This window comes from Zobellella denitrificans (assembly GCF_002407485.1).
Taxonomy (GTDB): domain Bacteria; phylum Pseudomonadota; class Gammaproteobacteria; order Enterobacterales; family Aeromonadaceae; genus Oceanimonas; species Oceanimonas denitrificans.
This window is the reverse complement of the sequence record NZ_CP012621.1, coordinates 2,213,808-2,328,027: the sequence shown is the minus strand read 5'-3', so window position 1 is coordinate 2,328,027 and position 114,220 is coordinate 2,213,808. Positions and strand designations below refer to the sequence as shown.

At 65.9% G+C, this 114,220-nt stretch carries 99 protein-coding genes (2 of these 99 only partly in view); 59 read left to right on the top strand and 40 right to left on the bottom strand.

The window, feature by feature from the left end:
* The 10 genes from AN401_RS10955 to codA form a co-directional block, all read left to right on the top strand.
* Positions 1-241: the 3' end of a sarcosine oxidase subunit beta family protein gene (locus AN401_RS10955; protein WP_096779370.1), read on the top strand. Its footprint begins 1,013 nt before the window's first position; only the last 241 of its 1,254 coding nucleotides appear in the window; its start codon lies off the left edge, out of view; it ends in the stop codon at positions 239-241.
* 11 nt (positions 242-252) lie between these two features.
* On the top strand, positions 253-531 hold the full coding sequence (locus AN401_RS10950; protein WP_094040523.1) for a sarcosine oxidase subunit delta: 279 nt from the start codon (positions 253-255) through the stop codon (positions 529-531).
* Positions 528-3,557, top strand: a complete 3,030-nt coding sequence (locus tag AN401_RS10945; RefSeq protein WP_096779369.1) for a sarcosine oxidase subunit alpha family protein — start codon at positions 528-530, stop codon at positions 3,555-3,557. The genes AN401_RS10950 and AN401_RS10945 overlap by 4 nt, the downstream gene beginning before the upstream one ends.
* Positions 3,550-4,179, top strand: coding sequence for a sarcosine oxidase subunit gamma (locus AN401_RS10940; RefSeq protein ID WP_096779368.1), 630 nt, complete (start codon positions 3,550-3,552; stop codon positions 4,177-4,179). The genes AN401_RS10945 and AN401_RS10940 overlap by 8 nt, the downstream gene beginning before the upstream one ends.
* 258 nt (positions 4,180-4,437) lie before the next feature.
* Positions 4,438-5,304 carry a formyltetrahydrofolate deformylase gene (gene purU / locus AN401_RS10935; RefSeq protein WP_096779367.1) on the top strand — a complete coding sequence of 289 codons (867 nt, stop codon included), beginning with the start codon at positions 4,438-4,440 and terminating at the stop codon, positions 5,302-5,304.
* 57 nt (positions 5,305-5,361) lie between these two features.
* Complete coding sequence (locus tag AN401_RS10930) at positions 5,362-5,706, top strand: cupin domain-containing protein (RefSeq protein WP_094041384.1); 345 nt, start codon at positions 5,362-5,364, stop codon at positions 5,704-5,706.
* 200 nt (positions 5,707-5,906) lie between these two features.
* The gene (locus tag AN401_RS10925; RefSeq protein ID WP_096779366.1) at positions 5,907-6,308 is read left to right on the top strand and encodes a quinol oxidase; all 402 of its coding nucleotides are present in this window, start codon (positions 5,907-5,909) and stop codon (positions 6,306-6,308) included.
* Between the two features lie 3 nt (positions 6,309-6,311).
* Entirely contained in the window at positions 6,312-6,926 is a 615-nt protein-coding gene (locus AN401_RS10920; RefSeq protein WP_096779365.1) for a LolA family protein, read from the top strand.
* 7 nt (positions 6,927-6,933) lie between these two features.
* Positions 6,934-7,413: an SRPBCC family protein gene (locus AN401_RS10915; protein ID WP_096779364.1), complete on the top strand. Its 480-nt coding sequence runs from the start codon at positions 6,934-6,936 to the stop codon at positions 7,411-7,413.
* Between the two features lie 81 nt (positions 7,414-7,494).
* Positions 7,495-8,736, top strand: coding sequence for a cytosine deaminase (gene codA, locus AN401_RS10910; RefSeq protein WP_096779363.1), 1,242 nt, complete (start codon positions 7,495-7,497; stop codon positions 8,734-8,736).
* A gap of 12 nt (positions 8,737-8,748) precedes the next feature.
* Here the strand turns inward: codA and AN401_RS10905 are convergent, their stop codons facing one another.
* The gene (locus AN401_RS10905) at positions 8,749-9,798 is read right to left on the bottom strand and encodes an NADP(H)-dependent aldo-keto reductase (protein WP_096779362.1); all 1,050 of its coding nucleotides are present in this window, start codon (positions 9,796-9,798) and stop codon (positions 8,749-8,751) included.
* Positions 9,799-9,938: 140 nt separating this feature from the next.
* Positions 9,939-11,849 carry a PhoX family protein gene (locus AN401_RS10900; protein WP_094040845.1) on the bottom strand — a complete coding sequence of 637 codons (1,911 nt, stop codon included), beginning with the start codon at positions 11,847-11,849 and terminating at the stop codon, positions 9,939-9,941.
* Between the two features lie 96 nt (positions 11,850-11,945).
* Here AN401_RS10900 and AN401_RS10895 point away from each other — a divergent pair, with 96 nt between their 5' ends.
* On the top strand, positions 11,946-12,299 hold the full coding sequence (locus AN401_RS10895) for a hypothetical protein (RefSeq protein ID WP_096779361.1): 354 nt from the start codon (positions 11,946-11,948) through the stop codon (positions 12,297-12,299).
* Between the two features lie 154 nt (positions 12,300-12,453).
* On the opposite strand, the gene AN401_RS10890 is transcribed toward AN401_RS10895, so the two are convergent.
* Both AN401_RS10890 and AN401_RS10885 read right to left on the bottom strand, forming a co-directional pair.
* Positions 12,454-12,882, bottom strand: a complete 429-nt coding sequence (locus AN401_RS10890; RefSeq protein ID WP_096779360.1) for a hypothetical protein — start codon at positions 12,880-12,882, stop codon at positions 12,454-12,456.
* A 200-nt stretch (positions 12,883-13,082) separates the two neighbouring features.
* Positions 13,083-14,189, bottom strand: coding sequence for a GNAT family N-acetyltransferase/peptidase C39 family protein (locus AN401_RS10885; RefSeq protein WP_096779359.1), 1,107 nt, complete (start codon positions 14,187-14,189; stop codon positions 13,083-13,085).
* A gap of 139 nt (positions 14,190-14,328) precedes the next feature.
* Between AN401_RS10885 and AN401_RS10880 the strand changes: the two genes are divergently transcribed.
* Positions 14,329-15,795: a RimK family protein gene (locus tag AN401_RS10880; RefSeq protein WP_094040849.1), complete on the top strand. Its 1,467-nt coding sequence runs from the start codon at positions 14,329-14,331 to the stop codon at positions 15,793-15,795.
* Here AN401_RS10880 and AN401_RS10875 read toward each other — a convergent pair.
* From AN401_RS10875 to msrA, 3 genes are read right to left on the bottom strand one after another with little or no spacing between them, the layout of a single operon-like run.
* Positions 15,792-17,879, bottom strand: coding sequence for a sensor domain-containing protein (locus AN401_RS10875; RefSeq protein WP_094040850.1), 2,088 nt, complete (start codon positions 17,877-17,879; stop codon positions 15,792-15,794). The two genes, AN401_RS10880 and AN401_RS10875, sit on opposite strands and share 4 nt — an antisense overlap.
* Positions 17,880-17,888: 9 nt before the next feature.
* Positions 17,889-18,359, bottom strand: coding sequence for a peptide-methionine (R)-S-oxide reductase MsrB (gene msrB, locus AN401_RS10870; protein ID WP_094040851.1), 471 nt, complete (start codon positions 18,357-18,359; stop codon positions 17,889-17,891).
* A gap of 2 nt (positions 18,360-18,361) precedes the next feature.
* Positions 18,362-18,976: a peptide-methionine (S)-S-oxide reductase MsrA gene (gene msrA, locus AN401_RS10865; RefSeq protein ID WP_096779358.1), complete on the bottom strand. Its 615-nt coding sequence runs from the start codon at positions 18,974-18,976 to the stop codon at positions 18,362-18,364.
* A gap of 189 nt (positions 18,977-19,165) precedes the next feature.
* Here msrA and AN401_RS10860 point away from each other — a divergent pair, with 189 nt between their 5' ends.
* Positions 19,166-19,945 (top strand): TSUP family transporter, encoded by a 780-nt coding sequence (locus AN401_RS10860; protein ID WP_094040853.1) that lies wholly within the window; start codon positions 19,166-19,168, stop codon positions 19,943-19,945.
* A 124-nt stretch (positions 19,946-20,069) separates the two neighbouring features.
* On the opposite strand, the gene AN401_RS10855 is transcribed toward AN401_RS10860, so the two are convergent.
* A complete protein-coding gene (locus AN401_RS10855) occupies positions 20,070-20,921 on the bottom strand; it encodes a LysR family transcriptional regulator (protein WP_096779357.1) in 852 nt (283 codons plus the stop codon).
* 128 nt (positions 20,922-21,049) lie between these two features.
* Here AN401_RS10855 and btuC point away from each other — a divergent pair, with 128 nt between their 5' ends.
* Both btuC and AN401_RS10845 read left to right on the top strand, forming a co-directional pair.
* Positions 21,050-22,087 (top strand): vitamin B12 ABC transporter permease BtuC, encoded by a 1,038-nt coding sequence (gene btuC, locus AN401_RS10850; protein WP_408645698.1) that lies wholly within the window; start codon positions 21,050-21,052, stop codon positions 22,085-22,087.
* Positions 22,074-22,838, top strand: coding sequence for a vitamin B12 ABC transporter ATP-binding protein BtuD (locus AN401_RS10845; RefSeq protein ID WP_096779355.1), 765 nt, complete (start codon positions 22,074-22,076; stop codon positions 22,836-22,838). The genes btuC and AN401_RS10845 overlap by 14 nt, the downstream gene beginning before the upstream one ends.
* A gap of 554 nt (positions 22,839-23,392) precedes the next feature.
* Here the strand turns inward: AN401_RS10845 and AN401_RS10840 are convergent.
* Together AN401_RS10840 and AN401_RS10835 are read right to left on the bottom strand one after the other, a co-directional pair.
* A complete protein-coding gene (locus AN401_RS10840) occupies positions 23,393-24,433 on the bottom strand; it encodes a 3-deoxy-7-phosphoheptulonate synthase (RefSeq protein WP_096779354.1) in 1,041 nt (346 codons plus the stop codon).
* Positions 24,434-24,536: 103 nt separating this feature from the next.
* Positions 24,537-24,947 carry a VOC family protein gene (locus tag AN401_RS10835; protein ID WP_096779353.1) on the bottom strand — a complete coding sequence of 137 codons (411 nt, stop codon included), beginning with the start codon at positions 24,945-24,947 and terminating at the stop codon, positions 24,537-24,539.
* A 75-nt stretch (positions 24,948-25,022) separates the two neighbouring features.
* Here AN401_RS10835 and AN401_RS10830 point away from each other — a divergent pair, with 75 nt between their 5' ends.
* Positions 25,023-25,325: a putative quinol monooxygenase gene (locus tag AN401_RS10830; protein WP_096779352.1), complete on the top strand. Its 303-nt coding sequence runs from the start codon at positions 25,023-25,025 to the stop codon at positions 25,323-25,325.
* 3 nt (positions 25,326-25,328) lie between these two features.
* Here AN401_RS10830 and AN401_RS10825 read toward each other — a convergent pair whose 3' ends face one another.
* Entirely contained in the window at positions 25,329-26,324 is a 996-nt protein-coding gene (locus AN401_RS10825) for an LLM class flavin-dependent oxidoreductase (RefSeq protein ID WP_096779351.1), read from the bottom strand.
* Positions 26,325-26,436: 112 nt separating this feature from the next.
* Here AN401_RS10825 and AN401_RS10820 point away from each other — a divergent pair, with 112 nt between their 5' ends.
* Positions 26,437-26,922: a prolyl-tRNA synthetase associated domain-containing protein gene (locus AN401_RS10820; protein WP_096779350.1), complete on the top strand. Its 486-nt coding sequence runs from the start codon at positions 26,437-26,439 to the stop codon at positions 26,920-26,922.
* 378 nt (positions 26,923-27,300) lie between these two features.
* Here AN401_RS10820 and ansA read toward each other — a convergent pair whose 3' ends face one another.
* Both ansA and sppA read right to left on the bottom strand, forming a co-directional pair.
* Positions 27,301-28,317: an asparaginase gene (gene ansA, locus AN401_RS10810; RefSeq protein WP_096779349.1), complete on the bottom strand. Its 1,017-nt coding sequence runs from the start codon at positions 28,315-28,317 to the stop codon at positions 27,301-27,303.
* Entirely contained in the window at positions 28,317-30,155 is a 1,839-nt protein-coding gene (gene sppA, locus AN401_RS10805; protein WP_096779348.1) for a signal peptide peptidase SppA, read from the bottom strand. The genes ansA and sppA overlap by 1 nt, the downstream gene beginning before the upstream one ends.
* Before the next feature lie 165 nt (positions 30,156-30,320).
* On the opposite strand from sppA, the gene AN401_RS10800 reads away from it, so the two are divergent.
* Both AN401_RS10800 and AN401_RS10795 read left to right on the top strand, forming a co-directional pair.
* A complete protein-coding gene (locus tag AN401_RS10800) occupies positions 30,321-32,327 on the top strand; it encodes an NADPH-dependent 2,4-dienoyl-CoA reductase (protein ID WP_096779347.1) in 2,007 nt (668 codons plus the stop codon).
* Positions 32,328-32,444: 117 nt separating this feature from the next.
* Entirely contained in the window at positions 32,445-32,996 is a 552-nt protein-coding gene (locus AN401_RS10795) for an NAD(P)H nitroreductase (protein WP_094041061.1), read from the top strand.
* Between the two features lie 145 nt (positions 32,997-33,141).
* On the opposite strand, the gene mobA is transcribed toward AN401_RS10795, so the two are convergent.
* On the bottom strand, positions 33,142-33,732 hold the full coding sequence (gene mobA, locus AN401_RS10790; RefSeq protein WP_094041057.1) for a molybdenum cofactor guanylyltransferase MobA: 591 nt from the start codon (positions 33,730-33,732) through the stop codon (positions 33,142-33,144).
* A 231-nt stretch (positions 33,733-33,963) separates the two neighbouring features.
* On the opposite strand from mobA, the gene AN401_RS10785 reads away from it, so the two are divergent.
* From AN401_RS10785 to AN401_RS10775, 3 genes are all read left to right on the top strand, one after another.
* Positions 33,964-35,172: a CynX/NimT family MFS transporter gene (locus AN401_RS10785; protein ID WP_094041058.1), complete on the top strand. Its 1,209-nt coding sequence runs from the start codon at positions 33,964-33,966 to the stop codon at positions 35,170-35,172.
* A gap of 88 nt (positions 35,173-35,260) precedes the next feature.
* A complete protein-coding gene (locus AN401_RS10780; protein ID WP_096779346.1) occupies positions 35,261-36,106 on the top strand; it encodes a DNA ligase in 846 nt (281 codons plus the stop codon).
* Positions 36,107-36,172: 66 nt separating this feature from the next.
* Positions 36,173-37,006 carry an NRDE family protein gene (locus tag AN401_RS10775; RefSeq protein WP_096779345.1) on the top strand — a complete coding sequence of 278 codons (834 nt, stop codon included), beginning with the start codon at positions 36,173-36,175 and terminating at the stop codon, positions 37,004-37,006.
* On the opposite strand, the gene AN401_RS10770 is transcribed toward AN401_RS10775, so the two are convergent.
* The gene (locus AN401_RS10770; protein ID WP_096779344.1) at positions 36,974-38,296 is read right to left on the bottom strand and encodes a purine-cytosine permease family protein; all 1,323 of its coding nucleotides are present in this window, start codon (positions 38,294-38,296) and stop codon (positions 36,974-36,976) included. The two genes, AN401_RS10775 and AN401_RS10770, sit on opposite strands and share 33 nt — an antisense overlap.
* Positions 38,297-38,772: 476 nt before the next feature.
* On the opposite strand from AN401_RS10770, the gene capB reads away from it, so the two are divergent.
* From capB to AN401_RS10755, 3 genes are all read left to right on the top strand, one after another.
* Positions 38,773-40,512: a caprolactamase subunit beta gene (gene capB, locus AN401_RS10765; protein WP_096779343.1), complete on the top strand. Its 1,740-nt coding sequence runs from the start codon at positions 38,773-38,775 to the stop codon at positions 40,510-40,512.
* Between the two features lie 27 nt (positions 40,513-40,539).
* Positions 40,540-42,621, top strand: a complete 2,082-nt coding sequence (capA, locus tag AN401_RS10760; protein ID WP_096779342.1) for a caprolactamase subunit alpha — start codon at positions 40,540-40,542, stop codon at positions 42,619-42,621.
* Between the two features lie 108 nt (positions 42,622-42,729).
* A complete protein-coding gene (locus tag AN401_RS10755; protein ID WP_096779341.1) occupies positions 42,730-43,671 on the top strand; it encodes a helix-turn-helix domain-containing protein in 942 nt (313 codons plus the stop codon).
* Positions 43,672-43,765: 94 nt separating this feature from the next.
* Here AN401_RS10755 and AN401_RS10750 read toward each other — a convergent pair whose 3' ends face one another.
* The 4 genes from AN401_RS10750 to AN401_RS10735 all read right to left on the bottom strand — a co-directional run bounded on the left by AN401_RS10750 (position 43,766) and on the right by AN401_RS10735 (position 47,222).
* Positions 43,766-44,326, bottom strand: a complete 561-nt coding sequence (locus AN401_RS10750; RefSeq protein ID WP_096779340.1) for a YbhB/YbcL family Raf kinase inhibitor-like protein — start codon at positions 44,324-44,326, stop codon at positions 43,766-43,768.
* Between the two features lie 81 nt (positions 44,327-44,407).
* A complete protein-coding gene (locus AN401_RS10745; protein ID WP_096779339.1) occupies positions 44,408-45,223 on the bottom strand; it encodes a helix-turn-helix transcriptional regulator in 816 nt (271 codons plus the stop codon).
* Between the two features lies 1 nt (position 45,224).
* Positions 45,225-46,250 carry a DUF2157 domain-containing protein gene (locus tag AN401_RS10740; RefSeq protein WP_096779338.1) on the bottom strand — a complete coding sequence of 342 codons (1,026 nt, stop codon included), beginning with the start codon at positions 46,248-46,250 and terminating at the stop codon, positions 45,225-45,227.
* Positions 46,251-46,253: 3 nt separating this feature from the next.
* Positions 46,254-47,222 carry a LysR family transcriptional regulator gene (locus AN401_RS10735; RefSeq protein ID WP_096779337.1) on the bottom strand — a complete coding sequence of 323 codons (969 nt, stop codon included), beginning with the start codon at positions 47,220-47,222 and terminating at the stop codon, positions 46,254-46,256.
* Positions 47,223-47,426: 204 nt separating this feature from the next.
* Here AN401_RS10735 and AN401_RS10730 point away from each other — a divergent pair, with 204 nt between their 5' ends.
* Positions 47,427-48,359, top strand: coding sequence for a sodium-dependent bicarbonate transport family permease (locus AN401_RS10730; protein WP_096779336.1), 933 nt, complete (start codon positions 47,427-47,429; stop codon positions 48,357-48,359).
* A gap of 129 nt (positions 48,360-48,488) precedes the next feature.
* Here AN401_RS10730 and AN401_RS10725 read toward each other — a convergent pair whose 3' ends face one another.
* Positions 48,489-49,130, bottom strand: coding sequence for a glutathione S-transferase family protein (locus tag AN401_RS10725; protein ID WP_094040763.1), 642 nt, complete (start codon positions 49,128-49,130; stop codon positions 48,489-48,491).
* A gap of 115 nt (positions 49,131-49,245) precedes the next feature.
* On the opposite strand from AN401_RS10725, the gene AN401_RS10720 reads away from it, so the two are divergent.
* Positions 49,246-49,830, top strand: a complete 585-nt coding sequence (locus AN401_RS10720; protein WP_096779335.1) for a TetR/AcrR family transcriptional regulator — start codon at positions 49,246-49,248, stop codon at positions 49,828-49,830.
* 39 nt (positions 49,831-49,869) lie between these two features.
* Here the strand turns inward: AN401_RS10720 and AN401_RS10715 are convergent, their stop codons facing one another.
* From AN401_RS10715 to AN401_RS10705, 3 genes are read right to left on the bottom strand one after another with little or no spacing between them, the layout of a single operon-like run.
* Positions 49,870-52,131: a putative bifunctional diguanylate cyclase/phosphodiesterase gene (locus AN401_RS10715; protein ID WP_096779334.1), complete on the bottom strand. Its 2,262-nt coding sequence runs from the start codon at positions 52,129-52,131 to the stop codon at positions 49,870-49,872.
* 15 nt (positions 52,132-52,146) lie between these two features.
* Positions 52,147-53,661 (bottom strand): sensor histidine kinase, encoded by a 1,515-nt coding sequence (locus tag AN401_RS10710; RefSeq protein ID WP_096779333.1) that lies wholly within the window; start codon positions 53,659-53,661, stop codon positions 52,147-52,149.
* Between the two features lie 9 nt (positions 53,662-53,670).
* Positions 53,671-54,477 carry a substrate-binding periplasmic protein gene (locus AN401_RS10705; RefSeq protein WP_096779332.1) on the bottom strand — a complete coding sequence of 269 codons (807 nt, stop codon included), beginning with the start codon at positions 54,475-54,477 and terminating at the stop codon, positions 53,671-53,673.
* 225 nt (positions 54,478-54,702) lie between these two features.
* Between AN401_RS10705 and purE the strand changes: the two genes are divergently transcribed.
* The 5 genes from purE (at position 54,703) to AN401_RS10680 (ending at position 61,398) form a co-directional block, all read left to right on the top strand.
* On the top strand, positions 54,703-55,197 hold the full coding sequence (purE, locus tag AN401_RS10700; protein WP_094040768.1) for a 5-(carboxyamino)imidazole ribonucleotide mutase: 495 nt from the start codon (positions 54,703-54,705) through the stop codon (positions 55,195-55,197).
* Complete coding sequence (gene purK / locus AN401_RS10695; RefSeq protein WP_096779331.1) at positions 55,194-56,261, top strand: 5-(carboxyamino)imidazole ribonucleotide synthase; 1,068 nt, start codon at positions 55,194-55,196, stop codon at positions 56,259-56,261. The genes purE and purK overlap by 4 nt, the downstream gene beginning before the upstream one ends.
* A gap of 268 nt (positions 56,262-56,529) precedes the next feature.
* Entirely contained in the window at positions 56,530-57,111 is a 582-nt protein-coding gene (locus AN401_RS10690) for a DJ-1/PfpI family protein (protein WP_094040770.1), read from the top strand.
* A gap of 133 nt (positions 57,112-57,244) precedes the next feature.
* On the top strand, positions 57,245-58,342 hold the full coding sequence (locus AN401_RS10685; RefSeq protein ID WP_096779330.1) for an efflux RND transporter periplasmic adaptor subunit: 1,098 nt from the start codon (positions 57,245-57,247) through the stop codon (positions 58,340-58,342).
* Positions 58,339-61,398 carry an efflux RND transporter permease subunit gene (locus AN401_RS10680; RefSeq protein WP_096779329.1) on the top strand — a complete coding sequence of 1,020 codons (3,060 nt, stop codon included), beginning with the start codon at positions 58,339-58,341 and terminating at the stop codon, positions 61,396-61,398. The genes AN401_RS10685 and AN401_RS10680 overlap by 4 nt, the downstream gene beginning before the upstream one ends.
* 125 nt (positions 61,399-61,523) lie before the next feature.
* On the opposite strand, the gene AN401_RS10675 is transcribed toward AN401_RS10680, so the two are convergent.
* Complete coding sequence (locus tag AN401_RS10675) at positions 61,524-62,564, bottom strand: PLP-dependent cysteine synthase family protein (RefSeq protein WP_096779328.1); 1,041 nt, start codon at positions 62,562-62,564, stop codon at positions 61,524-61,526.
* Positions 62,565-62,687: 123 nt separating this feature from the next.
* Here AN401_RS10675 and AN401_RS10670 point away from each other — a divergent pair, with 123 nt between their 5' ends.
* The gene (locus AN401_RS10670) at positions 62,688-63,149 is read left to right on the top strand and encodes an Lrp/AsnC family transcriptional regulator (protein WP_096779327.1); all 462 of its coding nucleotides are present in this window, start codon (positions 62,688-62,690) and stop codon (positions 63,147-63,149) included.
* Between the two features lie 78 nt (positions 63,150-63,227).
* Here AN401_RS10670 and AN401_RS10665 read toward each other — a convergent pair whose 3' ends face one another.
* Positions 63,228-64,022, bottom strand: a complete 795-nt coding sequence (locus AN401_RS10665) for an AraC family transcriptional regulator (protein ID WP_096779326.1) — start codon at positions 64,020-64,022, stop codon at positions 63,228-63,230.
* 92 nt (positions 64,023-64,114) lie between these two features.
* Between AN401_RS10665 and AN401_RS10660 the strand changes: the two genes are divergently transcribed.
* The gene (locus AN401_RS10660) at positions 64,115-65,089 is read left to right on the top strand and encodes a bile acid:sodium symporter family protein (protein WP_198401902.1); all 975 of its coding nucleotides are present in this window, start codon (positions 64,115-64,117) and stop codon (positions 65,087-65,089) included.
* Here AN401_RS10660 and AN401_RS10655 read toward each other — a convergent pair.
* Positions 65,073-66,233, bottom strand: coding sequence for a Na/Pi symporter (locus tag AN401_RS10655; protein ID WP_198401901.1), 1,161 nt, complete (start codon positions 66,231-66,233; stop codon positions 65,073-65,075). The genes AN401_RS10660 and AN401_RS10655 overlap by 17 nt on opposite strands.
* A 163-nt stretch (positions 66,234-66,396) precedes the next feature.
* Between AN401_RS10655 and AN401_RS10650 the strand changes: the two genes are divergently transcribed.
* The 6 genes from AN401_RS10650 (at position 66,397) to cobO (ending at position 71,588) form a co-directional block, all read left to right on the top strand.
* Complete coding sequence (locus tag AN401_RS10650; protein WP_096779323.1) at positions 66,397-67,623, top strand: RNA polymerase sigma factor; 1,227 nt, start codon at positions 66,397-66,399, stop codon at positions 67,621-67,623.
* Positions 67,624-67,709: 86 nt separating this feature from the next.
* Positions 67,710-68,549, top strand: coding sequence for a YciI family protein (locus tag AN401_RS10645; protein ID WP_096779322.1), 840 nt, complete (start codon positions 67,710-67,712; stop codon positions 68,547-68,549).
* Entirely contained in the window at positions 68,546-68,923 is a 378-nt protein-coding gene (locus AN401_RS10640; protein WP_096779321.1) for a YciI family protein, read from the top strand. The genes AN401_RS10645 and AN401_RS10640 overlap by 4 nt, the downstream gene beginning before the upstream one ends.
* Positions 68,920-69,273 carry a DUF1428 domain-containing protein gene (locus tag AN401_RS10635; RefSeq protein ID WP_096779320.1) on the top strand — a complete coding sequence of 118 codons (354 nt, stop codon included), beginning with the start codon at positions 68,920-68,922 and terminating at the stop codon, positions 69,271-69,273. Before AN401_RS10640 ends, AN401_RS10635 begins: the two co-directional genes overlap by 4 nt.
* 145 nt (positions 69,274-69,418) lie before the next feature.
* Positions 69,419-70,966 carry a cobyric acid synthase gene (locus tag AN401_RS10630; protein ID WP_232513285.1) on the top strand — a complete coding sequence of 516 codons (1,548 nt, stop codon included), beginning with the start codon at positions 69,419-69,421 and terminating at the stop codon, positions 70,964-70,966.
* Positions 70,967-70,970: 4 nt separating this feature from the next.
* Entirely contained in the window at positions 70,971-71,588 is a 618-nt protein-coding gene (gene cobO, locus AN401_RS10625) for a cob(I)yrinic acid a,c-diamide adenosyltransferase (protein WP_094040882.1), read from the top strand.
* A 57-nt stretch (positions 71,589-71,645) separates the two neighbouring features.
* Here the strand turns inward: cobO and AN401_RS10620 are convergent, their stop codons facing one another.
* The 3 genes from AN401_RS10620 to AN401_RS10610 all read right to left on the bottom strand — a co-directional run bounded on the left by AN401_RS10620 (position 71,646) and on the right by AN401_RS10610 (position 73,827).
* A complete protein-coding gene (locus AN401_RS10620; RefSeq protein WP_096779319.1) occupies positions 71,646-72,137 on the bottom strand; it encodes a GNAT family N-acetyltransferase in 492 nt (163 codons plus the stop codon).
* Between the two features lie 54 nt (positions 72,138-72,191).
* A complete protein-coding gene (locus tag AN401_RS10615) occupies positions 72,192-72,656 on the bottom strand; it encodes an OsmC family protein (protein WP_096779318.1) in 465 nt (154 codons plus the stop codon).
* Positions 72,657-72,858: 202 nt separating this feature from the next.
* Positions 72,859-73,827, bottom strand: a complete 969-nt coding sequence (locus AN401_RS10610) for an Acg family FMN-binding oxidoreductase (protein ID WP_096779317.1) — start codon at positions 73,825-73,827, stop codon at positions 72,859-72,861.
* Between the two features lie 131 nt (positions 73,828-73,958).
* On the opposite strand from AN401_RS10610, the gene AN401_RS10605 reads away from it, so the two are divergent.
* Positions 73,959-74,519 (top strand): macro domain-containing protein, encoded by a 561-nt coding sequence (locus AN401_RS10605; protein WP_094040013.1) that lies wholly within the window; start codon positions 73,959-73,961, stop codon positions 74,517-74,519.
* Positions 74,520-74,693: 174 nt separating this feature from the next.
* Positions 74,694-76,421, top strand: a complete 1,728-nt coding sequence (locus tag AN401_RS10600; RefSeq protein WP_094040012.1) for a potassium/proton antiporter — start codon at positions 74,694-74,696, stop codon at positions 76,419-76,421.
* A 232-nt stretch (positions 76,422-76,653) separates the two neighbouring features.
* On the opposite strand, the gene AN401_RS10595 is transcribed toward AN401_RS10600, so the two are convergent.
* From AN401_RS10595 to AN401_RS10570, 6 genes are all read right to left on the bottom strand, one after another.
* Positions 76,654-77,004: a rhodanese-like domain-containing protein gene (locus AN401_RS10595; RefSeq protein ID WP_094040011.1), complete on the bottom strand. Its 351-nt coding sequence runs from the start codon at positions 77,002-77,004 to the stop codon at positions 76,654-76,656.
* A 348-nt stretch (positions 77,005-77,352) separates the two neighbouring features.
* A complete protein-coding gene (locus AN401_RS10590) occupies positions 77,353-77,802 on the bottom strand; it encodes a YtoQ family protein (RefSeq protein ID WP_094040010.1) in 450 nt (149 codons plus the stop codon).
* A gap of 83 nt (positions 77,803-77,885) precedes the next feature.
* Positions 77,886-78,962 carry a PQQ-dependent sugar dehydrogenase gene (locus AN401_RS10585; RefSeq protein WP_094040009.1) on the bottom strand — a complete coding sequence of 359 codons (1,077 nt, stop codon included), beginning with the start codon at positions 78,960-78,962 and terminating at the stop codon, positions 77,886-77,888.
* A gap of 60 nt (positions 78,963-79,022) precedes the next feature.
* Positions 79,023-79,907 carry a transglutaminase family protein gene (locus AN401_RS10580; protein WP_094040008.1) on the bottom strand — a complete coding sequence of 295 codons (885 nt, stop codon included), beginning with the start codon at positions 79,905-79,907 and terminating at the stop codon, positions 79,023-79,025.
* Between the two features lie 12 nt (positions 79,908-79,919).
* Positions 79,920-82,529: a circularly permuted type 2 ATP-grasp protein gene (locus AN401_RS10575; protein ID WP_094040007.1), complete on the bottom strand. Its 2,610-nt coding sequence runs from the start codon at positions 82,527-82,529 to the stop codon at positions 79,920-79,922.
* A gap of 69 nt (positions 82,530-82,598) precedes the next feature.
* Positions 82,599-85,931 carry a transglutaminase family protein gene (locus AN401_RS10570; RefSeq protein ID WP_096779316.1) on the bottom strand — a complete coding sequence of 1,111 codons (3,333 nt, stop codon included), beginning with the start codon at positions 85,929-85,931 and terminating at the stop codon, positions 82,599-82,601.
* A gap of 338 nt (positions 85,932-86,269) precedes the next feature.
* On the opposite strand from AN401_RS10570, the gene AN401_RS10565 reads away from it, so the two are divergent.
* The 3 genes from AN401_RS10565 to AN401_RS10555 all read left to right on the top strand — a co-directional run bounded on the left by AN401_RS10565 (position 86,270) and on the right by AN401_RS10555 (position 89,106).
* A complete protein-coding gene (locus tag AN401_RS10565; protein ID WP_096779315.1) occupies positions 86,270-87,724 on the top strand; it encodes a circularly permuted type 2 ATP-grasp protein in 1,455 nt (484 codons plus the stop codon).
* 2 nt (positions 87,725-87,726) lie between these two features.
* On the top strand, positions 87,727-88,707 hold the full coding sequence (locus AN401_RS10560) for an alpha-E domain-containing protein (protein WP_094040004.1): 981 nt from the start codon (positions 87,727-87,729) through the stop codon (positions 88,705-88,707).
* A gap of 120 nt (positions 88,708-88,827) precedes the next feature.
* Positions 88,828-89,106, top strand: coding sequence for a PTS transporter subunit EIIB (locus AN401_RS10555; protein ID WP_096779314.1), 279 nt, complete (start codon positions 88,828-88,830; stop codon positions 89,104-89,106).
* Between the two features lie 26 nt (positions 89,107-89,132).
* Here the strand turns inward: AN401_RS10555 and AN401_RS10550 are convergent, their stop codons facing one another.
* A complete protein-coding gene (locus AN401_RS10550; protein ID WP_096779313.1) occupies positions 89,133-90,059 on the bottom strand; it encodes a LysR family transcriptional regulator in 927 nt (308 codons plus the stop codon).
* 379 nt (positions 90,060-90,438) lie between these two features.
* Here AN401_RS10550 and AN401_RS10545 point away from each other — a divergent pair, with 379 nt between their 5' ends.
* The 7 genes from AN401_RS10545 (at position 90,439) to AN401_RS10515 (ending at position 100,326) form a co-directional block, all read left to right on the top strand.
* Positions 90,439-91,704, top strand: coding sequence for an ABC transporter substrate-binding protein (locus tag AN401_RS10545; protein ID WP_096779312.1), 1,266 nt, complete (start codon positions 90,439-90,441; stop codon positions 91,702-91,704).
* A gap of 72 nt (positions 91,705-91,776) precedes the next feature.
* Positions 91,777-92,772: a carbohydrate ABC transporter permease gene (locus AN401_RS10540; RefSeq protein ID WP_096779311.1), complete on the top strand. Its 996-nt coding sequence runs from the start codon at positions 91,777-91,779 to the stop codon at positions 92,770-92,772.
* The gene (locus tag AN401_RS10535) at positions 92,769-93,614 is read left to right on the top strand and encodes a carbohydrate ABC transporter permease (RefSeq protein WP_096779310.1); all 846 of its coding nucleotides are present in this window, start codon (positions 92,769-92,771) and stop codon (positions 93,612-93,614) included. Before AN401_RS10540 ends, AN401_RS10535 begins: the two co-directional genes overlap by 4 nt.
* Before the next feature lie 37 nt (positions 93,615-93,651).
* Positions 93,652-95,013, top strand: coding sequence for a family 4 glycosyl hydrolase (locus AN401_RS10530; RefSeq protein ID WP_096779309.1), 1,362 nt, complete (start codon positions 93,652-93,654; stop codon positions 95,011-95,013).
* A gap of 312 nt (positions 95,014-95,325) precedes the next feature.
* On the top strand, positions 95,326-96,438 hold the full coding sequence (locus tag AN401_RS10525; protein ID WP_096779308.1) for an ABC transporter ATP-binding protein: 1,113 nt from the start codon (positions 95,326-95,328) through the stop codon (positions 96,436-96,438).
* Between the two features lie 30 nt (positions 96,439-96,468).
* Positions 96,469-98,130, top strand: coding sequence for a glycoside hydrolase family 13 protein (locus AN401_RS10520; RefSeq protein ID WP_096779307.1), 1,662 nt, complete (start codon positions 96,469-96,471; stop codon positions 98,128-98,130).
* Positions 98,131-98,646: 516 nt separating this feature from the next.
* Positions 98,647-100,326, top strand: coding sequence for a glycoside hydrolase family 13 protein (locus tag AN401_RS10515; RefSeq protein ID WP_096779306.1), 1,680 nt, complete (start codon positions 98,647-98,649; stop codon positions 100,324-100,326).
* A gap of 210 nt (positions 100,327-100,536) precedes the next feature.
* On the opposite strand, the gene ppnP is transcribed toward AN401_RS10515, so the two are convergent.
* Complete coding sequence (ppnP, locus tag AN401_RS10510) at positions 100,537-100,851, bottom strand: pyrimidine/purine nucleoside phosphorylase (protein WP_094039994.1); 315 nt, start codon at positions 100,849-100,851, stop codon at positions 100,537-100,539.
* Between the two features lie 249 nt (positions 100,852-101,100).
* Between ppnP and glk the strand changes: the two genes are divergently transcribed.
* The gene (gene glk, locus AN401_RS10505) at positions 101,101-102,081 is read left to right on the top strand and encodes a glucokinase (protein ID WP_096779305.1); all 981 of its coding nucleotides are present in this window, start codon (positions 101,101-101,103) and stop codon (positions 102,079-102,081) included.
* A 134-nt stretch (positions 102,082-102,215) separates the two neighbouring features.
* Positions 102,216-102,545 carry a PTS glucose/sucrose transporter subunit IIB gene (locus AN401_RS10500; RefSeq protein ID WP_096779304.1) on the top strand — a complete coding sequence of 110 codons (330 nt, stop codon included), beginning with the start codon at positions 102,216-102,218 and terminating at the stop codon, positions 102,543-102,545.
* A gap of 34 nt (positions 102,546-102,579) precedes the next feature.
* On the opposite strand, the gene AN401_RS10495 is transcribed toward AN401_RS10500, so the two are convergent.
* Positions 102,580-103,593 (bottom strand): LacI family DNA-binding transcriptional regulator, encoded by a 1,014-nt coding sequence (locus AN401_RS10495; protein ID WP_198401716.1) that lies wholly within the window; start codon positions 103,591-103,593, stop codon positions 102,580-102,582.
* Positions 103,594-103,843: 250 nt separating this feature from the next.
* Here AN401_RS10495 and AN401_RS20290 point away from each other — a divergent pair, with 250 nt between their 5' ends.
* Complete coding sequence (locus AN401_RS20290) at positions 103,844-106,528, top strand: alpha-amylase family glycosyl hydrolase (RefSeq protein WP_096779302.1); 2,685 nt, start codon at positions 103,844-103,846, stop codon at positions 106,526-106,528.
* A 347-nt stretch (positions 106,529-106,875) separates the two neighbouring features.
* On the opposite strand, the gene AN401_RS10485 is transcribed toward AN401_RS20290, so the two are convergent.
* A complete protein-coding gene (locus AN401_RS10485) occupies positions 106,876-108,567 on the bottom strand; it encodes an alpha-glucosidase (protein WP_096779301.1) in 1,692 nt (563 codons plus the stop codon).
* 21 nt (positions 108,568-108,588) lie between these two features.
* Entirely contained in the window at positions 108,589-109,722 is a 1,134-nt protein-coding gene (locus tag AN401_RS10480; protein WP_096779300.1) for an ABC transporter ATP-binding protein, read from the bottom strand.
* Positions 109,723-110,193: 471 nt separating this feature from the next.
* Between AN401_RS10480 and malE the strand changes: the two genes are divergently transcribed.
* From malE to ovoA, 4 genes are all read left to right on the top strand, one after another.
* Entirely contained in the window at positions 110,194-111,360 is a 1,167-nt protein-coding gene (gene malE / locus AN401_RS10475; protein WP_198401715.1) for a maltose/maltodextrin ABC transporter substrate-binding protein MalE, read from the top strand.
* A 101-nt stretch (positions 111,361-111,461) separates the two neighbouring features.
* A complete protein-coding gene (gene malF / locus AN401_RS10470; protein ID WP_198401714.1) occupies positions 111,462-113,003 on the top strand; it encodes a maltose ABC transporter permease MalF in 1,542 nt (513 codons plus the stop codon).
* A gap of 1 nt (position 113,004) precedes the next feature.
* Positions 113,005-113,895: a maltose ABC transporter permease MalG gene (malG, locus tag AN401_RS10465; RefSeq protein WP_096779298.1), complete on the top strand. Its 891-nt coding sequence runs from the start codon at positions 113,005-113,007 to the stop codon at positions 113,893-113,895.
* A gap of 227 nt (positions 113,896-114,122) precedes the next feature.
* On the top strand, positions 114,123-114,220 hold the 5' portion of the coding sequence (ovoA, locus tag AN401_RS10460; protein ID WP_096779297.1) for a 5-histidylcysteine sulfoxide synthase. Its footprint extends 2,020 nt past the window's final position; the window shows 98 of its 2,118 coding nt (coding positions 1-98); its start codon is at positions 114,123-114,125; the stop codon falls past the right edge of the window.

The window sequence follows — 114,220 nt, the reverse complement described above, 5'->3', positions numbered from 1 at the left end:
CGGCATCGTCGACACCTGTCCCGACGCCTGCCCGATCATCTCCAATACGCCTATCAAGGGGCTGTATTTCAACTGCGGCTGGGGCACCGGCGGCTTCAAGGCCACCCCGGGCTCGGGCAATGTGTTCGCCCATACCATCGCCCATGACGAGCCGCACCCCCTGGCCAAACCCTTTAGTATCGACCGCTTTACCAGCGGCCACCTGATCGACGAGCACGGCGCTGCCGGCGTAGCCCACTGAGGAGAGAGCCGATGTTACATCTTTATTGTCCGCACTGCGGCGAATACCGCGAAGAAGAAGAGTTCCGCTACGCCGGCGAAGCGCACATCGCCCGTCCGGCGGATCCGGACGCCCTCAGCGACGAGGAGTGGGCCCAGTACCTGTTTATGCGCAAGAACCCGCGCGGCCTGCATCGGGAGATGTGGTACCACGCCGCCGGCTGCCGCAAGTTCTTCAACGCGGCCCGGCACACAGTGACGTATGAAATCGAAGAAACCTACAAGGTCGGCGAGCAAGGAGGCCAGTCATGAGCCAGCAACATCGCATTCAGGGCAAGGGGCGGGTGGACCGCAGCAAGCCGCTCAGCTTTATCTTCAACGGCAAGCGCTACCAGGGTTACGCGGGTGATACCATCGCCTCGGCGCTGCTGGCCAACGGGGTGGACGTGGTCGGCCGCTCCTTCAAGTACGCCCGGCCGCGCGGCATCATGGCCGCCGGGGCGGAAGAGCCGAACTGCATCCTGCAGGTGGGCGGTTCCGAGGCCACCATGATCCCCAACATCCGCGGCACCCAGGCCGAGCTATACGACGGCCTCACCGCCGCCAGCACCAACGGCTGGCCGAGCGTGGACAAGGATCTGATGGGCGTGATGGGCAAGCTCGGCGGCAGCATGATGCCTCCCGGTTTCTACTACAAGACCTTCATGTATCCCCAGTCCATGTGGCCCAAGTACGAGCACCTGATCCGCAAGGCCGCCGGCCTCGGCCGGGTGCCGCAGGAGCGGGATCCGGACAGCTACGACAAGCTCAATCACCATTGCGACGTGCTGGTGGTGGGCGGCGGTGCCGCCGGCCTGGCCGCGGCCCTGGCCGCCGGCCGCCGTGGCGCCCGGGTGATCCTGGTGGACGAGCAGAACGAGTTCGGCGGTCACCTGCTGCACAGCACCCAGCCCATCAACGGCCAGGCGCCGGGCCACTGGGTGGCGGCGGCGGTGAAGGAGCTGAGCCAGCTTCCCGACGTGACCCTGCTGCCGCGCAGCACCGCCACCGGTTACTACGATCAGAACTTCGTGTCCGTGGTGGAGCGGCGCACCGATCACCTGGGCGAGCGGCTGAGCGGCAAGACCCGCCAGCGCCTGCACCGCATCCGCGCCAAGCGGGTGGTGCTGGCCGCCGGCGCCCACGAGCGTCCCCTGGTGTTCGGCAACAACGACTTGCCCGGCTGCTTCGTGGCCGGTGCCATCTCCACCTACGTCAACCGCTACGGCGTGGCGCCGGGTCAACGGCTGGTGCTGATGACCTGCAACGACTACGGCTACCAGGCCGCGCTCGACTGGCTGGACGCCGGCCGCGAGCTGGTGGCGGTGGTGGACAGCCGCCACAAGCCCGACGGTGCCCGCTACCAGATGCTCAAGGCACGCGGCGTCAAGATCTACACCGGCCACGGCCTGATCGAGGCCACCGGCAAGAAGCGGGTGAACGGCGCCAAGGTGGCTCCGCTGTCCAGCGACGGCAGCAAGGTGACCGGCAAGGCCGAGGCCCTGACCTGCGACACCATCGCCAGCTCCGGCGGCTGGAGCCCGGTGGTGCACCTGACCGCCCACACCGGCGCCCGCCCGGTATGGAATGACGACATCATCGGCTTTGTGCCCGGCGACACCGTGCAGAAGCAACTGCTGGCCGGCGGGGTGCAGGGCACCTATGGCCTGTCCCGGGTGCTGGCCGAAGGGCTGGAGGCCGGCCGCGCCGCCGCCGAGGCCACCGGTTACGGCGAGATCGCCGCCCAGGTGGTGGATGCGGAGATCAACACCGTGGATCCGCGGGAAGATCTGCCCCAGGCGCTGTTCCTGGTGCCCCACGACAAGCCGGTGAGCCGCGCGCCCAAGCAGTTCGTGGATTACCAGAACGACGTGACCGCCGCCGGTATCGAGCTGGCCGTGCGCGAGGGCTTCGAGTCCATCGAGCACATCAAGCGCTATACCGCCATGGGCTTCGGCACCGATCAGGGTAAGCTCGGCAACATCAACGGCATGGCCATCGCCGCCAACGCCATGGGCAAGTCGATCCCCGAAACCGGCACCACCGTGTTCCGCCCCAACTACACCCCGGTGACCATGGGCGCCCTGGCCGGGCGCGACGCCGGCCCGCTGTTCGACCCGGCCCGCTTCAGCGCCATGCACGCCTGGCATGTGAAGCACGGCGCCGAGTTCGAGGACGTGGGCCAGTGGAAGCGCCCCTGGTACTTCCCCCAGCCGGGCGAGGATCTGCACCAGGCGGTGAACCGGGAATGCGTGGCCACCCGCACCAGCGTGGGCATCCTCGATGCCTCCACCCTGGGCAAGATCGATATCCAGGGCCCGGATGCCCGGGAGTTCCTGTCGCGCATCTACACCAACGCCTGGGCCAAGCTCAACCCCGGCAGCTGCCGCTACGGCCTGATGTGCAAGGAAGACGGCATGGTGTTCGACGACGGCGTCACCTCCTGCATCAACGACCAGCACTTCATCATGACCACCACCACCGGTGGGGCCGCCGGGGTGTTGCAGTGGCTGGAGCTGTGGCACCAGACCGAGTGGCCGGAACTGGAAGTGTACTTCACCTCCGTCACCGACCACTGGGCCACCATGACGGTGTCCGGCCCCAACAGCCGCAAGGTGTTGGAAAAGGTGGTGGAAGGCGTGGATCTGTCCGGCGAGGCCTTCCCCTTCATGACCTGGCAGAATGCCACCATCGCCGGGGTGAGCGGACGCATCTTCCGCATCTCCTTCACCGGCGAGCTGAGCTTCGAGGTGAACGTGCAGGCCAACTACGGGCTGCACGTGTGGGAGGCGCTGATGGAGGCGGGGGCCGAGTTCAACATCACCCCCTACGGCACCGAGACCATGCACGTGCTGCGGGCCGAGAAGGGCTTCATCATCGTCGGCCAGGATACGGACGGCTCCGTGACCCCCTTCGATCTGGGCATGGACTGGTGTGTGGGCAAGACCAAGCCCTTCCCCTTCATCGGCAAGCGCTCCTGGTCGCGCAGCGACACCGCGCGCACCGACCGCAAGCAGCTGGTGGGGCTGAAGTGCAAGGAGCCCAAGACCGTGATCCCGGAGGGGGCGCAAATCGTGCTGGATCCCAAGCACCCGGTGCCGGTGCCCATGGTCGGCCATGTGACCTCCAGCTACTACAGCGCCAACCTGGGCTACAGCATCGCCATGGGTGTGGTGAAAGGCGGTTTGAACCGCATGGGTGAAACCGTGTTCTTCCCCCTGGCCGACGGCCGGGTGCTGGAAGCCGAGATCACCAGTCCCGTTTTCTATGATCCCAAAGGAGAGCGCCAGCATGTCTAACGTTACCGCCAAACTGGCCCGGGCCGAGACCCGGGTGCGGGTGGAATCCCCGCTCTATCACGCCAACCTGCCGGCCCTGGCGGCCGAGCGGCAGCAGGGAGAGGTGGTGCTGCGCGAAAAGGCATTGCTGGGCCACCTGGTACTGCGCGGCAACGCCGACAACGAGCTGTTCGCCAAAACCGTGGAAAAGGTGCTGGGGGTGGCGTTGCCCACCCAGCCCTGCAGTTCGGTGGAAACCGACCGGGTGCTGGTGCAGTGGCTGGCGCCGGACGAGTGGCTGATCATCGTGGAAGGTGGCCGGGAAGGCCAGCTCGAGGCCCAGCTGCGCGAGCAGCTGTCCGGCCACTACGCCATCACCGACGTGAGCGGCGGCCAGACGGTGCTGGAGCTGTCCGGTCCCAAGGCGGAGCTGGTGGTGCGCAAGTCCTGTCCCTACGACGTGCACCCCTCCAACTTCCCCACCGGCAAGTGCGTGGGCACGGTGTTCGCCAAGAGCACGGTACTGCTGCGCCGCACCGGGGCGGAGAGCTTCGAGCTGGTGGTCCGGCGCAGCTTCGCCGATTACCTCTGGCTCTGGCTGCAGGACGCCAGCCGCGAATACGGCCTGGTGATCAGCCGCTAAGGCCACGGCCTGCTCGTACCTAGGGTCGAATTTATTCGACCAGTAAGGGCCCGTTGAAACGGGCCCTACGGATGCCGGCGGTCGGCCTGTAGGGTCGAATTTATTCGACCAATAAAGGCCCGTTGAAACGGGCCCTACGGATGCCGGCGGTCGGCCCGTAGGGTCGAATTTATTCGACCAATAAAGGCCCATTGAAATGGGCCCTACGGGTCGGCTTCAGTCGACCGACAGACGCCATGTTCCACAAGGAGGTTGCCAATGAACACCCCCGATACCCTGATCCTCACCGCCACCTGTGCCAGCCGGCTGGGCACCGTGGACGTGGTCACCCGCTACCTGTGCGAGCAGGGCTGCTATGTGGCGGACATGCAAACCTTCGACGACGCCCGCGCCGGCCAGTTTTTCATCCGCGCCGAATTCCGCCGGCCGGCGGACGGCCAGTTCGACGAGACGGCCTTTCGCGACGGCTTCGCCCCCCGGGCGGCCAGCTTCGACCTGCAGTGGCAACTGACCGAGCGCAAGCGCAAGCCCAACGTGGTGATACTGGTGTCGAAATTCGACCACTGCCTCAACGACCTGCTGTACCGCTACCGCACCGGCCAGCTGGCCATCGAGATCCCGGCCATCATCTCCAACCACCCGGATCTGCAGCGGCTGGCCGACTGGCACCACATTCCCTACTATTACCTGCCGGTGACCGCCGACACCAAGGCCGAGCAGGAAGCCAGGATGTGGGAGATCATCAATGAAAGCGAGGCGGAGCTGGTGGTGCTGGCGCGCTACATGCAAGTGTTGAGCCCCGAGCTGTGCGACAAGCTCGCCGGCTGGGCCATCAATATCCACCATTCGCTGCTGCCCGGCTTCAAGGGTGCCCAGCCCTACCACCAGGCCTACGCCAAGGGCGTCAAGCTGGTGGGGGCCACCGCCCACTACATCAACAACGAGCTGGACGAAGGCCCCATCATCACCCAGGGCATCCAGCCGGTGGATCACAGCCACTACCCGGAAGACCTGGTGGCCAAGGGGCGGGATGTGGAATGCGTCACCCTGGCCAAGGCCATCCAGTACCACATCGAAAAGCGGGTGTTCATGTACCAGGGCAAGACGGTGGTGCTGGGCAACTGACAACGCACAGGGCCGGCGGCGCCGGCCAATAACCTCAAACAGCGACAAGGAGACATCATGTCCGACAAGATCACGGTATTGCGCGATACCCAGCCCACCGTACTGCTGGATGCCACCAAATGGGAAAAGCTCTCCGGCGACCCCCATACCGTCAACCTCAACGCCTACACCTCGGAAGACGGCAGCAAGATCATGGGCACCTGGCTGTGCACCCCGGGCAAGTGGGCGGTGAACTACACCAAGTGGGAATACTGCGACTTCCGTGAAGGCTACTGCATCCTCACCCCGGAAGGCGGCGAGCCCATCCACCTCAAGGCCGGCGACATCTTCGTGGTCGAGCCCGGCTTCCGCGGCACCTGGGAAGTGGTGGAAACCGTGCGCAAGTACTTCGTGTTTGCCTGATAACCCTACTGCGGTGCCGGCGCGACACGCCGGCACCGACCCATCCAGAACGCCTGCCTTTGCCCACCTCGGTGCCACCCTTATGTGGGCGGGCTGCCCGCGCCCCACGCGTCCCGACGGCACTCTGAATACCTGCCTGCACGGCTCTTGTCACTTCCCCTTGCTATGCTGAACATAGGATCACATCCCCGGGAGGCGTGATGAATGGGCGATGGCAAGGCGTGCTGCTCCTGCTGGCGGCGCTGGCGCCGGGGGCGGGCCGGGCCGAGCCGGTGCAGGCCCGGCTCGATGCCGACGGGGTGCAGCGGGTGGAGGTGGTCGGCGGCAACTATTTCTTCCGCCCCGACCATATCGTCGTCAGGGTCGGGCTGCCGGTGGAGCTGGTGGTCCGCAAGGAGCCGGGGCTCACGCCCCACAGCCTGGTGATCTGGTCGCCGCGCATGGGGCTGGACGTGGACGAGATGCTGGGCCGCCGTGAAAAACCCATTCGGTTTACCCCCACGGCCACCGGCCAGACCCCCTTCTACTGCCGGGAAAAGCTGGCCTTCTTCCCCAGCCACCAGGAGCGGGGCATGGCCGGGATACTGGAGGTGGTGGAGTGACCCATGTTGAGCGGCATGCTGTTGCTGATGGCGTTGGCACTGGATAGCGCGGATCCCCTGGAACAGGCCCTGGCCCGCTTCGAGCAACTCCAGGGCTACCGGCTGGAGCTGCGCAGCGAGGGGCCCGGAGGCAACCAGCAGCTGCGCTATGCCTACCGCAAACCCGGCCTGGTGCGGCTGGACGTGATTTCGCCCCACGCCGGCGCCGTGCTGATCTACAGTCCCTACAGCGAGCGGGTGCGGCTCTGGCCCTTCGGCCTGAAGGGGCCTTCCCTGAGCCTGAGCCCCGACAACCTGCTGGTGAAAAGCCCCCGCGGCCACCGGCTGGACAAATCCGACGTGGGCGTGCTGCTGCACAGCGCCCGGCGGCTCGCCCAACTGGGGGAGCTACGGCTGCTGGGCGAAAGCCGTCTGGGCGAGCGCCTTGTGCTGCAGCTGCTGGCGCGGGGCCCGGCCGGGCCGGGGCAGGTGGCCCGCTACGAGATATGGCTGGACAAGGCCCTGCTGTTTCCGGTGCGGGTGATAAGCCATGACGCCCGGGGCAATTTGCTCGAAACCGTGTGGCTGGAGCGCATCGAGCTGGATCCGCCCTTTGCCGACGATGTCTTCTTCCCCTGAGGCCCGCATGGCGTGCTATCACTTCGTGACCCTGTGGCGGATAGCCGCGCCCCTGGAGGTGGTGTACCAGGCCATCAGCCAGTCCCAATGCTGGCCCCTGTGGTGGAAGGGGCTGGTGCGGGTACGGGAGCTGGCCCCCGGCGACGAGCGGGGCATCGGCCGGGTGTACCGTTACCACTGGCAGAGCCGGCTGGGCTACGGGCTGGCGTTCGATATGCGGGTGACTCGGCTTTATCCCCCGCGGGTGATCGTGGGCGAGGCCCGCGGCGATCTGGAGGGCTGGGGCTGCTGGCAACTGACGGAACAGGCGGGCATTACCCGGGTCCGCTACGAATGGCGGGTGCGTACCACCCGCCGCTGGATGAACCTGGCCGCGCCCCTGGCCCGGCCACTGTTCGCCTGGAGCCACCATGCGCTGATGCGGGACGGCGCCGCCGGCCTGGCCCGCTGGCTGGACGTCCCGCTGCTCGACGGTGGCCGGGATTAGTGCCGGCCTTGTTTCTCCCCGGCCGGACGGGCTAAGCTGCAAAAGGACCTTATTGAATACCTATCGGTGCGGGGGAACGGGATGAGGATCATCAATGCCAGGCTGAGACAACAGGAAGGGCTCTTTACCCTGGACGTGGCCGAGGAGCATTTCACCGCCATCCGCCCCCAGGCCGCCACCCTGGGGGCGGAGCCGGGGGCGCTGGATGCGGGGGGCAACCTGCTGTGCGCGCCCCTGGTCGAGCCCCATATCCACCTGGACGCGGCGCTCACCGCCGGCGAGCCGAGCTGGAACATGAGCGGCACCCTGTTCGAGGGCATAGAGCGCTGGGCCGAGCGCAAGCCGCTGCTGACACCGGCGGACGTGGAGCGACGGGTGTTGAGCACGGTGGAGCTGCTGGCGGCCAACGGGGTCCAGCATGTGCGTACCCATGTGGACGTGACCGATCCGGGGCTGGTGGCGCTGAAGAGCCTGGTCCGCCTCAGGGAGCGGCTGAAGCCGGTGCTCGATCTGCAGATAGTGGCCTTTCCCCAGGAGGGGATACTGTCCTACCCCAACGGCAAGGGGCTGATGGAGCAGGCGCTGGCGGAGGGGGCCGACGTGGTGGGCGGCATTCCCCATTTCGAGTTCACCCGGGAATACGGGGTGGAGTCCATGCACTGGGTGATGGCGCTGGCCAAACGGCATAACAAGCGGGTGGACGTGCACTGCGACGAAACCGACGATCCTGCCTCCCGCTTCCTGGAGGTGCTGGCCACCGCCGCCCTGGAGGCCGGCATGGGCGAGCGGGTCACCGCCAGCCACACCACCGCCATGCATTCCTACGACAACGCCTACTGCTCCAAGCTGTTCCGGTTGCTGAAGATGTCCGGCATCCACTTCGTGTCCTGTCCCACCGAGAGCATCCACCTGCAGGGGCGCTTCGACAGTTATCCCAAGCGCCGGGGCGTGACCCGGGTGAAGGAGCTGCTGGCGGCGGGCATCAAGGTGGCGCTGGCGGAAGACTCCATCCGGGATCCCTGGTATTCCCTCGGTAACGGCAAGCTGCTGCGGGTGCTGGACGCGGGCCTGCACATCTGCCAGATGATGGGCTACGAGGACATCTCCCGGGCACTGGATCTGATCACCGACAACGGCGCCCGGGTGCTGGGTCTCGATGATTACGGCATCGCGGTCGGCAAGCCGGCCAGCTTTGTGATCCTGGAGGGGGAGGATGATTTCGAGGTGATCCGCCGCCAGGGCGAGGTGCTCTATTCGGTGCGCCGGGGCCGGGTGCTGGTAGAGCGCCGACCGGCGGAGCTGGTCCGCCGGCCGGAGATCTGAGCGGCCGGGCCGTCAGGGCGCCGGATTGGACCACTGGCGGTGGATCTCGGCGATGCCGGCCAGCACCGCTTCGCTCAGTTCGACCTCCACCGAGGCGATGTTTTCCTTCAGCTGTGCCAGGGTGGTGGCGCCGATCAGGTTGCTGGTGACGAAGGGCCGGCTGTTGACGAAGGCCTGGGCCAGTTGCACCGGGGTCAGGCTGTGCTCCCGGGCCAGGGCCACGTAGGCGCTGGTGGCGGCGCGGGCCTGGGGGTTGCAGTAGCGCTGGAAGCGGCTGTACAGGGTGAGGCGGGCGTTTTCCGGCCGGGCGCCGTTCTCGTACTTGCCGCTCAGCATGCCGAAGGCCAGCGGCGAGTAGGCCAGCAGGCCCACCCGCTCGCGCAGGCTGAATTCCGACAGCCCCACCTCGTGGGTACGATTGAGCAGGTTGTAGGGGTTCTGGATGCCCTGGATGCGCGGCAAACCGAGTTTGTCCGCTGCGGCCAGGAATTTGTGCACGCCCCAGGCGGTTTCGTTCGACACGCCGATATGGCGGATCTTGCCCGCCTTCACCAGCTCGTCCAGCACCGCCAGGGTTTCCTCGATGGGGACGCTCTCTTCCTCCACCAGGGTCTCGAAGCCGAGCTGGCCGAACATGTTGGTGGTGCGATCCGGCCAGTGCAGTTGGTAGAAGTCGATGTAGTCGGTTTGCAGCCGGCGCAGGCTGTCGTCCAGGGCGGCGACGATATTGGCCCTGTCCAACTTGGGCTGACCGTCGCGGAAGTAGGAGGGGCGCTTGGGATCGTGGGCGCGCCCCACCACCTTGGTGGCCAGCACTATTTTGTCGCGGTTGCCGCGTGCGGCCAGCCAGTTGCCGATCATGGTTTCGGTGCGCCCCTGGGTTTCCTGGCGCGGCGGCACCGGGTACATCTCGGCGGTGTCGACAAGGTTGACGCCCTGATCCAGGGCCAGGTCGAGCTGGGCGTGGGCCTCGGCCTCGGTGTTCTGCTCGCCCCAGGTCATGGTGCCCAGGCCAATCAGGCTGACATCGAGGTCGGTGTTGCCCAGTTTTCTGTATTTCATGGGATTTCCTTAACGGTATTAATGAGTTGGAACAGAAACGCCATGGCCACAGGGTAACAGCAAAAGCGGGGGAAGATCACGGTTCCATAAAAAAGGGGCCGGAGTGAGTACTCCGGCCCCTTTGTTCAGACTGGCGTCGTTCAGGCGCCGATGATGCCGCCGTCTTCCCGGGTGATGACCATCACGCTGGAGCGGGGCGTGCTGTCGCCGCCCAGGGGGAAGTGGGAGCCGGCCAGCTCTTCGCCCGGATGCTGGATGCCCACGAACAGGGTCTTCTGATCCGGGGTAAAGGCCAGGCCGGTCACTTCACAGGCCACGGGGCCGGTGAGGAAGCGGCGGATCTCGCCGCTGTCCGGGTCGGCGCACAGCATCTGGTTGTTGCCCTGGCCGGCGAAGTCGCCTTGGTTGGAGTAGTTGCCGTCGGTCTGGATCCACAGCCGGCCGCCCTGGTCGAAACCGATGCCGTCCGGGCTGTTGAACATGTTGTCGGCGTTGACGTTGGCGGAGCCGGCGTAGAGACTGCCGTTATGCACCTCGGGGTTGCCGGCCAGCACGAACAGATCCCAGTCGAACTCGGCGGCGGTGTGGCGGCCACCCGCCGGACGCCAGCGCACGATCTGGCCGTAGTGGTTTTCGGCGCGGGGGTTGGGGCCGTCCACCGGCTGGTTGTCCTTGGTGCCGCGGTTCTTGTTGTTGGTCAGGGTGCAGAACACCACCGGCTCGGTGGGGTGGGCCGCCACCCACTCGGGCCTGTCCATGGTGGTGGCACCCACCTGGGTGGCGGCGAGGCGGGCGTGGATCAGCACCTCGGCCTGGCTGTTGAAGCCGTTTTCCGGGGTCAGGCCGTTCTTGCCGAAGGAGAGTTCAATCCATTCGCCCTTGCCTTTCAGTGCGCCGTTGGGGCCATTGTGGAACCGGGCCACGTACAGGGTACCGTCTTCCAGCAGGTTGCGGTTGGCGGCCTGATCCTCAGGGTTGTACTTGTGCTTGCTGACGAAGCGGTACAGGTGCTCGCCGCGCTCGTCGTCGCCGAGATACACCACCACATGGCCGTCCCGGTCGATCACCAGCTCGGCGTTCTCGTGCTTGAAGCGACCCAGGGCGGTGCGCTTGACGGGGGTGGACGAGGGATCCCTGGGGTCGATCTCGACCACCCAGCCGAAGCGGTTGGGCTCGTTGGGGTGCTTGGCCAAGTCGAAGCGCTCGTCGAACCGGTGCCACTGGTAGCCGGCATCTTCTGTGGCCACGCCGTAGCGGGCCAGGGCCGGGGAGAGTTCGGCTTCGCCGTCGGTGCCGAAGTAGCCGTTGAAGTTTTCCTCACAGGTGAGGTAGGTGCCCCAGGGGGTCATGCCGTTGGCGCAGTTGTTGAAGGTGCCGAGCGCCCGCTCGCCCTTGGGGTCGGCGCTGGTCTGCATCAGGGCGTGGCCCCTGGCCGGGCCGCTGATCGCCATGGGGGTGTTGGCGTCGATGCGGCGGTTATACTTGCCGTCCTTCTCGAAGCGCCAGCCGTCGGCCTGCTTCTTGATGGTGATGACGGACACGCCATGGGCAGCCTGGGCGCGCCGGACGTCGTCTTCGCTCATGTTCTTGCCCTGGTGCGGGAACATCAGCTCGTAGTTGGTGTATTCGTTGTTGATGGCCAGGATGGCGGTGCTGTCGTCCACCGTAAAGAAGCTCATGCCGTCGTTGTTGTCGCCGAACTGGCCGGCCTGATCGGCGGCGGTGTTGCCGCCCTTGTCCTTGAACTCGGCCACCTTGGAGAACAGGGGGTCACCCCAGGAGATCAGCCGCTCCACCTTGTAGCCTTCCGGTACCACTATGGTGTCTTCGGTGCTGGCGGGCACGGCCTTGAAGCCCAGCAACGGGCTCTTGCCGGTGGCGGCGGCGATGGCGCGGGAAATCGGCGAGGCACCGAAGAAGGCGGCGGCACCCAGGGCGGCGGCGCCACCGAGGAAACGGCGACGGCTCAGGCCCTGTTCGACCATGCGGGTGAATTCGGGAGTGTCATGGCGCGGGTGGTTCAGCTCATCCTTTCGTTCAAACTGGCTCATTTTTAATTTATCCTTTGCTCACATGGGGTTACGACCACGCCATGCTAGAAGGCAAAAATGGCAGTTTGATAACGATAAGATGACAGGAAGACGACAATGAAAGTGGAAAGCGCCGATACCCTGGCGAAAGTGATCATCATTGTGCAGGCGGTGCTGATCAGCCTGCTGCTCGTCGGCAGCGGCATGCTGATGCAGCAGGCGGTGGATAACGGCGAGCAGGAGGCCGCCCTGCAGGGGCCCTTGTTGTGGCTGTTTATCGCTTTTTTGGTGGGGGCCTGGCTATGGCTGTGCCGCCGGGCCTGGGCCGGTTATCTGTCGACGGAAGGCATGGGCAAGCAATGGCCCTTCTGGGTGCTGGTGGCGGTGCAACTGCCGTCCTTTCCCCTGGGCACCCTCATGGGGGCGGGCTTGATCTTTCTTAAGATAAAGTTCCACCCGCGCAGCCAGTAACAAAAAGGCCCTTTGTGGGGCGCGGGCGGCTCGCCCGCAAAGGCGTTGCACGGTCGGTTTCCCGCTGCGCGGGAATGCAGGCGGGCCGCCTGCGCTCCGGTGGTCGATTTCGGTCGAGCAAAAGAAAGCCCGGCTTGCGCCGGGCTTTCGCATGTCAGTCATCCCAACGGCGGTGTTTTTTCTTCCATTTCTTCTTGCCGTGGTAATGGTGGTGCACCACCTTGTGGTTATCGCCGGACTTGGCACCCAGCGCCGAGCCCGCGGCCCCGCCGATGCCGGCGCCGATCACCTGGCCACTGTCGCCGGCCACGTTCTTGCCGAGCGCCGCGCCGCCCAGGGCTCCCACGGCACCACCCAGGGCGGCTTCGTTCTTGTTGCCCCGGTTGGCGGTGGCGGCGCCACCGGCGGCACCACCCAGGGCGGCCCCCACCAGGGCGCCGGTGTCGCCGGCCATCTGTTTGCCGATAACGGCCCCGGCGGCACCGCCGGCACCACCACCGATAATGGTGTTGAGGGTTTCGCCGGCCATGGCGGGCGTCGCGCCGAGCAGCAGCAGGCTCAGGGTAAGGCTTTTCTTCAACATGCGGACTTCTCTGTCAGGCTGTTCAACTTGAACGAACTATACAGGGGCAACGCCACAAGGGAAGCAGGCGGGTTTGGGATGGTTTGAGTCCCTTTGTCGGATATTTTTATCAAGTTGTTGTTATTAAATGACTTTTTTGTTTTCTCGTGGCGCCGGACGACAATCCGCGACCGACAGCTCCTGTCCATACCGTGGGCGGCTCAGTTCTTGTATACCCACACCAGGGTGCGCAGGCCGTTCTGGCCGTAGCGAGCCAGGCGGTCGAAGCGGCTGCGCTCTATCGGCAGGTACTGCTTGTCCACCGGGCTTTCGCCGGCGTCGTCGTCGATGTCCGGGTCGTGGATATAGACGAACTCCTTGTCGATGGCGCACACCAGCACCCAGTGGGGGGCCTTGCGCCCGTCCAGGTGGTAGGTGCTGATCAGCACCAGAGGCAGCCGGCCCCGGGACAGCCCCTGCTCCAGTTGCTCCAGGCTGAAGTTGCCGTAGCGGGGGCTAATGCCGAGTCCGGCCATCTGGGCCAGGAACTGTTCGTGCACCCGTTCGAGGATCAGCTTCTTGTCGGGGGTGCGCACACTGCTGACGAACAGCGGCCCCTGCTGGTTCAGCATCAGCTCCACCTCGAAGCCGCGCCGCTTGGCGGCCAGGGCCAGGCCGTGGGGGCCGCAGCCGCCGTGGCCCTGGGTCATGAAGATGGTGGTGGCCTCGCGCCACAGCTGCAGCTCTTCGTCGATTTCCGGCCGGTAGTCCGGATCCAGGGCGCTCACCGCCATCATCAGCGAGGCCGGCCCGCAGGTGAACTCGGTGGTCTGGCGATAATAGGGCACGGCCTTGGCGCCGGTGAGGGGATGGTAGTGGTGGATGCGCTTCTGGTAGCGCAGGGCGGTCTGGTGATCCTCGTAATAGTCGTGGAAGACCCCGAACTGGCGGTAGCCGAGCCGCTGGTAGAGGTTCTGGGCGGCGGTGTTGTCGGCGCGCACCTCCAGCCGCATGAACACGGCCCCCTTGTCCCGGGCGCCGTCCTCGGCGGCGAGCATCAGCAGCCGGCCCAGCCCCAGGCCGCGGGCGTCGGGCGCGACCGCCACCGAATAGACCCGGGCCAGGCGGGTGTTGCGGCGAAACAGCACCAGTATATAGCCCAGCAGCCGGTCGCCGAGCTCGGCCACCAGCAGCATGTCCTGGGGATGCTCGATAAAGCGCTGGAAGCTGCGCCGGCTGATCCTGTCCTGCTCGAAACAGCGGGCCTCGAGGGCGAGCAGGGCGGTGAGTTCGGACTTGCGGGCGGGGCGGACGACGGGGTCGGACATAGGTCACCGGATGGGCCATGTGGGTCGTTTCAACATACGTCAAAAATATTCCGCCAGCGAGTAAATTTCCATGCCCGGCGGGCGGATTTGGCGGTAGAGTGAGGCAACCACAACGTCAGCAACCAACACGGATTTTCCCATGACCCAACTGATCCTGGTGGTCGATGAACTCAGCGCCTGGGAGCCCTATTTTCCTTCCGAAAACCTGGTCGATTTCGAGAGCTATCTCAAGCAGGCGCCGGCCAAAAACGCGCCCCGCACCCGAGTCATCAACCTGTGCAAGACCGGCAAGTACCTTTCCAACGGCTATTACTGCTCCTTGCTGGCGGAGGCCCGGGGGCAGAACGTGATCCCCTCGGTGTCCACCCTCAACAACCTGCGCAACAAGGGCTTGTTCGCCTTCGGCTTCGACGGCGTGTCCGAGGCGCTCGACCAGTGGCTGGCCAGCGGCGAACCTGTGAAACAGCTGAAAATCAAAAGCTATTTCGGCCACTGCCAGGTGCCGGGCTTGGGCAACCTGTGCCGTGAGCTGTTCGAGCGGCTGCCGTGCCCCATCATGGAACTCGGTTTTAAAAAGCGTACCCATTGGGAACTGACCGGCCTGGCTACCCTGGCACCCCGGGATCTGGTGGGGGAGGAGGAAGACCAGTTTGCCAACGCCCTCGAAGCCTATTCCCGCATCATCTGGCGCAAGCCCAAGTCGGTGAAGCGCTATCGCTACGATCTGGCGATGCTGGTCAACCCGGAGGAAGCGCTGCCGCCTTCGGATCCCAAGGCGCTCAAGCGCTTCGTCAAGGCGGGGGAGCGGGCCGGGGTGAACGTGGAGATGATCACCCGCAAGGACTACCAGCGGCTGGCGGAGTACGACGGCCTCTTTATCCGCGAGACCACCGCCATCGACCACCACACCTTTCGCTTCGCCCAGAAAGCGGAGCACGAGGGCCTGGTGGTGATCGACTCGCCCACCTCCATACTGCGCTGCGCCAACAAGATCTTCCTGGCGGAGAGTTTCGCCAAGCACGGGGTGCCCACGCCGAAGACGCTGATGGTCAATCCCAAACAGAAGGATGCCGCCGACTGGCTGGAGCGGGAGTTGGGCTACCCCCTGGTGCTTAAGATCCCCGACGGCGCCTTTTCCCGCGGGGTATACAAGGTGGCCGACCGGGCGGCGCTGGTGGACACCCTGGGCAAACTGCGCAACGCCTCGGCCCTGGTGCTGGCCCAGGAGTATTTTTTCACCGAGTTCGACTGGCGCATCGGGGTGCTCAACCACCAGCCGATCTTCGCCTGCAAATACTTTATGGTGAAGGGGCACTGGCAGATCTACCGCCACAACGGCAACGGCCGGGAAGCGGACTCCGGCGGCTTCGTCACCCTGCCCACCTTCGAGGCGCCCAAGGCGGTGATCAACGCCGCCCTCAAGGCGGTCAGGCCCATCGGCGACGGCCTTTACGGGGTGGACATCAAGGAAGGCAAGGGCCGGGTGGCGGTGATTGAGGTGAACGACAACCCCAATATCGATCACGGGGTGGAGGATCTCTTCCTCAAGGACCGGCTCTACGACATGGTGATCGAAGATTTCGTGCGCCGGCTGGAGGCGGACTAACCCGCGTCCGGCCGGCTCCGAAGATCGGACCACAGGGCCTGCTCATGCCAGCGCCGGATCCATGCGGGCACCTGCTCCGCCGGCATGGGCTCTGCGATGCCGTAGCCTTGGGCGAAATGGCAACCCAGCCGGAGCAGCAGGGCGCCGAGCTCGGGGCTTTCGACCCCCTCGGCCACCACCGGATGGTGGAAGGTGCGGGCCAGTTGCAGCATGCTGCTGACCAGCTCGAGATCCTCGGTGTTGCTGAGCATGTCGCTGACGAAGCTGTGGTCGATGTTGACCCTGTCCAGCGGCAGGGTGCGCAGGGAGGAAAGGGCGGAGAGGCCGGTGCCGAAGTTGTCCAGCGCGACCTGAACGCCCAGCCGGTGGCACTGCTCCAGCACCCGGGTCAGCTGCTCCCGCTGGCGGATGACGGCGATTTCCTGGAATTCCAGCTCCAGGTGACCCGCCGGTACCTGGGGATGGCGCCCCAGGCTGGCTTCCAGCTGGCCGACAAAATCCGGTTGCAGCAGGTGATCGGCGCTGATATTGAGGCTGACGCCCAGCGCCAGGCCCTGCTCCTGCCAGTCGGCGAGCTGGTGCAGCACCGAGTCGAGCACCCACTGCCCCAGGGCCCACTCCAGCCGGCTGCCGGCCAGTTGATGGAGAAAGGCGGCGGGCACCAGCAACCCCAGCTGCGGGTGCTGCCAGCGGATCAACGCCTCCAGGCCGATCACCCGGCCGTTGAGCAGATCTACCTTGGGCTGGTAGTAGAGGACGAATTCGCGGCGTTGCAGGGCCTGCTCCAGGGCCTTCAACTGGTGCTGGCGGCTCTGCTGCTCCGCCTGCTGGCCGGGATCGTAGAACCGGTAGCGGTTTCTGCCGCCCTGCTTGGCGTGATACATGGCCTGATCCGCGTGCTGCAGCAGCAGATCGGCGCTGCCGTCGTCGTGGGGATAGAAGGTCACGCCGATGCTGGCGGACACCTGCACCCGGGCGTCGTCCAGCTCGACCGGGGCGGCCACCGCCGCCAGCACCCGGGAGAGGATGGGAGCGATGTCCTCGCTGTGCTGCAGTTCGGCGAACAACAGCACAAACTCGTCGCCGCCCAGCCGCGCCAGGGTATCGTACTGGCGCAGTATGTGGGTGAGACGGCGGCTGATTTCGATGAGCAACTGGTCGCCGGCGGGGTGGCCGTGCCGGTCGTTGACCTGCTTGAAGCCGTCCAGATCCAGGTAGCACACCGCCAGCTGGCTGCCCAGGCGCCTGGCCCGGGCCATGGCCTGGAGCAGGCGGTCGGCCAGCAGCCGGCGGTTGGGTACGCCGGTGAGGGGGTCGTACTGGGCGATATGCTCGAGTTCGGCGGTGTCCGCCTTGAGCTGGCTGATGTCGCTGAACACCGCCACATAGTGGCTGATCCGCCCCTGCCGGTCGCGCAGGGCGGAAATGGCCAGCCACTGGGGATAGATCTCACCGTTCTTGCGCCGGTTCCAGATCTCGCCGCGCCAGTGATCCTCCGTCGCCAGGCGATGCCACATGGCCTCGAAAAAGTCGGCGTCGTGACGGCCCGAGGCGAGCAGGGCGGGAGTCTGGCCGAGCAGTTCCTCGGTGTTGTAACCGGTGATCAGGGTGACGGCGGGATTGACCCGTATGATGCGGTTGTCCGCATCGGTGATAAGGATGCCCTCGGTGCTGCATTCGAACACCCGGGCAGCCATTTGCAGCTGGGTTTCGGCCTGCTTCTGCTCGCTGATGTCGTGGCCGATGCAGATCAGCTCGCCGTTGGGCAGCATGATGTTGGCCCACAGGCAGGGCTGTACCTTGCCCTGGCGGGTGAGCGGGGCCCACTCCTGAAAGCCGGAGCCGGCGGGGGCGAGAAAGCCGTTCTTCACCGCCTGGCGGACGTCCTCGTCGGGGTAGAACAGGGCCAGGGGATCCGGGTGGCTTGCCAGCTCCTCGAAACGCCAGCCGAACAGCCGCTCGCATGCCGGGTTCCACAGCGTGCAACGGCCCTGCCGGTCGAAGCCGTTGACCAGCAGCGGACTGTCGGTGAGGACCTGTTTGAGTTGCTCGAACCTGCCTTCAGTACCACTGCTGTCCGCCATGGCGGTCTCCTATAAAAAGTCGCGTTCTCCCCGCCGCAGCGGATCCGGCTTGGGCGTGCCCTCGGCGCAGAAATCGAGGGAGGCCGAGTTCAGGCAATAGCGCAGGCCGGTGGGGGCGGGGCCGTCGGGGAACACATGGCCCAGGTGGCCATCGCAACGGGCGCAGCGGATCTCGACCCGGCGCATGCCGTGGCTGAGATCGACCAGCTCGCGGATATGATCCGGGTGGTAGGGCGCGTAGAAGCTGGGCCAGCCGGAGCCGGACTCGAACTTGCAAGCGGAAGAAAACAGCGGCAGGGCGCACAGCCGGCACACGTAACTGCCTTCTTCGTGATTGTCGAGCAGGCCGCCGCAAAACGGGGGTTCGGTGCCCTGGTTGAGCAGGATGCGGCGCTCTTCCGGGCTGAGCCCTTCGGCCAGTTGCTGCAACTGCTCGGGCCCGGGAGGACTGAGGTCGTAGGGGCTGGGAGTTTGCGCCATGGTTACAGATCCTTTTTCAGCCGGTGTTTGAAGTAATGCTGCACCTTGGCCACCTTGGGCTGGGCCACGGCGGCGATATAGGGCTGGTTGGGGTGCGCCGCCGCATAGTTCTGATGATAGCCCTCGGCCGGATAAAACGCATTCAAGGGTTCCAGGGTGGTGACGATGGGTGCCCTGAACACGCCGTGCTCTTCCAGCAGGGCGATATAGTCCGCCGCCAGCCGGCGCTCGTTGTCGTCCCGGTAGAACACCGCCGAGCGGTACTGGCGACCGAGATCGTTGCCCTGGCGATTGAGCTGGGTGGGGTCGTGGGCGATGCCGAAGAACACCTTGAGCAGGGTGGCAGGACCTATCTGGGCGCTGTCGTATTCGATGCAGATGGCCTCGGCGTGATCCGTGGTGCCGCTGCAGACGCTGTCGTAGTTGGCGGTGTCGGCGGTACCGCCGGCATAACCGGCCACCACGTTCAGCACGCCCTCCAGTTGGCGGTAGACCGCCTCGGTGCACCAGAAGCAGCCGCCGGCCAGCACCAGCTGGCGCACGCCGGTGTCGAGAACGGCGCGGTCGTCGGCATCGGGAAAATCATTGGGCAGCAGACTCAGTACGGAATCCGTCATTTTATTATCTCCTCGTGGGTACGGGCCTACGTTACCATAGCCGCCCGCCGGGCTGAATGGCCAGGCGCCACCTCTGTGCTTATGATATATCTATGAATAATAGGAATAGGTGTCAGTCCGGGGTTTCGCTGTCGCCGGCCCGGCCAGGCTGGTAGGCTGGGCACCTTCTTGTTGCGGTACGGGATAATAATGGAACTGGATTTACTGACACTGGGCCTGCTGGCCCTGGCCGCCCTGCTGGCCGGCTTTATCGACGCCATTGCCGGTGGTGGCGGCCTGATCACGGTACCGGCGCTGCTGGCCACCGGCATGCCGCCGACCATGGCCCTGGCCACCAACAAGCTGCAGAGCAGCTTCGGCTCCTTCTCCGCCACCCTTTACTACCTGCGGCGGGGCCTTATCGACTGGCGCAGCATGAAATGGGCGGTGGCCTGCACCTTTGTCGGCAGCACGCTGGGCACCCTGCTGGTGCAGCGCATCGACGCCAGCCTGTTGCAGAAGGTGCTGCCCTTCCTGCTGGCTGCCTTCGCCCTCTATTTCCTGTTTTCGCCCCGGGTGGGGGACGAGGATCGCCACCGGCGCCTGGGCATGATCCCCTTCGCCCTGCTGGTGGGCACCGGGGTGGGCTTTTACGACGGCTTCTTCGGCCCCGGCACCGGCTCCTTCTTTGCCTTGGGCTTTATCGCCCTGGCCGGTTTCAGCATGGCCAGGGCCACCGCCCATACCAAGCTGCTGAACTTCACCTCCAACATCGCCTCCCTGCTGTTCTTTATCCTGGGCGGCCAGGTGGCCTGGGTGGCCGGCCTGTCGATGGCTCTCGGCCAGTTCGTCGGCGCCCGGCTGGGCTCGAAGATGGTGGTGACCAGGGGCACCCGCATCATCCGCCCCATGCTGGTGACGGTGTCGCTGGTGATGTCGGTGCGGCTGTTGTGGCAGCAGCACCCGGAATGGTTCGCCTGGGTGGGGTAGCGGCGTCGATGACGGGGCGGTCCCGTAGGGTCGTCGTAGGGTCGACTTCAGTCGACCGAATCCCGGTGCCGTGGCTGGAATGGTCCGTTGAAACGGACCCTACGGGAGCGCCCGCCGCGCCGCTTTACCCCGCCAGCCCGGCGAAATGCCGCTCCAGCACCCTGATCAGGCTGGCCAGCCGCTCCCGCTTGCGCGAGCTGGGCCGGAACACCAGGCTGACCGGCCGGGTCAGGCGGCTGCCCGCAGGCGGGGCATGTTGCAGGGCCGGGGCTATGCCCATCAGCCGGGCCACCCCGAGCGGCACCACCGCCGGCGCCACTCCGGCCCGGCCCAGCTCGGCGGCGGCGAAGTAGGAGTCCATCTGCATCCAGGGCGTGAGCCCGACGCTGCGCAGCCGGTGCTCCAGGTAGCGGTTGGCCGGGTTGCCGAGATCGATGGTCACCACCGCCAGCGACTGGCCGAAGTCCGGCGGCTCGGGCGACACCAGCACCATGTCTTCTTCCAGCAGCGGCACCACCTCCAGCCCCCGGGCGTGGAGGATTTCCCCGGCACAGACGCCCAGCACGGCGTCGCCGGCGCGCACCCGCTCCAGGATCACCGGGGTGTGGTGGGTGGAAAACTGCAGGTAGGGATCGCGGCGCAGATGGCGGTTGAGCAGTGGCCCCAGGTAGCCGGCCAGTATGGTCTCGGAGCAGGCGATGGCAAGCCGGCTCTGATCGGTGAGGTGCTGGCTGTCGAACAGCTGTCCCCTCAGTTCGTCCAGGCTGGGGCCGATGCGCTCCAGCAGGGCCAGGGCATCGGGGGTGAGGCGCAGGTGGCGCCCGTCCGGCTCCACCAGCTTTTTGCCGAGGCGGGCCTCCAGGTTGCTGATCCGCTTGCTCACCGCCGACTGGGTGATATAGAGCCGGCCGGCCACCTTGCCCATGGTCTTTTCCTGGGCCAGCAGGGCGAGGGTTTCCAGTCCTTCGAGCAGCATGGTGTTACCTATTCCGGTTGGGAATATTCCAGTGTAACAGCCTTGGCCGGGCAGATCAGGGGGTCTCGAGAAAAGGAGTTGTCCGGCACCCTGTCCGCCGGTTTTGCCGTCCCGCCAAGGGTGGTACCATGGCCCTTTTCCGCCGACGAGAGCCCATGGTGCTGAGCGCGCTGCTTATCCGACAACAACAAAAATACCGTTACTGGCTGCTGGGGCTGGGCCTGGCCCTGGCGGCGGCGGTGCTGCTCAGCCTGCAGCTCGGCGCCGTGGGGGTGGGCATAGAGGCCCTGTGGCGGCCGGTGTCGGCGCTGGAGCAGCAGGTGTTCTGGCAGTTGCGCCTGCCGCGCACCCTGCTGGCGGTGCTGGTGGGAGCCAGCCTTGCCCTGTGCGGCGCCGTGCTGCAGGTGCTGCTGCACAATCCCCTGGCCGAGCCGGGGCTGATTGGCATCTCCAGCGGCGCCAGCCTGGCGGCGGTGCTCACCCTCTTCTTTTCTGCCCGGCTCGGCCTGGCGTTGCCCTACTGGAGCCTGTCGCTGGCGGCCTTCGCCGGCGCCCTGGTAGTGACCGGGCTCTTGCTGGCCCTGGCCCGACGCCGCCTGGGCCAGGGCGCCCTGTTGTTGTTCGGGGTGGCGGTGGCCATCTTCGCCAACGCCATCCTCACCTGGCTGCTGTACCTGGCCGACGACGCCTCCCTGCGCACCTTCCTGTTCTGGATGATGGGCAGCCTGGGCTATGGCCAGCAGCTGTCGTTCTGGTGGTGGCTGCCGGCGGTGCTGACCCTGGGCTGGCTGATGGGGCAGGGGCGGCGGCTCGATCTGCTGGCGCTGGGCGAAAACCAGGCCCGCTTGCTGGGGCTGGACGTACACCGGCTGCGGCCCCGGCTGGTGCTGGCGGTGTGCCTGCTCACCGCCTTCAGCGTGGCCATGGCCGGGGTGATCGGTTTTGTCGGCCTGGTGGTGCCCCACCTGCTGCGGCTGCTGGCCGGGGGCCGGCAGCACTTTTTGCTGCCCGCGTCCGTGCTGGCGGGGGCCGCGCTGCTGACCCTGGCCGACGTGGCGGCGCGCCAGGCCCTGGCGGTGGGAGAGCTGCCCATCGGCGCCGTCACCGCCACCCTGGGGGCGCCGGTGTTCATCTGGCTGCTGGTGCGCCGTCATGCTGGCGCTTGAGGACTTCGCCCTGGCCGGCCGGGTCGGCCCGGTCAGCGGTGAATTCCGGGCCGGCCGCCTCACCCTGTTGATCGGTCCCAACGGCAGCGGCAAATCCAGCCTGCTGGCGGGCGCCGCCGGGCTGGCCGAAGGCGAGGGCCGGGTGCGACTGGCGGGCCGGGATCTCGACGCGTTCGATCTGTTTGAGCTGTCCCGCCACAGGGCCATGCTCACCCAGCAGGTGCCACTGCCCCAGGGACTGCGCGGCTACGAGCTGCTGGCCCTGGCCGCCGAGCCGGTGGGCGGGGTGAGCGAGGCCCTGTGCCGGGCCATCGCCGCCCTGGCGCCGGAACTGGGGCTGGAACCCCTCTACGACAGGCCCCTGGCCGCCCTGTCGGGGGGGGAGCAGCAACGGTTGCTGATCGCGAAAACGGTGTTGCAGCTGGATCCCAAGGTGAACCCGGACGGCGCCCTGCTGCTGCTGGACGAGCCCCTGGCCGGGCTCGACTGGCGGCACCAGCTCGCCACCCTGGGCCTGCTGCGCCGCTGTGCCGACCGGGGGCTGGCGGTGGTGGCCTCCATCCACGATATCAACCTGGCCTGCCAGTTCGGGGACGACATCTGGTGCCTGCACCGGGGCCGGCTCGCCGCCCGGGGCGGGCCCGAAGTGGTGACGCCCGAGCTGATTGCCGAGGTGTTCGGCGTCCGGGTGCGGCTGCTGGAGCAGGACGGCGCCCGGCTGCTGCTGCCCGACACCGAAGCCGGATGCTAGAAGCCGGAAGCTGGACGACAAACCCTTGTGGATGTGGCATCGGGCTTGTTCTTAAACAGGGTGTTGCCTGGCTTTCCGTCCTGCGTTCCCACACAGAGCGGCAACAAAAAAGCTGCGATTTTGCAATAAATCGCAGCCATCATCACTTCCAGCTTCCAGCCTGACTCTTGGTCACAAGTCCGACTGTCTGATTTGACGCAGATTAAGAGGCAACAGGGCCACCTCCGCCGACACGCTGTGAATACATCCCTGTACGCTCGCACCTGCCATCCCTGGCAGGTGACGGTCGGCGGAGGCCATCCCTGTTGCCTCTTGCCAGCCCCGCTACCGCCTGAAGATGGTGCCAACAGGCGGCTGCGGGGCGACAGGGAGGGCAAAGGGCGCAGCTCCGCCGGCCCTCCGCGCCAGGGAGGGCGCGGCGGAGCCTCCAGGGACGGATTCACGGCGTGCCGGAGGAGCTGTGCGCTTTGGCCGATGTTTTGTCTGTTCGAAAGTCAATAGAAACTTGTGACCAAGAGCCAGGCTTCCAGCTTCCAGCTTCCAGCCTCCAGCTTTCAGCTTTCAGCCTGGTACAGCATCTCCAGCAGTTGTTCGCTGTCTGTCCAGCCCAGGCAGGCGTCGGTGATGCTCTGACCGAACACCTCGGCCTTGCCGTTCACCACCTCCTGGCGGCCCGGCTCGATAAAGCTCTCGGCCATGATGCCGGCAATATGGCGGCTGCCCCGGCGCAGCTGGCGGCAGATGTCTTGTGCCACCAGCAGCTGGCGCTGGTGTTGCTTCTGGCTGTTGCCGTGGCTGAGATCCACCACCAGCCGGGGGGAGAGCCCGACTGCGGCCAGCCCCTCGGCCGCCTGGCGGATGCTCTCTTCATCGTAGTTGGGCGCCTTGCCGCCGCGCAGGATCAGGTGGCCGTAGGGGTTGCCGTCGGTCTGGTAGATGGTCATGCGGCCATCCTTGTCCGGCGAGCAGAAGATATGGGGGTGGCTCGCCGCCCGCACCGCGTCCAGCGCGATCTGGATATTGCCGTCGGTGCCGTTCTTGAAGCCCACCGGGCAGGACAGGGCCGAGGCCATTTCCCGGTGCACCTGGGATTCGGTGGTGCGCGCGCCGATGGCGCCCCAGCTGATCAGGTCCGCGATATACTGGCCGGTCACCATATCCAGGAATTCGGTGGCGGTGGGCAGCCCCAGGGCATTGATGTCGCACAACAGCTTGCGCGCCAGGCCCAGGCCGGTGTTCACATCGAAGCTGCCGTCCAGGTGCGGATCGTTGATCAGCCCCTTCCAGCCGACGATGGTGCGCGGCTTCTCGAAGTAGGTGCGCATCACGATGCACAGTTTGTCGGCGTAGCGGGCGCGCAGCGGCGCCAGCCGCTCGGCGTAGGCCAGGGCGGCGGCCGGGTCGTGGATGGAGCAGGGGCCGATGATCACCAGCAGCTTGTCGCTCGCGCCGGTGAGGATGGCTTCGATCTCGGCCCGGGCGCCGAGCACGGTCTCGGCCATGGTGTCGGACAGGGGGTATTGTTCGCTCAGTTGGTGCGGGGTGATCAGGGCCGCCAGCCGGCGACTCCTCAGTTCATCGGTATGCAAGGACATAGGTTTCTCGGATGCAGTAAAAATCGGGGTGCGTACGCACTATGTCCTTACCATAACGGAAAGCCGTGGCAGGGAAAACCACGGCGAAGGGGGAAAGCGGGATTTATTCCGGCAGGCTGAAGCGCTGGCCGGAGATGGCCGGGTGGTAGATAGGCTGGATCACGTTGCCGGCGGGATCGGTGATATGGAAGCTGCGGGCGCCGTCGCCATGGTCGAAGGGCCGGTCCAGCAGGGTGACGCCCTTGCTCTTGAAGTACAGGTACCACTGGTCCAGCTCTTCCTTGCTGTCCACGATAAAGCCGAAGTGATCCATGCGCTGCACGCCGCTGGCGGGCAGATCGGAACGGCCCAGGGAGAGGTTGTCGTTGCCGCAGGTGAGGTACACCAGATCCTCGTGGGCCCGGTTCAGTATCTCCATGCCCATGATCTCGGTGTAAAACTGCACGCATTCTTCCAGGTTGGGCATGGTGAAGGCGATATGGCGCATGCCGTTGAAACGACCGGGTCTTTCCATGGCGGGGCTCCTTGTCTCTTTACGGAAAATATTGTGTACTGTTTGTTTAATTAAAATAAACAAATGGAGTTTACAATGTATTCAATTATTGTCAAAACCAAGCTCAAGCCCGGCACCACCCAGGCCTTTCTCGACGCCATGCTGCAAAACGCCGCCGCCTCGGTGCGCGACGAGCCCGGCTGCCACACCTTCGACGTGCTGCAGGACAAGGCGGATCCCGAGCTGTTCTGGCTGTACGAAATCTATGAGGACGAAGCGGCCCTGGCGGCCCACAAGGAAACCCCGCACTACCAGGCGAGCCGCGCCGTGGTCAACCCGCTTATCGCCGAGCAGTCGGTGATCCGCGCCGGGGTGCTGGCGGTCAATCCGGCGCGCTAATCCTCACCCCACCAGGCCCGCCAGCAGCGACAGGCTGTGGTGGCGGGCGCCCTGATCGTAGATATCGGACACCAGCATCAGCTCGTCGGCGCCGGTGCGGGCCAGCAGCATTTCCAGCTGCTGCGCCACCCGGGCCGGGCCGCCGATGACGGCGGCGCCGAGAAAACCCTCCACCCCGCGCTGCTCGTGGGGCAGCCAGCGCTGATCCATGTCGGTGACCGGCGGCTGCAGTTGTCGGCCCTCGCCGCGCAACAGCGACAGCACCTTCTGTTGCGCCGTGCTGGCCAGGAACTCGGCCTCCCGGTCGCTGTCGCCGACGATGGCCGGCACGCCCAGCATCAGGTAGGGCTCGGCCAGCACGTCCGAAGGCTGGAACCGGTCTTTATAGATGGCCACCGCCTCATGCAGCATGCGCGGCGCGAAGTGGGAGGCGAAGGCGTAGGGCAGGCCGAGCTGCGCCGCCAGCTGGGCGCTGAACAGGCTGGAGCCGAGCAGCCAGATGGGCACATTGGTGCCGGCGCCGGGGATGGCCATCAGCTTCTGGCCATGATGTGCCGGCCCCAGCAGTTGCCGCAACTGCTGTACCTGCTCGGGAAAGTCCTCGCCGTCTTCCGGCCGGCGGCGCAGGGCGCGCATGGTGTCGGGATCCGTGCCCGGGGCCCGACCCAGTCCCAAGTCGATACGCCCCGGGTAAAGGGTGGCCAGGGTACCGAACTGCTCGGCCACCACCAGGGGCGGGTGGTTGGGCAGCATGATGCCGCCGGAGCCGACCCGGATGCGGGCCGTGTGGCCGGCGATATGGCCCACCAGCACGGCGGTGGCGGAGCTGGCGATGCCGTCCAGGTTGTGGTGTTCCGCCAGCCAGAAGCGCTCGAAGCCGAGGCCCTCCACATGGCGGGCCAGGGCGACCGAGTTGGCGATGGCGTCGGCGGCGTCGAAACCGCTACGGATATGCACCAGGTCCAGGATGGACAGTTTGACCTTGGATAATAGGCTCATAAATGGTAATGGTATCGATTGAAACAATAGCCTGATAACAGCATATTTCGCCGGTATCCGCTATCCAAAGAAGGCATATCTTATGCCGATGGCTGAAAAACGGAGAGCAATCATGGACATCATGGCGCGGCTGGCCGACTGGCAGATCCGGCCGCCGCTTATCGAACACCCGTCGCTGCACCGTTGCGACGACGCCGACCGGCTGCTGGTGGACAGGCCCGGCACCCGGCTCAAGAACCTGTTCCTGCGGGATAACTACGGTCGCCGCCACGCCCTGCTGCTGACCCGGCCCGGCAAGCAGGTGGATCTCAAGGCCCTGTCCCGTCAGCAGGGCTGGTCGCGCATCGGCTTCGCCTCGGCCGAGCGGCTGGAGCGCTACCTGGGCGTGGCTCCCGGCCAGGTGTCGGTGCTGGCGCTGGTGAACGACGTGGAGCAACAGGTGGAACTGTGGCTGGACGAGGAGCTGAAGGACGGGGACGACTTTCACTGCCATCCCCTGCGCAACACCGCCACCCTGCTGCTGAGCCGCGCCGATCTGCTGCGCTTTGCCGAGCACACCGGCCACCCCATTCAATGGCTGGCGGTGCCGGAGAGTTAGAGTGCCATAGCGTTTAAAAACCGAGCTGTCAGGTGTGTGCTATCCCTGCCACTCTTATCGGCAGGAAAACACCGCCGTGTGCAGATGTGTGCCTTGCTGGTGGAGCGCAGGCGGCCCGCCTGCCTTCGCGCGTAGCGCGAACCTCGGCCAGCCCTGCCACCACAAGGGTTGGAAAGGCGCGAGGCAGAACAGGCATCACGGGTTGGACTGTGCCTTCGCTCACCTCGGTGTCACCCTCATGCGGGCGGGCCGCCCGCGCCCCAGAACCGCCGTCTTTGTTGATTGAGTTCCGTCTTGTCAGCCATTATCGTCCAGCCTCCAGCCTCCAGCCTCCAGCCTCCAGCCTCCAGCCTCCAGCCTCCAGCCTCCAGCCTCCGGCTATCCCGCCGGGCTTAGTTCGCCCCTCAGGCTCTGGCCCATCAGCTTGCGGATCTGTTCCGGCGGCAGCTGCTTGCTGAGCAGGTAGTGCAGTTTGGTCAGCGCCGCTTCCGTGGTCATGTCGAAGCCGGAGATCACCCCGGCCTCGGCCAGGGCGTGGCCGGTGGCGTAGCCTTCCATATTGACCGAGCCGCGCAGGCACTGGGTGAGGTTGACGATGACCACGCCCCGGGCCGAGGCCTCGGCCAGCAGCTTGAGCATGGCGTCGTTCTGGGGCGCGTTGCCCACCCCGTAGGACAACAGCAGCAACGCCTTGACCGGCTGGCGCAGCAGGTTGCCGATCACCTCGGCGGAAATGCCCGGATACAGGGTGACCACGCCGATGGGTTGGGGGGTGATGGGGCTGACCGTCAGCGGCTTGCCGGTGGGGGTGCCGAGTTCGCCCGCCTCCAGGCTGATATGGATGCCGGCGTTGAGCAGGGGCGGGAAGTTGGGGGAGTCGAAGGCGTTGAAGCCGTCGGCATGCACCTTGCTGGCCCTGTTGCCCCGGTACAGCCGGTTGTTGAAGAACAGCCCCACCTCGTGGATGGGGTACTCGGCGGCGATATAGAGGGCGTTGAGCAGGTTGTTGCGCCCGTCCGAGCGCAGTTCCACCAGGGGGATCTGGGAGCCGGTGACGATCACCGGCTTTGCCAGATCCTCCAGCATGAACGACAGCGCCGAGGCGGTGAAGGCCATGGTGTCGGTGCCGTGCAGCACCACGAAGCCGTCGTAGCTGTCGTAGTTGGCCTTGATGTCGTCGGCGATGCGCTGCCAGTCGGCGGGGGTCATGTCCGAGGAGTCGATTAAGGGATCGTATTCGTGGAGATGGTAGTCGGGCATTTCCGGGCGGTGCAGCTCCGGGGTGTTGGCCAGGGTGTCGGTCATAAAGCCCGCCAGGGGCACGTAGCCCTTGGCGGATTTCTGCATGCCGATGGTGCCGCCGGTGTAGGCGATATAGATCTTCTTCTTGTCCATCAGAACTCCTGACATTCCACGCACAATACGTACTGGCCCCTGATATCGTCGAAGCGGGCCAGGGTGGCCAGCTCCCGGCTCAACTGCTCACCGGCCGGACGCAGGGCGGCGGGCAGGGCGCTTTGCACCAGGCCGGTCAGCGTATTGCCCGAGTCCAGCAGCAACTGCTCCAGCAGCACCTCCTTGGCGGAAGGCTGCAACCGCACCGGTTTGACCCTGAATTCCGGCAGGCCGGCCAGCTCGGCGGCGGCGGCCAGGGCGTCGTCCAGGTAGCCCAGCTCGTCCACCAGGCCCAGTTCCCTGGCATCCGCCCCGGTCCAGACGTGGCCCTGGGCGGCGCGTTCCACCTGCTCCGGGCTCAGGCCGCGGCCATCGGCGACCAGGCTCACGAACTGGTCGTAGGTGTGCTCCACCCCGAGCTGGATCAGCTCCTTGGTGTGTTCGGGCAGGCCGGTGGTGATGCCGGCGCCGACGAAGTCGGTGGTGCCCACGCCGTCGGTGTTGAGGCCGAGTTTTTCGAAGGCTTCCTCGAAGGTGAGGAAGAGGCCGAACACGCCGATGGAGCCGGTGAGGGTGGTGGGGGCGGCGTAGATCCGGTCGGCGTCCGCCGCTATCCAGTAGCCGCCCGAAGCGGCGGTGCTGCCCATGGACACCACCAGCGGCTTGCCGCTGCCCTTGAACTGCAGCAGGGCGGTGCGGATCTGCTCGGCGGCGAAGGCGCTGCCGCCGGGGCTGTCGATGCGCAGCACCAGGGCCTGGATATCCGCATCCAGCCGGGCTTCCTCGATCAACTGGCTGACGTACTCGTCGTTGATGGTATTGCCGCCGGCCTCGCCGCTCATGATGGCGCCGCTGGCGGTGATGAGCCCCACCGCCGGGGCACTGGGGCGCCGGCGCTCGCTGCGGTTGAGGTAGGTGGGGATCTCCACGCCCATGTACTGGTTGGCCTGGCTGTCCCAGCCCACCTGCTCGGCCACGGTTTCCAGCATCTCGGTGCGGCTGGCCAGGCGATCCACCAGCCCCATCTCCAGGGCATAGCGGGCCGGATCGCCACCCACGGCGCGGAAGCGGCGCAGCAACTGGTCCTTGTTCGGGCTGATATGGTCGGCGGGGATGCCGCGCAGGGTGACGATGTTGTCCTGGTAGTGCTGCCACAGCTGGTTCAGCCAGCGCAGGGTGTCTTCCCGGCTTTCGTCGGACATGTCGTCACGCAGGTAGGGCTCCACGAAGGACTTGTAGGTGCCCACCCGGAATACGTGGGGGGTGATGTTGAAACGCTCGAAGGCCGACCTGTAGTGCAGCCGGTACACGCCCATGCCCTGGATGGTCACGGCTCCCGCCGGGTTGAGCAGGATCTCGTCGGCGTGGGCGGCCAGGTAGTACTGGCTCTGGGTGTAGTAGTCGCCGATGGCGAAGACCGGCTTGCCCGAGGTCTTGAAGCCCTCGATGGCCTCGCCCACTTCGTCCAGCCGGGTCAGGCTGGACTCGGTCATGTTCTGCAGCCGGAGCACCAGGGCCTGGATGCGGTCGTCGTTGCGGGCCCGATCCAGGGCTTCCTTGATCTGGCCCAGGGTCATGGGCGGCGGCGTGCTGTCGCCGGCCAGCCACTTCTGGGCCAGGCGGCGCGGGCTGACCGGATCGTCCTGCTCCAGGATGGGGCCGGTGATGGTGAGGCTGAGGGCGGCGCTGTCCGGCAGCCGGGGTGTTTCTTCCCTGGCGGTGAAGATCAGGATGAAGGAGACCAGAACGGCCAGAAAAATCAGGTTGATAATCAACATGCGAATGGCGTTCAGCACCCGGCCCAGGGTGCGGAAAAACCATTTGATGGCAGACCACATAGCGACGCCCTAATAAGAAAAATTGTCGAATCAACCTATTATGACGTGGGCGGCGGCACAATACCACGAATGCCATGATTACCGGATGTAAAACAAGTGTTTGAAAAAGGTGTTTTAATCCATTAGCCTGAGCGGGTCATCATCGCATTTGTCGGCGGAGGGATCATGAGCCGTTACCCCCATTTACTGGCCCCCCTGGATCTGGGCTTTACCACCTTGAAAAACCGGGTCCTGATGGGATCCATGCACACCGGCCTGGAAGAAGAAAAAGGCGGCTTCAAGAAGCTGGCCGCCTTTTACCGGGAACGGGCCCGGGGCGGGGTGGGACTGATCATCACCGGCGGCATCGCCCCCAACTTCCGCGGCCGGCTGATGCCCCACGCCGCCCAGCTCAGCTTTCCCTGGCAACTGGCCAGGCACCGGCTGGTGACCGAAGCGGTGCACCAAGAGGGCGGCAAGATAGCGCTGCAGATACTGCACGCGGGGCGCTATGCCTACCATCCCTTCCTGCAGGCGCCCTCGCCCGAGCAGGCGCCCATCAGTCCGTTCAAGCCGGCGGTGATGAGCGAGCGACAGATCCGCAACTGCATCGACGACTTCGCCAACACCGCCCGCCTGGCGCGGGAGGCCGGTTACGACGGGGTGGAGATCATGGGATCCGAAGGTTATCTCATCAACCAGTTTATCTGCGCCCGCACCAACCGGCGGGACGATGGCTGGGGCGGCGACGCCGGGCGCCGCAACCGCTTTGCGCTGGAAACGGTGCGTGCGGTGCGCGCCGCCGTGGGCGAGGACTTTATCATCATCTTCCGGCTGTCGATGCTGGATCTGGTGGAGCAGGGCTCGACCCTGGAAGAGGTGATCGCCCTGGGCCAGGCCCTGGAGCGGGCCGGGGTGACCATCATCAACACCGGCATCGGCTGGCACGAGGCGCGGGTGCCCACCATCGCCACCAGCGTGCCCCGGGCCGCCTTCAGCTGGGTCACCGAGCGGGTGCGCCGGGCGCTGTCGGTGCCGGTGGTGGCCACCAACCGCATCAACACCCCCGAGGTGGCGGAAACCATACTGGCCGGCGGCCAGGCGGATCTGGTGTGCCTGGCCCGGCCCTTCCTGGCGGACGCGGACTTCGTCGCCAAGGCGGCGGCGGGCACGCCCGAGCTTATCAACACCTGCATCGCCTGCAACCAGGCCTGCCTGGATCATATCTTCAAGGGCCGGCGCGCTTCCTGCCTGGTCAACCCCCGGGCCTGCCACGAGACCGAACTGAACTTCCTGCCCACGACGGCCCCCAAACGGCTGGCGGTGGTGGGCGCGGGGCCGGCGGGGCTGAGCTTCGCCTGCGAGGCGGCGGCGCGCGGCCATAGTGTGACCCTGTTCGACCGGGCAGCGGACATCGGCGGCCAGTTCAACTACGCCAAGCAGATCCCGGGCAAGGAGGAGTTTTTTGAAACCCTGCGCTACTTCCGGGAGCGGCTGGCGCGAAGCGAGGTGAACCTGCGCCTGGGCACAGAAGCCACGCCCGAGCGGCTTTCGGCGTTCGACGAGGTGGTGCTGGCCACCGGCATCCGCCCGCGCACTCCGGAGATAGAGGGTATCCATCATCCCAGGGTGCTGAGCTACCTGGACGTGCTGGCACGCCAGGTCCCGGTGGGGGAGAAGGTGGCCATCATCGGCGCCGGCGGCATCGGCTTCGACGTGGCCGAATACCTGGTGGCCACTCCGGCCCAGGGCGCCGAACACTGGCTGGCGGAGTGGGGCATCGACAAGGAGTACCGGGCGCCGGGCGCGCTGATGACGCCGGCGCCGGTCAAGCCCGGTCGCCGGGTCTGGTTGCTGCAGCGCAAGGCCGGCAACCCGGGCCAGGGCCTGGGCAAGACCACCGGCTGGATCCACAAGGCCAGCCTGCGCCACCACGGGGTTATGATGTGGGGGGGAATAAGCTACCAGCGCATCGATGACGACGGCCTGCATATCGAGAAGGACGGCGAGCCGCTGTGCCTGGCGGTGGACCACGTCATCGTCTGCGCCGGCCAGGAGCCGGAGCGCGGCCTGCAGGCGGCGCTGGAGGCCCGTGGTGGCAAGGTGCACCTGATCGGCGGCGCCGATGTGGCCGCCGAGCTGGACGCCAAGCGCGCCATCCGCCAGGGCGCCGAACTGGCGGCGAGGATTTGAAAGTAAGGGGGTGAGGGGTGAGGCGGAGATACTAGCCTCACCCCTCACGCTGCTCCGCATTTTGCTTTGCTTCCGGCCGGCTGCTAAGGTAGCGCCATTGCAAATCGGAGTGAAATGATGAACGCACTGGAACTGTTACTGAACCGCCATTCCTGCCCCCGCCTGGCCGAGCCGGCCCCGGCGGGCGAACAACTGGACACCATTTTCAAGGCCGGGCTGCGCGCCCCGGATCACGCCACCCTGACGCCCTGGGAGTTTATCGTCTTTACCGGTGAACAGCGCGACCGGCTGGGGGAGATCCTGGCGGCGGCGGCCGAGGCCAGGGGCGAGGCGCCGGAGGCGGTGGACAAGGCGCGCAAGGCTCCCCTGCGTGCGCCAATGGTGATCGCCGTGGCGGCCAAGGTCAAACCCCACGACAAGGTGCCGGCTTTGGAGCAACAGCTGTCTGCCGGCTGCGCCCTGATGGCGATGCAGATGGCGGCCCAGGCCCAGGGTTTCAACGGCATCTGGCGTTCCGGCTGGTTTATCTTCGATCGTTCCATTCACGACGGACTCGGCCTGGACGAGCAGGATCAACTGGTGGGCTTTTTGTACCTGGGCACCCCGCTGGTGGAAGTGCGCAAGCTGCCGGAGCGGGATCCGGCCCAGTTCGTGCGCTATTTCGAGTAATCGCGGCGGGCAGACGACGCCAAACTATCCATTCCCGGGCGGCCTACGGTTTGCGCCAGCTGAAGCGGCGCCTACCGCTTAGGATTGTGCTGTCGTCATGTCCGGAGGGTGGGCGTCGGGCAGTGCCATCCGGTTCTGGGGCGACTCAGCCCCTTCCTTTTTGTTCCAGCAGTGCCAGGGCTTCGCTGGTATTGAGGTTGAAGAAGGCCTCGGCTTCGTCGCTGAAGTCCACCGGCACCAGCTGGTGGCGTTCGTACCACAGTTGCAGCTTGCGATCGCCGCCGTCCAGGTAGTTGCACAGGGAGGGCAGCAGCGACTGGTGCAGCAGGGCGGTGGCGGCGTGCAGCTGGAGGCCGTCGTCCACCACCGCGATCTGGTCGTGGCGCTGCACGGCGGTGCACAGCCGCCTGGCCAGATCGAGCGGCACCAGGGGACTGTCGCAGGGCACGAACAGCACCCACTCGCTGGGTGCATGGGTCAGCCCGGCCTCGAACCCCGCCAGGGGGCCCACATAGCCGTAGCCTTCGTCCCGCACCACGGGGGCCAGCTTGCGGTACTCGGCCAGGTTGCGGTTGGCATTGATCAATACTTCACCCACCTGGGGTTTGAGCCGCTCCAGCACATGGCAGACCAGGGGCTTGCCCCATAGCGGCAGCAGTCCCTTGTCGGCGCCGTTCATGCGGCGCCCCTCGCCGCCGGCGAGGATAACGGCGGTAATCTCTTTCGGATCCAGCATAGCGTTCCCAGTGTGACGGCTTTCCTTATTAATATTAACCGCTTAACCCTGCCAAGAGCAGGGGCTGCGTCAAACAAATGGTATTTTTATGGTTCTTGCTCTTGGCGGCACCAGCTCCTAACATGGGGGCCCTACAAAAGATAACCGGCGAGTCAATGCCGTGGCTCCGGCACCCGGCAAGAGCCGGTCTCACCCGGACCGCCGTTATCGACACCCGTTAAGGCCAAGATAATGACAATAAAAAATCTGCCCGGCGGCCCCTTCCAGGGCCGCCCCCTCGTCGCCGCCCTCGCCATCGCCGCCCTGATGCTGGCGGCCGCCAACCTGCGCGGCGGCCTGGTGGTGGTGGGCCCCCTGGTGGTGGAAATCCGCGAGGCGCTCGACATCAACGCCAGCGCCTTCAGCCTGCTCACCACCTTGCCGCTGATCTGCTTCGGGGTGGTGTCCATCTGCGTGCCCTGGCTGACCCGGCGCTGGGCCCCCCAGCAACTGGCCATCGTCGGCCTGCTGGTGATAAGCGCAGGCGTGTCCCTGCGGCTGCTGGAGCAGTTCCCCCTGGTGATCCTCGGCACCCTGCTGCTGGGCTCGGCCATTGCCGTGCTCAACGTACTGATCCCCGGCCTGGTCAAGGCGTTTTTCCCGCGCCAGGTGGGGCTGATGACCGGCCTCTACTCGGTTACCCTCAGCCTGGGGGCCGGCCTGGGCGTCTACCTGGCGGTGCCCTTGATGGAGCAGTTCGGCAACTGGCGCTATCCGGTGGCCCTGTGGGCGCTGCTGCCCCTGTTCTGCCTGTTGTTCTGGCTGCCCATGCTCCGGGTGAGGGGCGTGGGGCGGCCCAGCAACCCGGTGCGAGTCAGCCTGTGGCGGGACAAGACCGCCTGGGCCATCACCCTCTACATGGGATTGCAGTCCTTCTACTTCTACTCCATGGCCACCTGGCTGCCCAAGATACTGCTGGAGAGCGGCCTCGATGCCCACCAGGCCGGTACCGCCACGGCGCTGATCAACCTGGTGAGCATTCCCTTCAACCTGTTCGTGCCCATCATGGCGGCCAGGATGAAGGATCAGCGTGTGCTGGTGCTGGCCACCTTTGCCGCCTCCTTTACCGGGGTGGCCGGCCTCTGGTGGCAGCCGGCGGCGGCACCGCTGCTGTGGGCCTCGCTCATCGGCATGGGCTGCGGCAGCTCGCTCAGCCTGGCGCTGTCGTTTTTCGTGCTGCGGGCCGCCAATACCGCCCAGGCCACGGCGCTCTCGGCCATGGCCCAGAGCATCGGCTACCTGCTGGCGGCATTGGGGCCCTTCTCCCTCGGCCTGCTGCGGGACATCAGCGGCGCCTGGCAGTGGGCCCTGGCCGCCATGCTGGCGCTGCAGCTGTTCCAGTCCGGCTTTGGCTGGATGGCGGCCCGGCCGGTCAACGTGGTGCCGGATCAGGAGCGCTAGGCTTACTCCCCTTGGGGGATTCTGCTGTTAGGTGTCAATAAGGAGCGCGGCTTTTCCTAAGCTTGGTGGCAGGCAGGGAGGAGCCCTTATGAAACACGCATGGTTAGTGCCCCTGGGCCTGGTGTGGGTCGCCGGCGAGGTCCAGGGGCTTGCGCCCCCGCCGCTGCAACTGGCGGGCTGGTACCAGCAGCAGGACACGGCCCTTTACCGGGTGAGCGAAAAGCTCGACGGGGTGCGCGCCTACTGGAATGGCCGTGAGCTGTTGTCCCGCGGTGGCCACCGCTTTTCGGCGCCGGGCTGGTTCCTGGCCGGTTTTCCCGCCACGCCCCTCGACGGCGAGCTGTGGCTGGGTCGGGGCCGCTTCAGCGAGCTGTCCGCCGCCGTGCGTCGCTTTGTCCCCCTCGACGATGAATGGCGGCAGATCCGCTTTATGGTGTTCGACCTGCCTGCAAGCGACTTGCCCTTCGAGGCGCGGCTCTCGGCGCTGCAGGCCCTGTTCGCCACCCTAGATACGCCCCACCTCGAACTGGTGGAGCAGCGGCGGGTGCCGGATCGGCCCGCCCTGTCGGCCTGGCTGGCGGAAGTGGAGGCCGGGGGCGGGGAGGGGCTGATGCTGCGCCACCGCCAAAGCCGTTACCTGCCGGGTCGCAACGAGGATCTGCTCAAGCTCAAGCGCCACCGGGACGCCGAGGCGGTGGTGCTGGCGCACCTGCCCGGCCAGGGCAAATATGAAGGCATGCTGGGGGCACTCCTGGTGGAAACCCCGGACGGCCGGCGCTTCCGGCTGGGCACCGGCTTCAGTGACGAGCAGCGTCGCCGGCCGCCACCGCCGGGCAGCACCGTCAGCTATCGCTACCGGGGCGAAACCGCCACCGGTCTGCCGCGCTTCGCCAGCTTCCTGCGGGTGAGAAGCGACGAGCCCGGGCAGCCTTAGACTGGCGCCGCTGCCTGCCCGGGGGTAAGGTAGAAGGCAACGCCATCGAACCGAGGGTCCCGCACCTTGTGCCTTATCGCCTTTTCCTGGCAGCCGGGGGGCCGACGCCCGCTGCTGCTGCTCGCCAACCGTGACGAATTCTACCACAGGCCCACGGCCCCGGCCGGCTGGTGGCCGGACCACCCCCATGTCTGGGGCGGGCGGGATCTGCAGGCGGGTGGCAGCTGGCTGGGGGTCACGCGCCACGGTCGGCTGGCCGCCATCACCAACCACAGGGATGGCCGCGCCGCGCCCCTGGCGGAGGCCCGTTCCCGGGGCGAGCTGGTGGCGGAGTTTCTGACCGGCAGCCTGAGCCCGCAAGACTATATGGCGGGAGTGATGGCCCGGCGCGACGCCTACCAGGGCTTCAACCTGCTGGTGGGGGATCTGCGCGGTGGGGAACTCTGGTACGGCGGCAACCGGCCCGGCGCCGATGCCCGCCCGCTGGCGCCCGGGCTCTATGGCTTGTCCAACGCCGTGCTGGACAGCCCCTGGCCCAAGGTGGAGCGGTTGAAACAGGGGCTGGCGAGCCTGGCTACCGACCATGACGAAACCGAGGCCCTGGCCCTGCTGGGCGACAAGACGCGGGCGGCGGACGAGGCGCTGCCGGATACCGGCATCGCTCTGGAGTGGGAGCGGGCGCTGTCGGCGGTGTTTATCGTGCACCCCGGCTACGGCACCCGGGCCCAGACCCTGGTGAGCCTGGCCGGGGACGGCACCCTCAAGGCCCTGGAGCAGGGCTTCAACGACGAGCGCCAGGGCCAGGCGTTGCAGCCGGACACCCTGTGCCGGCTGCAATTGTCGCTGGATATCGAAAGCGCGCCGGCCTCAGGACTGTTGTGCGGCAGCCAGGCGGGCTGAACGCCGGTTAAGCAGGCTGTAGAGGCCGAAGGCGGTGACAAAGGACAGGGGCGCCGACAGGTGGCTCCACTGCTCGCCCGCTTCCATGCAGCCGATGCCGAGGAAGGTGGCCGCCAGCCAGGCGCCCAGGCCGGCCAGGCGCAGCCGGGGCGCCTGGCCGCCGTAGCGCAGGGTGGCCGGGTCGAAGAAGATATGGCCGAGCGCCAGCCCCACCCAGGCCACCACGAATATGCCCTGATAGGCCAGGGCCTGCAGGATAAAATCGAACACATTGGTCAGCATCAAGAGATAGACCACCACCCCCACCAGCACGCCGCAGGCCAGCTTGGGCAGCCGCAGCCCCAGGCCCTTTTCCAGGCAGCTTTGCAGGTTGACCGTGGCCAGGTAGAAGTTGGCGGTGTTGATCCGGGTCTGGCTCACCCAGACGAATGCCAGGCCCCAGAACCCCATCAGCTTGAGCAGCGCCAGCACCACCGATACCTCGGTCACCGGCCCCTCGGTGGGAATGCTGGCGGCGAGGAAAATGCCGGCCACGCCGTTGAGCACAAAGGTGAACAGGTAAAACGGCAGCCCGAAGTTGATGCGGGCGTGGTAGTCGGCGTCCTCCTGCCGGCCCAGGCGCGCATAGTCCCAGGTGTACATCATCAGGATCCACACCCCCATGAAGTAGCTGAAACAGCGCCACCAGCCGTCCGCCGGCGCCCCGCCTTGTGGCCCCAGCTCGAGCCAGGCGTGGCTGTAGCCGTAGCTGTCGAGGGTCATCAGCACCGCCGCCGCCAGGCCAAGGAGATAGAAGGGCAGCAGCACGCCGTTGAGCTTGTCCAGCCAGCGCTGCACGCTGCCCAGCACCAGGGGCACGCTGTAGAGCACCACCAGCAGGTAGGCCTGGTTCAGGCTGAGAGCGGGAAAGTAGCCCTGGATGGCCACGGCGATCACCGAGCCCTCGAACACCCCGTAATAGATGGCGGTGGCGAAAAAGATCAGCGTGGCCAGGGCCGCCCCCGAGCGCCCCAGCAGGGTCTGGGAAAAGAGCCCCACCGACAGCCCGGTGCGGATGGCGTGGCGGCTGAGCACGGCGTTGATCAGGGCATAGCACAGGGTCGACAGGCCGAGCCCTATCAGGGTATTGAGGGTGCCATAGTGGATGGCCAGGGTGGCGGCCACCACCAGCCAGAACATGGCGCTGCACACCGACCACCAGGCCATGGTGAGGCCGAAGCGGGACATGCGGGCCGAGGCGGGCACGGGGCCGCGGGTAAAGTCGGGGTCCGGATTGGACAGGTTTGCCATAAAGAAGCTCCTTTTCGTGGCGAGGCGGGCCTAACCCCTGTTAAGCCCTTGTTAACCAAGGCAGCGTAAGGCAAGCCGGGGGACGGAAAATTGCATCCGGGCGCACTCACCCTTGTCTTTCAGGGAAATGGACAGGATCTGGATGTGCGCCTGCAGACCCGGCGGCGTTGTCAAAACCCGTGCCCCCTGCCCTGGATGCCCGCCTTCGCGAGCATGACGGTGTTGAAGTCACTCCTGCTTTCTGTCCGTCACTCCCGCGTTCCCTTCCGTCGAAGGCGGGAGTCCAGTGAACCCGGCTCCCGGCTATCCGGCCCTGGGTTCCCGAACCCGGCCGCAACGGGTGCGCCCAGGGTCAAAAGCCGGTGCGCCCAGCGTCAATTCGGGCGGGCGGCGTCACTTTTATACTGGCGGCGAAAACGAGTGGTAACAGCTTGTTAACGACCCTGTTCAGCCAGTCATAAAACGGAAGGTAGACGATGGCCACACATGTAGACCCAATCACCCTGGCGGTGGTGCGCGGAGCGCTCGAAACCACCCAGCGGGAAATGACCCTCACCCTGGAAAAGACCGGCCGCTCCAGCGTGTTCAACCTGGCCCACGATTACAGCAACGCCCTGTTCGACCATTTCCCCGAGATGATCCTCCAGGGCCAGGACATCCCCATCCACCTGGGCTCGCTGATCCCGGCCATGAAGGCGGTGGCCGGGCACTTCGGCGACGACATCCACGAAGGGGACGTCATCTATCACAACGATCCGGCCTACAAGGGCAGCCACATCCTCGACTGCTGCATGTACAAGCCGGTGTTCTACCGGGGCGAGCTGGTGTTCTGGACGGTGTGCAAGGGCCACCTTACCGACATCGGCGGCCCGGTGCCCGCCGGCTACAACCCGGATGCCAAGGAAATTTACGCCGAAGGCCTGCGTATTCCGCCGGTGAAGCTGTGGGAGAAGGGCAAGCGCCGGGACGACGTGATCAACCTGCTGCTCACCAACATGCGTGCCCGCCGGGATCAGGAAGGGGACATCAACGCCCAGTTCGGCGCCTGCCGGGTGGGGGAGCGCAACCTGCTGGCCCTGCTCGACAAGTACGGCGTGAACACGGTGCGGGCCTGCATTGCCGAGCTGAAAGACATGGCCGACCGCCAGATGCGCGCCCTGATCCGCGCGGTGCCGGACGGCGTCTACCGGGGCTGTGCCGTGCTGGAAGACGCCGGCCACGGCTTTGGCGAAATGGCGATCACCAGCACCATCACGGTGAGCGGCGACCGGCTGCACATCGAGGTGCAGAGTCCGCCCCAGATCCCCTATTTCATCAACTCCTACGAGGGCAACTCGCTCTCCGGCGTCTACCTGGGGCTGATGATGTTCGCCCAGCTGCCGCCGCCCTACAACGAGGGCCTGTACCGCTGCGTGACCGTGGATCTGGGGCCCAGGGGCACCTTGTGCAACGCGGTGGAGCCGGCGCCCCACGTGAACTGCACCACCACCCCGATGGAAACCCTGACCGACGCGGTGCGCATGGCCCTGGAGCAGGCCGCGCCCGAGCGGGTGACCGCCTCCTGGGGCCATGCCAGCGGCATCAACATCGCCGGCATCGACCCGCGCAGCGGCGAGCAGTACGTGACCATGGTGCTGGCTTCCATCATCTCCGGCGCCGGCGCCACCCAGGTGATGGACGGCTGGCACGCGGTGGGGCCCCTGTGCTGCTTCGGCGCGCTCAGCTCCGGCGACATCGAACTGCTGGAGTACTCCTACCCCATCATCATCCACCGCTATGGCCTGGTGCCCGACAGCGGCGGCGCCGGCAAGTACCGGGGCGGCTCGGGCACCGCCTGGGAAGTGGAGCCCAGGGAGCACGAGATGCAGGTGATCGCCTTCGGCGAGGGCCGCCAGATCCCCACCATGGGCGCGGCGGGCGCCGAGAACCGGCTGCTGGAGCCCAAGCTCGGCAAGCTGGTGGTGACCCGGCCCGACGGCCGGCAGGTGCACAGACACAACACCATGCTCACCATCAAGCCCGGCGAGCGGATCACCAACATCAACCCCGGCGGCGGCGGTTATGGCCCGGCCTTCGAGCGGGATCCCAGGGCGGTGCTGGAAGACGTGCGCAACGGCCTGGTGTCGCGGGAGGCGGCCGAGCTGGAATACGGCGTGGCGCTCAACCCCGACGGCCTGAGCGTGAACTGGGCCCGCACCGAGCGCCTGCGCGGCTGAACTCATCAACTGGTAAGGAAACTGATTATGCGTAGCAAATATCGTCTGGGCGTGGATGCCGGCGGCACTTTCACCGATTTCGTACTGGCCGAGAACGACGGCAGCATCCGGGTATTCAAGAGCCCGTCCACCCCCGAGGACGGCACCATCGCCATCCGCCACGGCCTGGGCCAGATTGCCGAGGCGCTGAACAAGCCGGTGAGCCAGATAGTGCAGGAATGCGATCTGTGCATCAACGGTACCACGGTGGCGCTCAACGCCCTGATCGAGAAAAAGGGCGTCAAGGTGGGCCTGCTGTGCAGCAGCGGCCACGAAGACAGCATCGAGATCCGCCTGGGCCACAAGGAGGAGGGCTACCGCTACGAGGCCGATTTTCCGCCGGCCCACATGATAGTGCCGCGCCACCTGCGCCGGGGCATAGGCGGCCGCTTCCTGGCCGACGGCACCGAGCACAGCCCCCTCGACGAGCAGCAGATCCGCGAGGCCCTGGCCTACTTCAGGGAGCAGGAAGTGGAGAGCGTGGCCATCTCCTTCCTGTGGTCGGTGCGCAACCCGGCCCATGAGCGCCGCGCCAGGGAGCTGGTGCAAGCGCTGCTGCCCGGGGTCTTCGTGTGCACCGGCAGCGAGGTGTATCCGCAGATCCGTGAATACACCCGCACCTCCACCACCATCGTCAACGCCTACCTGAGCCCGGTGATGCGTCGCTACGTGGAGCGCATCGACGACTACTTCAGGGGCCTGGGTGCCCGTTACCCGGTGCGCTACTTCCAGTCCAACGGCGGACTGGCCATCGGCGAGGCCATGCAGGGGCGGGCGGTGAACGCCATCAACTCGGGCCCGGCCTCGGCGCCCCAGGCCGGGCTTTACGTGGCGCGGCCCTTCGGCATCGACAACGTGATCACCGTGGACATGGGCGGCACCTCCTTCGACATCACCCTCACCAAGGACAGCCACACCAACCTGAGCAAGGACATCGACTTTTTGCGCTACCGCATCGGCGTGCCCATGATCCAGGTGGAAACCCTGGGCGCCGGCGGCGGCTCCATCTGCCGGGTGGACGAATACGGCATGCTGCAGGTGGGTCCGGAGAGCGCCGGCGCCACGCCCGGGCCGGTGTGCTACGGCAAGGGCGGCACCCGCCCCACCGTGACCGACGCCAACCTGGTGCTGGGCTACCTGAACCCGGACGCCGTGCTGGGCGGCACCATCCGCCTGAACCGGGACGCGGCCTGGCAGGCGGTGAAAAAGCACGTGGCCGAGCCGCTCGGCATCAGCGTGGAAAAGGCGGCCTACGGCATCAGCACCATCGTCAACCTCAACATGGTCAACGGCATCCGCCGGGTGTCCATCGAGCGGGGCTATGATCCGCGCGACTTCGCCCTGGTGTGCGCCGGCGGGGCGGCGGGCATGCACATTACCGCCCTGGCCGAGGAAATCGGCAGCCGCACCGTGCTGGTGCCCAAGGTGGCCTCGGTGTTCTGCGCCTTCGGCCAGATCATCTCGGACGTGCGCTACAACTACCTGGCCTCGGAGCCCATGCCCATCCACCGGCAGGCGGACTTGTCCAGCCTCAACGCCCGCTTCCATGAGCTGGAGCGCCAGGGCACCGAGCACCTGCTGGCCGACGGCTTCCAGTTGGGTGACATCGGCCTCGGCCGCAGCGTGGAAATGCGCTACCAGGGCCAGATCCACGAATGCCCGGTGGAGATCCCCGGCGGCGAGATCACCCCGGAAACGGTGGACGCCATGCTGGCCGCCTTCCACCGCCGCCACGAGGAGCTGTACACCTACAGCGAGCCCGACAACCCGGTGGAGCTGGTGAACATCGAGTCCACCCTCACCGGCCGGGTGAGCAAGCCGCCGGTGCAGCATCGCACCCCCGTGGGCAAGACCCTGGCCGACGCCCTGACCGGCCACAGGCCCATGCTGTTCGACGCCGACGGCCACTGGGTGGAAACCGGCGTGTACAGCGGCGAGCGGCTGGACGTGGGGCTGGAAATCGTGGGCCCGGCGGTGGTGGAAGAGCCCACCACCAACATAGTGGTACGCCCGGGCTGGTGCCTGGTGCTGGAGCCCAACAACTGCTACCGGCTGACCCGGCTGAAGTAAGGTCACAACTTAATCACCTGTCCCTTGTGATTGCCGCCGGCCCGGGTTTACCATGGCCCGGCGGTTTTTTGACCGGATCAGACGCAATGGATTTGCGAAGGAGCGAGCATGCATTCATGCCATCAGACCAGCCTGCTGCCGGTGCAGGAGCGGCAGGACTACTGGCGCGGGGTGATCGGAAGCACCTATTTCGACCTGGCCCTGCACTTTACCGAACAGCAGCGCTTTTACGGCCAGCTGTGGCGCTGGGACGTGGCGCCCTTCGGCATCTCCTTTCTCAGCACCTCGCCCACCTGCTACCGCCGCCTCAAACAGCACATCAACCGGCACGAAGACCACCACTTCCTGATCACCCTTCCCGAGCGCCACGAGGTGCACTTCAGCCAGGAGCGGCGCAGCGTGCGTTGCCGGCCCGGCGGCTTTATCCTGGAGCGCAGCGACAAGCCCTACGAATTCGAATACGGCCAGGACAACAGCCTGTGGGTGGTGCGGGTGCCCGGCTCGTTGCTGCGCGCCCGGCTGCGCCTGCCCGAGCGCTACCTGTTCAGCGAGTTCGACCGTAGCCAGGGACTGGGGGCGGTGTTTTTCGATTATTTTCGCAGCATCACCAACCAGGTGGCCTGCCTGGACGACCGCCAGGCGGCGCTATTGATGCGCCAGCTGATCGAGCTGTTCGCCCTGGCGGTGGAAGGGGACCCGCGCGCCATCGCCAGCGACGACAGCGGCCTGCGCCAGGTGCACCTGCAGCGGGTGGAGCAGTACATTCGCGAGCATATCCGCGAGCCCGGCCTCAACCCCGAGCAGGTGGCCGCCGCCTGCGGCATTTCCACCCGCTATCTGCACAAGCTGTTCCAGGGCCAGGAATTCAGCGTCGGCCAGTGGATCCGCGAACTGCGCCTGCAGGGCGCCGAGGCCGACATCCGCCGCGGCGGCTCCGGCCGCACCCTGGCCGATATCGCCTATAAATGGGGCTTCAACGACCAGGCCCACTTCTGCCGCAGCTTCAAGACCCGGTTCGGCATCACCCCCAAGGCCGCGCGGCGGGGGTGAGGAGGGGCGTCACGCTCAGGTAGTGATGAGCCGAATGGATTACCTAATCGGCTCAGCCCGGCCGTTCTGCGCGGGCCGGTGCGGGCGTGCTGGGTCAGTCGCGCCGGTATAACGCCTCTATGGTGCTGGAGCCCAGCGAGTGCGCCTGCACCATATAACCCACCAGGGCCCCGGAGGGATTGTCGGGCAAGTCCAGCGGTTGCGACAGGGCATGCAGGGTAAACTGGTAGCGATGGGTGCCATGCCCCTGGGGCGGGCAGGCACCGCCGAAGCCCGGGCTGCCGTAGTCGTTGGCAGTCTGGAGGCTGCCGGCGGGGGCCAGCTGTTTGCCCGGGTCGCCGGCGCCGGCCGGGAGGGAGCGCACGTCCACGGGGATATTCACCAGTTGCCAGTGCCACCAGCCGCTGCCGGTCGGGGCGTCCGGATCATAGGCCAGGATGGCGAAGGCGCGGGTGCCTTGCGGGGCACCGGACCAGGAAAGCTGGGGCGACAGGTTGCCGCCCGTGCAGCCGAAGCCCTGAAATTCCTGGGCGCTGGCCATGAATTCACCGGGCGCGATGTCGGTGCTGGTCAGCGTGAATTCCCCGGCCAGGGCCGGGCCGCAAGCCAGTGCGGCCAGCACCGCCAGGGAACATTTTTTTGCGTGAGTGAGCATAAGAGCCTCCTGAAAACACCTTGGTTTGAGAGGCCGATCATAGGGGGGCATCCGGGCCCGGGTTAGCACCCAATCCTTCATTCATTCGCCCGTTTCAATCATTCTGGTTTTTCTGAGCTCGGTCGGCGTAAGGCCGAACAGCGACTTGAACTTGTCGGTAAAGCGAGACTGGGAATGATAGCCGCATTGCTCGGCAATCAGCCCGATGGGGCTGGCGGTGGTCTGCACCAAATGCAGCCCGTGGCCCAGTTTCACCCTGTCCTTGATGGCCTGCAGGCTGGTTCCCTCATGGGCCAGCTTCCGGCGCAGGGTGGATTCACTCATCGCCAGTGCAGCAGACACAAACGGCATGCCCACCTCTTCCGCCATCCGGCTGCCGATAAGGCACTGGACCCGGTACCCGAGGCTGGGCGGCGCGGCCAGGGCGGCCACTTCCCAGTGGCCCAGGTGGTGAAGGGTGTGCAGGATTTCCCGGCGCCTCAGCCCCCACAGCTCGGGCGGGGCATAGGCCGACCATTCGATCAACTGCCTGAGCGCATCTGTCAGCAAGGGCTGGAGGGGGCCCTGGAGGTGCGTCCGGGCGCTGGCCCGGCGGCCGGTGAAGCCATCGAAGTCTTCCTGCTCGAATGCCAGCAGCAGGGCGAAATATTCCGCTCCGGCCGGAATGTTGCGCATGTCGATGCCGGGGCGGTTGGATAAAAAGACAAAGCTGCCCGCCGGGCAATGGGTCGCGCCCTGGCTGCCCAGCTGTTTGTGGCCGTTGAGCACACAAACCAGCAAGGGTTTGTTCACCGGCACATTGAGGATGTGCTGCTCCTGGCCGGACGAATACACCGAAAAGGGCAACGGAGAGTGCGCCTTTACGATGCGCTTTGCCGACGTGATCAATGCCTGCATACTACTCCCTTCTCGCCAGCAGTTCGCGCAGCGCGGCGGGCAACTGCCGTTGCAGGCGCTCGGTCAGTTGCTGCTGGTGGCGCTGCCAGAGGATGCCGAGGCCCATCACGGCCAGGCCGATGGCGGTGAGGGCGAGGGGAAACAGCAGGCTGTCCTCGAACACCTCCCAGGCCAGCCAGCCCAGGTACCAGGCCAGGCCCAGGCCGCCCAGGGCGACGAATACCCGCCGGGCCAGCAGGGTGCCGGTGGCTATCATCAGCAGGTTGACCAGTAAAAACAGCAGTCGCTCGCCGCCGCCGTTGTCGGTCAGCAGGCAGAGCCCGCCCCAGAAGGTAATGGCGCCGAACAGATAAAGCCAGAAGGCGAAGTCCCGCCGGCTGCGGTTGCGGATGTCCACCCAAAAGGCCAGCAGCACCATCAATAACCCGAACCAGAGCGACACCCACTGGCGAAATTCCCAGCTGGCGACATCCCGGCCGCTCAGCCACAGGCTCAGGTCCATGCTCATATACCAGAGGGTGGCGGCCAGGGGCAGCAGCAGAAAGGGCTGGCGATAGCGCCACAGCATCAGGGCGCCCACCGCCAGGGTGGCCAGCTCCAGGCTCAGCCAGCGGCCGTGGATGAGGCGGTGGTACTGACGGTAGTCCAGCGCCGGATCCCACCAGCCCAGGGCAACTTGCAGGCCGTACAGGGTGAGGGGTGTCAGGCAGATCACCAAGGCGGCGAGAATGCCGCTCGGCACCCACAGCCGCCGGCGCTGCAGCCCTTCGGCCAGGGCCAGGGCGGGCAGGGCATAGAGCACGCCCAGACCCGCCAGGGCCCAGCCGCCGTACTGCTGCCAGCCCAGGGTCATAAAGAGGGTCATGGCGCCGATGGCGATGAGGCCGCCCAGGTAATAGAGGAGATGGGCGAAGCGAAAGCCGGCGGGGGCGTCCTGCTCGAGGAACTGCCACAGGGGCGCCACCTGCTCCGCGTGCAGCAGGCCCCGGCGGGCCGCCTGCTCCAGTTGTTGGCGATCTATCTTCATGGCTCAGGCTCCCTTGCCCGGGGGGTGGAGATGGGCCAGCAGCCTGGCCAGGTCATTGTGGATATAGCGGCTGTCGATGCAGCTTGCCAGGTTGTCGTTGATAAAGCGGACAAAATTCGCCGCCGGGTAGGGCAGGCGGCGGTTGTTGTGGCACACCAGGTACCAGTGGCTGGTGAGCGGGAACTCGGGCAGCGCCGGGCGGCCCAGGCGGTGTTCGCCTTCCGCCAGGGTATGCTCCGACAGCACCGCCAGCCCCAGGCCCTGCTCCACGCTCATGCGCACCACCTCGTTGCTCTCTATCTGCATCACCCGCTTCAGCTGCAGGTTGTGGTTGCGCAGCCATTCCTCGAACACCAGCCGGGTGGCGCTGCCCGGCTCGCGCAGCAGAAAGCGCTCGCCCAGCAGGGCGGAAAAGTCCGTCGGTGGCGTCTGCACCGCCCAGTGGTCCGGCGGGGTGATCAGCACCAGCGGGTTGCGGATAAAGCGGCCGCTCAGGGTGTGCTCGCCGGCGGGCGGATGGCTGAACAGGTACAGGTCGTCCTGCTGGTGGCGGTGGCGCTCCAGGATGTAGCCCCGGTTGCCCACGCTGATGGACACCTCCACCTCGGGAAAGCGGCGGTTAAAGGGCCCGAGCAGGCGCGGCAGTATGTATTTGGCGGTGGTCACCACCCCGATGCTGAAGCCGCCGCGGGTGCCCTGGCGGGCGTCCTGCAAAAAGCCGTTGAAGTCGTCGAAGCGGGAGAGGGCGTCGAGGGCGGCGTGGTAGAGCTCGGTGCCCACGGCGGTGGGGCGGATGCGTCCTTCCTGGCTGTCGAGCAGGGGCTCGCCCACCGCCTCGGCCAGGCGCTTGAGCTGCTGGGACACGGTGGGCTGGGTCAGGTGCAGCTGGGCGGCGGCGCGGGACACCGAGCCCAGCCGCACCACGGCCACGTACACCTGCAGCAGGCGAAAGGTCAGGTGGCGTATGTTCATAGATGATTATCTATATCCACTGTTATTAACATTTATTGGTAACTATAGCGCCGGCGCCGCACAATGTCCGCATCTGTCAAGCAAGGCTTCGCCCGACTCCTTATCACGCCGGTGACCCTTTTCTTCCCGTTGATGCCCCGGGCCGCAACGGCGGGCCCGGCCGTGTCCGGAAATGGGCGGGCCACATCATCAAGAGAGGATCTGATGCCGGATATTGTAGTGGCGTTTTTTGCGCTGGGAGTGGTGGCGGGGCTGGCCCGCTCGGATTTGAAAGTGCCCAAGGCGGCCTACGACACCCTCAGCATACTGCTGATGCTCACCATCGGCTTCAAGGGCGGACTGGCGCTGCACGGCAACCTGCACTGGCGGCTGCTGCCCGAGCTGCTGGCGGTGGCCGCCCTGGGCGTGCTGATCCCGCTGCTGTGCTACCCGGTGGCGCGCAAGCTGCTCAGGCTGAACAGCGCCAACAGCGCCAGCATCGCCGCCCACTACGGCTCGGTCAGCGCCGGTACCTTCGCGGTGGCCCTGGCCTACGCCCAGAGCCTGCAACTGGAGATAGCCCCGCAAACCACCCTCTACCTGGTGTTGCTGGAGCTGCCGGCCATCATCGTCGCCATCTACCTGTACAAGACCCTGTCGGGGCAGGATACCGGCAGCAAGGCGGCGGTGTGGCATGAGGCGCTTACCAGCCGGGGCGTGGTGCTGCTCACCGGCGGGGTATTGATCGGCTACTTCTACGGCCCGGAGCAGTCGGCGCCGGTGAGCGACCTCTTTATCACCGCCTTCAAGGGCCTGCTGGCGCTGTTCCTGCTCGAGATGGGGCTGTGCACCGCCCAGGCGCTCACCCCGGTGCCCTGGCGGCGCTGGCCGGTGATGCTGTTTGCCGTGCTCGCCCCCCTGGTGCTGGCCGGCATCGGCATGGGCGCGGCCTGGCTGCTGGGGCTGCCGGCGGGCTCGGCACTGATCCTGGTGACCCTGGTGGCCAGCGCCTCCTACATCGCGGCCCCGGCCGCCATCGGCGCCGCCATCAAGGAGGCGGACATCGGCCTGGCCATGCTGGCGGCGCTGGCGGTGACCTTTCCCTTCAACGTGGTGGTGGGCATACCGCTCTATGCCCGCCTGCTGGCGGTGGGCTGAGCCGACGTGGCCCTGTCCGGTGCGCTCGCCAGGACCGCGGTAGCGGATGGTGGCCGTGCGCACCCTGCGTCGGCCACCGTGCCCGGCGCCCCGGGCGGGATCTGCCGCCGCTCCGGGTGGGAGAAGGAGTCACTTGGTGTTCAACACCCGCTGCCCGGAAGGCCGTGCCCGCATCCGTTCCAGGTAGTGTTTCAAGGCGCCTGAACCGATCAGCTCGCTGCCGATGGGCAGGTTGGCGACATAGTCCAGAATGGGGGTCAGCAGTGCGTCCGCCAGCGTGTAGCGCGGGCCGCAGATAAAGGGGTGCTCCCCCAGCAGCGTGCCGAGCCGCCGCAGGGCCGCCCGCGCCGCCGGCAGTTTTTCCTCGACCAGATCCCGCCTCACCCTGCCGTCGGGGCCCTTGGGAAAGGCAAACTCCAGCACGATTTCCCGCAGCAGCGCCTGGTCGATGTAGAGCGCGATTTCTCCGCAACGCTCGTCCACCCGTGCCCGCGCCATGGGATCGGCGGGTTGCAGGGCAGGCCCGGCGAAGCGGGCATCGAGATAGCGGCAGATGGTGTTGGTTTCAAACAGCGTCTGGCCTTCGTGAAACAGCACGGGCACCTTGCCATAGGGATGAAGCGCCAGGTGCTCGGGGCTCCTGAAGCCGATCTCCGTGCCCTCGGGGGCCATGCCGCAGCGGTAGGCAATGCCTTTTTCCTCGCAGCAGAGCATGATCGAACGGGCAAAGCTGCTGAATGTCGGCGCGAAAATGTAGACGGGGTTTTCCATAAGCCTGCTCCATGGGGTGATGAGACAGGCACAGTCTGCGGCTTGCCCAAAATATGTTAAAGAACATATTCTGATGCGGTAGCATGCTGCCACCCAGCCCGACAGGAGTAATGATATGCCCTGGCCCAATGACCGCCGTGCCGAAAGCCGTGACCGGATCCTGCTCAGTGCCGAGCGGCTGTTCACCGAAAAGGGGTTCGATCAGGTCAGCATCGACCAGGTGATGCAGGAGGCGGGCATGACCCGCGGCGCCTTTTACAGCCATTTCGATTCCAAGCGGGAGCTTTATGCCGAGGCGATAATTTCGGCCGCCCGGCGCATGGCCCGCCACCACCCGCCGAAGGTGGACGACCTGATCCGTCGTTACCTGAGCCCGGAGCACCTCGCCCAGGAGAGCGGGAGCTGCCCGCTGGCCTTTCTGGTGTCCGATATCGGCCAGCGGGACCAACAGGTGCGCGAAAGTTATACCCGCATCTTCACCGCTCTGGCCTCCCGCGTCTCCGCCCGGCCGGACGCGGCGCCCGATGCCGCGGCGCTGAGAGCGGTGGTGATGATGATAGGGGGCGTGGCGGTGGCCAGGGCCCTGAGTGATCCCGCCCTGGCCACGCAGGTGCTGGAAGCCTGTTGCCAGGCTGCGCTGGACGAGCGTGCCGGCGCCGTTTTGCCGGCGGAACCCCAGCACCGATCTTGCGTGGAATAGGGCGGTCCCGGCCGGCCCCGCAGGTCCATCGGCTTGGCGTTACCCGGCCGGACCGCTCAGGCGGTGGCCCGGGGATTCACCCTGCTCCCGCAGCAGCAGGGCGATATGCTCGGGGTGGGTGGGCTTCTGGTAGAGGTAGCCCTGGGCTTCGTCGCAGCCCAGCTGCCTGAGCAGGTCGTTTTCCCGGGGGTGTTCCACCCCCTCGGCAATCACCCCGAGGCGGAGCAACTGGCCCATCTTCACCATCAGCTCCACCAGCCCCAGATCCTGCTCGCTCTCGGTCATGTGGCCGATGAAACTGCGGTCTATCTTCAGCCGGTCTATCGGCAGCTCCTGCAGGTATTTCATGGAGGAATAGCCGGTGCCGAAGTCGTCCATGGCCACCTGCACGCCCCGGGCGCGCACGGCCTGCAGGGTGGCAATCAGGGCCTGGTGGTCTTCCATCATCGTGGACTCGGTGATCTCCAGTTCCAGCAGGCCCGGCGTCATGCCGGTCTGGCCGATGATCCGGTCGAGGCTGTCGATAAAGCCCGGATCCTTGAGCTGGCGCACCGACACGTTCACCGCCATGCGCAGGGCCTGGCCGGTGTCCCGCTGCCAGGCCCGCTGCTGGCGGCAGGCCTGCTCCAGCACCCAGGCGCCGATGGGCACTATGCTGCCGGAGCTTTCCGCCACCGGGATAAAGGTGTCGGGCGGGATCAGGCGATCCTCGTTATGCCAGCGCAGCAGCGCCTCGGCGCCGATGATGCGCCCGCTGCTCAGGCAGATCTGGGGCTGGTAGCTCAGGCTCAGCTCGTTGCGCTCCAGGGCGTAACGCAGCCGGGTGGCGATCTGCAGCCGCTGGTGCAGGGCCTGCTCCAGGGTTTCGCCGAAGATGGCCAGGGCCCCGCGGTGATCGGCCTTGCACTTCTTGAGGGCGATGCCGGCATTCTGCAGCAGGGTCTTGGCGCTGCTGCCATGCTGCGGGTACATGGCCGCCCCCAGGGTCAGGGAGGCGGGAATGTCGTAGCCCTGCAGCCTGAAGCCCTGCCGGAGGGAGTCGTTCAGGCGCTGGCTGATGGCCGTCATCTCCTCGGGCCGGCATGCCGGCAGTATCAGGCCGAAGGTATCGGAAGAGAGCCGGCCCAGGGAGCTGCGGCTGCCGAAGATGGCTTCCAGGTGGCGGGCCATGCGGATCAGGGTCAGGTCGCCCACCTGGTGGCCCAGGCCGTCGTTGACCGCCTGGAAGTTGTCGATGTCGGCCAGCAGCACCACAAAGTCCTGCCCCAGGGTGATCTGCTTGCCCAGGGCATACATAAAACCGGTGCGGTTAAGCACGCCGGTCAGGTGATCGTTGAACGCCAGATCCTCGATTTTTTCGAACAGACTGGCATTGTCGTACCCCACCGACACATAAAGCCCGAACAGCTGCAGCAGGTGGCGCAGGGCGTCGTCGGGTTCGGTGGCGGTGGGCACCGCAAACACCAGCTCATCGCCCTGGGGGGTGTGGATGTAGAGGGTGGCGAGGCGGGGGGAAAACTGCGGCTGGCGCCGGACGAAGGCCTGCTCCACCAGCCTGCACAGTGGCGCATCGTCCAGGGCGTCCAGGGCTTGTCCGCTGTGCCGGGCCCAGGGGCCCGTTGCCACCTCTATCATCAGGCGGCTCGGCTCTTGCTCCGCCCGCCGGCACAGCAGCCCCTGGGCCCCGCTGTGCAGCAGCCGGCCGAGCTGCTGCAGGACGCTGGCTGAAAACCGGCCCGTCTGCCGGGCACCGAACAGCTCGGCCGCGCCCTGGATGATGTGCTCCAGCCCCTGGCGGTGGGCGTCGAGCTGTTCCTGCTGGTGATAGCCGCGCAGGGCGGTGGTCACGGCGGTGATCAGGTGGGTACTGGTCAGTTCGTTCTTTTGCTTGTAGTCGTTGATGTCGTAGTCGCGCACTATCTTCAGCTCGGGAGCGTAACCGGGCTGGCCGGTGCGCAGTATGATGCGGCTGCCGCGTTCGCCGAGCTCTTCCCGGATAAAGCCGATAAGCTCGAGCCCGGCCTGCTCCGACTCCATCACCACGTCGAGCAGGATGCAGGCGAAGCGGGGCTGGTGTCGCAGTATCTCGCGGGCTTGTCGGGCCGAGTAGGCGCTGGTAAAGGCCAGTGGCCGGCCCAGCACTTCAAGCCCCGACAGGGCAAAGCGGGTGGCGGCATGCACCTGCTGCTCGTCGTCGACGATCAAAATGCGCCAGGGCGCCGGCGAAGGGGCATGCCCGGCTCCGGTATCCGGCTCCTCCGGAGCAAATTCAAAGATGTCGTGGTCCTGTCCTGGTGGCATCCTGGTCTTGTCCCGTTAATGTTCCTGCTGCAGGTGTTGTGGAATGGTAAAGCGCAGCGTGGTTCCGGTTGGCAAAGCGCGCTCCAGAACCACGGAGCCCTTGAGCACGTTTTTTACCAGATTGAATACGATATGCAGGCCGAGGCCGGAGCCCCCCTGTCCCATCTTGGTGGTGTAGAAGGGGTCGAATGCCTTGCCGAGGCTCACCGGGTCCATGCCCTGGCCGTCATCGGTGACCGAAACGGCGACCTGGTCGCCTTCCTGGCGGGCGTCTATCCGGATACGGCCGCTGTCCCGGCCCTCGAAGCCGTGCACGAGGGCATTGCCGATGGCGTTGACGATGATCTGGCCGATGGGGCCGGGGTAGCTGTCCATGACGATGCCCGGGGGCACCGTTACCTCAATATGATAGTCGGGCTTTTTGGTCCTGGGCCTGAAGGTGTACACCACTTCGTCGATCACCTCTTTCAAATCGAAGCGGCGGTGCTGCATGCTGGCCTGATCCACCGCCACCTGCTTGAAGCTGCCGATCTGGCGTATCGCCATGGCCAGGCTGGACTCGGCGATGTGCAGCCCCTCCTGCAACTCGGCCATAAAGGCGTCCAGGGCCGAGCGCTTCAGGTTGCCGGCGGCAATGGCGGCGGCCATTTCCTGCTGCTTCAGGGTCAGGGCACTGAGCACCGTCAGGCTGTTGCCGATGGGGGTGTTGATCTCGTGGGCAATGCCGGCCACCAGGCTGCCGAGGGCGGCCAGTTTTTCCGACTGGATCAACAGGTTCTGGGCATCCTTGAGGTTGGCCAACGCCTGCTCGGCCTCGTCCTTGGCTTCCGACAGGGCCTGTTCGGTACGAACTTGCAGGGCGCTGGTCCTGTTGTACTCATGGATAAGCTGGCCCAGCTCATCGTTGGACGACCAGTCGACCGGCACGCGCTGCCCGGTTGAACGGTATTGGCGCAAGGACTCGGACACCTGATGGAGCGGGCGCAGTATGGTCCAGCGGAAGATCAGGGTGGTGGCCACCACCAGGGTGGCGAACAGCAGCACCAGCAGCACCAGCAGGCCCTGGGCACTGTCGAGCAGGGTGCGTTTCAGGCTTCGATCGGTATCCAACTGGTACAGCGACACCTCGGCGATATGCCGCATCCCCTGGGGGGAGGCGTAAACAACCGGGCTGCTGAAGCGGGTATAGCCTTCGGCGGCGGCGTTGTCGCACTTGCCGAGCCGGACCGGAGGGGTCTGTACCACCACGCCGGAGCCGTGGATCAGCTCCACGCAGTGGATATCCTTTTCGTCGAGGGTGGCGCGCAGGATATTCTCGGTGACCGAGTGGGAGAGCTGCCACACCGGCTCGGCCAGCAGCCGGGCCAGGTTGTCGGTGCGGTGCCGGGTGAAGTCCCGTTCACGCTCTTTTTCCTGGCGGAGCTCATGCCAGGAAAAAAGCGCCGTCACCGCCAGCGTGACCATAAGCAGCACCGGGATCACCCGCAGCAGGAAGGCGTGGGTCAGCGAGCGGTAGCGATGGGGCGGCACGGGGTGGTCCTAGTGCGCCGACTGCCGCTGCCATTCGGCGGCGGCCCGCTCCAGGTGCTGCGCCATCTTTCCGGCCTGGGCCAGCTGCTCTATGGCGGCCGACAGCCTGGCTTTCAGGGCCTCACTGTTGCAGGCAGAGGCCTTGGAAAAGGTCAGGTACAGGGGCTGGTGGGTCACGCCCCGGGGCAGGGGACTGAGGTTGTCGATGCCCAGCATCTCGGCATAGGCCTTGCCCGGGAGGTCTTCGTAGATCAGGTAGTCGGCCCGCCCCTGGGAGACCATCATCATGCCCTGCTCCAGGCTGCCGACCTGCTCTATGTTCAGGTGTTCCCGGGCGAAGAGGTCAAACTCCTGGCCGAAGCTGTTGTAGATGACCGTCACCCCCGCCTGGGGGATCAAGTCGTGCCATTGGCTGAATTCGAAGCCGCTGTCCTTGCGGGTCCAGATGGCGGTGCGGGTGTGCGCCAGGGCGGGATGGAGATAATCCATCCATTCGCTGCGGGCCTGGGTAAGAAAGGCGCCGGCAATCATGTCCACCCGGCCGGCGGCCACTTCCTCCTGGGTGCGGCCCCAGGGACCGCTGTCGATCAGGCTGATCTCGACGCCGGCCAGCTCGGCCAGATCCTCCAGCAGATAGCCGATCGCGCCGGTCAGCCGGCCGGGCTGGGCCGAGTCCCGCCACAGGTAGGGGGGGTATTCCGCGTTGCCGCTGGCGCTGAGGCGGCGGCACTCTTGCGCATGCAGGGGCGAGGCCAGGCCGGCGGCCAGCATCAGGCCGGCGATCAGGGTGCCGATGACCCGCTTTTTCCTGCTCATCTGGTTGGTTGTCTCCGTATCGTGGCCGGGATGCCGTGCTCTGATCCGTAAGCCTAAGGGATTGGGCGGCGCAAGACAGTGATAAAACTCACGGGGGCCTGCCGTTTGCCGTTTTTTTGCTCAGGTTCGACCGTCGTTATAAGGCTGCAGCAGCCCGGTTTGGTGTTATAATCCGCGCTCCCCCGGATCCACCCCCATTCAGAACGTTGTTGAACAGGAGTAGTCATGCAAGCAAAAGTCGCCGTCATCATGGGTTCCAAGAGCGATTGGCCCACCATGCAGGGCGCTGCGGAGATCATGGACAAGCTGCAGGTCGCCTATACCGTGGAAGTGGTGTCGGCCCACCGCACCCCCGACAAGCTGATGGAATTCGGCGAGCAGGCCGTGGCCCGTGGCTATGAGGTGATCATCGCCGGTGCCGGCGGCGCCGCCCACCTGCCGGGCATGGTGGCGGCCAAGACCCGCCTGCCGGTGCTGGGCGTGCCGGTGCAGAGCAAGGCCCTGAGCGGGCTCGACAGCCTGTTGTCCATAGTGCAGATGCCCAAGGGCATCGCCGTGGGCACCCTGGCCATCGGCGCCGCCGGCGCCTTCAACGCCGGCCTGATGGCTTGCCAGATCCTGGCCAACAACGACGCCGCCCTGGCCGAACGGCTGGAGGCTTTCCGCACCGAGCAGACCGAGGCGGTGCTGAGCCAGCCGGATCCGCGGGAGGAAGCATGAGCCGTATCTGGGTTCTGGGTGCCGGCCAGCTCGGCCAGATGCTGAAGCACGCGGGCATGCCCCTCGACCTCGAAGTGTGCCCGGTGGACATCGAATCGGAAGAGACCTTTCCGCTGCAGCTGCATGAGCAGGTGACCGCCGAGCGCGAACAGTGGCCGGATACCGCCGCCACCCGCCAGCTGGCGGCGCACCCGGGTTTCGTCAACCTGAACACCTTCCCCATACTGGCGGACCGCTTCACCCAGAAGTCGCTTATCGACAAGCTGGAGCTGGCCACCGCGCCCTGGCGCCTGGTGGAAGCGGACACCACCGCCGAAGGGCTGCACCAGGCCCTGGGCGAGCGGGTGCTGCTCAAGCGCCGCACCGGCGGCTACGACGGCCGCGGCCAGCACTGGCTGCGCGAGCCGGGCCGGGACGCCATTCCCGATGACTGGCACACCCAGGCCATCGCCGAGCAGGCCATCGACTTCGACGAGGAAGTGTCCATCGTCGGCATGCGCGGCGACGACGGCCAGTGCCATTTCTATCCGCTCACCCTCAACCTGCATGTCAACGGCATCCTGCTGGGCTCGGTGTCGCCCCTGGCGCGGCTGAGCCACCTGCAGGCCGAGGCCGAGGGCATGCTGGGCAAGCTGATGAACGACCTGGACTACGTGGGCGTGATGGCCATGGAATGCTTCCGGGTCGGCGATCACCTGCTGATCAACGAGCTCGCGCCCCGGGTGCACAACAGCGGTCACTGGACCCAGGCCGGCGCCAGCGTCAGCCAGTTCGAGGCGCACCTGCGCGCCGTGGCCGGCCTGCCCCTGGTCAAGCCGCGGGTGAAGAACCTGAGCGTCATGGTCAACCTGGTGGGCACCGAGCGGGACAACGGCTGGCTGGCGGTGGACGGCGCCGAGCTGTACTGGTACGGCAAGGAAGTGCGCCCCGGCCGCAAGGTGGGCCACATCAACTTCTGCCTCGACAGCCAAGCCGAGACCCGTTCGGCCCTGGATCGGCTCGAACCCCTGCTGCCCGCCAATTACGGCCCGGTGCTGGACTGGCTGCGCAGCCAGCTCGACTGAGTCCAAAGCCCCGCTCCGGCGGGGCTTTTTGATTTGGAGGGCCGTTGAAATGGGCCCTTGCGGCTGCATAACCTTGGGGCGCGGGCGGCCCGCCCGCATGGGCGCTATGCCTGTGGTTGAGGTGTTGCCCACGGGGTCGGGTTCCCGCTGCGCGGGAAGGCAGGCGAGCCGCCTGCGCTCCAGCTTTATTTGTCACTCACTCTTCATCTCGCCTCCTGCCGGCTCTGCTAGTCTTTAGAAGGTTTTTACATCCTTCAAGGAGAGCACGATGAGCGCGAAGAACATTCTGATGCTGGTGGGCGACTATGTGGAAGACTACGAGGTGATGGTGCCCTTCCAGGCGCTGTTGATGGTGGGCCACCGGGTGGACGCGGTCTGCCCCGACAAAAAAGCGGGCGAGCAGATCCGTACCGCCATTCACGACTTCGAGGGCGATCAGACCTACAGCGAGAAGCCGGGCCACAACTTTACCCTCAACGCCAGTTTCGCCGACATCAACGAAGCGGATTACGACGCCCTGGTGGTGCCGGGCGGCCGGGCGCCGGAATACATCCGCCTCAACCCGCGGGTGCTGGAGATGGTGCGCCACTTCGGGGATGCCGGCAAGCCCATCGCCGCCATCTGTCACGGTGCCCAGCTGCTGGTGGCCGCCGGCGTGGTCGAGGGCAAGGGCTGCTCCGCCTATCCGGCGGTGGGGCCGGACATCGCCCTGGCCGGCGGCGACTGGGTGGACATCCCGGTGGATCAGGCCCATGTGGACGGCAACCTGGTCACGGCCCCGGCCTGGCCCGCCCATCCCGCCTGGCTGGCGGCCTTCCTCCAGGTGCTGGGCACCCGTATCAGCCTCTGATCCCATCCGTCTTTGTCGTTCCGGATGCCATGCGTCCGGGACGACGCTCCCGTCTTTGATCCGGCCTGCTGTTGTCCCCTTGGCGAAGTTGTTATGCTGAGTATCCACTCTATTCGGCACGGAAATCGGCAAGATGACGGCAGGCAATATCGGCCAGTGGTTTGAACGGCACAAGAAATGGGGTTGGTGGCTGCTGTTGCTGGCCCTGGCGTTGTTCTGGCTGTGGCGGGGCGAGTTGTACCGGGCCCGGGCCGAGGCGCCCGAATCGCCAGTACCCGCCGCCATAGCCGGGCCCAGCGTCGAGGTGACCTGGCTCGAGGCCGAGTCCTACCAGCCCCATATCCTGCTCCAGGGCCAGTTGCTGCCCCACCGCCAGGTGGTGCTGCGCGCCCGGGTCGGTGCCGCCGTCACCGCTTTGCCGCAACTGGGCCAGGCGGTGGCGGAGGGCGAGACCCTGCTCGCCCTGAGCGAGGACGAACGCCGCGCCCACCTGGCCAGGGCCGAGGCCGAGGTGGCGCTGCGCCAGGCGGAAGTGGCGGCGGCCGAGCGGCTGCGCCGCAACAACCTGGTGTCCGAAACCGACTACCTGGCACTCAAGTCTGCCGCCGCCGCCGCCCGGGCCGCCCTGGACGCGGCCCGGCTGGCGCTGGATCACACCCGCGTCACGGCGCCCTTTGCCGGCAGCATCGATACCTTGCCGGTGGAGCTGGGCGACTTCGTGCAGGCGGGAGATCCCCTGCTGACCCTGGTGGATGTTGCCTCACTCAAGCTGACGGCCCAGGTGCCCCAGCAACAGGTGGCACAGCTGCGGCCCGGCCTGCCGGTGACGGCGGTGCTGCTCGATGGCCGGGAGCTCGAGGGCACGCTGACCTTTGTGGCCAGCGCCGCCGACGGGGCCACCCGCAGCTATGCCCTGGAGGCCCGGCTCGACAACCCGCAACAGTGGCGGGTGGCCGGGGCCAGCGCCGGCCTGCGGATAGCGCTGCCGGCCCGGCCCGCACACCGGCTGTCGCCGGCCCTGCTGGCCCTGGATGAACAGGGCCGGCCCGGCATCCGGGCGCTGGACGATGCCAATCGGGTACGCTTTATGCCGGTGACCCTGCTCGCCGTCAACACCGAGCAGGCCTGGGTGGAGGGCCTGCCGGCGCGGGTGCGCCTCATCACCCGGGGCGCCGGGTTTGCGGTGGAAGGGGACGAGGTGAGGGCGGTCGAGCGGGAGCCGGCGGCATGAGGGCGCTGATCCAGGCGGCGGTGGCGCGCAGCCGCGCCACCCTGATGGCGTTTGTCTTCCTGCTGCTGGGCGGCTACGGCGCCTACCAGGCGATCCCCAAGGAAGCCAACCCGGACGTGACCATTCCCATGATGTACGTGTCCATGGGGCTTGAGGGCATCAGCCCGGAAGACGCCGAGCGGCTGCTGGTGCGGCCCATGGAGCAGGAGCTGCGCACCCTGGTGGGCATCAAGAAGATGAGCTCCACCGCCGGCGAGGGCCACGCCTCCGTGATGCTGGAGTTCGACGCCGGCTTCGATCCCAAACAGGCACTGCAGGAGGTGCGCGAGAAGGTGGATTCGGCGCGCAGCAAGCTGCCGGACGAGGCTGACGAGCCGGTGGTGCACGAGATCAACGTGGCGCTGTTCCCGGTGCTGTCGGTGGCGCTGTCGGGGCCTTTGTCCGAGGCGGAGCTGGTGATCCTCGCCCGCCGCCTGAAGGAGGAGATAGAAGGCATTCCCGAGGTGCTGGAAGTGGACATCGGTGGCGACCGGGAAGACGTGCTGGAAATCCTGGTCGATCCCCAGGTGCTCGACAGCTACGGCATCGACTACAGCCAGCTGTTCAACCTGGTGTCGCGCAACAACCGGCTGGTGGCCGCCGGCAGCCTGGACACCGGCGCCGGCCGGCTGGCGGTGAAGGTACCGGGGGTGATCGAGAACCTGGACGACGTGCTCGGCCTGCCCATCAAGGTGGAGGGCGACCGGGTGGTCACCTTCGGCGACGTGGCCGTTATCCACCGCGACTTCAAGGATCCCGCCGGCTTCGCCCGCATCAACGGCGAGCCCGGGGTGGTGCTGGAGGTGAGCAAGCGCGCCGGGGCCAATATCATCAACACCATCGCCCAGGTCAAGGCGCTGCTGGAGCAGGCCGGCCCGCTGCTGCCGGAGGGGGTGGAGGTCCACTACATCATGGATCAGTCGATCCAGATAGAAACCATGCTGTCGGACCTGCTCAACAACGTGCTCACCGCCGTGGTGTTGGTGCTTATCCTGATCGTCGCCACCATGGGCCTGCGCTCGGCGGTGATGGTGGGACTGACCATCCCCGGCGCCTTTCTCGCCGGCATCCTGGTGATCTGGGCCATCGGCTTCACCATGAACATCATAGTGCTGTTCTCGCTGATCCTGGTGGCCGGCATGCTGGTGGACGGCGCCATAGTGGTGTCGGAGCTGGCCGACCGCAACCTGCACGACGGCCAGACTCCCGCCCAGGCCTGGGTGAACGCCGCCCACCGCATGAGCTGGCCGGTGATCGCCTCCACCGCCACCACCCTGGCGGTGTTCGTGCCGTTGCTGTTCTGGCCCGGGGTGGTGGGGGAGTTCATGAAGTACCTGCCCGCCACCGTTATCATCTGCCTGCTGGCCTCCCTGGCCATGGCGCTGGTGTTCCTGCCCACCATGGGCGGCGTGAGCCGGCACCGGCCCCGCTATACCCAGCCGGTGACCGTGCCCGGGCTCGAATTGTACCGGGCCGTGCTGAGCCGGCTGCTGCGCCGGCCCGGGCTGACCCTGGCCGGCACCCTGGCCATCATAGGGCTGATCTACGCCGCCTACGCCCGCTTCAACCACGGGGTGGAGTTCTTCCCCGATATCGAGCCGGACAGCGCCCAGTTGCAGGTGCGCGCCCGGGGCGATCTGTCGGTATACGAGAAGGACGCCATACTGCGCGAGGTGGAGCGCCGCCTGCAGGGGCTGACCGAGGTGAAGGCGCTCTATGCCCGCAGCTTCGCCATGCCAGACAACCAGATGGGCACCGATGTGATCGGGGTGCTGCAGTTCCAGTTTACCGACTGGCACCGGCGCCGCCCGGCCAGCGCCATCAAGGAGACCATGACCGGGCTGACCCGGGACATTCCCGGCGTGGTGCTGGAGTTTCGCGAGCAGCAGATGGGGCCGGGGGCGGGCAAGCCGGTGGAGCTGCGGGTGTCGGGCACCGATGAGCGCGCCCTGAGCGAGGCCACGGAGCGGATCCGTGCCGCCATGCTGGCCCTGGGCGGCTTTGCCGACATCGAGGATAACCGCACCCTGCCGGGCATCGAGTGGCGCATCCGGGTCGACCGGGAGGCCGCCGCCCGCCTGGGCGCCGACGTGCTGAGCGTGGGCAACGCGGTGCAACTGGTGACCAACGGCTTGAAGCTCGCCAGCTATCGCCCCGAGGACGCCAGCGACGAGGTGGACATCCGGGTGCGGCTGCCCCAGAGCTGGCGCTCCCTCGATCAGTTCTCGCGCCTGAGCCTGAACACCCAGCGCGGCCAGGTGCCGCTCAGCCACTTCGTGACCCTGAGCCCGGCGCCCAAAATCGGCACCCTGCACCGGGTGGACGGGCGGCGCACCATCACCATCCAGGCGGACATCGCCGAGGGTTACCGGCTGGACGAACGCTTGGCGGCCCTGGCGGGCAGCGGCATCGAGCTGCCGGCCGGGGTCGGCCTGGTGGTGGCGGGGGAGGACGCGGATCAGCGCGAGGCGGCCCAATTCCTCACCACCGCCTTCCTGGTGGCGGTGTTCCTGATGACGCTGATCCTGGTCACCCAGTTCAACAGCCTGTACCAGACCGCCCTGGTGCTGTCGGCCATCGTCTTTTCCACCGCCGGGGTGCTGATGGGGCTCTTGCTCAACGGCCAGTCCTTCGGCATCGTCATGGTGGGCATGGGCATCATCGCCCTGGCCGGCATAGTGGTGAACAACAATATCGTACTGATCGACACCTACAACCAGCTGCGCGCCGAGGGCCTGCCGCCCTTCGAGGCGGCGCTGGAAACCGGCTGCCTGCGCCTGCGCCCGGTGCTGCTCACCGCCGTCACCACGGTACTGGGGCTGATGCCCATGGTACTGGGGGTGAACGTGGACCTGCTTGCCCCCAGCCTGGGGCTGGGCGCGCCGTCCACCCAGTGGTGGACCCAGCTTTCCAGCGCCATCGCCGGCGGCCTGAGCTTCGCCACCCTGCTGACCCTGCTGCTCACCCCCTGCATGCTGGTCTTAAGGACAAGCTGGAAGTCGGAAGCTGGAAGCTAGAAGCTATGCGAATTGGAGGGGCGGTGTGGTACCTGTAAGCAAGATGTTGTTGTAGCTGTCGCTTTAGCCGGCAAGGCCTGTGAAACAGGCCTTATTCTCTTCCGGCTTCCAGCTTCCGGCTTGGGTTAGCCCAGTTCCGCCAGCTGTTGCCGGTAGGGGGCGATATCGCCGATATGCTCCGCGACCCAGTCGGGGTGGTAGTAGGTGTCGAGGTAGCGCTCGCCGCCGTCGCACATCAGGGTGACGATGGAACCCTGCTCGCCCGCCTCCTGCATGCGCCGGGCCAGTTGCAGCGCGCCCCACAGGTTGGTGCCGGTGGAGCCGCCGGCCTTGCGGCCGAGGATCTGTTCCAGCCAGTGGATGGTGGCGATGCTGGCGGCGTCCGGCACCTTGATCATCTCGTCGATCACCTCGGGCAGGAAGGAGGCTTCCACCCGCGGCCGGCCTATGCCCTCGATGCGGCCGCCGGCCTGGCTGGTGAGAGCGGGGTTGCCGGTGCGGTAACTGTCGTAGAACACCGAATGTTCCGGATCCACCACCACCAGCCGGCTGTCCAGCCCCAGGTAGCGGATATAGCGGCCCAGGGTGGCGGAGGTGCCGCCGGTGCCGGCGCTCATGACGATGGCCCTGGGTACCGGGTGGGGCTCTTCCGCCATCTGCCGGAAGATGCTTTCGGCGATATTGTTGTTGCCGCGCCAGTCGGTGGCCCGCTCGGCGTAGGTGAACTGATCCATATAATGGCCGCCGCTCTCCCGCGCCAGCCGCTCGGCTTCGGCATAGACCTCGCCCGCGTGACTCACGAAATGGCAGCGTCCGCCCAGCCGCTCCACCTGGGCGATTTTGCTGCGGGTGGTGTGGCGCGGCATCACGGCAGTGAAGGGCAGTTGCAACAAGCGGGCGAAGTAGGCCTCCGACACCGCCGTGCTGCCGGAGGACGCTTCCACCACCGGGGTGCCTTCACGGATTTTACCGCTGCAGATGGCGTGCAGGAACAGGGAGCGGGCCAGCCGGTGCTTGAGGCTGCCGGTGGGGTGGGTGCTCTCGTCCTTGAGGTAGATGTCGACGCCTTTGATACCGGGGATATCCAGCCGGTAGAGGTGGGTGTCGGAGGTGCGCAGCTGATCGCTGGAGAGGGTGCGCAGGGCGGTGCGGATCCAGTGGTTCATGGTCGGGTTCCCGGTGGTGGTAGGCGGGAATTATATCCCCGCTTTCAGGGAATAAGTTTTCCTTATTTCCGTCATGGGTGCTATTTTTTGGGAAATTTTTCTCTGTATTGAAGGTTTAAGAGAATGGATGATTTCGACAGGCGGATCCTGGCCCTGTTGCAGCAGGACGCCACCCTGGCGCTGAAGGATCTGGCCGAGGCGGTGAATTTATCCACCACGCCCTGCTGGAAGCGGGTCAAGCGGCTGGAGGAAGAGGGCTATATCCGCGCCCGGGTGGCGCTGCTCGACGGCGAGCGGCTGGGGCTTGGGCTTTCGGTGTTTGTGCAGATCAAGACCCAGCACCACGACAGCCGCTGGCTGGCCCGCTTTGCCGAGACGGTGACCGCCTTCGAGGAGGTGGTGGAGTTCTACCGCATGTCCGGCGACTGGGACTATCTGCTGCGGGTGGTGGTGGCCGACATCGCGGCCTATGACCGCTTCTACAAGAAGCTGATCACCAGCACCGAAGGGCTGTCGGACATCACCTCCAGCTTCGCCATGGAACAGATCAAGTACAGCACGGCGCTGCCGTTGGGTGGTGGCTAAAAAGCCGCCGACCAACCCTCTGGCGGATATTCGGGTTTTCGTCCTCCGCTGCTCCGGACCGGGCGGTGCTGACTGCCGTCAGCCTTGCTGCAGATAGTCGCCCGGGGTGCGGCCGAGCAGCGCCCGGAAGGCGGCGATAAAGGCGGACAGGCTGTCGTAACCGCAGGCCAGGGCCACGTCGGTGATGCGCTCGCCCTGCTCCAGCAGGGGCAGGGCGGCCAGCAGCCGGCAGCGCTGGCGCCACTGGCGAAAGCTCATGCCGGTATCCATCCTGAACGCCCGGCTCAGGGTCTTGTCGCTCAGCCCCAGCTGCGCGCTGAAATGACCCAGCGGCAGGGCACAGTCCGGTTGCGCCGCCAGTTGCCGGCACAGGGGTTGCAGCCGCGGATCCCGTGGCCAGGGCAGCAGCAGGGCGCGGCTCGGGGCGGCGGCCAACTGGTCGAGCAGCACCCGTACCAGCCGGCCCTCGGCACCGGCGTCGTCGTATTCCACCGGAAAGTGGCTGAAGGCGACGATCAGCTCCCGCAACAGGGGGCTGATGTCCAGTACCTGGCAGCCCCGCGCCGGTAGGGCATCGGCCGCGATATAGAGGCTGCGGATCCGGGTTTTGGATCCAAGCCGCACGCTATGCTCCAGGCCGGGCGGTATCCACACCGCCAGGCTGGGTGGCGCCAGGTAGCGGGCGTCGGCTGTTTCCACCGTGACCACGCCGCGCTCCGCGTAGGAAAGCTGCACCCAGGGATGGCGATGGGGGAGACCTATGGCCTGATTGGGTAGGGACTCTGTGTGGCCCAACACCGGGCGGGGCAGGGCTGGCAGCTGTTCCAGCTGCTGTAACAACGCGCGGGCATTGTCCGTTGAAAGACACTTCATCTGCTTTTACCGACAAACTCCGGTTGGAGTTCAGGTTACAGTGTCGCCCTTATCGACTCAACCCGGAACCTGCCATGCTCGGTCATTTACGATTGCTGTTCGACAATTTCACCCTGACGTTGCTGGCGGTGGTGGTGGCTGCCACCCTGCTGCCGGCCCGGGGTCAGGGCGCGCTCTTCTTCGAAGGGGTTACCGCCGCCGCCATCGCCCTGCTGTTTTTTATGCACGGCGCCAGGCTGTCGCGCCGGGCCATTATCGATGGCGCCACCCACTGGCGGCTGCACCTGCTGGTGTTCGGCTGTACCTTTATGCTGTTTCCGCTGCTGGGGCTGGCGCTCAGGCCCGTGTTGCTGCCGCTGCTGGGCGAGCCGCTTTACCTGGGCGTGTTGTTTTTGTGCCTGTTGCCGGGCACGGTACAGTCGGCCATCGCCTTTACCTCCCTGGCCGGGGGCAATGTGCCGGCGGCGGTGTGCAGCGCCTCGGCCTCGAGCCTGCTCGGCATCCTGCTTACGCCGGTGCTGGTGGGGCTGTTGCTCCAGGTGCAGGTGGACAGGGCGGCCGGCGCCACCCTGGAGGCCATCGGCGCCATCAGCCTGCAATTGCTGCTGCCCTTCGTGGCGGGCCAGCTGTTGCGGCCCCGTATCGGCCACTGGGTGGACCGTCGCCGGGCCCTGTTGGCACGGGTGGATCAGGGCTCCATCCTGCTGGTGGTCTACACCGCCTTCAGCGCGTCCGTGGTGGAGGGATTGTGGAATGCGGTGTCGCCCGCGCGGCTGGCGCTGCTGACGGCGGTGTGCTGCCTGCTGCTGGCCCTGGTGCTGTTGCTCACCGCCTGGCTGGGGCGGCGGCTGGGGTTTAACCGGGAAGACAGGATCACCATCGTCTTCGGCGGCTCCAAGAAAAGCATGGCCACGGGCGTGCCCATGGCCAAGGTGCTGTTCGCGGGATCCATGCTGGGCCCGGCGCTGCTGCCGCTGATGATCTTTCACCAGATCCAGCTGATGGCGTGCGCCGTGCTGGCCCGGCGCTACGCCCGCCGGGGCGAGGGGGTCAGAACAGCTGGCTGACGCCCACCATGGCCAGCGGCAGGGCGAAGAAGACGCCGCCGATATAGGCCAGCACATAGCCCTTGTTGCGCTGGGCCTGGTGGGCCAGGGTTTCGGCCATGCGCACCGGCAACTGGCGCAGGAAGGGCAGCAGGTAGATAAGGGCGATGGCCAGCAGGTTGAACAGCAGGTGCACCAAGGCGATTTGCAGGGCCACCAGGGCGGAGGCGCCGGTGATGGCGGTGGCGGCCAGCAGGGCGGTGATGGTGGTGCCGATATTGCTGCCCAGGATAAAGGGGTACACCTGCTTGAGGGAGAAGACGCCGCTGCCGGCCAGGGGCACGATCAGCGAGGTGGTGGTGGTGGAGGACTGCACCAGCACGGTGACCAGGGTGCCGGAGGCCATGCCGGACGCCGGACCGCGACCCACGGCGCTACGCAGTATGTTCATGGCCCGGCCTACCATCAGGGTACGCAGTATGCGGCCGATCTGGGTCACCACCAGCAGGATCAGGCCGATACCCACCAGGATCAGCGCGACGCCCGACCAGATGCCCGGCAGCCAGCCGGTGGCGCCGCTCAGCACATTGCCCGCCGGTGCCAGCAGCGTCTTCATAAAGTTCATGCCGCTCATGCTGACGCTGGCGTCGCTTACCAGCAGGCCGGCCAGGTATTCGGAGGCGGTGGCCAGGGGGCGGAACAGCAGCTCCAGGGGCAGCAGTATGGCCACCGCCAGGATATTGAAGCTGTCGTGCACGGTGGCGGCGGAAAAGGCACGGCGGAATTCCTCGCCATTGCGGATATGGCCCAGGCTCACCAGGGTGCTGGTCAGCGAGGTGCCGATATTGGCGCCCATCACCATGGGAATGGCGATGGCGATGGGCAGGCCGCCGGCGACCATGCCGACGATGATGGAGGTGACGGTGCTGGAGCTCTGGATCAGCGCCGTGGCCAGCACGCCGATGATCAGCGCGATAACCGGGTTGGAGGCAAAGGCGAACAGCTCCTTGGCGTTGCTGCCGGTGGCGGCCTTGAAGCCGTCGCCGATGGCGCCTACGGCGGCCAGCAGCATGTAGATCAGAAAGGCGACCAGCAGCCAGGACAGCCAGCTCGACTGGGCGCTGTTGTCTGCGGTTCCGGGAACGGCGGTGGATTCCAGGTTCATCATGCTTTCTCTCGGGCTTAAGTTGGCGCCACTATGCCGAGCGAATATGACGGTTTTATTACAATGCGACAGTTTTATGACCGTTGTGTTGCAGCGTCGCCCACCCGGGCCGACCGCCTCGCCCTGGCCTACACTGAAGCGGTGTTTAACCTGCGAGGTGCCCATGCCCGCCAGTCAGACCCTAGACGACCTCTACCGCCAGCATTCCCGCCGGGTGTTGGCCACCCTGATCCGCCTGTTGGGCGACTTCGACCTGGCGGAAGAGGCCATGCAGGAGGCCTTCGCCGCCGCCCTGCAGCAATGGCCGCAGCAGGGCCGGCCCGAACAGCCCCTGGCCTGGCTGATCGCCACCGGCCGCCACAAGGGCATCGACCAGTTGCGGCGCCGGCAATGGCAGCAACGGCCGCCCGCCGAGGAGCCCGCGATGCTACCAGCGGACGAGGAGGCCGGCGTCGACGACGATCTGCTGCGGCTTATCTTCACCTGCTGCCATCCGGCCCTGGCCACCGAAGCCCAACTGGCCCTGACCCTGCGCGAAGTCTGCGGCCTGACCACCGAGCAGGTGGCCAGCGCCCTGTTGCAGCGACCGGCCACCCTGGCCCAGCGCATCGTGCGGGCCAAGCAGAAGATCCGCGAGGCGGCCATTCCCTACGAGGTGCCGGAAGCCGCCGCCCTGCCCGAGCGGCTGGCGGTGGTGCTGAAGGTGGTGTACCTGATGTTCAACGAGGGGTACTCCAGCAGCCAGGGGGAGCGGGTGCTGGATCCCGGTCTCTCGGCCGAGGCCATCCGCCTGGCCCGGCTGTTGGCGCAACTGCTGCCTGCCGGCGAGGTATTCGGCCTGCTGGCGCTGATGCTGCTGCACGATGCCCGCAGGCAGGCCCGGCAGGACGCCGCCGGCGACCTGGTCACCCTGGAAGAGCAGGATCGCAGCCTGTGGGACAGAGCCCAGATAGACGAAGGACTCGGCCTGCTGGCGCTGGCCTGGCGGCAACCGGCAGGGCCCTATGCCCTGCAGGCGGCCATCGCCGCCGAGCATGCCCGGAGCCCCCGCCCGCAGGATACCGACTGGCCGCGCATCGCCGAGCTGTACCAGGCGCTGTACCGGCTGCAGCCCTCGCCGGTGGTGGCCCTGAACCGGGCGGTGGCCCTGGCCATGGCCGATACCCCGGCGCGGGGACTGGCGTTGCTGGACGAACTCGGCGGCCACAAGGCCATCCAGGGGTACCACCTCTACCATGCGGCCCGGGCCGATCTCTATCGCCGGGCGGGGCAGCACGCCGCCGCCCGGGCCGCCTACCGGCGCGCCCTGGATTTGTGCCGCCAGCAGCCGGAGCGCCGCTTCCTGGCCCGGCGGCTGCGGGAGCTGGACCCGTTATCCGAAAAAAACTGAAAAAAAAAATGACTGCCCTTGTCGATTTGCCGTCGGCCCGCGCGACTTACTGATAACCACAAGCGAACCACCACGGGAGAACCACCATGAAATTCATCTTGATGCGCAAGGCCGACGCCGCCACCGAACAGGGCGTGATGCCCTCGGAGGAACTGCTGCAGGCCATGGCGGACTACAACGAACGGCTGCTGCAGGCCGGGGTACTGGTGTCCGGCGAAGGGCTCAAGCCCAGCCGCGAAGGCTGCCGTATTTCCTTTCGCGACGGCGAGCCGACGGTAACGGACGGCCCCTTCGCCGAGACCAAGGAACTGCTGGCGGGCTTTTCGGTGCTGGAGGTGGCCTCCAAAGAAGAGGCGATCGCCTGGGCGCGGCAGTGGCCCCGGCTCGACGGCGACGTCACCCTGGAGCTGCGGCCCTACTACCAACTGGAAGACTTTGCCCCGGGGGCGGCCATCGATAAGCACAGGGCCATGGGCGAGCGGATGGCCAAACTGCCGGCCGCCGTGGCCACCTACCTGATGTTCGACGGCCGCTGCCGGGAGGCCATGACCTTTTATGCGGAGCTGCTGGGCGGGCAACTGGAGATGATGCTGCCCTATGCCGACACCCCGGCGGCGGCCGAGGTGCCGGCCGACTGCCAGCAACTTATCGCCCATGCCCGGCTGAACCTGGGCGGCCGCCTGCTGATGGCGAGCGACGCCGGCGGCGATGGCTACCAGCCGCCCCAGGGCGTGTCGATACACCTGGAGTTTCCGGATCCGGCCCGGGCCGAGCAGGTGTTCCGGGCTCTGGCCGAGGGCGGCCGGGAGCAGATGCCCTTTGCCGAAACCTTCTGGGCGCACCGCTTCGGCATGGCGACCGACCGCTTCGGCATCGGCTGGATGGTGAGCTGCGAGCAGGCCGGCGGCCAGGGGAGGCCATCATGAAATACCTGGCGCTGGTGTACTACCAGGAAAGCCTGATCGACGCCATGTCCGAACGGGCATGGCACTCTCTCAACCAGGAATGCATCCGTTGCGTGGAGCGGCTGAGCGAGCAGGGCCACTTCGTGGCCGGACAGGCCCTGCAGCCGGTGGCCAACGCCACCACGGTGCGGGTGCGCGACGGCGAGGTGCTGATCTCGGACGGTCCCTTCGCCGAAACCAAGGAGCAACTGGCGGGCTTCTACCTGCTGGAGGCCTGGGATCTTAACCAGGCGCTGCAACTGGCCGGCCGCATCCCTCCGGCCCGGCTGGGCAGCATAGAGCTGCGGCCGGTGCGAGAGCTGCCGCCCAAGGACCTACAAGGAGACGAACGATGAATTACGTAGACGGATTTGTGGCCGCCGTGCCCACCCGCAACAAGGAGATCTATATCCACCATGCCCGCGCCGCCGCCGAGGTGTTCAGGGAGCACGGCGCCCTGCGGCTGGTGGAATGCTGGGGTGACGATGTGCCCCAGGGCGAGCTGACCTCCTTCCCCATGGCGGTGAAGTGCCGGGAGGACGAAACCGTGGTGTTCTCCTGGATTATCTGGCCCTCCCGCGAGGTGCGTGACCAGGGCATGGCCCGGGTGATGGAAGACCCGCGACTCAGCCCCGAGGTCAATCCCATGCCCTTCGACGGCAAGCGGCTGATCTACGGCGGCTTCGCCATGGTAGTGGACGAATAGCCCGGGGTTTGCCTGTCCGCCGCTTGCGCCGGTACAATCCCGGGCTCAACCGAACCGCAGCAGGGAGCCGAGGCCGAGCAGGGCCTCTGCCCCTGGGCGGGGCCCTGGCGCGCCAATGACGCTTTATCATTCAAGGAAAACTCCCATGCCGGACCCTTTCTCTCTCCCTCCCGGGCCGGACGGCCGGGCCCTGACCCTGATGGTACAGGGCACCGCCTCGGACGCGGGCAAGACCACATTGGTGGCGGGGCTGGGCCGGCTGTTCGCCCGCCGCGGCATCAGGGTGGCACCGTTCAAGCCCCAGAACATGGCGCTGAACAGCGCCGTTACCGTCGACGGCGGCGAAATCGGCCGCTCCCAGGCGCTGCAGGCGGCGGCCTGTTTGCTGGCGCCGCAAATCGACTTCAATCCCTTGCTGCTCAAGCCCGAGAGCGACACCCGCGCCCAGGTGATACTGCAGGGGCGGGCGCTGTCCTCGGTGGAAGCGAGCGAGCTGTTCGGCCCCGACAGCCTCAACAAGAACAAGGCGCGGCTCTTCGCCGCCATCCTCGATTCCTACCGGCGGCTGTGCACCCAGCACCAACTGGTGCTGGTGGAAGGGGCGGGCAGCCCGGCGGAGATCAACCTGCGCCAGGGCGATATCGCCAACATGGGCTTTGCCGAGGAGGTGGACTGCCCGGTGATACTGGTGGCGGACATCGACAAGGGCGGGGTCTTCGCCCAGCTGGTGGGCACCCTGGCGCTGCTGAGCGAATCCGAGCGCGCGCGCATCAAGGGTTTTGTGATCAACCGCTTTCGCGGCGATCTCCGCCTGCTGCAGGACGGCCTGACCATGCTGGAGCGGCTCACCGGCAAGCCGGTGCTGGGGGTGTTGCCCTATCTCACAGAGCTGCGGCTGGACGCCGAAGACGCCATCATGCGCACCGCCAGCCAGAGCCTTGAGTCCGAGCCGCTGCGGGTGCTGGCCTTGGTGCCACCGCGCATCAGCAACCACACCGACCTCGAGCCCCTGCGGGCGCATCCGGGGGTGGAGCTGACCCTGGTGCACAGCAACGAAGAGCCCGGCCGGCTGCCGCCGGCGGATCTCATCATATTGCCCGGCAGCAAGGCGGTGCGCGCCGATCTGGCCTGGCTGCGCCGCCAGGGCTGGGACCAGGCCCTGGCGCGCCACCTGCGCTACGGCGGCAAGGTGCTCGGCATCTGCGGCGGCTACCAGATGCTGGGCCAGCGGATAAGGGATCCGCTGGGCCTCGAAGGCGAGGCCGGCGAAAGCCGGGGCCTGGGTTATCTGCCGCTGGAGACCGAGTTAAAAGATCACAAGCAGTTGCGCAACGTCACCGGCACCCTGCAGCTGGCGGGCGGCCGGGCCCAGCTGCGGGGCTATGAGATCCACTGCGGCGAAAGCCGGCTGCTGGCGCCGGGCGAGCGGCCCTTCGAACTGGTCAGCGCCGAGGGGGGCTCGGCGGCGGACGGCCTGCTGTCGGACGATGGCCAGGTGCTCGGCACCTATCTGCACGGCCTGTTCGACCACCCGGAGGCCTGCGACCGGCTGCTGGCCTGGGCCGGGATCCAGAGCGGCCGGCAGGCCCCGGACTGGGACGCCCTGCGCGAGCGGAGCCTGGAGCGGCTGGCGGATACCCTGGAACAACACCTCAACCTGGAGCTGCTACTGGCTTCGATACAACAAGGATAATGACATGAGTGAACAAGACGACCGTGAGCAGACCAAGGCCCGGCGCCACCGGGAACGCCAGCAGCGGCTGAAGGAAAAGGTGGACGCCAAAATAGCCGCCGCCACCGAGGAGCGGGGCGTGCTGCTGGTGCTGACCGGCAACGGCAAGGGCAAGAGCACCGCCGGCTTCGGCACCGTGGCGCGGGCGGTGGGCCACGGCAAGCGGGCGGCGGTGGTGCAGTTTATCAAGGGGGCCTGGGAGTGCGGCGAGCGCAACCTGCTGGAGCCGGCGGGGGTGCCCTTCTTCGTGATGCGCACCGGCTTCACCTGGGAAACCCAGAACAAGGAGCAGGACATCGCCGCCGCCGAGCAGACCTGGGCCGACGCCGAGCGGCTGCTGGCCGATCCGGCCATCGATCTGGTGCTGCTGGACGAGCTGACCTACATGCTGAGCTACCACTACCTGGATCTGGAACGGGTGCTGAGCGCGCTGAAGCACCGCCCCGCCCACCAGCATGTGGTGATCACCGGCCGCGCCTGCCACCGCGCCCTTATCGAGCTGGCGGACACGGTGAGCGAAGTGCAGCCGGTCAAGCACGCCTTCGAGGCCGGCATCAAGGCCCAGCCGGGGTTTGATTACTGACAAGGCCCTCCTGCGCCCCAATCTGGCCCTTGCCTCAACCTTGAACCATAGGGTGCGCTACAGTTCCAGCTCCATGGCCCTGGGGGCGTCGCCGTAGCTGGCGCAGAGGTCGGCATTGCGCAGGGGCCGGAAGCCGAAGCGGGCCCAGAAGCCTTCGGAGCCCTGCACCGAGACCAGGCTGATGCGTGCGCACCCTTGTGCCCGGGCGCGGTCGAGCAGCGCCGCCACCAGCCCCTTGCCCACCCCCAGGCCATGGGCCCGGGGGCTGACCGCCAGGTCATGCAGGTACAGCCGGTCACAGGGGCCCGCTATCTCGTATTCCCGATGCAGGGCCGGCAGCCCGGCGTGGGGCCAGGGATGGCTCAGCAGGTAGCCGAGCAGGGCGCCGCCCCGGTCCCGGCATTGCAGGCAGGTGGCGGGGGAGGCGCGCCATTTGCTGCGCAGCACCGCTTCACTTTCGGGTTCCACCTCCTGGTAGCACTCGGCCTGGAGCGCCAGTATCTGTGGCCAGGCGGCCTCGGTAATGGGTGCGATGGACAGTAACGACATGATTCCCCTTGATAAGAACGGACGATGGGCGCAATCGGCAACCGCCGGGCACGCTTATTCCCGGATTTCGGTCACCACCTCGCTCTTGACCGAGTTGGCAATAAAGCACAGTTGGTGGGATTGGTGATGCAACTGCTCCAGTGTTTGCCGGTCGGGCCGGTGCTCGCCGGCAAAGAGCACTTTGGGCCTCAGGGTCACCCGGGTCATGGCGACCCTGCCGTCTGGGCCCTTTTCCATCAGCCCCACCGCCTCGTCGGTGTAGGCGTCGACCACCAGGCCCCGCTTGGCGGCGAGGGCGAGGAAGAACAGCATATGGCAGCTTGAGAGGGCGGCGACAAAGGCCTCTTCCGGATCCACGTTGGCCGCCACCGAACAGGGCAGGGGCACCACCTGGGGCGAGGAAGAGGCCGGCACCCGGGCGCCGCCGTCGAACTGCCACCAGTGGCCCCGGCTGTATTGATTGTCGACGAAGGGCTGATCGCCCCGCTCCCAGCTTACCGTGGCGCCGTATTCGGACATCTTGCTCGCTCCCCTGTGCATGGTTGAAGGCGGCTGCTCCGGCTGAAGCGGGCAGCGTTCGGATCCATTCTGGTGACCGGGCAAGAGAAAGGCAAGCGGCTTGAGCCAGACACGAAAGCCGGAGGGAACGGTTATCCGGACCTCACCGCGACCACGATTTGGTCCTACTGCCGGATGCATGATGGCGGGACAGCCTGGGCCATCAGGCGGGCTTTTCCATCACCTCGATCAGCGGGCGTCGGGGGCTGGCGGCCGGCGGGGTATGCGGGTAGCCCAGGCACAGCAGCAACTGGGCATGGCCTCCCCCGGTCAGGGGCCGCAGGCAGGGTCTCAGCCGGGCCACTTGGATCGGCTGGTTCAGGTAGGCGGCCTGCAACCCCTGCCGGCAGGCCACCAGCAGCATCCGTTGCAGGGCCTGGCCGGCCAGCAGCCAGTGGCGGGGATTGTCTTCATCGGTGCCCAGCACCGCCAGCAGCGGCGCGCTTTCGGCCAGGGTGCCGTTCCTGGCGGCCACGCCTTCGCCCAGGTTGAAGGCGCGTACCAGCAGCCGGGTCAGGGGCACGGCCAGGGTCGGTACACTCAGGCCGTCGCCCAGCCGCCTGGGATGCATCCAGGCGGCCAGCTCCCGCCGCCAGCGGGCATCGGCCCACTGGGCCGTGTCGCCCTCGGCGATCAGGCTGACCAGTTGCGCCCTGGCGCCGGCTTCCGTCAGCGGGCGCAGCCAGGCACCCTCGGCGGCGGCGGCGGCCACCAGCCTGGGAATGTCGGTTTCGGGGATGGCGCGCGGCTCGAAGGGATGACGGCAACTGTGCCGTCGGGGGATGGCCTCGGCCAGGACGGCCTGGTCCGCGGGTACGTCGGCGCCGGGGACCAGGGCCACCCGGGCCAGCCAGCGGGGATCAGCGGCCTCGGGCAACAGGGTGGTGTGGGTGCCGAGCTCCCGCCGGGCGGCGGCGATGCGCAGGTTCATCAGCGCGCAGCCGCAGCTGATGGTCAGCTCCCGGTCGTCGGGATCGTTTACCGGCAGGGCGCGGCGACGGTCCGCCAGCAGATCGATGGCCGAGGCCGACAGGCGGAACCGCCAGGGCTGGGTATTGTGGCTGGAGGGCGCGAGTATCGCCTGGCCAAGCAGATCCTGGGCGAGCGCATTCGAGAGGTGGACGCTGGGCATGGGGGGCTCCGTGGGGCAGGGGGCACGACATCCGGCTCACTCAAGTGTAGATGCTCGTGTTCAGGGCGGACATCGCCAAGCGGCGGCACAGGCGTTACGCTGTGTAGAGACTCACCGCAAGGAGCCAGACCATGAAGATAAGGATAGGGGAGCTGACCATGGAATGCGTGCGCGGCGACATCGCCGCCCAGCCGGACATGGACGCCATCGTCAACGCCGCCAATGCCGCCCTGCTGCCGGGGGGCGGGGTGGCCGGCGCCATTCACCGGGCGGCGGGACCGGGGCTGGCCCGGGAATGCCGGCCGCTGGCGCCCATCCGCCCCGGCCAGGCGGTGATCACCGGAGCCCACCGGCTGCCCAACCGCCATGTGATCCACTGCCTGGGACCGGTGTACGGGGTGGATATCCCCTCCGACGAGCTGCTGGCGGCCTGCTATCGCAACGCCCTGCGGCTGGCCGAGCGCCAGGGCCTGGGCTCGGTGGCTTTTCCGTCCATTTCCACCGGCATCTTCGGGTATCCCGTGGCGGAGGCGGCGGACATCGCCTTCAACACCCTGCTGGCCGAAAGAACGTCACTGAAGACGGTGCGCCATCTGCGTTTTGTGCTGTTCGGTGAGGCGGATCTGCAATTGCACCGGCAGGCCCTGCGCCAGGCGGTCGCACAGACCGGAGAGCACTATGAGGTGGAATAACAGGGATAACAGCGCTGGTGCCGGTGTGCCGCAAGCCAGACTGAACGGCGCGGCGGAGGAGGGTATTGCATGATATGAATAGATATTTTCTATTTTTAATTAAAAATTCACTTTTATCGGAAGGTGGCGAATGTGATATAACTATGCCATCTAAACCCTGTCGGAATAACCTGATTGAATAATATAGAGCACCTGTTTTTGCTGTCCGGGGTTTTGTTGTGTTTGAGCGTGCTGGCCACCTTGCTGTCGGTGCGTTCGGGTATCCCCATACTGCTTATCTTTTTGTGTATCGGCATGCTGGCCGGCGAAAGCGGGCCCGGCGGTATCGAGTTTGAGAGCTATACCCTGGCTTACGGCATCGGCAACCTGGCCCTGGCCATCATACTGCTGGACGGCGGCATGCGCACCCGGATGGAAACCTTCCGGGTGGGCCTGCGCCCGGCCCTCAGCCTGGCCACCCTGGGGGTGGTGATCACCAGCGGCATCACCGGCCTTATCGCCGTCTACATCCTCGACCTGAGCTGGCTGCACGGCCTGCTGCTGGGTGCCATCGTCGGCTCCACCGATGCGGCGGCGGTATTCTCGCTGCTGAGCGGCAAGGGCATGCACCTCAACCAGCGGGTGGGAGCCTCGCTCGAAATCGAGTCGGGCACCAACGATCCCATGGCCATCTTCCTTACCCTGACCCTGATTGCATTGATCACCGGCGAGATGGACGGCGCCGGTGATGCCCTGCTGTTCCTGATCACCCAGTTCGGGGTGGGCTCGGTGGCGGGCCTCTTGGGCGGCCTTGTGCTGGTACAGTTGATCAAGCGGGTGGAGCTGGCCTCCGGCCTTTATCCCATCCTGGTGACCGGCTTCGGCCTGGTGCTGTTCGCCGTGACGGCGGTGCTGTCGGGCAGCGGTTTCCTGGCGGTATACCTGGCCGGCCTGGTGCTGGGCAATGCCCGCCTGCGCCATATGGAGGCGATATTGCCGGTGTACGACGGCCTGGCCTGGCTCAGCCAGATCGGCCTCTTCCTGGTACTGGGCCTGCTGATCTCGCCTTCCGCCATGTGGGAGATGGCCATTCCCGCCACCCTGATCGCACTGGCGCTGATTTTTATCGCCCGGCCGCTGGCGGTGCTGGCGGCACTGGTGCCCTTCTTCCGCTTCAACCTCCGCGAGCTGGGCTTTATCTCCTGGGTGGGACTGCGCGGGGCCGTGCCCATCGTGCTGGCCATCTTTCCGCTGATGGCGGGCATTCCCGAAGGATCCATGCTGTTTAACGTGGCCTTTTTCGTGGTGCTGATCTCATTGCTGGTACAGGGCTCGACCCTGCCACAGGTGGCCCGCTTGCTGGATGTGGAGGTGCCGCCCGAGCCGGCGCCCAGGCGCCGCTCCATGCTGGGCATCTTTCCGGAGGACGACTTCGAGCTGTTCCTCTACCAGGTGGAAAGCGAGTCCATCGACGGCCTGGTGGTCCGCCAGCTGACCTTCCCGCCCCATTGCCGGGTGGCGGCGGTGTTCCGGGGCGAAAACCTGCTGCCGGCCTCGGGCAGCACCAGGTTGGCGCTGAACGACACCCTGTGCGTGATCGGCCGCAGCAACCACCTCAAGACCCTGAACAACATGTTCGGCGGCGATCTGGATGCGGCACGGGAGAAGGCGCGGGCCTTTTTCGGCGACTTTATCCTGGACGCCGAGGCCCGCATGCAGGACGTGGCCCTGATGTACGGGGTGGACGTGGACGACAGCGAGGCCAACCTCACCCTGGGCGAGTTCATGTTCAGGCACAACAGCGGCCACCCTGTGGTGGGCGATCACTTTGTTCGTTACGACATGGTGTGGACGGTGGCGGACGTGGACGGCGACCGGGTGCTCAAGGTGGGCCTGCGCGAGCACGATCATGACAGGCATTGACCGGCACCGATCAGTTTAAAACCTGGGCAGCGTGATGCTTCTTCTGTAGGCGCCCATTTACGTGGCGCAAGCCCGCAAATGGCGGGGAACGTGGAAACCTGGCACCCTTACCCGTCGGTTTGTGCCGGTTCATGCCGGCTAAAGCGGCATCTACAGCGGCATCTACAGCGGCATCTGCAGCGGCGGGCTGGTCCGCTACGCGGGGGGCTCCCCAGCCCGGCTGGCGGTGTTTTTACTGTTCGAAGGAAACGGTGTCGAGGTTGAGATCCTGGGTGCTCAGGCCGCCGGCCTTGAGGTTTTCCAGGGCGCCGTGGTCCACCACCTGGCGGTAACCCAGGGTCTGCAGGGCTTCCAGGGCCAGTTGGGAGCGGCGGCCGCTGCGGCAGTAGAGGTTGATGGGGGTGTCTCTGTCGGGATAGCGCTCGGTCACGCCCCGGGCGATCCGGGTATGGGGTATGTGCACGGCGCCCGGCAGGTGTTCCTGCTGGTATTCCTCGGCGCTTCTCACGTCTATCCATACCGGCTCCGTGGCCCAGGCCAGCGGGCTCAGGCACAGCAGCAGTGCTGTCATCCAGTTCTTCATGCGTTACATCCTGCATCGATACAGGCCCAGAGTGTAAAACAGAAAACGCTGAATAACCCGGACCCGATTGGCAAAAACCGACAGAAACCGGCACATAAAACAAAAAAGCGCAGACCAAGTCTCCGCTTAGCTTGATGACAAAGTCGTCTGTTTCACTGGCATGAGCCGGCCAAAGGACCGACTCCGCCGACACGCCGTAAATCCATCCATGGAGGCTCCACCGCGCCCTCCCTGGCGCAGAGGGTCGGCGGAGGCGTTCCCTTTGTCCGTCTGTTTTGGCATGGGCATTGCCTGTTTAGGCAAGCCCAGAGCTTTGTCAGTCGTCCTGATGACTTCGCTCCCTTGGGATCAGGACAGCAGGTAGGCCAGGATGTCGACCACCTGCTCCGGGTGGCGGCAGGTGGCCTTGGCGGCTTCGTCCACTTCCTTAAGGGCATGATCGTGCTCGGCATCGTGCAGGCTGATGACGGGTTTGCCCAGGGCCACGGCGAAGCCGGCGTCGAAGGCGGCGTTCCACTGCTTGTACTTGGGCCCGAAACGTACCACCACCAGGTCGGCGTTTTTGATGTGGGTGGAGGTGCGGATGCTGTTGATGCCGGAGGCCTTGCGATCGCGCCAGAAGGGGTCTTCCTCGCTGCCCAGGATGTTCACGCCCACCAGGTCGCTGGCGTCGTGATCGGTCACCGCTGAGCTGAACTGCACCGCCAGCCCCCTGGCCTTGGCGCCCTCGACGATGCGCTCGCGCCAGTCGGTGTGGATCTCGCCGGACAGGTAGATGTTCCATGTTTTCTGACTCATATTGCATCCCTTTATTGTTCACAAAAATAATAAAAATTAAGTACAACTTTTAAAGGGTAACGCAATTCAATCGAGAAATCAGCCTATTGTGCCGGCACCAGCTTCAGCAGCTTGCCGTTGGGTTCGTCGGTGAGCAGGTAGATGCCGCCGTCGGCGGCCTGGGTGACGGTACGCAGCCGGGCCTGGCCACGCAGCAGGTGGTGCTCCTGTACCACCTCGTCGCCGTCCAGCTCCAGCCGTACCAGCCGCTGTCCGGCCAGGGCGCCCAGGAACAGCTGGTTCCGCCATTGGGGGAACAGGTCGCCGGTATAGAACATCATGCCGGAAGGGGCGATGGAGGGCACCCAGACCCAGACCGGATCTTCCATACCGGGCAGGGAAGGGGGACCGATGCGGCCGCCGCCGTATTCCTCGCCGAAGGTCGCCAGGGGCCAGCCGTAATTGGCACCTTTCTTGATAATGTTGACCTCGTCACCGCCCCGGGGACCGTGCTCGTGGGTCCAGAGCACGCCGGTGCCGGGGTGGAGGGCGGCGCCCTGCACATTGCGGTGACCGTAGCTCCAGATCTCGGGCAGGGCGCCGGCCTGGCCGACGAAGGGGTTGTCGGCGGGTACCCGGCCGTCGTCGTGCAGGCGGAGGATCTTGCCCAGGTGGCTGTCGAGTTGCTGGGCCTGTTTGCGGGAGTGGAAGCGATCGCCGGTGGTGATGAACAGGTAGCCGTCGCGGTCGAACACCAGGCGGGAGCCGAAATGACCGCCCCCCGAGGTCCTGGGGTGCTGCTCGAACAGCACCTCCAGATCCAGCAGCCGGTCTCCTTCGAGCCGCGCCCTTGCCACCGCCGTACCGGCGCCGCCCCGGCCGGGCTGGCTGTAGCTGAAATAGAGCCGGCGGTTGTCGACAAAGTCCGGGTGCAGGGCCAGATCCAGCAGGCCGCCCTGGCCGGTGGCGGCGATGTCCGGCAGGCCGCTTACCTGATGACGGCCGCCATCGGGCGTGAGCCGCAGCAGCCGGCCCCGGCGCTCGCTCACCAGCAGGTCGCCGCCGGGCAGCTCCGCCAGGCCCCAGGGGTGGTGCAGGCCCCCGGCCAGGGTTTCCACCCGGTGGTCCTGGGCAAAGAGGGCGGTGCTGAGCAACAGCAGCAGGCCGGCAAACAGGCGCATAAGTCTCTCCGTGCAGAATCAAGGTATTGATTCTGTTCACTATAGTGCCTTATGGCCGGTTCAGACAGCTTCCCCTTCCGCCAGCGGTATCACGTCCACCGCCACCGTCAGCCGGTCGTTGCCGCCGCCGCTCATCACCCCCTTGAGCGGGGTCACGTCGGAAAAATCCCGCCCCCATCCGAGGATGATATAGCGCTCGTCGGGCAGGCAGCCGTTGGTGGGATCTATCTCCAGCCAGCCCCAGCCGGGAATGAACACCGCCAGCCAGGCGTGGGTGGCGTCGGCCCCCTGCAGCTTGGGCTGGCCCGGGGGCGGCAGGGTTTCCATGTAGCCGCTCACGTAGCGTGCCGCCAGCCCCAGCGAGCGCAGGCAGCCGATGGCCAGGTGGGCGAAGTCCTGGCACACCCCGCGCCGGCTGGCGAGCACGTCGAGGAGAGGGGTGGCGATGGTGGTGTGTTCCGGATCGTAGGTGAACTCGGTGAAGATCTGCTGGTTGAGGGCATACACCGCCTCCACCAGGGCGCGCCCCGGGGTGAAGCTGGCCCGGGCGTAGTCCGCCAGGGCCTGGTCCGCGCCGACGAAGTCGGAGTCGAGCATGAACAGCCGCGCCTCCAGGCAGTCGGTGCCCTGGCGCAGGCAGGTCGCCGCCTGCTCCCAGGGCTGGTGGTGGCCGGGCTCGGGGAGGGGGCGGGCGGACACCGTCACCAGGCTGGTGGTGGTCACCTCCAGGCTGCCGTGCAGCTCCTGGATGGAAAAATACGCCACCCGGTTGCCGAAAAAGTCCCGCCGTTCCCGCAACCGCATCGGCTGGGGATGGATCGCCAGCTCGGTCTTACCGACCCGCTGCCAGGGCAGTTCCCGGGGCAGCAGGCGGGCTTCATTGTGGCTCAGGGCCACCTCGGCGGAGTAGTCGTAGCGGGTGCTATGGTGCAGTCGGTAGTGCATGGGCGGCTCGTCCTAGAGGGAACTTTGCATGGTCACCAGCTGGCGGGGCGCCTCGGCATGGCTGAAATGGCTGTGGGTGATGGCGTTGGACAGCTCCGACAGGGGGGCCAGCAGGCTGTCCAGCAGGCCGGCCAGCGCGTCCCGGGCTTCGCTCGAGTGCTCCAGGTCGCTCAGCCGGTTGATGTCCACCAGGTGCAGGCTGCTCGATGCCTGGATCACCAGCCGGGTCTCCAGATTGCGGTAGGGGCTGTTCTCGGGCTGGGGCAGCCGCTCTATCTGGCGCTCCAGCCGGCGCAGCATGTAGCCCACCGAGCGGGGGTTGGTCTCGTCGAACAGCAGCAGATCGAGGATGGCCGAGGGATGCAACTGGGAGCGGTAGCGGCGGCGGTACACGGTCAGGTTGTCGGTGGTGGCCAGCACCACTTCCCACAGCGGGATGCCCGGGCGGCGGGCGGTGAGCAGCGCCAGCTTGAGCAGCTCCAGGCTGCAGACGATGCGTTCGATAAAACGGCCCAGATCGAGGAAGCGCCAGCCGTAGTGGTGGGGCATGGTCTCGTTGCACAGGCCGAAGAAGGCGGCCAGGTCGGTCACCACCCCCTCCAGGTGGCGCTGCCCGCCCATGGCCCCCTGGTCGCGGGGCATGTCGTTGAACTTCTGGCGCAGGCTGTTGACCGTGCGCCAGGCATCGTCGCCCAGGTGGTCGCGCACCGCCCGGCAGTTGCGCAGGAAGTGGCTGAACAGCCAGGGCATGCCGTCCGGGTGCTCCTCGCTGAACAGCTCCAGCAGCCGGTGGCGCAGGAAGATGTAGTCCTGCTTGAAGCGCTGCCGGGTGGGTTGCTCGAGGTGCAGCTCGGCCAGCTCCTCGGGGCTGGGGTAGGGCAGTTCCAGTGCGGTGAACAGATCCGGGATCAGGCTGTCGCCCGACTCGTTCTGATCCTCCTGCAGCAGCCGGGCGAAGGCTTCGCGCAGCAGCCGGGAGCGGATGTCCAGCCGTTCGCCGTAGCGGCCCATCCAGAACAGGCTGTCGGCCACCCGGCAGGGTAAATCCTGGCCGTCGCGGGTGACCACGATGGGGCCATGGGCCTGGCGCAGCAGGCTGATATGGGGCTGGGGCACCGGCGCCAGCACCCAGATGTCCTTCACCATGCGGCTTTCCATCAGCGGGGTGCCGGGCTCCCCCACCCAGGCCAGGCCGCCGGGCATGATGCGGTAGTGGCGCTCGCCGGGCAGCTTGCGGATGTCGTCGGGCTCCACCAGGCTGAACAGCCGCAGGTTGACCGGCTGCGGCTCGAGCTGGCGGCGCTTGACGTTGAACACCGGGGCGGTGGCGGCCTCGATGCGGGCCTGGGCCACGAACAGGTGGGGCTGGCGGCGGATGCGCCGGTGCAGCCGGTCCCGCTCGGCGGGCGACAGGGTTTCCGGCCGGATCAGCAGGGCCGGGCTCTTGACGTCGCGCAGCCACCAGCGGCCGGGCTCGGCCAGCACCTGTTCGAGATTACCGGCGTCGCCGCACCAGCGGCTGTCGCGGCCTTTCAGTTGCAGCTCCTCGCCCAACAGGCGGCGGCACAGCTGCGGCAGGTAGCCGGCCAGGGCCGGGTGCTCCAGGATGCCGCTGCCCAGGGCGTTGGCGATGGCCACCTCGCCGTTGCGTGCCGCCTGCATCAGGCCGGGCACGCCCAGCAGAGAGTCGCCGCGCAGCTCCAGGGGATCGCACCAGGGGTCGTTGATCTGGCGCAGGATGACGTCCACCTGTTTGAGCCCGCCCAGGGTGCGCATGGATACCTGGCCGTCGCGCGCCACCAGATCAGCGCCCTCCACCAGCGAGCAGTTCATGTAGTTGGCCAGCCAGGCGTGTTCGAAGTAGCCGGGGCTGCCGGGGCCGGGGGAGAGCAGCACTATGTTGGGCTGCTCGCGCTGGTTGGGGCACAGCGCCGCCAGGCTGCGCAGCTGGGCCTGCAGAAAACCGGCCAGGCGCTTGAGCGGGGCTTCCCGGTACAGGTTGGGCAGGGCGCGGGCCAGGGTGATGCGGTTTTCCAGGGCGTAGCCGGTGCCGGAGGGGGACTGGGTCCAGTCGCCCAGCACCAGCCAGTCGCCGTCGCGGCTGCGCACCAGGTCGGTGCCGTGGAAGATCACCAGCGGCCGCTCCGGCGGCGGGGTATCGTCGGCGGCGGGAAACAGGAAGCTCGGGTGGGTGTAGATCAGTTCCGGCGGCAGCAGGCCCTCGGTCAGCATGCGCCGTTCGCCGTAGAGGTCCGCCACCAGGGCTTCCAGCAGCCGGGTGCGCTGGATCAGGCCCTGCTCCAGCCGCTCCCATTCCTGGGGGGCGATGACGAAGGGCAGGCAGTCGAGTTGCCAGGAGCGAAGCTTGCCCGGATCGTCCTCGTAGGTGTTGAAGGTCACCCCGTTCTCGTGCAGCAGGTTCTGAGCCTCTTCGCAGCGGCCGACCAGGGCCTGGGCGCCGAGCTGGCTCAGTTCGTCCAGCACCGGCTGCCAGTGGGCGCGGATGCGCTGCCGGTCGCTCAGCAGTTCGTCGTGGCCGGGGCCGTCGGACTGCAGCAGCTTGCCGGCGTAGTTGGCCAGCAGGGTCTGCAATTCGGCGCTGAAGGTGTTGGGGTCGAGCATGGCGGTTACCGGGTGAAGGCCGGCCGCACCCGGAGGAGGCGGCCGGCGGTATTGTGCATCTGCACGGGATTATAGACTGGCATCGCCCGCGGATCTGTAGTGGCGTCGCAGATCCAGGGTATGGGGGTATTCGCCGGCGGGGCTTTCCGGTGGTATCACCACCGGCCCCTGGCTGTGGCCCATGGCCCAGAAGCGGGCCAGGCGGCGGGCCTCGGCCTCGTTGGCGTTGACCGGAAAGCTTTCGTAGTTGCGCCCGGCCGGGTGCGCCACGTGGTAGGTGCAGCCGCCCAGGGAGCGCTGGTTCCAGCTGTCGACAAGGTCGAACACCAGGGGCGCCTGCACCGGGATCAGCGGATGCAGCGCCGAGGCCGGCTGCCAGGCCCGGTAGCGTACCCCGGCGACCGCCTCGCCGTTGACCCCGGTGGGGGTGAGCGGTACCCGCCGGCCGTTGCAGGTGAGCACGTGGCGGGCCGGGTTGTAGCCGGACAGCCTGACCTGCAGCCGTTCCACCGAGGAGTCCACGTAGCGGGCGGTACCGCTGCCGCTCACCTCCTCGCCCAGCACATGCCAGGGTTCGATGGCCTGGCGCAGCTCCAGCTGGACCTGGTCGTAGCAGACCTGGCCGTAGTGGGGGAAGCGGAACTCCAGGAAGGGGGCGAACCACTCGGGGTTGAAGTCGAGGCCCTGGCGGCGCAGATCGGTGAGCACGTCGAGCAGGTCGGCCCAAATATAGTGGGGCAGCAGCCAGCGGTCGTGCAGCGCCGTGCCCCAGCGCACCAGCGGACGACGATAGGGCTCGGCGGCGAAGCGGGCCACCAGGGCGCGGATCAGCAGCTGTTGCATCAGGCTCATGCGGGCGTGGGGCGGCATCTCGAAGCCGCGCAGCTCCACCAGCCCGAGCCGGCCGGTGGGGCTGTCCGGGGAATAGAGTTTGTCGATGCAAAACTCGGCGCGGTGGGTGTTGCCGGTGATGTCGGTGAGCAGGTTGCGCAGCAACCGGTCCACCATCCAGGGCTGGGGCACTTCGCCCACCGGCATCTGCTGCAGGGCGATCTCCAGTTCGTACAGGGCTTCGTGGCGGGCCTCGTCGACGCGCGGCGCCTGGCTGGTGGGTCCCATGAACAGGCCGCTGAACAGGTAGGACAGGCTGGGGTGGTGCTGCCAGTAGCAGAGCAGGCTGGCCAGCAGGTCGGGCCGGCGCAGGAAGGGCGAGTCCGCCGGGGTTTCGCCCCCCAGGGTGACGTGGTTGCCGCCGCCGGTGCCGGTGTGGCGGCCGTCGAGCATGAATTTCTCGGTGCCCAGGCGGGACAGGCGGGCCTCTTCATAGAGGATCTCGGTGTTGCGCACCAGTTCGGGCCAGCTTTTGGCGGGCATGATGTTCACCTCGATCACGCCCGGGTCCGGGGTGATCATGAACTTCTCCAGGCGCGGGTCCGCCGGCGGGGCATAGCCCTCGATGCACACCGGCAGCTCCAGGGCGGCGGCGGTCTGCTCCACGGCGGCCAGCAGCGCCAGGTAATCTTCCAGCCGGGGCAGGGGCGGCATGAACAGGAACAGCTTGCCCTCGCGCGGCTCCAGGCAGAGGGCGGTGTGGATGGTGCCGTTGTTCTGCTCCGCCTGCTGCTCCTGCCACTGCTGGCCCGGCGCCGGCTGGTGATGGCCGGCCACCTCGAACCGGCGCTGCCAATCGCTGTAGCGGCTGGCCACCTCGCCGTGCAGATCCGGCAATGGCGGTTTTTGCTCGAACAGGCTGGCGGGCTGGGGCTGGTCGTCGCGGCCGGCCAGGGGCAGGGACGACAACGGCAGGCGCAGGCCCATGGGCGAGTCGCCGGGGATCAGGTAGAGGGATTCGCGCCGCACCGGCCAGGGCCCGGTACGCCAGCGCTGGCCGCCCTGATCCATCAGCAGCGGCAGGGCGAAGCCGGTGATCTCGTCCAGCCCCCGCTCCAGCAGCCGGGCCAGGCGCCGGCGGTTTTCTTCGTCCTTGAGGTTTTCGCCGCGCAGCTCCACGTCCACCGGCTGGCGCTGCTCCAGCCAGAGGTAGTAGTAGGCGTCCTCGAAGCAGGGGATCAGCCATTTGTCGGCGATGCCGAGCCGCTTGACCAGGGCCTGGCCGAACAGCCGGGCGTGCTCCGCGGTGACGGCGTAGTGTTTGTCGATGTCCGCCAGCCAGCGGTCGTCCCGCCACACCGGCTGACCGTCCTTGCGCCAGTAGCAGGCCAGGGCCCAGCGGGGCAGGGGTTCGCCGGGATACCACTTGCCCTGCTGGTAGTGTACCAGGCTGCCGGGGGCGAAGTGGGGCCGCAGCCGGCGCAGCAGTCCTTCCGCCAGTCGCCGCTTGGTGGGGCCCTGGGCGGCGGTGTTCCACTCGGCGGCGTCCATGTCGTTGATGGACACGAAGGTGGGCTCGCCGCCCATGGTCAGGCGCAGATCCTGCTGTTGCAGCCGCTCGTCCACCTGCTCGCCCAGGGCGAGGACAGCCTGCCACTGGTCGTCGCTGTAGGGCTTGGTGACCCGCGGATCCTCGTGGATGCGGGTCAGTTGCATATCGAAGCTGAATTCCACTTCGCATTCGTCGGTAAAGCCGGAGATGGGGGCGGCGCTGGAGGGCTCGGGGGTGGCGGCCAGGGGCAGGTGGCCCTCGCCGGCGAACAGGCCCGAGGTGGGGTCCAGCCCTACCCAGCCGGCGCCGGGGATGTAGACCTCGGTCCAGGCGTGCAGATCGGTAAAGTCGGCCTCGGTGCCGGAGGGGCCGTCGAGGGCCTTGACGTCGGCGGTGAGCTGGATGAGATAGCCGGACACGAAGCGGGCCGCCAGCCCGAGCCGACGAAATATCTGCACCAGCAGCCAGGCCGAATCCCGGCAGGAACCCCGGCGCAGCGACAGGGTTTCTTCCGGACTCTGCACCCCGGGCTCCATGCGGATGTTGTAGTCGATATCCTGCTGCAGCCGCTGGTTGAGCGCCACCAGGAAGTCGACCACCGGCCGGGTACCGGGATCCACCTCGCTCAGCCAGGCGTTGAGCCGGGGGCCGGCCTCTTCCAGCTCCAGGTAGGGAGCCAGTTCCTTCCTGAGTGACGCGGGATATTCGAAGGGGAAGGCCTTGGCGTAGTCTTCCACGAAGAAGTCGAAGGGGTTGATCACCGTCTGCGGGGCGATGACCTCCACCTCTACCTGCAGGTGGCGCAGCTTTTCGGGGAACACCAGCCGGGCCAGGTGGTTGCCGAAAGGATCCTGCTGCCAGTTGATGAAGTATTCGCCGCCCGACACCTTGAGGGAATAGGCCTCGATGGGGGTGCGGCAGTGGGGGGCCGGTCGCAGGCGCACCAGGTGGGGGGAGAGCGAAACCGGCTTGTCGAAGTCATAACGGGTGACATGTCTGAGTGCAACGCGAATGGTCATAGGCGGATCCCGGCAGGTTGAGGTCAGGGCGATGGCGGCGTCTGCTGCAGGCATAAGCATAGCAATAGCTATGCCAGACAAGCGAAGACGGCTCGGCCCGGTCCGCCGTTGACGGGTCGACAACAGCGGGGACATCAAGGTGCCGAATTGCACCTTGTTAGTGCGTTTACTCGAGGCGGGAAGGATCGGGGTGGTGCAGAAAAGGCCCCGTCGGAGGGGCCGACACGCCGGCCGGCTTCTATACTCGTACCTTGGTACGGCCATTGCGGATTGGTACAGCTATTGCAAAGTGTGTACTGACGGGTCTTCCGTTTCAATCAGTACCGGGAATCACGCCTATGAGCAAAGTGAATTGGCAGAACTATGCGTGCAATGGGTTCTATGATGAGTTGATCGCCGCCCCGGGGCGGCCCCGGGCCGAAGCCAAGATGCTGTGCGAGTACCTGGCCCAACTGGAATCCCATGAACTGGCCGAGCACAAGGCCGCCGCCGAAGTGGCCATCCAGGCCATGGGCATCACCTTTACCGTCTATACCGAGGGCAATATGATCGACCGGGCCTGGCCCTTCGACATAGTGCCGCGCATCATCCCTTTGCACGAATGGCAAAAAACCGCCGCCGGCCTGAAGCAAAGGGTCAAGGCGCTCAACCTCTTTATCGATGATCTCTACCACGAGCAACGCATCGTGAAGGAGGGAATACTGCCCGCCGAGGTGCTGGCCCAGTCGGTGAACTTCCGGCCCCAGTGCGTGGGGGTGACGCCACCGCGCCGGGTGTGGGCCCATATCTGCGGCTCGGATCTGGTGCGCGACAAGGACGGCACCCTCTATGTGCTGGAGGACAACCTGCGGGTGCCTTCTGGGGTGTCCTACATGCTGGAAAACCGCAACGTCACCAAGCGGGTGCTGCCGGAGCTGTTCGCCACCGGCCGCATCCAGCCGCTGGACGACTACCCGGTCCAGCTCTACGACATGCTGGCCAGCATGTCGCCCCGGCCGGGAGAGGATCCGCAAATCGTGGTGCTGACCCCGGGCATCTACAACTCCGCCTACTTCGAGCATTCCTACCTGGCCCAGCAGATGGGGGTGGAGCTGGTGGAAGGGCCGGATCTGGTGGTGCTGGACGACGACTGCGTGTACATGCGCACCGTGGACGGCCTCCGGCGGGTGGACGTGATCTACCGACGCATCGACGACATGTTCCTCGACCCGGAGGCCTTCAACCCGGAGTCCATGCTGGGCGTGCCCGGCCTGATGCGGGCCTGGCGCAACGGCAAGGTGGCCCTGGCCAATGCCCCCGGCGCCGGGGTGGCGGACGACAAGGTCATCTATGCCTTCGTGCCGGAGATCATCCGTTTCTACCTGAGCGAGGAGCCCTTGCTGCCCAATGTGCCCAGCTATTTGTGCATGTTCGAGCAGGATCGCGACCATGTGCTGGCCAATCTCGACAAGCTGGTGGTCAAGCCCGCCAACGAGTCGGGCGGTTACGGCATGCTGGTCGGCCCCCATGCCACAGCGGCGGAGCGGGCGCGCTTCGCCGAGCTGATCAAGGCCAATCCGCGCAACTACATGGCCCAGCCCACCCTCGCCCTGTCGACCTCGCCGACCCTGTGCCAGCACGAGATGGAGCCGCGCCATGTGGATCTGCGGCCCTTCATCCTCTCGGGCGAGCAGACCTACGTCACCATGGGCGGCCTGACCCGGGTGGCGTTGACCAAGGGCTCGCTGGTGGTGAACTCCTCCCAGGGTGGAGGCAGCAAGGACACCTGGATAGTAGACGTGGGAGGGAACTGATTATGCTGTCGAGAGTCGCTGAAAACATTTACTGGCTGGCTCGCTACCTGGAGCGGGCCGAGGACACGGCGCGCCTGATCAGCGTGAACAGCCACCTGTTGCTGGACTTTCCCCAGGCCACCAGCCTGGGCTGGTCGTCGCTGGTGACCATCACCGGCAGCGAGGCGCTGTTCAACCAGCATTACCGGGAGCCGGACGAAGTCAGCGTGCTGAACTTCCTGTGCATGGATCGGCGCTATTCGGGCTCCATACTGTCATCCCTGGCGGCGGCACGGGAGAACCTGCGTACCACCCGGGACGTGATGCCGAACAGCATCTGGGAGGAAGTCAACCGGCTCTACCTGAGCGTGGTCAAGCAGGCGGAGCAGGGGCTGAGCCCGCGCATGCGGGACAGCTTCCTCACCCAGGTGATCCGCAGCTGCAACACCGTCAACGGCATCATCGCCGGCACCCTCAGCCACACCCAGGTGCGCACCTTCCTGCGCCTGGGCCGGCAGCTGGAGCGGGCCGACATGACCACCCGCATCATCGACGTGCGCTCGGCCAACCTGCTGCCGCGCAGCGCCGAGGATCTCAAGCCGTTCGAAACCCTGCAGTGGATGAGCGTGCTGAAATCCCTGAGCGGCTACCAGATGTACCGCCAGCAGGTGCGGCTGGCGGTGCGCGGGCCCGATGTGCTGCGCTTCCTGCTGCAGGACGAGGCCTTCCCCAGGGCGGTGGCCTGCTGTATCGGCCAGCTGTCCCGGGAGCTGGCCAGCCTGCCACGGCACCAGCCGGCGCTGGCGGCGGCGGAACGCTGCCAGCGGCTGCTGAGCGGGGCCTGCATCGACAAGCTGGCGCGCCAGCCCGATCGGCTGCACGATTTTATCGATTTGGTGCAGATAGCCCTCAGCGAATTGCACGGGGATATCTGCCTCAGCTGGTTCGCGCCTTTCGAAACCGACACCTGGACTCCCCTGCAGGTGCAAAGCCAACAGGGCTGAGCCCGGACCGGCTCAATATAGAGCATATCTATGTTGAGCCGGTAAAAATCGATTTTATTTATCCGAACGCCCCTCGCTATGATCCCGACGGCAAGATCCCATTTGATTCAGGAGGCGGTGATGGAAGATAAAGCATTGGCGGAGGCGCTGCTGGGCGCCCTGGGTGGCAAACAGAACCTGGCGCGACTGCGCTATTGCGCCAGCCGTATCCGGGTGTGCCTGCACGACGAGGCGCTGCTCGACAGGGCGCGCATCGCCCAACTGGGCGAGGTACGCGCCCTGGTGGAGGGGGCCGCCGGCGAGCAACAACTGGTGCTGGGGCCGGGCAAGGCCAGGCCGCTCTATCAGCAACTGGTGGCGGCAGGCGGCCTGGAGCGGCTGGTGGCCGAAGACAAATAAGCCAAGGGGCCGGCATGGCCCCTTCGTTATTCCAGCAGATGGCGGTTCTGCTCCATATGCCGGCGCATCAGCGCGATCACCTGCGCGATATGCGGGTCTTCCCCTTTTTCCCGCATCAGGTAAATGCCCACTATGCCCTTGCGCAGGGGCTCTTTCAGCCTGAGCGGGAGCACCTCGAAGCGGGCGAAGTAGTCCTGCATGCAACTGGGGAACACCATGATGCCGTTGGTGGCGGCCAGCATGTCCACGGCGGTGGCGACGGAGTTGGTGGAATAGACCACCCGCTCGGTCATGTGCAGTTGCAGCCGCTCCCGGCGCTTGGCCTGCATGTCCTCCATCACGTGCTGGTAACGGGGTTCGTCGGGAGTGAGTTCGATATGGGGGTAGGCCAGCAGCTCTTCCTGGCCGACGGTACGCCCGCGCAGCGGATGGCCGGTGCGCGCATAGCAGGTATCGGTCGAACTCAGCAGCGGCAGGAAGCTGACCCCGGCCTTGGGGTTGAGCCCCTGGATTTCATGGCCGATAAAGAGGTCGATATCGCCGCTCAGCAATAAATCCATCAGCCGCAGGTGGTTGCCCAGATCGATATGGACATTGGCGGTGGGGTACTGGCGGCGGTGGGCCTCGAAGGTTTCCCGCAGGAACATGTGCCACCAGGCGTGCCCGCTGCCTATCTTCAGGCTGCGCTCCTGGCGCTCCTTGAGCAGATCCATCCGGATCAGGGTGTTGTCGTAGATGCGCTGCATCATCCGCGCCTGCTCCAGCAGCAACTCGCCGTATTCGGTGAGGGTCACGCCGCTCGAGCTGCGCACCAGCAGCTGTACCCCCAGGTTGTCTTCCAGCTTCTTCATGTTGTGGGTCAGGGTCGGCTGGCTCAGGCACAGCCGGTTGGCCGCATGGCTGACGTTCTTGAAGGTGGCCACCTCGATAAACTGGCGCAACAGCTTGTCCATGATACGTCCTTGTCTGGTGATAGATGTTTTCTATCGCAGAGCTTAAAAGTCTGGCCATTTTTGTCAACGTTTCGAGCCAAAGCGCTTTAAAAATATAGCTTCGGGTAATGATGATGTCCGGCGTCGGGGTAGGGACCAAGACCAGGGCGCAGGATTTTTTGCGGTGCGATCACAGATCCGCACCTGGCCGTGGACGGCAGGGGGCCAGAACTGTGAAACGGATCACCCGGGTGGTTTGAGATATAGATACTTTCTATATTGTGTGTGAAATAAAGCATTTCTTTTTATTCCTTCGTTTCCCCTAGGATGGACACAGCTAAAGTTAACGGATGGTTAACGCCATCCCTTATCCCTCCAATCAGGAAGACGAGAGGTCAAGATGAAAGTACGTACGCTCAGCATGGTGGCGGCCCTGGTGGCCGCATCCCTGAATGTGGCCAAGGCCGATACCCTGCGCATGGAATGCGCCCCCACCGGCGCCGGCAAGGAGTTCTGCGACTACGTGAAGGATCGCTTCGAAACGCAGACCGGCCATACCCTGGAATTTATCGAGTTTCCCCCTTCCTCCGACGAAAAGCTGGGCCTGTTCCAGCAGCTGTTCGCCGCCCGTGACGGCAACGCCGTGGATCTGTTCCAGGCCGACACCGTGTGGGTGGGCCTGCTCGACCGCCACACCCTGGATCTGACCGAGCAGGTGGCCGAGCTGGAAGCCGACTTCTTCCCCGGCGCCTGGCAGAACAACATCGTCAACGGCCGGGTCAAGGCGGTGCCGGCCTTCCTGGATTCCGGCGCCCTCTATTACCGCCAGGATCTGCTGGAAAAATACGGCGAGCAGCCGCCCGCCAGCTGGGAGGAACTGACCCGCATCGCCACCCGCATCCAGGAAGGGGAGCGGGCCGCCGGCCATCGCAACTTCTGGGGCCTGGTGTTCCAGGGCAAGTCCTACGAGGGCCTGACCTGCAACGCCCTGGAGTGGGTGGCCTCCCATGGCGGCGGCGACTTCGTCGACAGCGACGGCCAGGTCACCATCGACAATGCCCGCGCCGCCCGGGCCCTGGACATGGCCGCCGGCTGGGTCGGCACCATAGCGCCCCAGGGCGCCCTCGGTTACATGGAGGAAGAGGCCCGCGCCGTGTTCCAGAACGGTGGCGCCCTGTTTATGCGCAACTGGCCCTACGCCTATGTGCTGGCCCAGGCCGACAACAGCCCGGTCAAGGGCAAGGTGGGAGTAATGCCGCTGCCGAGCGGGGCCGAGGGCGAGTCGGTGGCCGCCCTGGGCGGCTGGCAGTGGTCGGTAAGCGCCTACAGTAAAAATCCCGAGGCGGCGGTGGCCCTGCTGAAAATCGTGAGCGACGCCGAGGCCCAGAAGAAGGCGCTGCAACTGGTCGGGGTCGCCCCTTCGCGCGTGGCCCTGTACGAGGATCCGGAAGTGCTGGCCATGGCGCCCTATCTCGCCGAATTCAGGGACATCTTCGCCAATGCCCGGCCGCGGCCGGCCACCCAGACCAGGGGCCAGTACGCCCGGGTGTCCAACGCCATCTACAACGCCACCTACAACGTGCTGAGCGGGCGCAGCAGCGGCGAACAGGCGGTGGCGGATCTGCAGAGCCGGCTGGAGCGCATCAAGGGGAAAGATTGGCGCTAGGTCCGTGCCCTTGGCCGCCCATTGCGGGCGGCCTTTCTTTCCCCTGCCGATCTGAATGACACGGAGTAATCCATGGATCACTACACCAAGACCCTGACCCCGGCGCAGCGCGCCAAGGCGACGGCAAAGGCGCCTGTCCTGGCGGGGCGGCGCAAGCTCAACCACCAGCAGCGTCGCGCCCGCGTCGCCTGGGTGCTGGTCGCCCCGGCGATGATATTGCTGGCGGCGGTGGCCGGCTGGCCGCTGTTGCGCACCCTGTTCTACAGCCTGACCGATGCCGCCCTGGACGCGCCGCACGAATACCACTTCGTCGGCCTGGCCAACTACCTGGAGCTGACCGACAGCGGCGCCTACGGCGTGCTGGCCGATCCCCTGTGGTGGCAGGCGGTGGGCAACACCCTCTGGTTCACCGGGGTGTCGGTGTCGCTCGAGCTGGTGCTGGGCATGCTGCTGGCGCTGCTGATGAACCAGACCTTCCGCGGCCAGGGCCTGGTGCGCACCGCCATACTGGTGCCCTGGGCCATCCCCACCATCGTCACCGCCAAGATGTGGGGCTGGATGTTCCACGACCAGTTCGGGGTGGTGAACGATCTGCTGCTGCGCGTCGGCCTTATCGACCAGCCCCTGGCCTGGATAGCCAGCCCGTCGCTGTCGATGTGGGCGGTGGTGCTGGCGGACGTGTGGAAGACCACCCCCTTTATGGCGCTGATGCTGCTGGCCGCGCTACAGCTGATTCCCAAGGATTTGTACGAGGCGGCCCGGGTCGACGGCGCCAATGCCTGGCAGCGCTTCTGGCGCATCACCCTGCCGCTGATCATGCCGGCGCTGATCGTGGCGCTGATCTTCCGGGTAATGGATGCGCTGCGGGTATTCGACCTCATCTATGTGCTCACCTCCAACAGCGAGGCCACCATTTCCATCTCCGGCTACGCCCGGGACCAGATGGTGAGCTACCAGGAAATGGGCTTCGGCTCCGCCGCCTCGGTACTGGTGTTCATGATGGTGGCCGGCATCGCCGCCTGCTTCCTCTACGTGGGCCGTTTCAATGACAAGGAGAACAAGGCATGAAGCTCGGTCGTCAGCAACGGGAATGGGGCCACAAGGGCCTGATCTACGCCGGCGCCGCCCTGGCCGGCCTGATCTGCGTGTTCCCCTTCTACTATGCGGTGCTCACCTCGCTGCGCACCGGCCAGGAGCTGTTCCTGGCCAACTACCTGCCCTCGGGCTTTCACTGGGACAACTACATCGGCGCCCTGGTGGACAACGGCATCGCCCGCAGCCTGCTGAACTCGGTGCTGGTGGCCACCGTCACCGTGGGGCTCTGCCTGCTGGTGTCGATCACCGCCGCCTTCGCCCTGGCGCGGATCTCCTTCCGCGGGCGCAAGTACCTGCTGTTCACCATCCTGTGCGTGTCCATGTTCCCCCAGGTGGCGGTGCTGTCGGGCATGTTCGAGCTGGTGCGCTTTATGGGGCTGTACGACTCGCTGGGCGCCCTGGTGCTGTCCTACACCACCTTCTCGCTGCCCTTCACCGTCTGGGTGCTGACCACCTTTATGAAGTCCATGCCGGTGGAGCTGGAAGAGGCGGCCATCGTCGACGGCGCCAGCACCTGGGTGATCATCACCCGCATCTTCGCGCCCATCATGGGGCCTTCGCTGGTCACCACCGGCCTGCTGGCCTTTATCGGCGCCTGGAACGAGTTCATGTTCGCGCTCACCTTCGTGATCTCGAGCGGCAAGCGCACCGTGCCGGTGGCCATCGGCATGTTCCAGGGCGCCTCCCAGTACGAACTGCCCTGGGGCAGCATCATGGCCGCCTCGGTGGTGGTGACGCTGCCGATCATCGTGCTGGTACTGATTTTCCAGAAACGCATCGTCAGCGGCCTGACCAGCGGTGCGGTCAAGGGTTGATCCACTTAACAACAGTGTCTGAACAAGGAGAAAACGAATGGCTACCAAAATCGTCCTGATCGGCGCCGGCAGCGCCCAGTTCGGCTACGGCACCCTGGGTGACATCTTCCAGAGCGCCACCCTGGCCGGCAGCGAAATCGTGCTGCACGACATCAACCCCCGCGCCCTGGCGGCCACCGAGCAGACCGCCCGCGATTTTCTCGCCGCCCGGGACCTGCCCTTCACCCTCAGCGCCACCGTGGACCGCAAGGCCGCGCTCCGGGGCGCCGATTTCGTGATCATCTCCATCGAGGTGGGCGACCGCTTCGCGCTTTGGGATCAGGACTGGCAGATCCCGCTGCAGTACGGCATCCAGCAGGTCTACGGCGAGAACGGCGGCCCCGGCGGCCTGTTCCACTCCCTGCGCATCATACCGCCGATCCTGGAGATCTGCGCCGATATCGCCGACATCTGCCCCGATGCCTGGACCTTCAACTACTCCAACCCCATGAGCCGGATCTGCACCACGGTGCACCGCCGCTTTCCCGGGCTCAACTTCGTCGGCATGTGCCACGAAATCGCCTCCCTGGAGCGCTACCTGCCGGAAATGCTGGACACCCCCTTCAGCAACCTGGCACTGCGCGCCGGCGGCCTCAACCACTTCAGCGTGCTGCTCGAGGCCAGCTACCGGGACAGCGGCAAGGACGCCTACGCCGACATCCGCGCCAAGGCGCCGGGCTATTTCGAGAAACTGCCGGGCTACAGCGACATCCTGGAATACACCCGCACCCACGGCAAGCTGGTGGACACCGAGGGCAGCACCGAGCGCGATGCCCTGGGCGGCGCCGACAGCGCCTACCCCTGGGCGGATCGCACCCTGTTCCGGGAAATCCTCGAGAAGTTCCACCACCTGCCCATCACCGGCGACAGCCACTTCGGCGAGTACATCCGCTGGGCCCATGAGGTGAGCGACCACCGCGGCATCCTCGATTTCTACAGCTTCTACCGCAACTACCTGGGCCAGGTAGAGCCGGTGATCGAGCTCAAGCTCAAGGAGCGGGTGGTGCCGATCATGGAAGGCATGCTCACCGACGCCGGCTACGAGGAAGGGGCGGTCAACATCCCCAACCAGGGCTTTATCCGCCAGTTGCCCGAGTTTATGGCGGTGGAAGTGCCGGCCATCATCGACCGCAAGGGCGTGCACGGCATCCGGCTGGACATGCCGGCCGGGGTGGCGGGGCTGCTCTGCAACCAGGTGGCGGTGCACGACCTCACCGCCGAGGCGGTGCTGCAGGGCTCGCGGGATCTGGTGATCCAGGCGCTCTTGGTGGATTCGGTCAACGACAAGTGCCGCCGTATCCCGGAAATGGTCGACCTGATGATCGACCGCCAGCGGCCCTATCTGGATTACCTCAAGTAAGGCAGGGGCGGGGTTTCCCGCCTTGGCTTGATGATAAATCTTCAGACTGGCTTAAACAGGCAACACGGATACCGGATTGGCGGACAAAGGGAACCGCTCCGCCGGCCCTCCGCGCCAGGGAGGGCGCGGCGGAGCCCCCAGGGATGGGTTTACGGCGTGCCGGCGGAGTGGGCCCTTTGGCCGACTTTTAGAAAGCTTCATGCTACACCGGGCAAAAACCTTGGGTCGACGGTATTGGGTGCCTGCGCGGGCATGACGACAGCGTAATCCCGGTGAGATACCGATGGCCGTCTCAAAACAGGATGTAACAACATGGCGCAATTAAACCTGGAAAAACTGCAAAAACGCTACGGCAAATCGGCCGAGGTGATCAAGTCGCTGGATCTGCAGATCAACAGCGGCGAGTTCGTGGTGTTCGTCGGGCCCTCGGGTTGCGGCAAGTCCACCCTGCTCAGGATGATAGCGGGGCTGGAGGAGATCAGCGGCGGCAGCATGTACATCGACGGCCAGTACGTCAACGACGACACCCCCGCCGAGCGCGGCATCGGCATGGTGTTTCAGTCCTATGCCCTCTACCCGCACATGAGCGTGTACCAGAACATGGCCTTTGCTCTGGAGCTGGCCGGGCACCCCAAGCAGGAGATAGACCAGAAGGTGCGCGACTCGGCCCGCATCCTGCAGCTCGAGCACCTCTTGGAGCGCAAGCCCAAGGATCTGTCCGGCGGCCAGCGCCAGCGGGTGGCCATCGGCCGCGCCATCGTGCGCGAGCCCAAGCTGTTCCTGTTCGACGAGCCGCTGTCCAACCTGGACGCCTCGCTGCGGGTGCAGATGCGCATGGAAATCGCCACCCTGCACCAGCGGCTGGGCTCCACCATCATCTACGTGACCCACGACCAGGTAGAGGCCATGACCCTGGCCGACCGCATCGTGGTGCTGAACAAGGGCAACATCGAGCAGGTGGGCACCCCGCTCGAGCTCTACGACCACCCGGCCAACGAATTCGTGGCCCAGTTCATCGGCTCGCCCAAGATGAACCTGATCCCCGCCATCCTCAAGCGTGCCGGGGCCGAGCAGAGCCTGGTCGAGCTCGACAACGGCAAGGAGCTGCTGCTGCCCATTGCCACCCCGGCCGAGGCCGAAGGCCAGAGCGTCAACCTCGGTATCCGCCCCGAGCACGTCCAGTGGGGCGACCTCGACCAGTGCGAGTACCAGGGAGAGGTGATGTTCGTCGAGCACATGGGCAACGAGACCTACCTCTACCTCGACAACGGCAACGCCGGCGAGCCCTGGGTGGTGCGCAACGCCGAACGCTCACCCATAGCGGCGGGTACCCTGGTCGGCATCCGCCTGCCGGCGGCCTGCTGCTACCTGTTCGACCGCGAGGGCCGGGCCTTCCAGCGCCTGCTGCCCACCGCCCAGCATTAATTTCTTTCACTTTTTGAGACAGAGCCGGATATGAACCCAGCAACAGACAAAAAATGGTGGCACGACGCCGTGGTCTACCAGATCTACCCGCGCAGCTTTATGGACGCCAACGGCGACGGCATCGGCGATCTGGCGGGCATCATCCAGCGGCTCGACTACCTGCAGCGGCTCGGCGTCAACGTTATCTGGCTGTCGCCGGTGTTCAGCTCGCCGATGGACGATAACGGCTACGATATTTCCGACTACCAGGACATCGCCCCCGAGTTTGGCACCCTGGCCGAGATGGAGCAGTTGATCGCCGAGGCCGGCAAGCGGGATATCCGCATCCTGATGGATCTGGTGGTCAACCACACCAGCGACGAGCATCCCTGGTTTGTCGAGGCGCGCCGCTCCCTGGACAACCCCTACCGGGACTTCTACATCTGGCGCCAGCCGGCGGCAGACGGCGGCCCGCCCAATGACTTCCGCTCCTACTTCGGCGGCAGCGGCTGGGAATACGACGCGGCGACCGGCGAGTACTACTTCCACCAGTTCTCGCGCAAGCAGCCGGATCTGAACTGGGAAAACCCCCGGGTGCAGGCCGAGGTGCACAAGATGATGAACTGGTGGCTGGACAAGGGCATCGGCGGCTTCCGCATGGACGTGATCGATCTTATCGGCAAGGAGGTGGACGCCCAGATCATGACCAACGGTGCCCGCCTGCACCCGCTGCTGCAGGAGATGAACAGGGCCACCTTCGGCGGGCGCGACCTGCTCACCGTGGGCGAAACCTGGAGCGCCACCCCCGAGACAGCAAGGCTCTACTCGGATCCGGCGCGGGAAGAGCTGTCCATGGTGTTCCAGTTCGAGCACATCACCCAGACCTGGGACGACGAAGCAGGCAAGTGGCGCAGCCGGCCCTTCTGCCTGGCGGCGTTCAAGGCCATCACCGACAAGTGGCAACTGGGCCTGGCCGACAGCGGCTGGAACTCCCTGTTCTGGAACAACCACGACCTGCCCCGGGCGGTGTCCAAGTTCGGCGACCCGGGGCGCTACCGGGTCGAGTCCGCCAAGATGCTGGCTACCGCCCTGCACGGCCTCAAGGGCACGCCCTATGTCTACCAGGGCGAGGAGATCGGCATGACCAACGTGCGCTTCGAGCGCATCGACCAGTACCGGGATATCGAGAGCCTCAACCTGTACCGGGAGCGCACCGCCGCCGGCGTGACCCATGAGCAGATGCTGGCCGGCATTCACGCCAACGGCCGGGACAACGCCCGTACCCCCATGCAGTGGAGCGGCGAGGCCAACGCCGGTTTTACCCGGGGGACGCCCTGGATCGAGGTCAACCCCAACCACGACCGGATCAACGTGGCCGCCGCCCTGGACGATCCGGACTCCGTTTTCTACCACTACCAGCGGCTAATCCGCCTGCGCAAGGCCCATCCGGTGCTGGTGTACGGCGATTACCAGCCGCTGCTGAGCGAGCACCCGCAGGTGTTCGCCTACCAGCGCCGGCTCGGCGACCAGCGGCTGCTGGTGGTGTGCAACTTCTTCGCCGGCCGCGCCAGCCTGACCCTGCCCGCCGGGCTGCAGCAGCAGGCGGGAGAGGTGCTGATCAGCAACTACGCCCCCCGCGACCACTGGCGCGGCGAGCTGGAGCTGCAGCCCTATGAGGCCTTTATGGTGCTGCTGGACGAAGCGGCCGGCTGAGGCTAGCTCTGTTGCCGTGCAGTAGAGAAGCGGCAACAGGGTCACCTCCGCCGACACGCTTCGGGACGTGACACTCACTGTTTCAGCCTGCTGCGAACATTCACCGGATGTTCGGTCAGGTTGAAACAGTTCGTCACGGCGAGCAAGCTCGCCCCCTGTACGCTCGGCACATGCCATCTGACCGCCAGGGATGGCGGGAATGCCGAAAATGCAGGAGCAATTTTCGGCCCTGGCATGTGACGGTCGGCGGAGGCGATCCCTGTTGCCTCTTTCAAGCCTCGCTGCCGTCTGCTGATGGTGCCAGCAGGCTCCGCCGGTGCATGGAGGAGGACAAAGGGTACTGCTCCGCCGGCCCTCCGCGCCAGGGAGGGCGCGGCGGAGCCTCCAGGGATGGATTTACGGCGTGCCGGGGGAGTAGTGCCCTTTGGCCGAGCGTCCGCACTCCATCAAGGGTTAACACAGACCGATTTTCTATCCCGGCGGCGCGGTGCCGCCCCTGATTACAAGGACAATGCCATGACTACCACAACAAGCGGCCGGCTGCAGCGCAGCTGGTGGAAAGAAGCCGTTGCCTACCAGATCTACCCGCGCAGCTTTATGGACGCCAACGGCGACGGTATCGGCGATCTGAACGGCATCATCATCAAGCTGGACTACCTGAAAGAGCTGGGGGTGGACGTGATCTGGCTCTGCCCCATGTACCCGTCCCCCAACGACGACAACGGCTACGACATCAGCGACTACCAGGGCATCATGGCCGAATTCGGCACTATGGCTGACTTCGACCGGCTGCTGACCGAGGTGCACGCCCGCGGCATGAGGCTCATCCTGGATCTGGTGGTCAACCATACCAGCGACGAGCACCCCTGGTTTATCGAGTCCCGCTCCTCCAAAGACAACCCCAAACGCGACTGGTATGTCTGGCGCGACGGCAAGCACGGCGCCGAGCCCAACAACTGGGAAAGCATCTTCAAGGGCTCGGCCTGGGAGTATGACCAGGGCACCGACCAGTATTACCTGCATCTCTTTTCCCGCAAGCAGCCGGATCTGAACTGGGAAAACCAGGCGGTGCGCGACGCGGTGTACGACATGATGCGCTGGTGGCTGGACAAGGGCATCGACGGCTTTCGCATCGACGCCATCTGCCACATGAAGAAGGAGCCGGCGCTGTCCGACATGCCCAACCCCCTGGGGCTGCGTTATGTGCCTTCCTTCGACAAGCACATGAACGCGGAAGGGCTGTTCGACTATGTGGACGACATGTGCCGGCAGGTGTTCCACCACTACGACATCATGACGGTGGGGGAGGTCAACGGCGCCGACGCGGTGGCGGGCGAGCAATGGGTGGGCGAGCAGCGTCGCCGGCTCAACATGATTTTCCAGTTCGAGCACGTCAAGCTGTGGGAAGCCAACCCGCACCAGCGCCTCGACCTGCTGGCGCTCAAGGATATCTTCGGCCGCTGGCAGGGCGGGCTGGAGGGCCGGGGCTGGAACGCCCTCTACGTGGAGAACCACGATATTCCGCGCATCGTCTCCAAGTGGGGGGATACCCGGGACTACTGGCGGGAAAGTGCCACCGCCATCGCCGCCATGTATTTCCTGATGCAGGGCACGCCCTTTATCTACCAGGGCCAGGAAATCGGCATGACCAACACGGTTTTCGATAGCATCGACGATTTCAACGACGTGGCCGCCAAAAACCAGTATGCCGAACTGCAGCGCCAGGGCTGGGCCGAATCCGACATACTGGCGCAGCTGTCCCGTACCGGGCGGGACAACTCGCGCACCCCCATGCAGTGGGAGGCTGGCCCCGGGGCGGGCTTTAGCACGGGTACGCCCTGGCTCAAGGTCAATCCCAACGCCGGGGCCATCAACGTGGCCGCCCAGCAAGGCGACCCGGACTCGGTGCTCAATTTTTACCGCGCCCTTATCCGCCTGCGCAAGGCCGCGCCGGCGCTGATCTACGGCGACTACCAACTGCTGCTGGCGGAGCACCCGCAGATCTACGCCTACCGCCGCAGCCTGGGGGACGAGCGCTGGCTGGTGCTGGTCAACCTGAGCGGCGAACCGGCGGACTGTCAGCTGCTGGAGGAGGCGCTGCCGGCGGCCGGGCCGCAACTGGCCAACTATCCGCAGGCCATGGCAGAGGGCAACAGCCTGCGGCCCTTCGAGGCCCGGATATACCGGCTGGATTGAGCATCCTGGGGCGGGCAGCGGTTATCCGCACCGAAATTGGGAGGCGCTGGCGTCGAATGATGTCAGGTATGCCACGCAATGCAAAGCGTGTCTGCGGCTATTGCGCACCGGCTGGCAAGGCATATACCGAACCCTGGCGCGCAGGCGGCCCGCCTGCATTGCCGCGCAGCGGGAAGGACGGTTCCCGGGGCCTTGGCCCCGGGATCAGGCTTAATCGAAGTAGGAGCAGCAGTAGTCCACCAGGCTGTGGACCTTGAGCTTGAAGATGGCGTTGGCGGGCACGTTGAAGGACTCGCCGCCCTTGATGGCCTGCCAGTCGTCGCTGCCCGGCAGCTGGACTTCCAGCTCGCCGTCGAGGATTTCCATCAGCTCGGCGGCGGCGGTGTCGAAGGTGTACTCGCCCGGCAGCATGATGCCGAGGGTCTTGCGGCTGCCGTCGGCGAATTTGACTACCCGGCTGGTCACCTTGCCGCCGTCGTAGACATTGGCCTTCTTGATCACGGTAACGTTGTCGAATTGAGACATGATACTTCCTGTATGAATGCGAAAAAAACGGCCTCTGGTTATAGCACAAAGGCCGGCGGCGTAAACGGAATTTTTATGCCGCAAGGCATCGCCCGCTCTGGGGGAAGATTTCTGCCTTGCGACATAGAGAAAACCTATATTGCCGGCAATAAAATCGATTTCATTTGTGGCATTACCCTTTTTATGCTGGCCCCAGTCCGAGCGGGCTGGCCCGCCAAACCACTTCCTTTAATCAAGCGAGTAACGACGATGAGCCAATATATCCTGGTGGGCGACGTGGGCGGCACCAATGCCCGCCTGGCCCTCTGTAAACGGGCCACGGGCGTCCTGTCCGCCATCCGCAGCTATCCCACTGCCGATTCCCCCGGCCTGGAGCCGGTGATCCGGCAGTATCTGGCCGAGCAGGGGGTGACGGTGGCCGAGGCCTGCATCGCCATCGCCTGCCCGGTGCAGGGGGACCAGGTGGTGATGACCAACCACAGCTGGCGCTTTTCCATCGCGGCCATGCAGGCCGGCCTGGGGCTGGCGCGGCTCGAGGTGATCAACGACTTTACCGCCGTGTCCATGGCGATACCGGCGCTGGCGCCGGAAGACCGCTGCCAGATCGGGGGCGGGGAGATCCGGCCCGGCCACCCGGTGGCGGTGTACGGCGCCGGCACCGGCCTGGGGGTGGCCCACCTGGTGCCCTGCGGCGATACCTGGCTCAGCCTGCCCGGCGAGGGCGGACACGTCGACCTGGCTCCGGGCAACGCCGAAGAAGAGGCGCTGCTGCGGGTACTGCGCCGGCGCTGGGCCCATGTGTCGGCGGAACGGCTACTCTCCGGCCAGGGCCTGGTCAACCTTTACCAGGCCCTGGCCGAGCTGGCGGGCCGGGCGCCCGAGGCGCTGGCGCCCGGGCAGATCACCGAGCGCGCCCTCGGCGGCGACTGCGCGCTGTGCCAGCGGACCCTGGCCCTGTTCTGCGAGCTGATGGGACGCTTCGGTGGCAACCTGGCGCTGAACCTGGGCACCTTCGGCGGCGTCTATCTCGCCGGCGGCATAGTGCCGCGCTTCCTCGACTTTTTCCGCGACTCCGGCTTCCGGGCGGCGTTCGAGGACAAGGGCCGCTTCAGCGGCTACCTGGCCGCCATTCCCGTTTTCCTCATTACCCATCCGCATCCGGGGCTGCTGGGGGCGGGGGCCTATCTGCGCCAGCAGTTGGGGTTCCGTCTCGACGCCACCGCTTCCTGATACCCTCGGGCCGGGTGTCGACACCGGCCCGGCATGAATTTTCCACACACCGCTTGTACCCTCGTCGACATCGGATAGAATATTAACTTAAAGCGCTTTAACTTTTATCTTCACGACCTATCGAGGTAACTGCCATGAACCATCACAGCGTCGCCACCGAACTGCTCGCCGCCCTGGGCGGGGCCGATAACCTGGCCCGGCTTTCCCACTGCGCCACCCGGCTGCGGGTGGATCTCCATGATGAAACCCGCTTCGACAAGGAGCGTATCGAGCGGTTGGCGCCGGTGGTGGCGGTGATCGAAGGGAGCGTGCTCGGACAGCACAAGGCCTACCAGCTGGTGGTGGGGCCGGACAACAGCCAGGCCCTGTACCAGGCCCTGGTCGAGGCCGGCCGGCTCGAACAGGGCAAGGAGCGGGGGAGGCTGAAAGGACTGACCCGGCGGCTGTTCGGCAACCGGGACTAAGCCCGATCGGCGCGCTGCCGCGCCGGTGCCGGACTCAGGGGCGGGGACAGGGCCCGCAGGAGCGGCGCACGATCAACTCCACCGGCGCCACCTGCTGCAGCGAGCGGGGTTCGGCGCCGTCGAGCAGGGCTACCATCATCTCGGCCAGGGGCTGGCAGGCATCCATAAAAGAGGAGCGGGTCACCGTGAGTGGCGGATCGAAATGCTCGGTACGCGGCAAGGACACCACGTCGTCGTGGGCGATCACCGACAGCTCCCTGCCGATGGTAATACCCAGTTCCCCGGCGGCCCGATAGACCCCCTGGGCCTGGGGAGCCGAAGCGCAGATGATGGCGGTAGGGGCCTCGCCACCGAGCCACAGACGGGCATGATGGTAGCCGGCCTCTTCGCTGCTGTCGTCGAAGGCGATGAGTTCCGCCGCCAGTCCCTCCTGGGCGAGGGTATCGCGGAAGGCGCGGGCCCGTTCCAGGGCGAAAGCCTGCCGGGCCGGTCCGGTCAGCAGGGCGATGCGCCGGTGGCCAAGATCGAGCAGGAAGCGGCTCGCCTGCACCAGGGCATCGTAGTTATCGATATCGTAGTAGGGATAGCTGACCTCGCCGGCGGTACGCCCGTGCATCACGAAGGGAAAGCCCTGCTCCTGCAGGAAGGCGACCCGTTCATCATCCACTTCCGGTGTGTTGAGGATCAGGCCGTCCACCGCCCGGCCGGCCACGAAGCGCTTGAACGAGTCCAGCGCGTTGCCCTGGCGGGCCGAGTTGATCAGCAGATCGTAGCCCGCATCGCCCAGGTGGCGGCTGATCTGGGCGATCATCCGCACGTATTCCGGGGCCTGCACCAGCTCGTCGCAGGACTTGAGCACTATGCCCACCATGCCGGACTTGCCGGTAGCCAGCTTGCGGGCACCCAGGTTGGGCAGATAGTTGAGCTGCTTGGACGCCTCGAGTACCCGACGGCGGGTCTTTTCATTGACCTCGGGATAGCCGTTCAGGGCCCGGCTCACCGTCGCCTGCGACAGTCCCAGATGCTCGGCCAGATCCTTTAACGTCACCACCGCTGCTCTCCTCATATTGTAAGCGTTTCAATTAAGTATGCCGTTGCCGGCCCGGTAAAAACAGCACAATATCGCCATTTCACCGGGATTGATCAACCAAAAGGCGGGGCGGGTCACATATTTTGCATCGGAAATTGCGGCTGTCTTGCGTCAGGAAATTAAAGCGTTTTAATTTTGTCGTGGGTATATACCTGTCTTTCCTCCGGCTTCCAAGGCCGGCACTTCCATCATCCATAGGGACTTGCAGATGAATCGTACCGTACTGGCCATGGCCCTGGGCGCCATCCTGGCCACGCCCGCCCTGGCGGACTCCCAGCCCCGCACCCTGTTCGACAGCCCGCGCCACGACATCGAGGACGAGGTGTTCTACTTCGTGCTGCCGGATCGCTTCCATGACGGCAACCCGGACAACAACCAGGGCGATCCCAACGACCCCCACGCCTTTGGCGGCCATGATCCCGCCGACAAGGGCATGTTCCACGGCGGCGACATCGCCGGCCTGCAGCAGAAGCTCGACTACCTGGAGGGGCTGGGGATCACCGCCATCTGGCTGACGCCCATCCTGAAGAACAAGGCGGTGCAGGGCGACTCGGCCGGTTACCACGGCTACTGGACCCTGGACTTCACCCGCCTGGATCCCCATTTCGGCAGCAACGAGGAAATGAAGGCCTTTATCGCCGCCGCCCATGAGCGCGGCATCAAGATATTCTTCGACATCATCGTCAACCACACCGCCGACGTGATCAAATACCGCGAATGTCACCAGGAAAACGGCGCCTACCTGCCCGGACTGAGTCGGTGCGACTACCGCTCCCGGGAGCGGGTGGCGGCGGGGGAGGGCTATACGCCCTTTATCCCGGCGGGAGAGGAAAACGCCAAGGTGCCGGCCTGGCTCAATGATCCCCGCTTCTACCACAACCAGGGCGACTCCAGTTTTTCCGGCGAGGACAGCCTCTACGGCGACTTCTTCGGGCTGGACGATCTGGATACCGGCAACCCCGAGGTGGTGGCCGGGTTGATAGACATCTTCACCGGGCTTATCGACGAGTGGCGGCCCGACGGCTTCCGTCTCGATACCGTCAAGCACGTGGATGCCGACTTCTGGCGGGCCTTCGCCCCGGCGGTGCTGAACCATGCCCGCGACAGCGCCGGCATTGAGCACTTCACCATGTTCGGCGAGGTGTTCAGCAGCGATCCGCGCGAGCTCAGTTTCTACACCCGCAGCGCCGGCCTTCCCACCGTGCTCGACTTCGGCTTTCAGGCCGCCGCCGGTGCTGCCCTGGCCGGACAGGGCGGCGTTTCTGCCCTGACAGCCCTGTTCGAGCAGGATGACCGCTACAACCATGCCGGCGGCTCCGCCAACCAGTTGCTGAACTTCCTCGGCAACCACGATATCGGCCGCTTCGGCCACTTCCTGCAGGCGGGCGGCGAGCCGGACGACGCCAAGCTGCTGGCCCGCTACCGCCTGGCCAACGCCCTGCTGTTCTTCAGCCGGGGCGTGCCGGTGATCTACTACGGGGACGAGCAGGGCTTTACCGGCGAGGGCGGCGACAAGGATGCCCGCCAGAACATGTTCCCCTCCCGGGTGGCCAGCTACAATGCCGGCCGGCTGATCGGCACCACTGCCACCACCGCCGACGACAACTTCGACCCCTCTCATCCCCTGTACCGGGATATCGCCGGCCTGAGCGCCCTGTACCGGGAGCATCCGGTGCTGCGCCGCGGCATCCAGCTGGCCCGCCCCAACAGCGACGACAGCGACAGGGTGCTGACCTTCTCGCGGGTGGATCTGGCCGAGGGGGTGGAATACCTGCTGGCCTTCAACCTGGCCGACGAGGCCCTGAGCCTGACCCTGCCGGCGGCCGGCCACTACCGGCCGATAACGGGCGAGGCTGCGCCCCGGGAGCACCAGGGCGAACTGCAGCTGACCCTGGCGCCGTTGCAGTTCGCCATCCTGAAGGCCGAGGGCATAGCCCCTTCGCCGGTGGCGGAGCCGGTGCTGAGCGGGGTGGCGCCGGGGGCCCGTACCTCGGGCCTGCTGGAGCTGGAGGTCACGGCCGAGGCCCTGGCCGGGCAGGCGCTGCCCCAGTACCAGGTGCGGTTCGAGGCCAGCCTCGACGGCGGCGACTTCGAGACCCTGGCGGTGGACAACAACGCCCCGTACCGCCTCTACTGGGACACCGGCGCCCTGGCCGAGGGCACCGAGGTGACCCTGCGCGCCAGCCTGAGCAACCTGGTAGCGCCGCCGCGCCAGGCCGAGGTGTCCTTCATCCTGGACGGCCGTTCGCCCCGGCTCGAGCTGAGCTATGCCAATCCCCACGATCTGCCCGAGCTGCTGCTCTACGACGAGGCCGGCGGCATGACCCTGCTGCGGGACGCCGATGCCGCCACCCCCGGCTTCCAGGCTGCCTTCGACTGGGGCGAGGCCGCCCGCCGTACCCTGGTGTTCGCCCGCCTGGATCGGGAAGGGGGCGCCACCGTGCTGGAGCAGCCGCTGCTGCTGGAGCGGGAGCGGGTAATGGCGGCGAGCCGGGAAGACGACGCGGGCGGACTGGTGGCGACGCTCCCGCTGGAGGACGAGTCCAGGCCCCTGCTCGAGCGGGTGCCGGAGCCCCTGGCCGCCGAGCTGCACTTCCGGGGCGGTGCCAACGACTGGGGGCTGAGCCCGCTGGCGGCGGTGGCCCCCGGCACTTATGCCGGCACAATCCGGGCCCGGGCCGGGGTGAGCGAGTTCAAGTTCGCCGACGCCAGCTGGGGCCTGCTCAACCTGGGCGCGCCGCTCACCGCCACCGGCCTGAGCGCGGGCGGCAACCCGGGCAACCTGCGTTACCACTTCGCGCAAGACGGCGACTACCAGGTGACCCTGTGGCGGGCCCGGGATCCGGACGGGCGAGAATATTACCTGCCGCTGCTGGAGCCGGCGGCAGAATAACCCGAAAGGGCGCTTCGGCGCCCTTGCGACTTGATGACAAAGTCGTTTGCTTTACAGGGATGAGCCGGCCAAAGGGCCAACTCCGCCGACACGCCGCAAGTACGTCCATGTAGGCTCGCACATGCCATCCATGGCATGTGACGGTCGGCGGAGTCGTTCCCTTTGTCCGCCTGTTTTGGCATAAGTAGGGTCCGTTTCAACGGACCGTTCCGCCGCCGTTGCCGGGGCTCGGTCGAATAAATTGGATCCTTATCGGACGGCGGTTTGGCCGAACAGGCATAGCGGCGGCAATAACGGGAGGGAGGCCGGCATGGGGCCCCATGCCGGCAGTATTAAGGGGAGGGATATCAGTCGTTCAGCCGGTACACCCGGGCTTCAAAGGGACGCAGATCCAGGGTGTCGCCGGCCGGGTGCGGCTCAACCGGGTAGTTGGCCAGGGCCAGCCGCTCATGGCGCAGCGGCCAGGGCAGCTGCCGCTGCTCTGCCGGGCGATCGCTCAGGTTGACCAGCACCAGCCAGTGCTGGCCGTCGAGCAGGCGGCTGTAGGCGTACACCTGGGGGTCGGATTCCAGCTCCAGCCGGTAGCTGCCGTACACCAGCACCGGCTCGGCCTTGCGCAGGCGGATAAGCCGGCGGTAAAAGCCGAGCACCGAGTCCGGGTCGCCTTGCTGGGCGGCCACGTTGATGGTCTCGGTATTGGGGTTTACCTTGAACCAGGGGGTACCCCTGGTAAAGCCAGCCCCGGGGCCGGCGTCCCACTGCATGGGGGTGCGGGCATTGTCCCGCGAGCCGCGCGCCAGGGTCTGGATAATATGGCCCTCGTCCATGCCCTGCTGTTTCAGCTGGGCATACTGGTTGCGGCTGCCGACACAGTCGAAATCGTCAATCCCCTCGAAGCGGGTGTTGGTCATGCCGATTTCCTGGCCCTGGTAGATAAAGGGCGTGCCCTGCATCAGGAAATAGAGGCTGGCGATGGCGGTGGCGCTCTGCTGCCAGTAGCGCTCGCTGTCGCCCCACTTGGAAACGATGCGGGGCACGTCGTGGTTTTCCACGAAGAGGGCGTTCCAGCCAAAGCCTGCCACCCCCGTTTGCCAGCGGCCGAAGGCCTGCTTGAGCCGGCCCAGATCCAGGCCCGTCTCGCCATCTTCCGCCCACAGCGCCACATGATCGAAGGCGAAGATCATGTTCAGGCGGTGGTGTTGCTCACCTATCCAGTCTTCCGCCTGCGCCGGCGAGACGCCGTTGGCCTCGCCCACCGTCATGATGTCGTAGTGGTGGAAGGTCTCCCGGCACAGTTCGTCCAGGTGTTCGATGACGCCCTCGACGTTCATCATCTTGTCCCAGGCGGCCGCATAGGGCTGGCCGCCGTGGTGGGGGGCATCACTCAGGCCTTCTTCCTTCTTGATATGGCTGATGGCGTCGAGGCGAAAGCCGTCGATGCCCTTGTCCAGCCACCAGCGCACCATGGCGTAGAGGGCCTGGCGCATCTCGGCGTTTTCCCAGTTCAGATCCGGCTGCTTGCGGGAAAAGAGATGCAGGAAGTACTGCTCCGTGCCCTGGTCGTATTCCCAGGCAGAGCCCTTGAAGATGCTTTCCCAGTTGTTGGGCTCGGCACCGTTCTTGCCGTCGCGCCAGATGTACCAGTCGCGCCTGGGATTGTCTTTGGAGGAGCGGGACTCGATAAACCAGGGGTGTTCGTCGCTGCTGTGGTTGAGCACCAAGTCGAGGATGAGCTTCATGCCGCGGGCATGCACCTCTTCCAGCAGCCGGTCGAAGTCGGCCATGGTGCCGAATTCGGCCATGATGCCCTGGAAGTCGCTGATGTCGTAGCCGTTGTCGTCGTTGGGCGAGGGATACATGGGGCAGAGCCAGATCACGTCCACGCCCAGTTCCTGCAGGTAGTCCAGCTTGATGATGATGCCGTTCAGATCGCCAATACCGTCGCCGTTGGAGTCCATAAAACTGCGCGGGTAGATCTGGTAGGCCACGGCTTCTTTCCACCAATGGCGGCTAATGGGGTCAAGGGGTTGCCCGGACATAATAATCCTCGTTGATTCAGGTTACTTGATCAGTAGTTCGGTGTCGGGATCGAAATAGCAGACGTGGTCCATGTCGGCGGCCAGCGCCAGCGGTTCGCCTTCCGTGACCCGGGTCCGTCCGCCGAGTCGGGCGCTGATCCTGTGCTCTCCGGCCTGGAGCAGCACGAAGGTATCGGACCCGGACGACTCGACGTTGCGTACCGGCAGGCGGATGGCGTGTTCATGCTGTCCTTCACGGTACAGGTGCAGCGCCTCGGGGCGCAGGCCCACCACCACCGACTTGCCCCGGTAGGGGCGGAGCCGGTCGCCGGCCTGCTTGTCCACCAGGGTAAAGCCCTGATCCGGCCCGGCCACGCTGAGGATGGCGCCGGCATCGCCGAGCTCAACCCGGGCGGGGAACAGGTTCATCGGCGGGGTGCCCATAAAGTTGGCCACGAACATGTTGGCCGGCTCGTCGTAGATCTGCTGCGGGCTGCCCACCTGCTGAATATGGCCGTCGCGCAGCACCACTATCTTGCTGCCCAGGGTCATGGCCTCGATTTGATCGTGGGTCACATAGACGATGGAGGCATTGGTCTGCTTGTGCAGGTGATGGATTTCGGCGCGCATCTCTACCCTGAGCTTGGCGTCCAGGTTGGACAGGGGTTCGTCGAACAGGAACAGCACCGGCTCCCGCACCAGGGCCCGGCCCATGGCCACCCGCTGGCGCTGGCCGCCACTGAGCTGCGAGGGCTTGCGGTCGAGCAGGTGATCGATTTGCAGCAGGCGCGCCACCTCCTGGGTCTTGCGCTGCTGCTCCTCTTTCGGGACCTTGCGGATCTTCATGCCGAAGGCGATGTTCTCGGCCACCGTCATGGTGGGGTAAAGGGCGTAGGACTGAAACACCATGGCGATGTCCCTGTCCCGGGGCGGTACCCGGGTCACGTCGCGACCGTCGATCAGGATCTGGCCGCCGGTCACCTCTTCCAGTCCGGCAATGCAGTTGAGCAGGGTGGATTTGCCGCAGCCCGAAGGACCGACCAGCACCAGGAAGTCTCCTTCTCTCATGTCCACCGAGACGGACTTGAGGATGTCGGTTCCGCCATAACTTTTAATCAGGGCATTGATCGACAGTACCTTGTGGGCCTGCTCCTGTTGGGTTGCTGTGTTCACCATTCTGTGGGCTCCATCTCTGACAAAGGGGGGCGCCGGGCGCGTCTCCATTCCGTTCTCGGCCCGTCGCCGGGCATCCTGTGCTAAACAATGATTTAAAGCGTTTTAAATTTAGCGTATCCGGACTCCGACACAAGTCCCAAATCGGAGAGTTGTGAGCTGGATCTGGTTTAGGGGGTGGCCACTACTGTTTTTAAAGCGATTTTTCTTGTGAAAATGAAATCAGGTTACAGTTCAATAATGTAATTAGTGACTCATGTTGCATTTTATGATTTTTAATCGTTGTAAATATAAAATTATGCGCCGGGTCACAGATTGGCTTGCGGGTTTTACAGACAGCTTGCACATCAAATTGGAAGCGCTTTAAATTGAGTCGTCCACCCGCTTCGGCATGCTTGAATCCGGCCGGGCAGGTGCAGAACCTTGGTCTGCCAGACAGGAGTCTGGGTTAAAACACAATGGGAAGGTACAACCATGATGAAAGCGAACGTGAAACTGCTTGCCGGTCTGATTGCCGGGGTGATGTCCAGCTCGGCGCTGGCCTTTGAACAGGACAAGCTGGTGATCTGGAGCGGCAGCACCAACAGGGGCGTGGTCGCGGTGGCCCAGCAGTTCACCGACGAGCTGGGTATCGAGGTGGTGGTGGAACATCCCGAGCCGGTGACCGACAAGTTCCAGCAGTCCGCCGCCAACGGCCAGGGACCGGATATCATCCTCTGGGCCCACGACCGCTTCGGCGAATGGGGCGCCGGCGGCCTGCTCACGCCGGTGGCGCCGAGCCAGGAGGTCAGGGAGCGGATGTTCGACTTCAGCTGGGACGCCCTGACCCTCGACGGCCGCGTCTGGGGTTACCCCATCTCCATTGAGGCGGTGGGCCTTATCTACAACAAGGATCTGCTGCCCGAGCCGCCGAGCTCCTTCGAACAGATTTTCGATCTCAAGCTGGCCGGCGGTGCCAAGGCCATCATGTGGGATTACAACAACGCCTACTTCTCCATGCCGCTGCTGATGGCCAACGGCGGCTATGTGTTCAAGCAGGAAAACAGCGTTTACGATGCGCGCGACGTGGGCGTGAACAACGAGGGCGCGGTCAAGGGCGCCAGGATGATCAAGCGGCTGATCGATGAGAAGGTGATGCCGGTCGGGGCCGACTACAACGTGATGGACACCGCCTTCAACAAGGGGGAACTGGCCATGATGATCAACGGTCCCTGGGCCTGGGACAACCTCAAGACCACCGGCATCAATTTCGGCGTGGTGCCCCTGCCCACCATAGAGGGCCAGTCGCCCAAATCCTTTGTCGGGGTGATCTCCGCCGGCATCAACGCCGCCAGTCCGAACAAGGATCTGGCGGTGGAGTTCATCGAGAACTACCTGCTGACCGAAGCCGGCCTGGCCGAGCTGAACAAGGCGGTGGCCCTGGGCGCGGTGGCGCACAAGGCCTACTCACAAGTGTTGTCCCGGGATCCCAACGTGGCGGCCACCCAGCAGATCGCGGCCCAGGGCGTACCCATGCCCGGCATTCCCGAAACCGGCAAGTTCTGGTCGGCGATGAACCCGGCGCTGCAGAACATCACCGGCGGCCAGCAGACGGTGGAAAAGGCGCTGGATGACGCCGCTACCCGGATGCTGGCGAAATAATGGCCATGCCGGCACCTTGGGTGCCGGCAGCCTGTAGCAACGATCACAATGTATTTTTGGAGGCTGGCATGAGTTCGCCGACGGTCTGTGCGGAACCGGTGATGGGGGTTGAGAAACCGTCGCTGTTGTCCCTGGCCAATATGGTCAAATTGAGTGTGCTCGGGGTGGTGTCACTGGCACTGCTGTACGCGGTATGGAGCCTGTACCTGGCCGGCGAGCCGCTGTTCGCGGTATTGGTGATGACGGTGCTGGTGGGCTTTGCCCTGATCTACGGCAACCGGCGTTTCTACACCGCCCGCTTCGTGTTTCCGGCGGTGGTGACGGTGGGGCTGTTTATCGCCTTTCCGGTGATCTACACCAGCTACGTCGGCTTCACCAACTACAGCGCCAGCAACCTGCTGTCTTTCCACCGGGTCAACGACATTCACCTGTCCCAGGTGACGGTGGACAAGAGCAGCGAGCGGCCCTTCTTCCTGTTGCCCGTCGAGGGCGGTTACCGGCTGGTGCTGCGCAGTACCGACGGCGACCTGATAAGCAACCCCTTCGTCGCCGATGGCCAGCCCCAGCAGCTGCCGATGCAGCCGGCCGACCAGGTCGACGCCTTGATGGACGACTTCCTGCCGGCCCGCGACATGGTGCGCCTGCGCGGAGAGCTGGGCGCCATCACCGCGTTGCTGCCCGACGGCCAGAGCCTGACCACCTCCGGCATCCGCACCATGGCCCATGTCCAGCCCGTGTTCGAAGAACTCGAGGACGGCCGGCTGCGCAACCGGCTCGACGGCGGCATACTGGTGGCGGATCACTCGGTGGGCTTCTACCGGGACGAAGCGGGCAACCAGGTGGCCCCCGGCTGGCGGGTCAACGTGGGCCTGGACAACTTCAAGCGCATCCTGTTCTCCGAGGGCATCCGCGGCCCCATGCTGGAAATCTTTATCTGGACGGTCGCCTTCGCCCTGCTGTCGGTGCTGTTCACCTTCGGGGTAGGGGTGCTGCTGGCGGTGATACTGCAGTGGGAGCACCTGCGCTTTCGCGGCCTGTACCGCATCCTGCTGATTTTGCCCTATGCGGTGCCAGGCTTTATTTCCATCCTGGTGTTCCGCGGCCTGTTTAACCAGAACTTCGGCGAAATCAACATGATCCTGGAGGCGGTGTTCGGCATCCGGCCCGAGTGGTTCACCAACCCGACCCTGGCCCGCGCCATGACCATTATCGTCAACACCTGGCTGGGCTATCCCTACATGATGCTGCTGGCCATGGGTTACCTGCAGTCGGTGCCCGGCGATCACGCCAAGGCCGCGGCCCTGGAAGGAGCCAGCCCGGTGCGCAGCTTCTTCTCCATCACCCTGCCGCAGATTTTGCCGCCCTTCGCGCCCATGCTGATCTCGGCCTTCGCCTTCAACTTCAACAACCTGGTGCTGATCCTGCTGCTCACCCGGGGCCTGCCGGACATTCCGGGCACCCTGATCCCGGCCGGCTCCACCGATCTGCTGGCGTCCTTTACCTATCGCATCAGCTTTATGGACTCGGGCCAGAACTTCGGCCTGGCCGGTGCCATCGCCACCCTGATCTTCGCTATCGTCGGGGCCATGGCCTATGCCAACTTCGTGGCACTGCGCCGTGCCGTGGCCGCCAAGGGGAAATAACATGATCGTCGAATATCCGCGCAACCTGCTGCTGCGTAAAATCCTGGCCCACGGCTTCCTGTGGATTTTCCTGCTGCTGATCCTGTTTCCGTTCGTGATGATACTGTCCATTTCCTTCCGGGAGGGCAACTTCGCCACCGGCAGCATCTTTCCCGAAAACCCCACCCTGGAGCACTGGGCGCTGGCCCTGGGGCTGGACTATGTGCGGGCCGACGGCACCCGGGTGACGCCGCCCTTTCCGGTACTGCTGTGGCTGTGGAACTCGGTCAAGGTCGGCACCATCGCCTCCCTGGGGGTGCTGGCGGTGTCCACCATCGCGGCCTATTCCTTCTCGCGGATGAAGTTCCGCGGCAAGGGCGGCCTGCTGGATTCGCTGCTGCTGATCCAGATGTTTCCCAGTGCCCTGGCGGTGGTGGCGCTCTACGCCATCTTCGACGCCCTGGGCAAGGTGACGCCCATCCTCGGCATCGACAGCCACTGGTCGCTGATCCTCTGCTACCTGAGCGGGGTGACCATGAACATCTGGATCATCAAGGGTTATTTCGACGCCATCGATCCGGCCCTGGACAAGGCCACCCAGATCGACGGTGCTACCCCCTGGCAGACCTTCCGCCATGTGTTCCTGCCGCTGGCGGTGCCCATACTGGCGGTGGTGTTCGTGCTGGCCTTTATCGGCACCGTCACCGATTACCCCCTGGCCTCGGTACTGCTGCGCAAGACCGAGCAGATGACCCTGGCGGTGGGTGCGCGCCAGTACCTGGTGGATCACAAGTACCTGTGGGGCGACTTCGCCGCCGCCGCCATACTGTCGGGGCTGCCGATCACCCTGATGTTCCTGCTGGCCCAGCGTTACCTGGTGTCCGGGCTGTCCGACGGCGGGGTCAAGGGCTGAGGCGATAACTGTCGACGGTATTAAGGATAAAAAGGGCCGCCAGGCCCTTTTTGCATGACAAGCCGGTTTCCGCCGGCCGCGGTGCCCGTCAAGGATTTAAGTCGGCGCGAAGTGAAAGGGCCTTTGCCGGGTCTGTTGCCATTACCGGTGCGGTGGTGGCATTTTGCTTCTCATCGTCCGGTTAACGGGGTAACTTAAATCAAAAACAAGCAGTCAGGAATCTCTCCATGGAACAACTTGCAGCGGCCGTCACCAGAACACCCTTGCTCACCGGGGACTCGGTAGAGCAGAAACGGGAAGAACTCCGCACCTATTTTCACCAGAC

Coding starts and splice junctions, on each gene's coding strand:
- AN401_RS10950 (WP_094040523.1), top strand. CDS start 253: ATGTTACATCTTTATTGTCCGCACTGCGGCGAATACCGCGAAGAAGAA.
- AN401_RS10945 (WP_096779369.1), top strand. CDS start 528: ATGAGCCAGCAACATCGCATTCAGGGCAAGGGGCGGGTGGACCGCAGC.
- AN401_RS10940 (WP_096779368.1), top strand. CDS start 3,550: ATGTCTAACGTTACCGCCAAACTGGCCCGGGCCGAGACCCGGGTGCGG.
- purU (WP_096779367.1), top strand. CDS start 4,438: ATGAACACCCCCGATACCCTGATCCTCACCGCCACCTGTGCCAGCCGG.
- AN401_RS10930 (WP_094041384.1), top strand. CDS start 5,362: ATGTCCGACAAGATCACGGTATTGCGCGATACCCAGCCCACCGTACTG.
- AN401_RS10925 (WP_096779366.1), top strand. CDS start 5,907: ATGAATGGGCGATGGCAAGGCGTGCTGCTCCTGCTGGCGGCGCTGGCG.
- AN401_RS10920 (WP_096779365.1), top strand. CDS start 6,312: ATGTTGAGCGGCATGCTGTTGCTGATGGCGTTGGCACTGGATAGCGCG.
- AN401_RS10915 (WP_096779364.1), top strand. CDS start 6,934: ATGGCGTGCTATCACTTCGTGACCCTGTGGCGGATAGCCGCGCCCCTG.
- codA (WP_096779363.1), top strand. CDS start 7,495: ATGAGGATCATCAATGCCAGGCTGAGACAACAGGAAGGGCTCTTTACC.
- AN401_RS10905 (WP_096779362.1), bottom strand. CDS start 9,798: ATGAAATACAGAAAACTGGGCAACACCGACCTCGATGTCAGCCTGATT.
- AN401_RS10900 (WP_094040845.1), bottom strand. CDS start 11,849: ATGAGCCAGTTTGAACGAAAGGATGAGCTGAACCACCCGCGCCATGAC.
- AN401_RS10895 (WP_096779361.1), top strand. CDS start 11,946: ATGAAAGTGGAAAGCGCCGATACCCTGGCGAAAGTGATCATCATTGTG.
- AN401_RS10890 (WP_096779360.1), bottom strand. CDS start 12,882: ATGTTGAAGAAAAGCCTTACCCTGAGCCTGCTGCTGCTCGGCGCGACG.
- AN401_RS10885 (WP_096779359.1), bottom strand. CDS start 14,189: ATGTCCGACCCCGTCGTCCGCCCCGCCCGCAAGTCCGAACTCACCGCC.
- AN401_RS10880 (WP_094040849.1), top strand. CDS start 14,329: ATGACCCAACTGATCCTGGTGGTCGATGAACTCAGCGCCTGGGAGCCC.
- AN401_RS10875 (WP_094040850.1), bottom strand. CDS start 17,879: ATGGCGGACAGCAGTGGTACTGAAGGCAGGTTCGAGCAACTCAAACAG.
- msrB (WP_094040851.1), bottom strand. CDS start 18,359: ATGGCGCAAACTCCCAGCCCCTACGACCTCAGTCCTCCCGGGCCCGAG.
- msrA (WP_096779358.1), bottom strand. CDS start 18,976: ATGACGGATTCCGTACTGAGTCTGCTGCCCAATGATTTTCCCGATGCC.
- AN401_RS10860 (WP_094040853.1), top strand. CDS start 19,166: ATGGAACTGGATTTACTGACACTGGGCCTGCTGGCCCTGGCCGCCCTG.
- AN401_RS10855 (WP_096779357.1), bottom strand. CDS start 20,921: ATGCTGCTCGAAGGACTGGAAACCCTCGCCCTGCTGGCCCAGGAAAAG.
- btuC (WP_408645698.1), top strand. CDS start 21,050: ATGGCCCTTTTCCGCCGACGAGAGCCCATGGTGCTGAGCGCGCTGCTT.
- AN401_RS10845 (WP_096779355.1), top strand. CDS start 22,074: ATGCTGGCGCTTGAGGACTTCGCCCTGGCCGGCCGGGTCGGCCCGGTC.
- AN401_RS10840 (WP_096779354.1), bottom strand. CDS start 24,433: ATGTCCTTGCATACCGATGAACTGAGGAGTCGCCGGCTGGCGGCCCTG.
- AN401_RS10835 (WP_096779353.1), bottom strand. CDS start 24,947: ATGGAAAGACCCGGTCGTTTCAACGGCATGCGCCATATCGCCTTCACC.
- AN401_RS10830 (WP_096779352.1), top strand. CDS start 25,023: ATGTATTCAATTATTGTCAAAACCAAGCTCAAGCCCGGCACCACCCAG.
- AN401_RS10825 (WP_096779351.1), bottom strand. CDS start 26,324: ATGAGCCTATTATCCAAGGTCAAACTGTCCATCCTGGACCTGGTGCAT.
- AN401_RS10820 (WP_096779350.1), top strand. CDS start 26,437: ATGGACATCATGGCGCGGCTGGCCGACTGGCAGATCCGGCCGCCGCTT.
- ansA (WP_096779349.1), bottom strand. CDS start 28,317: ATGGACAAGAAGAAGATCTATATCGCCTACACCGGCGGCACCATCGGC.
- sppA (WP_096779348.1), bottom strand. CDS start 30,155: ATGTGGTCTGCCATCAAATGGTTTTTCCGCACCCTGGGCCGGGTGCTG.
- AN401_RS10800 (WP_096779347.1), top strand. CDS start 30,321: ATGAGCCGTTACCCCCATTTACTGGCCCCCCTGGATCTGGGCTTTACC.
- AN401_RS10795 (WP_094041061.1), top strand. CDS start 32,445: ATGAACGCACTGGAACTGTTACTGAACCGCCATTCCTGCCCCCGCCTG.
- mobA (WP_094041057.1), bottom strand. CDS start 33,732: ATGCTGGATCCGAAAGAGATTACCGCCGTTATCCTCGCCGGCGGCGAG.
- AN401_RS10785 (WP_094041058.1), top strand. CDS start 33,964: ATGACAATAAAAAATCTGCCCGGCGGCCCCTTCCAGGGCCGCCCCCTC.
- AN401_RS10780 (WP_096779346.1), top strand. CDS start 35,261: ATGAAACACGCATGGTTAGTGCCCCTGGGCCTGGTGTGGGTCGCCGGC.
- AN401_RS10770 (WP_096779344.1), bottom strand. CDS start 38,296: ATGGCAAACCTGTCCAATCCGGACCCCGACTTTACCCGCGGCCCCGTG.
- capB (WP_096779343.1), top strand. CDS start 38,773: ATGGCCACACATGTAGACCCAATCACCCTGGCGGTGGTGCGCGGAGCG.
- capA (WP_096779342.1), top strand. CDS start 40,540: ATGCGTAGCAAATATCGTCTGGGCGTGGATGCCGGCGGCACTTTCACC.
- AN401_RS10755 (WP_096779341.1), top strand. CDS start 42,730: ATGCATTCATGCCATCAGACCAGCCTGCTGCCGGTGCAGGAGCGGCAG.
- AN401_RS10750 (WP_096779340.1), bottom strand. CDS start 44,326: ATGCTCACTCACGCAAAAAAATGTTCCCTGGCGGTGCTGGCCGCACTG.
- AN401_RS10745 (WP_096779339.1), bottom strand. CDS start 45,223: ATGCAGGCATTGATCACGTCGGCAAAGCGCATCGTAAAGGCGCACTCT.
- AN401_RS10740 (WP_096779338.1), bottom strand. CDS start 46,250: ATGAAGATAGATCGCCAACAACTGGAGCAGGCGGCCCGCCGGGGCCTG.
- AN401_RS10735 (WP_096779337.1), bottom strand. CDS start 47,222: ATGAACATACGCCACCTGACCTTTCGCCTGCTGCAGGTGTACGTGGCC.
- AN401_RS10730 (WP_096779336.1), top strand. CDS start 47,427: ATGCCGGATATTGTAGTGGCGTTTTTTGCGCTGGGAGTGGTGGCGGGG.
- AN401_RS10725 (WP_094040763.1), bottom strand. CDS start 49,130: ATGGAAAACCCCGTCTACATTTTCGCGCCGACATTCAGCAGCTTTGCC.
- AN401_RS10720 (WP_096779335.1), top strand. CDS start 49,246: ATGCCCTGGCCCAATGACCGCCGTGCCGAAAGCCGTGACCGGATCCTG.
- AN401_RS10715 (WP_096779334.1), bottom strand. CDS start 52,131: ATGCCACCAGGACAGGACCACGACATCTTTGAATTTGCTCCGGAGGAG.
- AN401_RS10705 (WP_096779332.1), bottom strand. CDS start 54,477: ATGAGCAGGAAAAAGCGGGTCATCGGCACCCTGATCGCCGGCCTGATG.
- purE (WP_094040768.1), top strand. CDS start 54,703: ATGCAAGCAAAAGTCGCCGTCATCATGGGTTCCAAGAGCGATTGGCCC.
- purK (WP_096779331.1), top strand. CDS start 55,194: ATGAGCCGTATCTGGGTTCTGGGTGCCGGCCAGCTCGGCCAGATGCTG.
- AN401_RS10690 (WP_094040770.1), top strand. CDS start 56,530: ATGAGCGCGAAGAACATTCTGATGCTGGTGGGCGACTATGTGGAAGAC.
- AN401_RS10685 (WP_096779330.1), top strand. CDS start 57,245: ATGACGGCAGGCAATATCGGCCAGTGGTTTGAACGGCACAAGAAATGG.
- AN401_RS10680 (WP_096779329.1), top strand. CDS start 58,339: ATGAGGGCGCTGATCCAGGCGGCGGTGGCGCGCAGCCGCGCCACCCTG.
- AN401_RS10675 (WP_096779328.1), bottom strand. CDS start 62,564: ATGAACCACTGGATCCGCACCGCCCTGCGCACCCTCTCCAGCGATCAG.
- AN401_RS10670 (WP_096779327.1), top strand. CDS start 62,688: ATGGATGATTTCGACAGGCGGATCCTGGCCCTGTTGCAGCAGGACGCC.
- AN401_RS10665 (WP_096779326.1), bottom strand. CDS start 64,022: ATGAAGTGTCTTTCAACGGACAATGCCCGCGCGTTGTTACAGCAGCTG.
- AN401_RS10655 (WP_198401901.1), bottom strand. CDS start 66,233: ATGAACCTGGAATCCACCGCCGTTCCCGGAACCGCAGACAACAGCGCC.
- AN401_RS10650 (WP_096779323.1), top strand. CDS start 66,397: ATGCCCGCCAGTCAGACCCTAGACGACCTCTACCGCCAGCATTCCCGC.
- AN401_RS10645 (WP_096779322.1), top strand. CDS start 67,710: ATGAAATTCATCTTGATGCGCAAGGCCGACGCCGCCACCGAACAGGGC.
- AN401_RS10640 (WP_096779321.1), top strand. CDS start 68,546: ATGAAATACCTGGCGCTGGTGTACTACCAGGAAAGCCTGATCGACGCC.
- AN401_RS10635 (WP_096779320.1), top strand. CDS start 68,920: ATGAATTACGTAGACGGATTTGTGGCCGCCGTGCCCACCCGCAACAAG.
- AN401_RS10630 (WP_232513285.1), top strand. CDS start 69,419: ATGCCGGACCCTTTCTCTCTCCCTCCCGGGCCGGACGGCCGGGCCCTG.
- cobO (WP_094040882.1), top strand. CDS start 70,971: ATGAGTGAACAAGACGACCGTGAGCAGACCAAGGCCCGGCGCCACCGG.
- AN401_RS10620 (WP_096779319.1), bottom strand. CDS start 72,137: ATGTCGTTACTGTCCATCGCACCCATTACCGAGGCCGCCTGGCCACAG.
- AN401_RS10615 (WP_096779318.1), bottom strand. CDS start 72,656: ATGTCCGAATACGGCGCCACGGTAAGCTGGGAGCGGGGCGATCAGCCC.
- AN401_RS10610 (WP_096779317.1), bottom strand. CDS start 73,827: ATGCCCAGCGTCCACCTCTCGAATGCGCTCGCCCAGGATCTGCTTGGC.
- AN401_RS10605 (WP_094040013.1), top strand. CDS start 73,959: ATGAAGATAAGGATAGGGGAGCTGACCATGGAATGCGTGCGCGGCGAC.
- AN401_RS10595 (WP_094040011.1), bottom strand. CDS start 77,004: ATGAAGAACTGGATGACAGCACTGCTGCTGTGCCTGAGCCCGCTGGCC.
- AN401_RS10590 (WP_094040010.1), bottom strand. CDS start 77,802: ATGAGTCAGAAAACATGGAACATCTACCTGTCCGGCGAGATCCACACC.
- AN401_RS10585 (WP_094040009.1), bottom strand. CDS start 78,962: ATGCGCCTGTTTGCCGGCCTGCTGCTGTTGCTCAGCACCGCCCTCTTT.
- AN401_RS10580 (WP_094040008.1), bottom strand. CDS start 79,907: ATGCACTACCGACTGCACCATAGCACCCGCTACGACTACTCCGCCGAG.
- AN401_RS10575 (WP_094040007.1), bottom strand. CDS start 82,529: ATGCTCGACCCCAACACCTTCAGCGCCGAATTGCAGACCCTGCTGGCC.
- AN401_RS10570 (WP_096779316.1), bottom strand. CDS start 85,931: ATGACCATTCGCGTTGCACTCAGACATGTCACCCGTTATGACTTCGAC.
- AN401_RS10565 (WP_096779315.1), top strand. CDS start 86,270: ATGAGCAAAGTGAATTGGCAGAACTATGCGTGCAATGGGTTCTATGAT.
- AN401_RS10560 (WP_094040004.1), top strand. CDS start 87,727: ATGCTGTCGAGAGTCGCTGAAAACATTTACTGGCTGGCTCGCTACCTG.
- AN401_RS10555 (WP_096779314.1), top strand. CDS start 88,828: ATGGAAGATAAAGCATTGGCGGAGGCGCTGCTGGGCGCCCTGGGTGGC.
- AN401_RS10550 (WP_096779313.1), bottom strand. CDS start 90,059: ATGGACAAGCTGTTGCGCCAGTTTATCGAGGTGGCCACCTTCAAGAAC.
- AN401_RS10545 (WP_096779312.1), top strand. CDS start 90,439: ATGAAAGTACGTACGCTCAGCATGGTGGCGGCCCTGGTGGCCGCATCC.
- AN401_RS10540 (WP_096779311.1), top strand. CDS start 91,777: ATGGATCACTACACCAAGACCCTGACCCCGGCGCAGCGCGCCAAGGCG.
- AN401_RS10535 (WP_096779310.1), top strand. CDS start 92,769: ATGAAGCTCGGTCGTCAGCAACGGGAATGGGGCCACAAGGGCCTGATC.
- AN401_RS10530 (WP_096779309.1), top strand. CDS start 93,652: ATGGCTACCAAAATCGTCCTGATCGGCGCCGGCAGCGCCCAGTTCGGC.
- AN401_RS10525 (WP_096779308.1), top strand. CDS start 95,326: ATGGCGCAATTAAACCTGGAAAAACTGCAAAAACGCTACGGCAAATCG.
- AN401_RS10520 (WP_096779307.1), top strand. CDS start 96,469: ATGAACCCAGCAACAGACAAAAAATGGTGGCACGACGCCGTGGTCTAC.
- AN401_RS10515 (WP_096779306.1), top strand. CDS start 98,647: ATGACTACCACAACAAGCGGCCGGCTGCAGCGCAGCTGGTGGAAAGAA.
- ppnP (WP_094039994.1), bottom strand. CDS start 100,851: ATGTCTCAATTCGACAACGTTACCGTGATCAAGAAGGCCAATGTCTAC.
- glk (WP_096779305.1), top strand. CDS start 101,101: ATGAGCCAATATATCCTGGTGGGCGACGTGGGCGGCACCAATGCCCGC.
- AN401_RS10500 (WP_096779304.1), top strand. CDS start 102,216: ATGAACCATCACAGCGTCGCCACCGAACTGCTCGCCGCCCTGGGCGGG.
- AN401_RS20290 (WP_096779302.1), top strand. CDS start 103,844: ATGAATCGTACCGTACTGGCCATGGCCCTGGGCGCCATCCTGGCCACG.
- AN401_RS10485 (WP_096779301.1), bottom strand. CDS start 108,567: ATGTCCGGGCAACCCCTTGACCCCATTAGCCGCCATTGGTGGAAAGAA.
- AN401_RS10480 (WP_096779300.1), bottom strand. CDS start 109,722: ATGGTGAACACAGCAACCCAACAGGAGCAGGCCCACAAGGTACTGTCG.
- malE (WP_198401715.1), top strand. CDS start 110,194: ATGATGAAAGCGAACGTGAAACTGCTTGCCGGTCTGATTGCCGGGGTG.
- malF (WP_198401714.1), top strand. CDS start 111,462: ATGGGGGTTGAGAAACCGTCGCTGTTGTCCCTGGCCAATATGGTCAAA.
- malG (WP_096779298.1), top strand. CDS start 113,005: ATGATCGTCGAATATCCGCGCAACCTGCTGCTGCGTAAAATCCTGGCC.